The organism is Deltaproteobacteria bacterium, assembly GCA_020848905.1.
In the GTDB taxonomy this organism is placed as follows: Bacteria; Myxococcota_A; Polyangia.
The window spans coordinates 57672-167708 of the sequence record JADLHG010000031.1; the positions used below are offsets into that span (position 1 = coordinate 57672).

The following is a 110037-nucleotide window of genomic DNA, read 5'->3' on the forward strand; positions in this document are numbered from 1 at the left end:
GTGCTTGCCCTCCACGTCGATCCACCAGGCCGGGTGGAAGACCTGGAAGACGCGGTGCGTGTCCATCGAGAAGTGGAGCCCCGTCAGCCGGTCCAGGTTGCGGTAGAGCCACTCGAGCGTGCGCTGCGTGTCCTCGACGGCGCCGGGGACGAAGAGGCTCGCCCCCGGGGTGCAGAAGCCGACCTGGCAGTCGATGCCGAAGGCGGCGATGCGGTAGCGGTCCTGCCCCGCCGGGCGCAGGCCGTGCCGCAGCCGGTAGTCGAGGGCGGTCTCGGCGATCTGCGCGGCGCGCTCGAGGTAGAGCTCGCCCACGCGCTTCGGGTCGTAGAAGGACGGTAGAGGTAGCGTCATGACCATTCTCCTGTGCGCCCTCAAACGAGGGTCAGTTGCGTGATCTCGCGCGCGGTCACCACGTAGACCGCGCCTCCAGGTGCCGGGAGGAGGGCGGCCCCCTCCTCCACGAACGGACGGGTATCCGGAAAGAGCGCGCCGTCGAGGAGCAGCCCGCTCTGCCGGTCGAGCGTGACCGAGAGGAGCCCCTCCTCGGTGGCGCAGACCAGGCGCCCCCCCTGCAGCGCCTTGCCGGTGAGACTCGCGAGCAGCCGCGCCTCCTCGGGGGCCCCCTGCCGCACGCCGAGGACCCCTCCGCGCGCGTCGACGAGGTAGACCTCGTGGCGGACGCGGCCCTGCTCCTCGACGGCGCGTGCGACGACGAGCTCGCGCTCTCCGAGGACCACGCTGGCGTCGAGGAGGCGCCCCCGGACCTGCGGCAGCGCGATCGGGCGCAGCCCCGGCCGGTCGAGCTCGAAGACGAACCAGAGGGTGAGCAGGCCGGCGCGGTAGGCCGCGCACCCCAGCGCCTCGCCGGCCCAGAGCGCGCTCTGCCCCTCGAGGAGCTGCCCCATCCGGCGCGTCGTGGCGCCGTCCACGAGCCAGCCGTCCTCGAGGCGCAGCACGCCGCGCTGCGAGGTGGCGAAGACCGGCCGGCCGAGGCGCGTGTCGGTGCGGACCCGCTCCACTACGCGCTCGTCCTCGACGCGCACGAGCTCGGTCCCGCGGCCGATCCAGGTCGAGCGTCCCGCGAGGCCGAAGGCCAGCTCCGGGGTGACGAGCCCCTGAAAGACGCGCGAGCCGTCCTCGCGCCGGACCTCTTCGCCCTCGAGGACCAGGGTGCGCAGCGTCCCTTGCAGCGCGGCGGCCAGGATCCGTCCCCGGGTGCGAAGCACGGTCCGCGCCTCGCAGCGGCCGTGGCGGCGGAGGACCGGCTGCGCCACCACCTTGCCGAGCTTCGCGCAGGCCGGGCAGGCGGGGCGCGCGTGCTCGAGTCCGCAGCTGCAGCGCGTCCAGCGCATCTCGAGCAGTCGCGGCGGGAAGGCGCCGCGCGCGTCGCGGTCGAAGACCGCCTCGAAGTGGCCGAGCACGTCATCGGGGAGCACGGTCGGGGAGGCGGCGGCCTTCGGGAGCGTGACCTTCGGTCGCAGCACGCTCATGCGGGCCTCGGCGCGCCTGAGCGGCGTCGGATAGCCGTCGAGCGTGCCACCGTAGGGGTGCAGGTAGAGCAGGCTCGCGAAGAGCAAGACGTCGAAGGCGTACCAGTCGCTCTCCTCGGTGAACGCGGGCCCGGCGGCGAGGTCCACGCCGTAGAGCCGCGGGTCGAGGAAGCGCTCGTGCCCCACGACGCACGGCAGCCCCTCGAACTGCATCGAGTCCGCGTCGATGATCGCCACCTCGTCCCCCCGGAAGAGCGCGTTGCCGTCGTTCAGGTCGCCGACCACGACGCGGCGCGCGTGGAGCTCGGCGAGCGCGAGGAAGAGCTGCCTGAAGAGACCCACCACGCGCTGCGTGGGGACGAGCCCGTCGCGGAAGCTGCGCTGGGCGAGTCGCCGGAGCTCGTCGGCGCCTTCGACCGCGCGCATGGCGTAGCCCACGACCGTGCCGCTCTTGTCCTGGAGCAGCGCGCTCGGCGCGACCACCGACGCCGGCAGGCCGCGCGGAAAGCGGCAGAGCTTCTCGCGCTTGAGCTCGAGCAGGGCCCGTTGCCGCGCCTGCTCGTCCGCGGGCGCCGCCGGGTCCACCGGGTGAAAGATCTTCAGCGCCAGGTCCCGGTGACGGTAGACGCGCGCCTCGCCCCCCGCCCCGAGGAGGTCCTGATCCTTGAGCTGCACCCTCTTGCCGTGCAGGAAGACCTGGAGCGCGCTCGTCATGACGTCACCCTTCCTGCCGGCGAAGCACGATCACCGTCGTGTCGTCCGAGAGCCGCTGGTTGAGCTCGCCGAGCTGCGCGAGCCGCTTCTGCACCAGGCTCGGGTTTCGGCCGTAGCGCGGGTCCTCCTCGAACTGGAGCGGGCTCCCGGCGGCCGAGCCGTCGCGGAGCGGTCGCGCCTCCGGGTCGAGGAGGTCGAGCAGCCCGTCCGTGCCGAGGAGCAGGCTCTCCACCTCGCAGGTGGGGCGCAGCTCGTGCAGGACCAGCGCCGGCGGCGGACCCGCCCAGGCGACGTCTCGGCGCGCGAGCAGTCGGTAGCCCAGGTACGCGGGTCGATTGTCCGGTCCCGCGTCGAGCACGTGCAGCCGCCCGTTCACCGAGTAGAGCCCGTCGCCGGCGCCGAAGATCGCGGTGTGGGTCTCGTCCACCATCACCGCGAGGACCGTGGCCAGACACAGGTCCTGCACCGTCGCCGGCAGCGCCGCCGCCTCGGGCCGCAGCCCCTCCGCCAGGCCCCCGAGGAAGGACTCCAGCCCGCGACTCACGGCGGCCAGACGCTCCGGGTCCCCGAGGTCAGCCGCGCGCTCGACGTAGCGCGGGAGCCACGCGCAGAGCCAGCTCACGCTCAGCCGCGCCGCGACCTCGCTCGACCGCCCGGCCGAACAGCCGTCGCTCACCGCGGCGACGAGGTGTCGCGGGTTCGCCGAGAAGGCCAGGCCGTCCTGGTTGTTCCGGTGCAGGCGGCGGTGCTCGCGGCCCGTCACCGACCCCGAGGCCACGGCGAAGCGGCGGCAGAGCCTTTCCGTCGGGGATGCCGGATAAAGAGTCTCAGGTGCGCTTAAAAGAGTCTGCATGACTCTAATATGGTCTAGCGTGCACCAAAGGTCAAGGGGGGGGCGCGTTTTCTCGTGGTCGGGATGGGGGCGGGCGCGTCAGAGCTGGCGCCGGCACCGGCGCGAGCAGGCCCCCTTCCGTCGAAGGGGCTTGGTATACTGCGCAGCGCATGCGCGACGTCGAGCAGGCCGCCGCGGGGGAGGCCAAGAGCCCGGCCCCCGGCGGCTCCCAGACCCGCCCCGGGCGCCGCGAGCTCGGGGAGATCCTGGTGATCTTCGCCGGCGTGACGGCGGCCTGCGCCGTGCTCTGGCAGCTTCGCCGCGCCGTGCCGTTCGTCGCGCAGAACCTCCACGCGCTGATCGCGGCCATCTTCCTCTACCTGCCGACAGCCCTGGTCCTGCGCCGCAAGGAGGACTTCGGCGTGTACGGCCTCACCACCCGACCGGTCGGCCGGGGCCTGCTCTTCTTCCTCGGGGCGGTCTTCGCCACCTTCCCCCCCTTCGTGGCCGGCTTCTACGCCTACCATCGCCTGGTGTGCGCCCGCGCGGCCGCGGGCCTCGCCGTCCCCGAGGTCTATCGCCGCCTCTGTACGCACTTCGTGTCGCGCTTCGCCGCGGCACGCCGCACGCTCCCCGCGAACTTCGGCCAGCTCGCGCTCGCCCAGGTGCTCGTGGTCGCGCTCCCCGAGGAGTACTTCTTCCGGGGGTATTTGCAGACGCGGCTCGAACGTGTCTTTCCGCCGAGGCGGCGCGTGCTGGGCGGCGGCCTGGGGCTCGCCCTCGTCTTCGCCTCGGTCCTCTTCGCCCTCGGGCACGTGCTGGTGGACTTCAACCCGCTGCGGCTGGCCGTCTTCTTTCCCTCGCTCCTTTTCGGCTGGATGCGCGGCGCGTCGGGGTCCATCCTGGCCGGCGTGCTCTACCACGCGGCCTGCAACCTGATCAGCGAGCTACTGCACCATGCCTTCTTCTGATCCGTTGATCCCGAGCCCCGCCATCCGCCAGCTCATCGACCTCGCGCTCGAGGAGGACCTCGGGCTCGGCGACGTCACGACCCGGCTCATGGGTCCGCCCAGGCCCGCGGTCGGCCAGGTCGTCGCGCGCCAGTCCCTCGTGGTCTGCGGCCTGCCGCTGGCGGCGTGGGTGACCGAGCGCGCCGAGCCGCAGCTCGGCTGCGAGGCGCTCGTCGAGGAGGGGGCGCTCGTCTCTCCGGGCACCGTGCTCGTCCGGCTGCGAGGCCCGTCGGACGCGCTCCTCCGGGTCGAGCGCACCGTGCTCAACTTCCTGCAGCGGCTCTGCGGGGTGGCCACGCTGACCCATCGCTACGTGGAGGCCGCTCGGGGCACCGGCGCGCGCATCGTGGATACGCGCAAGACGCTGCCCGGGTGGCGGGCCCTCGACAAGTACGCCGTGCGTCGGGGAGGCGGCCACAACCACCGGGCCGATCTGAGCTCGGGGATCCTGATCAAGGACAACCACATCACCGCCGCCGGCTCGGTGGCGGAGGCGGTGCGGCGAGCTCGAGCCGGCGCGCCCCACACCCTGCGCGTCGAGGTCGAGGTGGAGAGCCTCGCTGCGGCCGAGGAGGCCCTCGGCGCCGGGGCGGAGGTGCTGCTCCTCGACAACTTCACCCCCGAGAGCGTGCGCGAGGTCGTGGCGCGGGTGAAGGGGCGCGCGCTCGTGGAGCTCTCGGGGGGCGTGAATCTCGGCACGGTGCGCGCCTTCGCCGAGAGCGGGGCGGAGCTCATCTCGGTGGGCGCCCTGACGCACTCCGCGCCCGCGGCGGACCTGGCGATGGACCTGCTCGCCGCGGCGGAGGCGCCGCGCGAGGGGCGCGCGTGACGACCCTCGACCCGACGCTTCTGCCCGAGGCGTTCGTGCGGCGGCTGAGGACGCGCTGGCTCGGCCGCGCCTTCCACTACCACGCGGAGGTCTCCTCGACGAACGACGAGGTGGCGGCGCTCGCGCACGCGGGGGCGCCGCAGGGGGCCGTGGTGCTGGCCGAGGTCCAGCGCGTGGGGCGGGGCCGGCAGGGGCGACGCTGGCACTCCGAGCCCGGCCAGAACCTGACCTTCTCGATCCTGCTCCGGCCGGGCTGGCGCGCGCCGGAGGTGCCGCCGCTGAGCCTGGGCGTGGCGGTGGGCGTGGCTGCGGCGCTCGAGCGCTACCTCCCCGAGCCACCCACGGTGAAATGGCCGAACGACCTCCTTTCCCGAGGACGCAAGCTCTCGGGGATCCTCGTCGAGCTCGCGAGCGAGGGGGAGCGGCTCCAGCGCGTCACCCTCGGCGTCGGCGTCAACGTGAACCAGGAGCGCTTCGAGGCGGAGCTCGCGCCCATCGCCACGTCGCTGGCCCTCGAGCGGGGAGGACCCGTCGAGCGGGCCGCCGTGCTCGCGTCGGTGCTCGAGGAGCTCGAGCCGTGGCTGGAGGCGCTGCTCGGGCGAGAGACCGAGAGCGTGCTCGCGGCCTGGACGGCGCGCGCAAGCTGGCTCGGCGAGGAGCTCGTGGTACGGACGGCGAAGGGGCCGGTGCGAGGCGTGGCCCTGGGCCTCGACGGGGCGGGAGCCCTCCGGCTGCGCACCGCGGACGGAGCCGAGCAGCGCATCCTGAGCGGGGACCTGGAGCTCGGCGAAGGAGGAGCCTCATGAGCGCCACAGGGACGCAGCGCCGGGTCCTCATCTTCGGTGGAAGCGGCCTCCTCGGGCACGCCCTGCGGGCCCACCTGGAGGGCTCCGGGGTCGAGGTGCACGCCCCCTCGCGGAGCGAGGCGGAGCTCGGGAGCCTCGAGACGCTGCGCGCGGCCGTGGCCCGCGCCCGGCCGAGTCAGATCGTGAACCTCGCCGCGCAGGCCAAGGTGGACGCCGCCGAGGAGGACCCGGACCAGGCCTTCCGCGTGAACGCCCTCGGGGCGCAGCACTGCGCGCTGGTCGCCGCCGAGGCGGACCTGCCCCTCGTGCACGTAAGCACCGACTACGTCTTCGACGGCGCTCTCGGCAGGCCGCTGCGCGAGGTGGACCCCACGGGCCTGCCGCCGAACCAGTACGGCCAGTCGAAGCTCCTCGGGGAGCGGCTCGTGCGCGAGACCTGGCGCCGGCACTTCATCGTGCGCGTGGCCGGCCTCTTCGGCCCGGGGCGCTCCGGCTTCGTGGACTGGGTCGTGGCGCAGGCCCGCCCCGAAAGGCCGCTTACCATCGTGGCCGACCGGTTCGTCACGCCGACCTACACCGTTGACCTGGCGCGTCAGCTCGCGGTCCTGGCGGACACCCCTTACTACGGGACCTATCACGCGGCGGGGCGGCGGCCGGCCTCCTGGTACGAGCTGGCGTGCGCCGCTCTGCGGGCCGCGGGCCGGGATCCCGCCGGGGTGCGCCCCATCCCCGACGCGGAGCTCCCGAGCCGGGTGCGACGCCCTGTCTACAGCGCGCTCGACAACCATCTGCTCCGCTTACGCGGGCTCGAGACGCTCCGAGGCTGGGACGAGGGGATCGTGGAGTATCTGCGCCCGGCGTGACGGACTTTCCCGGCGCAGCGCGCGACCGAGGGGGCTACTGCGCGGTGCGTCGTCCGCGGTGCAGCCAGAAGCGGTCGATGTCCCGCATGAGCCCGAGGAACTCGTCGAAGTCCACCGGCTTGGTGAGGTAGGTGTTCGCTCCCAGGGCCAGCGCGCGGTCTCGGTCCGAGCTCGAGGCCGAGGAGCTGAGCACCAGGACAGGTATCTGCCGCAGCTCGGGGTCGTTCTTGAGCGCCGCGAGCACCTCGTGCCCTCCGACCATGGGGAGGTTCAGGTCGAGGAGCACGAGGTCAGGGCGCGGCGAGGTCTCGTGCTGGCCCCGTCGCCGGACCCGGTCGAGGGCTTCTTGCCCGTCCCGGCAGACCTGGAGCCGGTGCGGCAGCCGGAGCTCGCGCAGCGCCTCTTCCGTGGCCCGGATGTCCTCCGCGGCGTCCTCCACCAACAAGATGTCCGCCGGGTCCGACCGCGTCTCGAGGGGCATGTCACCTTACTTCGACGCCTGTGAGGGATAGTTAAGCGGTTTGCGCCGGCAACGTGAAGAAAAAGGTGCTCCCCTGGCCGGGCCGGGACTCGACCCAGATCCGGCCCCCGTGCTGCTCCACGATCTTCTTCGCCACCGCCAGCCCCACCCCCGTCCCGGGGTATTCCCCCCGCCCGTGCAGGCGCTGGAAGAGCACGAAGATCTTGTCCGCGTACGCGGGGTCGAGGCCGATCCCGTTGTCCTTGACGTGGAAGACCCACTCGTCGCCGCGGGCCTCGAACCCGATTTCGACGCGGGGCGTCGCGCTCCCGCGAAACTTGATCGCGTTGTCCACCAGGTTCTGAAAGAGCTGCACCAGCTGGGAGGACTGCCCGAGGACGGTCGGGAGCGGCCAGACCACGAGCTGCGCGCCCGCGGCCTCGATGCTGCCGCGGAGATTCTCCTGCACCTCGGTCAGAAGGGCGTTGAGCTCGACCCGGGCCGGCGGCGTCTCGGCGCGCTGCACCCTCGAGTAGGCGAGGAGGTCGCTGATCAGGGTCTGCATCCGCTTCGCCCCGTCCACCGCGAAGGTGATGTACTCGTCGGCCTGCGTATCCAGCTTTCCCTGGTAGCGGCGGGAGAGGAGCTGCAGGAAGGTCACCACCGAGCGAAGCGGCTGCTGCAGGTCGTGCGACGCGATGTACGCGAACTGCTCGAGCTCGGCGTTCGAGCGGGCCAGCTCCTCGCTGCGTACTTCCAGCGCCGCCTCGGCCTGGACGCGCGCGGTGATGTCGCGGGCGATGCACGTATAGATGGCCCGGGTGCCGACCCGCAGGAGACTCACCGAGAGCTCGAGCGGCACCTGCGTCCCGTCCTTGCGGCGGCCGGTCAGGCGATGGCCTCGGGTCAGGACCTCGCCGCGGCTCGCGGGCGAGGTTCCGTTCGGACGCGGTAGCTCCGCCGGCAGGGGCCAGGGGAAGAGCAGGGCGACGGGCCGGCTCAGCACCTCCTCGGCCCGGTAGCCGAAGATGCGCCGCGCCGCGGCGTTGTAGGTCTCGGCCCGCCCCTCGTCGTCGACGGTGACGATCGCCTCGGCGGCGGTGTCGAGGACGGCCCGCGCGCGCGCCTCGGTCTCCTCGAGGGCTTGCTGGGCGATGGCGTGCTTGGCCGTCATGCTGCGCAGTTCGCCGAGAGCGATGCGGCGGTAGTCCTGCAGCAGCTCGCCGAGCCGCGGCTCCTCGGCCAGGAGCCCGGTGAGTCGCTGCCAGACGGGCGGGTCGTCCTCCACCCGCAGCTCCGGATAACAGGACGTCCACTGGTGCATCGCCCGGGCGTAGCCGATGAGGCTGGCCCACGCGGCGAAGCGCTCGGGACCGAGGGCGAGGGCGATGCGGGCCTGGCAGTCCGCGGCGCGATGCCCGTCCACGTAGACGTACTCGGACACCGCGAGCAGGCTCAGCTCGACGGGAGCCCCGGCCGCGGGCCAGGTCTGGGGACTCAACAGCTCCAGCCGCTCGAGGTGCAGGTCCAGCTCCAGGTCGGCCTGAGGCAGGGCCGCCTCGAGAAGGTCCAATATGGTGTACGCCCGCACACCGAGGGCGTGCAGGCCCGCGCAGTGCGACAGGAGCGCGTACGGAGCGGCGCTATGCCGGGCCCACCTCAAGGCGAGGCGGTGCCGGAGGAGCGGCGGGATGGGGTTCAGGAGGAGTCCGCCCTGGAGCTGTTGCCAGAGCAGCTCGAGGAGCTCCGGCTGGCGCAGCACCGGACGAAAGAGCGCCGGAACGTAGCCGAAGGTGGCCTGGATCTCGGCGGAGATGACGTCGCAGCTGCGCATCCTGGGACGGCTCGTTGCGCGGCGCCGCCGGATAGCCGGTGCGTGTCGCGATAGTTAGGGGTCCTACGGCCCTGCGCTGGCGACCCGCGCCAGTCCCTCGTTGATGACCTCGTCGAGCAGGCCCTTGGCATCCTCGAGGTCGAGTCCCTTGGGGATGACCTTGTGCACGCCCCCCTGGTTGACCGAGCCGATCACGACGTCCGGAGAGGGGTGTCCGGTCAGCATGACGCGCACGACCCCGGGCCAGCGGCTTCGAAGCTGCTCGAGAACCTGGATGCCGTCCATCCCGGGGAGCACCTCGTCCACGATCGCGAGGTCCACCGCGCGGTCGGAGAGCAGGGCGAGGGCCGTCGGCCCGTCGGGCGCCAGGAAGAGTTCTACCGGCTCATCCGCGAAGCGGACCGTGAACCAGTGCCCCACGTCGGGGTCGTCGTCCACGAGCAGGACGCGAAGCCGCAGGGGGGAACCGCTCTGTGCCATCCACACGTGCCTTGCGTCGAACGCTGACGCCGGGAGCGCAACAGCTGCGCGACCGGCCTCGACCGTTGCGTTTGATGCTTGACTATAGCGTAGTCTAACTTGCTAAAGCTAGCGAAAGACCCGCCGAGGCCTGGACGGAAAAGCTTTGGACTACAAAATATTAGGGCCCAACCAGCGGAGTCGTCCGGAGGAGCGGGACAAGCGCGTGGGCCGGCTGTCCTCGGGCGAGACTACGCGGCGGTCAGCGCGGGCGTCTCCACCGTCGCCGGGCGGACGAGCTCCCCGGCGCTCGTGCGCGGGAGGAGCAGCTCGCAGTGCTGCAGGTCCAGCATGGTGTCGATGTCCACCGACTCCGTCTCGTCCATGACCAGCGCGCGGAGGTCCCCCCCCATCCGGCAGCCGCGGTCCATGAGCTGCTCCCGCGTCATGACGTAGATGGCCCCGTTTTCCCGATAGCGGGGCGGGATGTCCTGCGTCCGGAGCCGGTTGTTCGGGTCGTAGCCGACCTTCAGCTCGCTCTGCGGGCCGAGCTCCCCGAGGAAATAGTAATGGATGTCCTTCACCACGCTCGCCACCGAGTCGCAGCCGCTCTCGACGAGCAGCCGGACGGCCTGGTCGATGCGTCCCGCCCCGCGCAGCGGCGAGGTGGGCTGGAGCAGGACCAGCACGTCCACCGGGTGGCCGCGACGGGCCTCGATGGCGCGCACCGCGTGGATGAGACACGGCTCCGTCGGAGACTGCGCCGTGGCGAGCTCCGCCGGCCGCTGGATCACCTGCGCCCCCCAGCGCCGCGAGACGTTCGCGATCTCCTGGTGGTCGGTGCTCACGAACACCTCGTCCACGCTCCGGGCTCCCAGCGCTGCGGAGATGGTGTGCGCGATGAGCGGTCTACCGCCGAGGAGCGCCACGTTCTTGCCCGGAAGGCGCGTCGAACCGCCTCGCGCCGGAATCACGGCCGCCACGTACGGCTTCGCGCCCATCACGCCGCCTCCGCCTTGGTCTGCTGGCGCACGCCGCGCAGCTTGGCGCGGGAGGCGAGCTCGCACTCTTGCAGGCGTTTCACGCCGTCTCCCATCGAGGTCTCGACCGCGCGCACGTCGCGCACCAGGCGCGAGAGGCCGGTGGGCTCGAGGCTGGCCGCGTGGTCCGTGCCGCGCCAGGTGCGGTCCAGGGTGAAGTGCCGTTCGAGCAGCCGTGCGCCGAGGGCCACCGCGGCGGCGTCCACCGCGATCCCCTTGTGGTGGCCGGAGAGCCCCACCGGGCGCTCGTAGCGCTCGGCGAGGGTCGGGACCGCGCGCAGGTTGATGGAGTCGAAGGTCGCCGGGTAGGCCGAGGTACACTGCATCAGGTAGAGCTCGGCGCCGGAGAGCACGCCGACCGCCGCGTCGATCTCGTCGAGCGTCGACATCCCCGTCGAGAGGATGATCGGCTTGCGGTACGAGGCGAGCTCGCGGAGCAGCGCGTGCTGCGTGAGCGCGGCCGACGGCACCTTGAAGAGCGGCGTGCCGATCTCGTGCAGGAGCCGCGCGCTCGGCACGTCCCACGGGCTGCAGAAGTACTCGAGGCCGAGCTCGTTCGCGTACGCCAGGAGCTCCGCGTGCGCCTCGCGAGAGAGCTCGAGCGCCTCGCGGTGCTCGCCGTAGGTCTTGCCGAAGGAGTGCGGCGAGTCGTAGGGCTTCGCGTACTCCTCGGGGGTGAGCAGGGTGCGGATGTCCCGCTTCTGGGACTTCACCGCGTCGGCGCCGCAGAGCTTCGCCGTGCGCACGAGCTCGCGCGCGATGGAGAGGTCGCCCTGGTGGTTCTGGCCGATCTCCGCGATGACGTAGGTGCGCTCCCGGACGATCTCGCCGATGCGCGAAACGGGGGTGGACTGCCGACGATCTCCCGCCATGTTCTCGATCCTCCTGCTCTCACAACGGCCGGGAGGGGCGGGACTTGAGCGTATCCGCGATCAGTGCCCGTGCGCGGCGGGCTTGTGGTCTCCGGTGGGAGCGCCCGCGGCGTTCTTTGCCGGCTTCTTCTCGTCGGTCACCGGGGCGCTCGTGGGCGCGGACGTGGGGGCGGAGGCGGGCGTGGGGGCGCTGCCGGACGAGGCCGCCGGTGCGCTGGCCGGCTGCTTCTCGTCGTCGTCGGAGAGGTTGGGCTTGAGCTTGGGCTCCTGCGTCATGGCCTCGCTGCTCAGCACCACGATGTCCACGCGCCGGTTCATGGCCCGCCCCTCGGCCGTATCGTTCGTGGCCGTGGGCCGCCACTCGCCGTAGCCGGCGGCGGAGAGCTGCCGCGGGTCCGCCTCGAAGTGCTGGATGAGGTACGAGACCACGTAGGTCGCCCGCGCGGTCGAGAGCTCCCAGTTGGAGGGGAAGCGCGCGGTCTTGATCGGCCTGTCGTCGGTATGTCCCTCGACGCGCAGGGCGTTGCCGAGCGAGCGCAAGAGGCGTGAGATGCGCTCCAGCGTGGGGAGCGAGTTCTTGCGGACCGCCGCCGAGCCCGAGTCGAAGAAGAACCCCTCGGCGAGCGTGATGGTCAGGCCGCGGTCGTCCATGCCGATGCGGACCTTGCCCGAGAGGTTCTCCGCCGAGAGCTGCGATTCGAGCTTCTTCTTGAGCTTCTTGAGCCCCGAGCTACCGAGCACGCGCGGCTTGTGGTCCTTGGGTCCCTTGGCCAGCCGCTCGAGCTGCTGCAGCGTGTCTCCGGGGAACTGCCCGCGGTCCATGATGGGGTTCCGGCTGCCGGGCGTCGGCGCGATGGAGAGTTCGAGAAAGGCCCCCTGGATCGATCGCGCGAGCTTTCCCACCTTGCGCTGGTCGACCTGCGAGGAGGAGAAGAGCACCACGAAGAAGGCGAAGAGCAGCGTGATGAAGTCCGCGTACGAGACGAGCCAGCGCTCGTGGTTCTCGTGGGCCGCGTGTTTTCGTTTCCGGGCCATGGGTTGCGCTCCGCCTCGCGTCGCCGCGCGGCCTTATTCCTTCTCGCCGCCGGACTTCTCGATCTTGTGCATCTCGTGCGCCACGAAGGCCCGCAGGCGGTCCTCCAGAAGGCGCGGGCTCAGCCCCTCGAGGATGCCGATGACGCCCTCGACCATCATCTCGCGCACGACGATCTCTTGCCGGTGCTTGATCTTCAGCTTCCCCGCGGCGGGCAGGAAGAAGAGGTTCGCCGCGCCCACGCCGTAGATCGTGGCCACGAAGGCCACGGCGATGCCGTGTCCCACCTCGTTGATGTTGTCGAGGTGCTGCATCACCTGGATCAGTCCGAGCACGGCGCCGAGGATGCCCACCGTCGGGGCGAAGCCGCCCGCCGACTCGAAGACCTTCGGCACCTGCTCGCCGTGTTCCTCGGCGAACTGGATTTCGAGCTCCATCGCGGCCCGCGCGGCCTTCGGCTCCACGCCGTCCACCGCCGAACCGAGGGACTTGCGGAGGAAGGGGTCCTTGACCTTCGGCAGCTCGGCCTCGAGGGCCAGGATGCCGTCTTTGCGGGCCTTGTGGGCGTACCCCACGAGCTCCTTGATGAGCTCCTCGCCATTCGCCTTGGGCTCGAAGATGAGCTTCTTCAGGTCCTTGAAGGACTGGATGAAGGTCTTCAGCGGGAAGGCGATCATGCAGGCCCCGATGGTCCCGCCGAACACGATCATGCCGGCCGTGGGCTGCAGGATCTGGAGGATGCTGCCCCCCTCCAGATACATGCCGACGATGATGCCCACCGCGGCGATGACGACGCCGAGGATGCTGCCGAGGTCCATTAGTCGTCTCCTCTGGGGTCCTGCACGCGGGCGCGCTCGAGATCCTCGTAGTCCGACGGCGCCTGGGGGTCACTCAGCGCCCGGAAGGCGTTCGTGTGGGGATAGCGACCACCCGTGGCGCGGCGAAAGGCGATGATGCGGCTGATGATGTCGTCGATCCCCTCGGCGACCATGATCTTCTCCCCCGTGATGAGGGTGATCACCGTATCGGGGGTCACCTCCATGAACTCGATCAGGTCGGAGTTGACCACCAGGGTCGACTTGTTGAGTCGGGTTAGCTTGATCATCGCCACCGGTCCTTCGTCCTCACAACGGTCGAGCGGCCGGGACCTTGAGCGACCGCGTCATGACACGGAGCGCCAAAGACTCGGGGCGGGCGGACCATGATTTTTTTTGCTAAAGAACAGGATCCGGAGTCCGATGATCCGGTGTAACGGGGCACACGTACGATCTGGGCTTGTGGTTGTAGGACGAGGGAGACGATGACCCTTTGGTGTAGCGGGCAGCTTTCCTTCGTCACCGCCGTTCAGTGCCTCACCACCACGCAGCTCCTCCCCTCGCTCACCAGCCTGACGCCGGGTGACACGGTGCTCGTGGACCTGGATCATCCGGGCGAGCTGGAGGTGGATCAGGTGATCGACGGCGCGCGGCGCCTCGAGTGCCGCGTGATCGCCGCCTGCCATCCCGAGAACGTCCAGCGGGTCGTGCAGGCCGTGCAGCGCGGCGCCGAGCACGTGATCTTGAAGCCCGTGCGCGCCGGCGACCTCGCCCCCTACACCAAGGTGGCTGCCCCGGCCCGCGTGGCCGATGTGCACTCGTGGCGGGCGATGTACGCCAAGGAGATCGTCGGCGAGTCGCGGGCGCTCGTGCAGGCCCTGACCATGGGCATGCACGCCTCCGAAGTGGATTGCCCGATCCTCGTCACCGGCGAGAGCGGTACGGGCAAGGAGCTCTTCGCGCGGGCGCTGCATCGCGGGAGCCCGCGGCGCGCGGCCCCCTGCATCCCGGTCAACTGTCCCGCCATTCCGAAGGAGCTCGTGGAGAGCGAGCTCTTCGGGCACGCCAAGGGAGCCTTCACCGGGGCCGCGACGGCGCGGGTCGGCCGCTTCGCCGCGGCGGACAGCGGCACCCTGTTCCTCGACGAGATCGGGGAGATGGATCTGAATATCCAGAGCAAGCTGCTCCGGGTGCTGCAGGACTACGAGATCACCCCGGTGGGCGAGAGCCGCTCGCAGAAGGTGAACGTACGCATCATCGCCGCCACGAATCGAGACCTGGAGGCGATGTCCGACCAGGGGACCTTTCGCGAGGACCTCTTCTACCGGCTCAACGTGGTCCAGATCCACCTGCCGTCGCTACAGGAACGGCGCGACGACATCCCGGGCCTCGTACGGTACTTCCTCGAGACGGTGAGCGAGCAGCGTGCCCTACCGGCACCCACCTTGACCCCCTCGGTCGAGGACGCGCTCCTGCGCTTCCGGTGGCCCGGCAACGTGCGTCAGCTCCGCAACGTGATCGAGCGGCTGGTCATCCTGCACCGCGGCCAGCGGGTGGAGCTCGAGCACCTCCCCCCGAGCATCACCCGCGAGCAGGCTCAGCCCGCCCAGGAGAGCACCGGACCGGAGCCGATGCTGCCCGCGGAGGGCTTCGATCTGCGGAGCGCGCTCCAGCGCTTCGAGGAGTCGATGATCAGCAAGGCGCTCAGCCAGACGGGCGGCAACCGGAACCAGGCGGCCAAGATCCTCGGCCTGAACCGCACCACCCTCGTCGAGAAGCTGCGCAAGCTCCCCCAGTTCGTGACCGGCCAGGACTGACGAGCGCTTGGCGGTAGGGCGTCACGGCCGTGACGCTCGCGCGTGTCCCCCTTCGACATGTCACGGAAATTCTCGGGCACGCGCGTTGCAATTTTCTTGGACATGTTCGATCGACCCTTCACCATTCTCCTTGTGGATGACGAGGAACGGCTCCTTAGGGCTCTCGCCCGCCAGCTCCGCGGCTATCATGTACTCGTGGCCCTCGACGCACGGTCGGCGTTCGCTCAGCTCGAGTCGACGCCCGTCGACCTGGTGCTCACGGACAACGACATGCCGGGGATGAGCGGGGTCGAGCTGCTGGAGGCGGTGAAGGCGCGTTTCCCGAGGGTCGTGCGCGGCTTGATGAGCGCGCTCGAGCCCCGGGAGCTGGCGAGCCTCGAGGCCCGCCGCACGGTGGAGCTCTTCCTCGAACAGCCCTTCGTGGTGCCCCTCGCGCAGCAGCTCGAGGGAATGCTTCACGGTGGGTCGGCCCTGAGGCCCCCGAGGACGACTCTTCCGGAGGTGATGGATGGATCCTGCTAGGCCCGATCTGGGCCGCGTGCTGCAAGCGGCCTTTCAGTTCGGGGCGTCGGATGTGCATCTGAAGACGGGCGCGGTGCCCATGTGCCGGGTGCAGGGACTGCTCCGGCCCGTGGAGTTCCCGAAGATCGAGGAGGGCGAGCTCGAGATGCTGTGCGAGCGACTCACCGGCCGGCCCGCGGCGGAATTCGCGCAGCTCCAGCAGACGGAGTTCTCCTGCGACTGGCCGGGGGCCGGGCGCTTTCGCGGGCACTACTTCCAGCAGACCCGGGGGGCCGCCGTGGTGCTGCGCGTCATCCCGGCCACCATCCCCACGCTCGAGCAGCTCCGCCTGCCCCCGGTGGTCAAGCGCATCTGCGAGTACACCTCGGGGCTCGTGATGGTGACGGGGGCGACGGGCATGGGCAAGTCCACCACCATGGCCTCCATCGTGGCTACGATGGCCAAGATGAGCTGCCGTCGGATCGTGACCATCGAGGATCCGGTGGAGTTCCTCTTCGAGGACGGGGCGAGCTGCATCACGCAGCGCGAGGTGGGCCGCAACGTGGAGTCCTTCCAGGCGGGGCTGAAGGCGGCGCTCCGGCAGGATCCCGACGTGGTGGTGATCGGCGAGGTCCGGGACCGCGAGACCATGGAGGTCGCGCTGCACGCCGCCATCACGGGGCACCTGGTCCTGACGGCCGTGCACTTCGCGGACACCACCACCTCGGTCAACGGCGTGGTGGGCATGGCCGACGCGAAGGAGCAGCTCAACTGGCGCATGCGCCTCGGGGACGCCCTGCGCGCCGTCGTGTCGCAGCGGCTCCTGCCGCGCAAGGGCGGCGGAGGGCGCGTGCTCGCCACCGAGGTCCTGATCAACGAACCCACCGTTCGCTCGTGCATCCTCGACGAGAGCAAGACCAAGGGGATCCGGCAGGCGCTCGAGCGGGGGCGTACCGAATATCACACGCACACCATGGACCAGTCGCTCCTCGAGCTGGTGCAGAACCAGCTCATCAGCGTGGAGGTGGCCCAGAGCGCCGCCACGAGCCCCGGGGACCTGCTCCGCGAGATCAACCTCCGGCGGATGGCCTGATGAAACGCTGGCTGCTCGCCTTCCCCCTGCTGCTCTGGCCGGCCCTCGGGCAGGCCCAGGAGCTGGACATCGCGGTGACCGTCTCGAGCGGTTCGGGGATGTCCCTCGGCAAGGGGGAGGGGACGGTCCTCAAGCAGCGGTCGCCGGTCTTCATCGAGGCCGACGTCGGGCTCATCTTCGACAAGGATCGTCTCTGGGAGTGGACTCCGAGCCTCATCCTCGAGGTGGAGGGGCGCGTCTCCGTCGGGATCAACCCGTCGGTGAAGCGGGTCTTCCACTTCTCGCGCGTCCCCATCGCCATCTACGGCGGCATCGGCGTGCCCTTCTTCTTCGCGCCCTTCACGCTCCTCGGTGCCGAGGCTGCGGTCGGGGCTTTCTACCGCTTCCTGCCCCATCTCGGGGTGGCGCTGGAGTTGAGGACCGATGTCTTCTTCGTGGGTGGCGACCTGCCCGACGGCGGGGTCCTGGCCAAGCTGGATGCGGCTCTGGGTCTCCGTTTTACTTTCTAGCCTCGGCGTCGCGGCGACCGGCTGCAACGATCCGGGCTGCATCCGGCACAGCCAGTGCCCGAGCGGGGAGATCTGCGTGCTGGCGAAGTGCCAGCTCAAGCCGGACGGCGGGGCGACCGGAGACGGGGGGCGGGGCGACGGAGGGGCGAAGGACGGCGCGCTCGACGGGGGCGCGAGGGACGGCGCGCTCGACGGGGGCGCGAAGGACGGCGCCACCCGGGACGGCGGGGCGCGCGACGGAGCCGCGAAGGACGGCAGCGCGCGGGACGGCGCTCGCGACCAGGGGGCGGCCTCCGACGGCAAGAAGGGGGATGGCCGCGCGGGGGATGGAAGACCGGGCGATGGGCGCGCGGCAGACGGGCGCGGCGGCGACGGTAAGCCGGGGGACGCGCGACCGCGCGACGGCAAGGTCGGCGACGCGAAGGTTGGCGGGTAGTCGGCGTCCCTGAGCGAAGCACCTTTTCCTACACACCCTACCTTTCGGTTCACCGACGGAGACGCCGATCGTCAAACGGCGCGACCGATCGTCAACGCCCTGACGACCACGGGCCCGCATCACCGCCGAAGTAGCGAAGATCGGGGGTCCGGCCTCTGGCCCGTGCCTTGCTTAAGTCACGGTGGAGCCGGAGGACGACGCGATGAAGGGTGTATTCGGAGACCTTAGCCCCCTCGAGCGCAGCCTGGACTATCACCAGTTCCGGCAGGAGCTGCTGACGTCCAACGTGGCGAACGCCGAGACGCCCGGTTACCGGCCCCTCGACGTGAACTTCCAGGCCTCCCTGGACAAGGCCGGCACCCTCGCGGTCACGAACGAAGGCCATCTGCCCGCGGGGCCCGGTGAGCGGATGCAGTCGGGGGTCTTCGCCGATCCGAGCGCCACGGCGGGCAACGACGGCAACGCGGTCAGCCTCGAGCGGGAGATGGCCAAGCTCTCGGCCAACAGCATCCGCTACCGCGCGGCCGCGGAGATGATCTCGCGCCACATCGGCATGCTCAGATACGCCGCCACCGACGGGCAGCGGCGCTAGAGGAGAACGAGATGAGCTTCATGAACGCTCTCGAGATCGCGGCCTCCGGACTCGCCGCGTCCCGTACGCGCATGAACGTCACCGCCGCCAACGTGGCGAACGCCAACACCACGCGCGGCGCCGACGGAGGCCCGTACAAGCGGCAGGATCCGGTCCTGCAGGCCGTTCCGGTGGCGCAGCCCTTCGGGCAGATGCTCCGCGACCGCCTGAGCGCGTCGCTCCGCGGCGTGCAGGTTACGGGGGTCGTGCAGGACCAGCGCGCCCCGCGGCAGGTGTACGACCCGAGCCACCCCGACGCCGACGCGCGCGGCATGGTGGCCATGCCGAACGTGAACCTCGTGGAAGAGATGGTGGACATGATCACCGCGTCCCGCGCCTACGAGGCGGGGGTGACGACGATCCAAACCCTGAAGTCGATGGCCAACAAGGCCCTGTCGATCGGGAGGTAAGCCGTGGCCCTTCCACCCATCGGGAGCACCGTGACGGCAGGTATGCTCGAGCGCCAGGCGTCGCTTCCCCCGCGCGCGAGCGAGGGGATCCAGCCGGGCGGCGCGCTCGAGGGGTCGAAGGCCACCGGAGCCGCCGGCGGCGAGACCTTCGCGGACCTGCTCAAGCAGGTGGCGGCCACCGACGCGACGGCGAACCAGGCCACCCAGGGCTACGCGAACGGGCAGCACCAGAACCTCCACGAGACGATGCTGGCCCTCGAGAAGGCGGACATCTCCTTTTCGCTCCTGGTGAGCGTGCGGAACAAGCTGCTCGAGGCCTATCGCGAAGTCATGCGGATGGGCTAACCGATGCCGGCACCCCTCAAGAAACTGCTCGAGCAGCTCAAGAAGGTCTACCTCGGCATGTCGCGCGCGGCGCGCGTGTCGGCGGCGGTGGTGATCCTCGCGGCGGTCCTCGGGCTCAGCTATCTCGTCGGGGCCGACCACACCAGCTACTCGACCCTCTTCACCGGGCTGGCCGTCGAGGACGCCGGGCGGATCACCGAGGAGCTGAAGAAGAGCCGCGTGCCCTTTCGCATCGAGGGGGACGGCGCCACGGTGCTCGTGCCCCACGACAAGGTCCACGAGCTGCGCCTCAGCCTCGCCGGTCAGGGGCTGCCGCGCGGGGGCGGCGTGGGCTTCGAGATCTTCGACAACCAGAAGTTCGGCGTGAGCGACTTCGCGCAGCAGATCAATTACCGCCGCGCGCTGCAGGGCGAGCTCGAGCGCACGATCGGACAGCTCGACGCGGTGAAGAACGCTCGCGTGCACGTCGCGATGCCGAACCAGCAGCTCTTCGCGCGCCGCGCGCGCCCCGTCTCGGCCTCGGTGACGCTGCGCCTGCACGCCGGCCGGACGCTCTCCCCCTCGACGGTGAAGGCCGTGGTGCACCTCGTCTCGTCGAGCGTGGCGGGCCTCAACGCCGAGTCGGTGACGGTGGTGGATGCGGCGGGAACCATGCTCTGGGGCGGCTCCAAGGGCGCGCTGGCGGGGACCGGCGGACCGCTCGAGTACAAACAGAACCTCGAGACGAGCCTCGAGCAGCGGGTGAGCGAGCTGCTCGACGCGACGCTCGGCCGCGGCCACTCGGTGGTCAAGGTGACGGCCGAGGTGGCGCTGGCGCAGGTGGAGCAGACGGACGAGCAGTACGACGGCGACAAGTCGGCCGTGCGCAGCGAGAGTAGCTCCGAGGAGAAGGAGGCCACCTCGGGGGCTCAGGCGGGGGGCGTCCCCGGCGTGAAGGGAAACCTGGCTGGTGGTCCCGCGCCGACGGCGGGGGCTCCCGCACCGACGACGGGCGAGACCAAGGCCGGCATGAGCCGCAAGCAGGTCACGCGCAACTTCGAGATCACCAAGACCGTGCGGCGCCGCGTCTCGCCGGCGGGCGAGCTCCAGCGCGTCTCGGTGGCGGTGCTCGTGGACAGCCGGACGGTGCAGGGGAAGGGCCAGAAGAAGGCGGAGGGGGTGACCACGGCGGACCTCCAGGGCCTCGAGCAGGTGGTGAAGCAGGCGGTCGGGTTCTCTGCGACCCGCGGCGACGTCGTGACGCTGAAGGCGATCCCCTTCACCGACGTGCAGCCGGTGGAGAAAGAGCCGGAGACCCTGCCGCTCGTGCAGCTCCTCAGGAAGAACCCGCTCTACGCGGCGGTCGGGGGCGGAGCGCTGCTCCTCGTGGTGGTCGTGTTCTTCCTCCTGCTCCGCGGCCGGAAGCCGGCGCGGGCCCCCGCGGTGCTCCAGCTCCCGGCCACGGTCAAGGAGCTCGAGGCCACGGCGCAGGCGCTGCCGGGTGGCGCGGGGCAGACGCTGCAGCTCGGCGCGGGGGACCTGCCCACCTTTCCGGGGACGGGGACGTCGCAGGGGCGGCAGCTCGCTCTCGCGGCGGCCGAGCACGAGGCGGCGCGCACGGCCCAGGTGCTCCGGGCCTGGATCGCGGGAGGCTAGACCATGCAGCTCGACGGCACGGCCAAGGCGGCGGTCTTTTTGCTCAGTCTCGACGAGGAGCGCGCCGTGAAGGTCATCGCGCACATGGAAGAGCAAGAACTCCAGCGTCTGCGCGACGCCGTCGAGAAGCTCGGACCGATCGGCTCGGACCTGCTCGAGTCCGTGTACCTGGACTTCGCCGGGGCCTTCAAGACGGGGCTGACGACCATGCGCGGCGGGCCGGCCTACCTGCACTCGCTCGTGAGCAAGGCCCGCGGCGAGGAGGAGGCCCTGCGGCTCCTCGCGCCGCAATCGACGCTCGCCCTTCCCGGGGGCCCCGACGGGCAGCCGGGTCGGGCCCCCTTCGCGGCGCTCGCCAGCGCGGACGCGGACGCCGTGGCGCTCGCGCTCCTGGCCGAGCACCCGCAGGTCATGGCCGCCGTGCTGGCGCACCTGCCGCCGGTGATCGCGGGCGCCGTGATGGAGAAGATGTCCCCGAGCCAGCAGTGCGACACCCTCCGTCGCGTCGCCACGCTGACCCGCGTGCCGAAGGCGGCCTTCGCGGACGCCGAGGCGGCGCTCGGCGCGCTCGACCTGGCCCCGGGCGAGATGGGAGACGTGGACGGCGTGGGTTCGGCAGCGGCGATCCTGAACGAGCTGCCCACCGAGGACGCGACGCAGCTTCTCGAGCGCCTGGCCGAGACCCACCCGAACGAGGCGGCGCAGCTCCGCAAGGCGATGTTCACCTTCGAGGACCTGATCGACGCGGACAAGCGCGGCCTGCAGGAGATGATGCGCCAGGTGCAGAGCGACACCCTGATGATCGCCCTCAAGACCGCCTCCGAGGCCCTCAAGCAGAAGATCCTCGGCTGCATGTCCACGCGCGCGGCCGCCATGCTCCTCGAGGAGCTGGCCATGATGCCCCCGGTGCGCGTGGCGGACGTGGAGCAGGCCCAGTTCCAGATCGTGGAGCTGGCCATGCGGCTCGTCCAAGAAGGCAAACTGACCATCGCCGGCCGCGGCGAGAACATGGTGTAGCGTGCGCAAACCCGTCCCCGCCTCCTTCCCCGCTGCGACGCAGGCCCATCGGCCCGCCTGGCTCGGCGCGTCCGGAGCCAAGGTGGTGCGGCTGGCCTTCGTTTCGGGCGACCAGCAGGTGGACCTGGGTGGCGCGGGGGCGGGGCATCCCTCCCAGCGCGGGCTGACCGACGAGGAGCTCCTGGCGGTCGAGCTGGCCGAGCTCAGGGACCAGGCCGAGGCCGAGGGGCGCGCGGTGGGCGAGGAGCTCGGGCGGCAGGCCTACGCGGAGGCCACGGGGCGGCTCGAGGAGCTGCTCCAGCAGCTCGGCGAGGCTCGAACCGGGATCCTGCACGCCATGGAGGGGCAGCTCGTGGACCTGGCCCTGGCGGTTGCCGGCGCGGTCATCGAGCGCGAGGTGCGGGAAGAGCCGGAGTACGTCGTGCGCCTCGTCCGGGAGGTGCTCGGGCTGATCGGCGAGGCCGACCGCGTCGAGGTCGCCGTCGCGACGCAGGACTACGCGCTGCTCAGCGAGCGGCTCGCGGCCCTGACCGCGGAGCAGCCGCACCTCAAGGGCATCGTCCTGCGGGCCGACCCGACGATCGGCGCCGGGTGCGTGGTGCAGACGTCGCGCTCCCTCGTGGATGCCTCCGTGGCGAGTCGCCTGGCGGCCGTGGCGAAGGCCCTCAAGCCGATGGGGATCGAGTGACCATGGACCGCCGTCCCCCGCAGCTCGAGCTCGATCTCTCCCGGCTCATTCCTCAGGCCCGGCGCGCCGCCCGCATCTTCGTGGACGGTCGCGTGACGAAGGTGGTCGGGATCATGGCCGAGGCGCACCTCGCGCAGGCGGCGATCGGCGACCTCTGCCACATCCACACCCCGCACGGCCCGGTTCCGGCGGAGGTGGCGGGCTTTCTGGCCGACCGCGTCCAGCTCATGCCGCTCGGCGAGCTGCGCGGGATCGGGGTGGGCGCGCGCGTGATCCGCCACGGCGGCACGGGGCGCGTGATGGTGGGCCCCGAGCTGCTCGGCCGCGTGATCGACGGCTTCGGCCGACCGATCGACGGCCGACCCCTGCCCACGCCGCAGGCCAGTCGCGACCTCTACGCGCGGCCGCTCTCGCCGCTCGAGCGCGAGCCGGTGCGGCAGCCGCTCTACCTCGGCATTCGCGCGCTGGACGGCCTTCTGACCTGCGGTCGCGGGCAGCGCGTGGGCATCATGGCCGGCCCGGGCGTCGGCAAGACGGTGCTCCTGTCGATGATCGCGCGGCGCGCGGCCTACGACGTGATGGTCATGGCGCTGGTCGGCGAGCGCGGTCGCGAGGTGAACGACTTCGTCCACTCCTTCTCAAAGAGCCCGGAGTTCGGCCGGATGGCGGTGGTGGCCTCGACGTCGGACCGGCCGGCCCCGGAGCGGCTGCGCGCGGCCTTTCTGGCCACGGCGGTGGCGGAGTATTTCCGCGACCAGGGCCTGAACGTGCTCCTCGTGATGGACTCGCTCACCCGCGTGGCCATGGCGCAGCGCGAGGTCGGCCTCGCCGTCGGAGAGCCGCCCACGACGAAGGGGTACACCCCGTCGGTCTTCGCCAAGCTGCCGTCGCTGCTCGAGCGCGCGGGAGCCAAGGCCGCGGGCGGGTCGATCACGGGTATCTACACCGTGCTCATGGAGGGGGACGACATGTCGGACCCGATCGCCGACGCGGCGATCGCGATCCTGGACGGGCAGATCGTGCTCTCTCGCCGCCTGGCCGGCATGGGGCACTTCCCGGCGGTGGACCTGCTCAAGAGCGTGAGCCGCGTGATGCCCGACGTGACGGAGCCGGCCCACTGGGAGGCGGCGCGGCGCCTGCGCGAGACGGTGTCGTTGCTCGCGGACAGCGAAGACCTGATCAACATCGGCGCGTACGAGCCGGGCAAGAATCCGCGCCTCGACGAGGCGCTGCAGCGCAAGGGGAGTCTCTTCGAGTTCCTGCGCCAGGGGACCGAGGAGGTCACGCCCCCGTCGGAGACGCTGCGCTGGCTCGCGCGCCTCGCCGGCATGAGCGGAGGTGCCAGATGACGCGCTGGGACCGGTTGATCCGGCAGCGACAGCGGCAACGCGACGAGGCGGCGCAGAAGCTGGCCACGGAGCAGCGGCGGCTCGCGGAGCTCGAGGCGGCGCAGGCGCAGGCGGTCGAGGAGAACCGGGACGCGCTGCGTGGCGGCGCGGGCGGACGGGCTCTGACCGTGACCGACCTCGAGCGGCTGGACCTCACGCGGCGCATGACCGAGCAGGCGGCGACCACGCAGCGGACGGCCGTCGGGACAGCCAAGGATGACGCGCTCAAGCGGCAGAAGGAGCTCAAACAGATCGAGGTGGTGCAGGAGAAGGGCGAGGCGCGGGAGCGGGTCGAGCTGCGTCGGAAGGAGCAGCGCGCGCTGGACGAGGTGGGGCGGGGCACGCGGAAGCCGGACAAGGGCCTCCTCCTGCTCGTGCCGCTCTTCGCCGCCGGGGTGCTCGGTGGGTGCGAGGCCTGGGCCGCCGACGAGGGCGCGAGCAAGAAGGCGCACGCCGCGGACAAGCAGGGCGTGGCGGCCGCGACCGACGGACCTTGCCAGGATCTGAAGGCCTGCGGGGCCGAGGTGCGCGAGCTGCGGCGACGGGTGGAGCAGGCGCTCGGAGAGCTGCGTGGGGTGCGCGAGCGTCTGGCGCGGCAGCCGAGCGGAGCGGACGCGACCGCCAAGGCCGCGGCAGCCGCGGAGGCTTCGCGCGGCGGGTCGTCGTCGGACCTCGTGCAGGTCGTGCGGCGCATGAGCGTGCGCCCGGCGGGGGCCATGCTGGCCGAGATGGACGCGGGGCGGGCGGCGTGGGTGCTGCGGCGCCTGCCGGCGGACCACACGGCGCGGCTCTTGGCGGCGCTCCCGGCCGAGAAGGCGGCGGCCGTCGGAGAGCGGCTGATGGCGCGGCCGGCCCGGAGCGGTGAGGGAAGCAAGGGGAGCGGCGCGAGCGCGGACGCCGATGAGGACGACACCCCGGCCAAGGCCACGTCGAAGGAGGGACCGGATGCAGACTCCAAGAGTCGGTGACGCGCTGCTCCGGCCGGTCCTCGCCGCGGCGGTCACGAAGCCGCGCGACGCGGGGGTCGCGAGCTTCGAGAGCGTGCTCCAGCAGCAAGGGAGCGCCTCCGAGGGGGACGAGGGAGCCGTGACGGTGGAGCTCGAGCTGGAGTCCGGCGAGGGCGCGGCGATCACGGTCGAGGTCGGGTGCGACGCGCACGAGCAGTTCGACGAGGCCACCGTCCGCCACCTGGCGCGCATCCTCTGGCAGAGCAGCGCGCGCGGCGTGAAGCGCCTGGTGCTGCGTCTCCGGCCGGATCATCTGGGCGAGCTGACGCTGGTGCTCACGGTCAAGGGGAAGCAGCTCTTCGTCGAGGCTCGCAGCGCGCGGAGCGACACGCTTCGCCTGCTCGCGGCGGCGCAGGGGGCGCTGGCCGAGGCGCTCGCGCGCTGGGGGGTCGAGCTCGCGGCGCTTCGTCTCGAGAGCGACGACGAGGAGCGCACGTCCTCCGAGGCGGCCGACCTCGTCGGTGGCGCTGCCCCGCGGCGGGAGGGTCTGTCCGAGCTCACGGTAGGGGTGGCCGTTCCACCTCGCAGCTTCATGGAGGTCATTGCCTGATGGACACGAGCCGCATTCAAGGGCTGGGCGCAGGCGCCTCGGCTCTCAGCGCGGGCGGCGCAGCCCCGACCATGGGCAAAGAGGACTTCCTCAAGCTCCTCGTGGCGCAGCTCGGGCACCAGGATCCGCTCAAGCCGATGGAGAACCAGGAGTTCGTGGCGCAGCTGGCGCAGTTCTCCTCGCTCGAGCAGATGGTGAACGTCAACTCGAACCTGCAGCTCCTCCAGGTAGCACAGGCCTCGATGACCAACGGCCAGGTGGCGAGCCTCCTCGGCAAGCAGGTGGAAGCGCGGGGCGACCAGCTCGCGCACCTGCAGCAGGGACCGGAGAGCGTGAACTTCGAGCTCGGCGGGGCGGCGACCGAGGTCACGATCAAGATCACCGACAAGACGGGCAAGCTGGTGCGGACGATCAACGCGGGTCCGCGCAGCGCGGGGGTCGGCACCTGCGTGTGGGACGGGAAGGACGAGGCGGGGAACCTCGTCGGCCCCGGCACCTACGGCGTGGCCGTGAGCGCGAAGGACGGCAGCGGGACGCCGGTCACCGCGAGCACGCGCTTCAAGGGGATGGTCACGGGGGTGAGCTACAAGGACGGCGTCCCGGTGCTGGAGATCGGGTCGACCACGGTGCAGGTGGGGGACGTCGTGGCGGTGCGCGAGGCGCCGGCGAAAACCGAAAAGGACACCAAGACGGCTCCGTAGGGGTCGCAGGAGACGGGAGACAACGCCATGTCAGTGATCCGAACCATGTACACCGGCGTGAGTGGGCTGTCGTCGAACGCGGAAGCGATCTCGACGACCGGCGACAACATCACCAACGCCAACACCATCGGGTTCAAGCGTTCGCGCTCGAACTTCGAGGATGTGCTCGCGCGCTCCGTCGGTGGAGGGGCGGGGGACGTGGGGATCGGGACGCGCATCGCGAACGTGCAGAAGATGCTGACCCAGGGGGCGATGCTCGGCACCGGGCAGGCCACGGACCTGGCCATGAAGGGCGACGGCTTCTTCGTGGTGAAGGGCAACGTCGGCGGCGTGGCGGGGCAGTTCTACACCCGCGCGGGCCAGTTTGTGATCGACAAGGACGGCTACCTGGTGAACCAGCAGGGGCTGCGCATGCAGGGCTACGGCGTGGACGCGCAGGGGAACCTCCGGCGGCAGGTCTCGGACGTGCAGATCCCGACGGCGCAGATCCCGCCGGGCGCGACCTCGCAGGTCAGTCTGGTGGCGAACCTGGCTTCGTCGGCGACCACGCCCACGACGGCCTTCTCCGCGGCGAACGCCTCGGCGGGGAGCAACTTCTCCACGCAGGTGACGGTCTACGACTCGCTCGGGCAGGCGCACGCGGTGAACGTGTACTTCCGACGCGAGGCAGGCGCGGGGGCCTGGAGCTGGCACGCTGTCTCCGACGGGGCCGACCTGACCGGAGGGACGGCCGGGACGCCGCAGGAGATCGCCACGGGCACGCTGGCCTTCGACACGCAGGGGCGGCTGCAGTCCGCCGCCACGACCTCGAGCGCCTTCAACTTCGTCAACGCCGTGCAGGGCCAGGCCATCACCTTCAACTTCGGGGACCCGATCGGCAGCGGCGGCACGGGGCTGCGCGGCATGACCAGCTACGCCTCCCCGTCGGCCACCACCTTCATCGACCAGAACGGGTACGCGAGCGGCTCGCTGGCGGGGATCAGCATCGGCTCTGACGGCATCATCAGCGGCGTGTTCAGCAACGGGCTGAAGCGCACCGTGGGTCAGGTGCTGGTGGCGGACTTCCAGGCTCCGGAGGAGATGCAGCGGATCGGCGGCAACCTCTGGACCGAGACGGCCCAGTCGGGTCAGGCCATGGTGGGAGAGCCGGGCTCCGGCGGACGCGGCGGCATCGTGTCGGGCGCGCTCGAGCAGTCGAACGTGGACCTCGCGCAGGAGTTCGTGGACATGATCACCTACCAGCGCGGTTTCCAGGCCAGCTCGCGCACCATCACCACCGCCGACGAGATGTACCAGGAAGTCCTGAGCCTCAAGCGGTAAGCCGTCGCCTCCTCTTCCCGCTCGTCCTTGCCTCAAGTCCCGCTCCGAACGGTCGTTGGAGACCTGGGACCATGTCACTCGCGCTCGTAGAAGAACTCTGGTTCGGCGACCACTCGGACGAGGGGGCCGAACACGCCGCGGCAGCCAGCATGGCCGCCGTGGCCGCGCAGGTGGTGGGCTTGCGCCCCTTCCCCATTGCGACGCGCCGCCTCCTCGGGCTGATCGCGCACCCCGAGTTCACGATGCAGGCGGTGACCTCGGTGATCGAGTCGGACCCGCCGCTCGCGGCCCGCGTGCTGCGCACCGTCAACTCCGCCGCCTACTTCCTGCCGCACCGCGTGGCCTCGGTGGGCAGAGCGGTGACGCTCCTCGGGGCGCGAACGGTGGGGGATATCGCCACGGCCATGATGGTGCTGCAGATGTTCGAGGACGGACCCGGCCTGCCGGCGCGCATTCGCCAGCACTCGAGCGTGGTGGCCGCCATCGCCCGGTTTCTCGCCCTGCAGCGCGGCGTGCCGGCGGAGGACGTCTTCACCTGCGGGCTGCTCCACGACGTGGGCAAGCTGCTCCTCCTGCAGGCCAAGGCCAAGGACTACCGGGCGCTGCTCGAAGGGGCGGAGAAGCAGCGGGACGCGACCTACCTCGCGGAGCGCGAGCAGCTGGGCTTCGACCACGCCGTTCTCGCGGGGCAGGTGATGCAGGCCTGGGGGCTCCCGCCGCCGATCCCGATGGTCGTGGCGTGGCACCACCAGCCGGCCCGGGCCTACGCCGAAGGGGGCAGCGTGGCCGAGCTGGTGAGTCTGGTGCGTCTGGCCGACCGGCTGAGCTACGACCTGGAGGCCTTGCCGCAGCCGGACGCCGACCTGCTCGAGGCGGTGGGCAGCGACGAGGCGGCGAGCTATCTGCGGCTCTCGCCCGAGGACCTGGGGGCGATGTGGGACGACCTGCAGGTGGTGCGGCTCGAGGGGCAGCAACTCGCGGCTCCGGGCCTCTCCGCGGTGCCGTCGCTGGGCTTCAAGCCGCGCGGGCGAAGGGGGCTCTCGTTCCGTCGCTGCAGCCAGTGCGAGCGTCGCGCGGCGCGGGCCAAGTGTAAGCGCTGCGCCCGGCCGGTCTGCTCGGAGCATCGCCCGGCGAAGGACGCCCGGTGCGGCGAGTGCGAGTCCGAGTTCCGCCAGCAGCTCGCCACGCTCAGCGACCGGCAGACGGCGACGCGGCGCCTGCGGGGGGCCGGCGTCGCCGTGGCGCTCCTCCCCACGCTGGTGGTGATGGCGGTCTTTCTCCCACCGCTCAGATGGCTCTCGCCCCTGTGGGGCACTGTGCTCGTCGCGCTCCTCGCCGCGCCGCTCCTCGTGCGGTACCAGGTGCGTCGCGCGCGGGCCGCCTTTCTCGCGGAGCGCTTCACCCGGCGAGACCCTGAAGAGGATCCGTCAGGCCGCTGACCCCTTCGCGGGGCTTCGTTGACGCTCGGCTCGCCGCGTCTCCCCTGTCGAAACCGAATATCCACGGCTTGCGCCCGTCGGGGGCTGGCACCCGGGTTGCACAGCATTCCATCGGACCGAAGTGACAAGAGAGGCGTCGATGTCCGACGAGAAAGATACCGACAAGGCCCCCAGGAAGAAGAGCAAGCTCCCGCTCTTCCTCGTCATGCTGCTCCTCCTCGGCGGTGGAGGTGGGGGGGGCGCGTACTTCGCCCTGGCCAAGAAGGGGGGCCACGGGGCCAAGAAGAAGGCGGCCCACGACGACGAGGACGAGGCCGAGCGCGGCGCGGCCGAGGAAGAGGGCGAGGAGGGCGGCAAGGGCGAAGCGAAGGGCCACGCCAAGGAGATGGGGCCGACGCTGGCGCTCGAGAGCTTCCTCGTGAACCTCGCCGAGTCCGAGGGGACGCGTTACCTCAAGGTCACCGTCGAGATCGAGCTGAAGAAGCCCCTGCCCGAGCCCATGACCAAGCTCGTACTCAAGGTGCGGGACAAGATGATCGTCTACCTCTCCAGCCTGAAGGTGGCGGACATGCAGAAGGCCGAGACGAAGGAACTCATCCGGAACGAGCTCTTCAAGCACTCGGTCGAGGTCTACGGCAAGAAGTACATCCGCGCGCTCTACTTCAAAGAGCTGGTGATGCAGTAGCCATGGAACCGCTCATCACTGCCTCCGAGCTCGATGCCCTGATGCAGGCCGCCAACGCGGCCGAGCCCGAGAAGCCCGTTCGTCCCCTGAACCTCGTGGCGCGCGAGCACTGCGCCTTCGCGGTCCTGCCGGAGCTCCAGGCGGCGGCCGACCGGCTGGCCGACCGGCTGGCGCGCTACTGCAGCAAGCAGTTCGGGCTCGCGGCGCAGGGGAGCGCCGATCCCGTGGAGGTGCTGCCGGGGTCGCAGGTCATGGACTTCCTCGGCGCGCCGCGCTTCGTCTACGGCATGAAGGCCCCGGGGGACGTCGAGGCGGGGCTTCTGGCCATCGACGGGGCTCTCGGCGGCGCCTACGTGATGCGGCAGTTCGGCGGCGCGATCGAGGAGGGCTCCTACGCCGACGCGCCCCCGACGCCGACCGAGCGTCGCACGGTGCAGCGCCTGGCGGTCTCCGTGGTGGAAGCGCTCCAGGCGGCCCTCGATCCGGTGGCCACGCTGCGCGCCGCGGTGGACAGCCAGTGGCGGCCGCTGAACCAGGGCGTCGCCGCGGTGACGATGGTCGTGCGGCTGGCCATGGGCGAGGTGCGCACCTCCGTCACGACGGCGGTGGTTACCTCGGCGGCGGGCTTTCGCTCGCCCCTGCAGACCAAGGCTCCCGTGTACGTTCCGTCGCCGGGACCGCTCGCGGGACCGCTCGGGCGCGTCCCCGTCACCGTCAAGTCCGTGCTCGGCAGCTCGGAGCTGTCGGTCCGGCGCTTCCTGTCGCTCAAGGTCGGGGACCTGCTGACGCTCGGAACGCCGGTAGATGGCCCGATTCCATTGCTCGTCGAGGGGAAGCCCAAGTTTCTCGGGCTGCCGCAGCTCAACCGAGGGCAGCTCAGCCTTCAGCTCACCGAACACGCGGAGGACTAGCCAATGGCCGAATCGTTCATGGGACGAGCCGACGGCGCGGGAATCGACCTGCTGATGGACGTTCCGCTGCAGGTCTCGGTGGAGCTCGGGCGACGCCGCATGCTGGTGGCCGAGGTGCTCAAGCTGGGGCCCGGCTCGGTGGTGGAGCTGGCGAAGGCCTCCGGCGAGCCGCTGGACATCTACGTGAACGATCGTCTCGTGGCGCGCGGAGAGGCGGTGATGATCGGCGAGCGGTACGGGGTGCGCATTACCGAGATCGAGCCGGCGGGCGACCGCGTGCGCGGCATCTCCGGCGAGGAGGGACTTCGATGAGGACCATCACGGCGGTGTGCCTGGCCTCGCTTCTCGTCGGAGCGTCGGTCTCGGCGCAGACGAATCCTCTGAGCCTCGTGGGGCAGGAGCTTCGCGTGGAGGGTGGCGGTCGCGGCAAGCGGCGGCTCATGACGCGGGGCGACGAGCTCACCTTGGTCCTCTCCGGCGTGCAGCTACGCCGGCAGGTGCTCAAGGTGGGCCAGGGGGCCCTGCGCGAGGTGCGGCTGAGCCCGCAGCCCGGCTGGACCGAGCTCGAGCTGCGCTTCACCCAGTCGGCGGATACGTACCTGACGCAGCTTCCGATCCGCGCCGACGGGAACGACCTGGTCCTGGGGCTCGCGGCGCTGGGTGTGGACGCGAAGCCCGCGGCGAAGCCGGCCGCTCCGAAGGCCGAGGAGAACGCCGCGGCTGCCGCGGCAGGTGACGCCGACGAGCCGCAGGCCGTGACCGCGCCGACCCGTCCCGCGGCGGAGACCCCCAAGGCCGCAGCGAAGGTCGCGGCCCCCGCACCGGCGCCGACGCCCGCTCCCGCCAAGGCCAAGCCGGCTGCCCCGGAGAAGGCCGAAGTGGCGCCGGCGGGTGACGCGCCGGTCGCAGAGAAGGCACCGGCCGCTTCGCCCGCGACGGTCGCGGGGGTGACCGGAACGAAGCGGGCGGGTCCGCCCACCTGGCTCACCGGGCAGCGCCCGTCCTCCGCCGGCAGCCCCATGTGGATGTCGGTGGTCCTGCTCCTCGCGGTCGCCGCCGGCATCGCGTACTGGCTCAAGCGCCGCCGCCGGCTGCCGCAGCTCGAGGTGCCGCAGATCGACGTCGTCGCCGCGAAGAGCCTGGGGGGCAAGCAGCGCCTGGTCCTCGTGGACGCGGCCGGCGAGCTTCTCCTCCTCGGTTGCACCGAGAAGAACGTGAGCTTGCTGAAGACGGTCGGACTGCAGGAGACCCGGGCGCGCGAGGAGAAGCCGGTCGAGAACATCTTCGCCCGCTTCGAGGGCTCGGCGGCCGCCGCCGACCAGGACGCCTGGGCTCAGGCGCTCGCGGCGGCGAATCCGGAGGCGTCTGCGGCTGCGCCGGCGCCCGCGGCGAGCAAGGCGGCCCCCATGCCGACGCAGAACGGTATGTCCGGCAGCTTCATGCACCGGCTCAACGAGCAGATGCAGCGCAAGCGGATGAGCCGCGCCTCGATGCCCGAGGTGGCCCCGGCGACGGAGAAGAGCCCGGCCGAGGAGGCCCTCGACGAGCGGTGGGCCGAGGGGATCCTGCGCCTGCGCCGTTCGCGGCAGGAGAGCGCGGTGAGTCGGCTCGACGACCTCCACGCCTAGCAACACCCCCTGGTCCGCGGCCACCGCGACCACGTTTGATCACCTGACGGCGTGTCCCTGTCTACGGCGTGCCCCGCTCGCGGCACCCGCACCTACATCCCCGCTCGCTCCGTCCACCTTTCGTCGTTCGCCGCCGTCATCCCGCTGACCCTTCACAGCCAGCGTTGACGCTTCGGCCACCGTCTGCCCCGTCGGCACGACCACGATCCGAGGAGTTGTCCGCGCCGCCCTCTGGCACCTGCGTTGCAGTAGCCACCGATCGCCATGCACCGTCTTCCGCGCTCCGCCTGCTCGAACCGCCTCGCCGCCCTCGCGCCCGTCGCGCTGGTCGCCGGTGTAGGTGTGCTTCTCGCCGCGTCAGAGGCCTTCGCGCTGCCGAAGGTGGACATCTCGATCGGCGGCGGTGAGAGCGGTCCGGGTCAGGTCTCGAGCACGCTGAAGATCCTGGCCGGGCTCACGGTCCTCTCGCTCGCGCCCGCGATCCTGATGCTGATGACGGCCTTCACGCGCATCGTCATCGTGCTCACCTTCGTGCGTCAGGCCCTGGGCGTTCAGGGGCTCCCGCCGAACCAGGTGCTGATGGGCCTCGCGCTCCTGTTGACCTTCTTCGTCATGGCCCCGGTGGCGCGCGACGTCCACGCGAAGGGCCTCGGCCCCTACATGGCGGGCAAGATGGGCGAGCAAGAGGCGCTCGAGAAGGGGGTCGAGCCGCTCCGTAACTTCATGCTCGACCACACCCGCGCGAAGGACCTCGGGCTCTTCCTCGAGCTCAGCGGGACTCCGGCCCCCTCCAAGCGCGGCGATGTGCCGCTGGTGGCCGCCATCCCGGCCTTCGTCATCTCCGAGCTGACGACGGCCTTCCACATGGGCTTCATGGTCTTCATCCCCTTCCTGCTGCTCGACTTCGTGGTGGCCTCGGTCCTCATGTCCATGGGCATGGTCATGCTCCCCCCGTCGCTCGTCGCGCTGCCCCTCAAGGTGATGCTCTTCGTCCTCGTGGACGGCTGGCACCTGGTGGTGGCCTCGCTGGTGCGGAGCGTGGCGGCATGAGCACCGAGATGGTGATGGACCTGGCCCGCCAGACGATGTCCACCGCCTTCTGGGTGGCGCTGCCCATCCTGGCCGTCGGGCTCGTCATCGGCGTGCTGGTGGCCATCTTCCAGGCCGCGACGCAGATCCAGGAAGCCTCGCTGGCCTTCATCCCGAAGCTCGTCGGGGTGGGGGCCGCCCTGCTCCTCTTCGGCGGCTACATCCTGGACCGCCTCACCGGCTTCACCGTGGCGCTCATCTCCAGCTTCGCGAACTTCGGGGGTGGGCAGTGACCATCGCCATGGTGCGCCCGCAGCTCGTGGCCTTCGGGCTGGTCTTCCTGCGCACGAGCTCCCTCACCATGATGGTGCCCGTGCTGGGCGGCGAGGCTGTGCCGCTGCGCATCCGCGGCGCGGTAGCGGCCATCCTCGCGGCGGTGTTGACGCCCGTGGCCGGTCCCTTCGCCGACACCGACCCGCTGGTGCTCATCGCCGCCGCGGTGGGCGAGGTGCTGCTCGGGATCGCCCTCGGCACGGCGGTGCGCCTGACCCTGAGCACCGCCGAGATGGGCGGCGAGCTCGTGGGCATGTCCATGGGCTTCGGCTTCGCGCGCATCGTGGACCCCATGACGCACGAGGACCGCGACGTGGTGGCGCAGCTCATGGGCCTCTTCACCACGCTGCTCTTCATCTCCGTGGACGGGCACCACATGGTCCTCGGCGCCCTCGGGGCCACCCTGCGCGAGGTCCCGCTCGGGACGGTGCTGCCGCGACTGCCGCGCCTCACGACCATCACCCCCATGCTCCAGAGCGCCTCCCTCGCGGCGATTCGCATCGCGGCCCCGGTGGTGCTGGCCCTCCTGCTCTCGAACGGGGCGCTCGCGCTCCTCTCTCGCGTCGCGCCGCAGCTGAACCTCTTCGCGCTCTCCTTCGCGCTTGGCATCGGCGTCGGCACGCTGGTGCTCATCGCCTCGAGCGGCCAGACCTTCGGCACCGTCGTGCACCTCCTGCGGCAGATCCCGCAGCAGCTCGCCACCCTGGTGGGAGCCTAGGATGAGCGCAGAGCACGACAACCGCACCGAACAAGCAACCCCGAAGCAGCGGGGCAAGTTCGTCGAAGAGGGCAAGATCTGGGTCAGCCGCGAGGTCATCTCGATGGCCGTCCTGGTGGCCGCGGCGGCCACCTTCGCGCTCACCGTGGGCGGCGGGTCGCGCGCGCTCGTCGAGGCCTTCCAGAAGATCCTCGGGCACCTCGACGAGCACTCGCTCGAGAGCCCCGGCGGCTGGGCCGGTGCGCTGCTCAAGGCCGCCGCCCTGCTCGTGCTCCCCGTCGGAGCCGCGGCGGTCCTGGCCGCCCTGATCGCCGGCTTCGCCCAGACGAAGGGCTACTTCAACTTCACCTCCGTCCTGCCGAAGGGCGAGCGGCTCAACCCGCTGCCGCGGCTGCAGGGCCTCTTCTTCTCGAAGCAGGCGCTCCTCACGCTCCTCTCCTCCGCTGGGAAGGTGCTGGTCATCGGCGCGCTCACGGCCCAGCTCTTCCTCCGCGAGCTCGAGGCCATCGTCGAGGCGGGCCGCCTCGGGGTGGCCGAGATCTTGGCCCAGCTCGGCGGCGCGGTGGGGCGACTCAGCCTCCGCGCCATCCCCATCCTGATCGTCTTCGCCGTCATCGACTGGATCCTCGGCCATCGGCGCATGGAGGAGGCGATGAAGATGACCAAGGAGGACGTGCGGCAGGAGCACAAGGAGCAGGAGGGGGATCCCCACATCAAGGGTAAGCGGCGCGCGAAGCAGCGGGAGCTGGCCAAGAACCGCATGATGGCCCAGGTCCCCAAGGCGGACGTGGTGCTCGTGAACCCGACCCACTTCGCCGTGGCGCTGCGCTACGACGCCGCGCGCATGGGCGCCCCGCGCGTCACCGCCAAGGGGGCCGACGAGGTGGCCGCGCGCATCCGTGACCTGGCGCGCAAGTCCCACGTCCCGGTGATCCACAACCCGCCGCTCGCGCGCGCGCTTCACGCCCAGGTGGCCGTGAACGCCGAGATCCCGGCCGCGCTCTACGGCACCGTGGCCGAGGTGCTGGCCTTCGTTTACCGGCTTCGCGGGAGGGCGGCATGAGTCAAGCGGTGCGCAGCGACGCGACGGTCGCCCCGGTGCGGCAGGGTAACCGCGACATCTACATCGCCCTCGGGCTGGTGGGGACCCTGCTGGTCATGATCCTCCCCCTGCCGCCGCTCGTCCTGGACCTCTTCCTCTCGCTCTCGATCTGCATCTCGCTCATCACCTTCATGGTCGCGATCTACATCAAGGAGCCGCTCGAGCTGTCGGTCTTCCCGTCGCTCGTGCTGATGGCCACGCTGATGCGCCTGGCCCTGAACGTGGCCTCGACGCGGCTTATCCTCCTGCACGGGCACGAGGGGCCGAATGCCGCGGGGAGCGTAATCCACGCCTTCGGCCAGTTCGTGGTGGGCGGCAACTACCTCGTCGGGCTGATCATCTTCCTCATCCTGGTGGTCATCAACTTCATGGTCATCACCAAGGGCGCCGGGCGTGTGGCCGAGGTGGCTGCGCGCTTCACCCTCGACGCCATGCCCGGCAAGCAGATGGCCATCGACGCCGACCTCGCCGCCGGGCTGATCACCGACCGCGACGCGCGCGTGCGGCGCTCGCGCATCCAGCAGGAGGCGGACTTCCACGGCGCGATGGACGGGTCGAGCAAGTTCGTCCGCGGCGACGCGGTGGCGGGCCTGGTCATCACCGCGATCAACGTGATCGGTGGGATCGCGATCGGCATCCTGCAGCACAACATGGTGGCCCTCGAGGCGGCGCAGAGCTTCACCATCCTCTCCGTCGGAGACGGGCTGGTGGCCCAGGTGCCGGCGCTCCTCATGTCCACGGCCGCGGGCATCATCGTGACCCGCGCCGCCGACGAGCGCGACCTCGGCACGACCCTCGCCGACCAGCTCACGACGCAGAAGCGGCCGGCCGCGGTGACCGCTGTGGTCCTCGGGCTTCTGGCCATCGTGCCGGGGATGCCGCACCTGACCTTCCTCGTGATGTCCAGCGGCGCGGCCTGGATTGCGTGGCGTGGCAAGCCGAAGGACGGGGACGCCGCCGCCGAGGAGCCGGGAGCGCCCAAGAGCGAACAGAGCGAGCAGGAGGTGATGGAGCAGCTCCTGCCGATCGACCTGCTGGAGCTGGAGATCGGTTACGAGCTGGTGGGCCTGGTGGACGGCGCCAAGGACGGCAACCTCCTCGGGCGCATCTCGGGGATCCGCCGCCAGTTCGCGACCGAGCTCGGCGTGGTGGTGCCGCCGATTCACGTGCGGGACAACCTGCAGCTCAAGCCGGGGGAGTACCGCCTGCTCCTCTCCGGCAACGAGGTGGGGCGCGGCGAGGTGCGGGTGGGGCGCTATCTGGCCATGTGTCCGGCGGACGCCATGCGCCACGTCCCGGGCGAGCAGGTGAGCGAGCCGGCCTTCGGGCTCCCGGCGCGGTGGGTGGCTCCGGCCAACCGCAGCACCGCCGAGACGATGGGCTTCACCGTGGTGGACGCGGCCACGGTCATCGCGACCCACGTGAGCGAGCTCTTGCGCAAGAACTCCCCCGACCTCCTCGGGCGCGGCGAGGTGCAGGAGCTCCTCGACGTCTTCGGCAAGCGCGGTCGGAACGTGCTCGACGAGCTGATCCCGAACCTCCTGCCGCTCGGGTCGGTGATCAAGGTGCTGCGCAACCTCCTGCGCGAGGGGATCTCGATCCGCGACCTGCGCACGATCCTCGAGACGCTGGCGGACCACGCCGGGCAGATGAAGGACCCCGACGCGCTCACCGAGCAGGTGCGCCAGCGGATGGCCAAGTCCCTGACGGGGCGCGTCCTCGGCAGCGACGGTCGCGTTCACGCGCTGGTGATCGATCCGCAGCTCGAGCAGGACCTGCGCCGGGCGCTGCGGGCCGGGGCGGATGCGGCCACCTTCGACACCACCGCCATTCCGCGGCTGCTGAGCGCCCTCGAGCGCTCCACCTCGCGGCTCGGGGATGCGGCGGGCGTGCCGGTGCTCGTGGTGGCGCCGGACGTAAGGCCGCACGTGGCTTCCTTCGCAGCGCGGCACGTGCCCGGGCTGTCCGTCTACAGCTATCGCGAGATCGAGCCCAATACGCCGATCAACACCCTCGGCGTCATCGGAGCGGAGTAGCCCATGCTGATCCGGAAATACAGCGGCAAGAATCTGCGGGAAGCCCTGGCACGGGTGAAGGCGGACCTCGGAGACGAGGCGACGGTGCTCGACACGCGGACCGTTCGGGACGGCTTGCTCTCGAGCCGCGTCGAGATCACCGCCGCGCTCTCGCCTCTGCCGATGCCGCCCGCCACGATGCAGCCGCCCCCCGCGCCGGCGAGGCCCGCTCGACCGGAGGGTCGCGAGGCGCACGCCCAGGGCACGCCGGTGACGGAGGTGCAGCAGATCGCCCGCTTCCTCTCGCCGATCCGCCAGGAGATCCGCGCGCTGCGGAGCGAGATGCAGGCCATGCGCACGGTGCAGGAGGCGCAGCCGCAGGGGCACGGGCAGGTGACGGAGCTGACCAACCTGCTGCGGCGGGTCCACGGCGAGACCGGCGGGCGGAGCGAACCGTCGCAGCTGGCCGCTCTGCGCCGGCGCCTCGAGGAGAACGGGATGACCGGGGGGACCGTGGAGGAGCTCGTGCGGGTGCTGGAGCGCGAGCTGGCCGTCGGCACGGCTACCAGCCAGGCCGAGGTGGACCACGCGGCGCGGGAGCTTCTCGAGGGGACGATCCAGACGCTCCCGGTGCTCGAGTCTTCCGACGGGCCGCGGGTGGCGGCGCTGGTGGGTCCCGCCGGGGTGGGAAAGACCACGCTCCTGGCCAAGATCGCGGCGCGGGCGGCGCTCGTGCACGACCGTCGGGTGGGGATCATCGGCTGCGACGTGGACCGCATCGGGGCGGTGCAGGTGCTCGGCCTCGCGGCGGACGCGATCGGGATCCCCTGGCGCTGCGCGGGAGACGCGGCGTCGCTCCGGCGCGGGCTGGCCGACCTGTCCGATCGCGACCTGATCCTGGTGGACACCAGCGGCCAGTCACCGCGCCACGTGGACGCCCTGATGGAGCTCGGGGACCTTCTGGACGGGGCCGAGGTGGAGCGGCACCTGGTGCTGAACGCGGACCTCCGCTCGCTCGAGCTGGAGTGCACGACCCAGGCCTTCTCGCTCCTGCAGCCGAGCTCGATCTCCTTCACCCGACTGGACCAGGCGGTGGCGCTCGGCGGGCTCTACGAGGCGATGCGGGAGAGCCGGCTTCCGGCGATGTACCTGAGCCACGGGCGGCGCGTGCCCGAGGAGATCGAGGCGGCGACCCCGGGGCGACTGGCCACCCTGGCGATGGGCTTGAACCTGAACTGAGACAGCAGGACCTCCGAGGAGCGTGACGATGGTCGACCTTTTCCAGCAGGACGGACAGCTCAGCAGCGCGAACGGCGGGACGGGGGGAGCCTCGGGGCTGGAGAGCGAGCGGAGCGCTGACGCCGAGCGCAGCGCGACGGCGCCGGTGCGCGTGATCGCCGTGACCTCGGGCAAGGGCGGGGTCGGCAAGAGCGTCCTCTCGGCAAACCTCGGCCTGGCGCTGGCGCAGCGCGGCCGCAAGGTGCTGATGGTGGACGCAGACCTCGCGCTGGCCAACCTGGACCTCATGCTGGGCATGAACGCGCGCAGCACGGTGAAGGACGTGCTCTCGAACGAGCGCGGGCTGGAGGAGGTGGTGGTGTCGGGGCCCGAGGGAGTGTGTCTGCTCCCGGCCTGCTCCGGGGACGCCGACCTGGCCGAGATGGACGAGCGACGCCGCCTGACCCTCTTCAACGCCATCGACGCGATGGAGGGGCGCTTCGACACCGTGATCGTGGACACCGGCGCGGGCATCGGCTCGAACGCCACCTCCTTCGCGGCGGCGGCGCAGCAGGTGCTCGTGGTCGTGACCCCGGATCCGGCCTCGATGGCCGACGCCTACGCGATGATCAAGACCCTCGCCGTGAAGTGCGGCGTGAAGCAGATGTACCTGGCGGTGAACATGGCCTCGGGGCCCAAGGAGGCGGAGCAGGTGCTCGGACGCCTCCTCGGCCTGGTGGACCGGTTCCTCGACGTCTCGGTGGTCCCCGTGGGCTTCATCTACCGGGACGAGGCGGTGCTCCAGAGTGTGCGCTCCTGCCAGCCGCTCTTGGTCCGGTATCCCGCGGCGGCGGTCTCGGGGGCGATCCGCGGGATGGCGGGCAGGCTCCTCGCCGAATCGCCGAGCGAGAGCGGCTGGGGCGGCCCGCGCCTCTTCTGGAAGCGGCTCATGGGGCTCGCGGCACAGGAGGCGGTTCTATGAACGACGGACGCGAGAGCTCCGACGGACGGGCGGAGCAGTACCTGCCCTTCGTGCGGAAGATCGCGACGCGGATCGCGCGGCGGCTTCCGCGCTCGGTCGAGGTGGAGGAGCTGGTGGGCGCCGGGACGGTGGGCTTGATGGAGGCGCTGGATCGCTACGACCCGGCAGGGGGGCGGAGCTTCGAGACCTACGCCGAGTTCCGTGTGAAGGGCGCGATCTACGACGAGCTGCGGCGCAACGACCCCGTGAACCGCGCCGCGCGCTCGGCCCAGAACCGGATGGAGTCGCAGGCCGCCCAGCTCACCGGGCAGCTTGGACGGCCTCCCGAGGCCGAGGAGATGGCCAAGGCGCTGCAGACCTCCGTGTCGAACGTGGTGGGAGATCTGGGGCGCATGGAGGCGCTGAAGGTCGTCTCTCTCGACGCCGACCGTCTGGATCTTGACGATCACGAGCCCTCCGCGGAGGACCAGCTCCATCGCCAGCAGGCGGTAGGACTGATGCGCGAGGCCCTCGGCCGCCTCAACGAGCGGCAGCAGATGATCCTGAACCTCTATTACGTCGAGGAGTTGAGCCTGCAGCAGATCGGCGAGGTGATCGGCGTGACCGAGTCGCGGGTGAGCCAGATCCTGAGCCAGCTCCGCGGCCAGCTGCGGGCACAGCTCGTGCAAGTAGGAGTGTAGGTATGGCGAACGGAATCTACACGGCGGTGTCGGGAGCGGTCGCACAGACCCAGGTGCTGGACGTGGTGGCCAACAACGTGGCCAACCTCGGCACCACGGGCTTCAAGAGCGACGGGATCGCCTTCGCCGAGGTGCTGGCCCAGACGGCCGCCAAGGGGGACCCGAGCGGCGGGGGCCAGGTGCAGCTGGCGGAGACGCGCATCGACATGCGGCCCGGCGCTCTCCGGCAGACGGGCAACCCGCTCGACGTGGCCCTCGAAGGGAAGGGCTTCATGGCCCTCCGCGAGGGGAACGAGGTGCTCTATACGCGCGGCGGGGCCTTCCGCCTGACGGAGGAAGGGAACCTCATCGACCCGGCCGGTCGCATGGTGCTCGACGACCGCAGCCAGCCGATCCAGATCCCGGAGGGCGAGGAGAAGCTGCGCATTGCCTCCGACGGGACGATCCAGGGCAAGGGCGGACCGATCGGCACGATCCGGCTGGTCGAGTTCGCCCGTCCGGAGCTGCTCCAGCGCGCCGGCGCCACGCTCTTCGTCCCGCAGGCGGGCATGACGCCGGAGAAGGCCGCGGCCACGAAGGTCCATCAGGGCTACATCGAGACCTCGAATGTGAACCCGGTGCAGGGGATGACCTCGCTCATCACGGCCAGCCGCGCCTACGAGGCCTTCCATCGCATCATTTCCACGTTCCAGACGGTGGATCGCAAGGCGGCGACCAACCTCGGGGACAACGGCTAGTCGGAGGAGGAACGGATGCTACGCGCACTCAGCACCGCGGCCACCGGGATGGAAGCCCAGCAGTCCAAGCTGGACGTCGTGGCGAACAACCTGGCCAACGTCAACACGGCCGGCTTCCGGAAGAGCCGGACCGACTTCGCCGATCTGCTCTACGAGACGATCCGCGCGCCGGGGACGGCAGCGGCCGAGGGGCGCGAGGTGCCGGTCGGCGTGCAGATCGGGCACGGCACGAAGCTCGTGGCCACGCAGATGGACCTCGGGCAGGGGCAGCTCAAGCAGACCGACAACCCGCTCGACATGGCGATCGAGGGGGACGGCTTCTTCGCGGTGAGCACTCCCGACGGACGGACCGCCTACACGCGCGCCGGGACGTTCAAGACCGACAGCCAGGGGCAGCTCACGACCGCTGACGGAAACATCCTGGACCCGGCGGTCTCCATCCCGGCGGACGCTACCAAGGTCACCATCGGCAAGGACGGCACGATCAGCGCGCTCCTCGCCGGTCAGACGCAGCCCACGCAGCTGGGCAAGATCCAGCTCGTGACCTTCCCGAACCCCGCGGGGCTCTCGCGCGTGGGAGGGAACCTCTTTCTACCGAGCCAGGCCTCGGGCGAGGCCAAGCAGGGCGCTCCGGGGACGAACGGCATGGGCACCATCGCCCAGGGCTTCGTGGAGCTCTCGAACGTCAAGGTCGTCGAGGAGATGATCGAGCTCATCGTCGGTCAGCGCGCGTACGAGGCCAACAGCCGCGTGGTGCGAGCGGCCGACGAGATGCTCCAGGCCACCTCGAGGATGGGCTGATGCGCAGCTCGGCGGCCGCGCTGCTCGCGGTACTCTCGCTCTCGGGAGCCGTGGCAAGCGCCGAGGTGGTGCAGGTCCAGGGCCCGCGCGTGCGGCTCTCCGACCTGCTCGGCTCGGTGGCCGAGGACCGGGACCTGGGGCCCGCACCGCTGCCGGGGTGTCGCCGGCGGATCGCGCGACGTCAGGTCCTCTCCCTCCTCGGTGAGGCGCGCGCGGGGCGGCTGCCCGACGGCTGGGTGGTCGAGACGCGACAGCAGCGCCTCGGCTGCGCGGAGCTCACGACCGAGCTGAAGAAGGCGCTCTCCGAGCAGCTGACCGATGGGATCGAGCTCAAGGCGCTCGATTGCCCCCGCGCGATGACGCTTCCGGTGGGCGAGCTGAAGGTGAGCGCGAAGCTCCTCGGCGGCGGGCGCCGGGCGGGCCGACTTCCGGTGGCGATCGAGCTCTCCGTCGGGGAGTGGTCGGCGCGCCGCCTGACGCTGACCGCGAACGTGGACGGCCTCATCGACACGCTCGTCACCACGCAGGCCGTGACCACGGCGAGCGGGGTGAGCGCGGCGCAGGTGAAGGTGGAGCAGCGGCTGGCGAGCGCCCTCCCGGCGGACGCGCTCACGAAGGCCGAGGAGCTCGAGGGGCACGAGGTGGTGGGGATGGTCCCGGCGGGCTCCGTGCTGCGGCGCGTGCACCTGAAGGCCATCCCGCTCGTCCGGCAGGGGAGCAGCGTGACCATCGCGGTGATCCTGGAGGGGGTCCAGATCACGAGCCGCGGGGTCGCGCGGCAGGACGGCAAGCGCAACGACGTGGTGTCGGTGCTGGCTCTGGCGTCGAATCGGCTGATCAAGGCGCGCGTGCTGGGTCCGCACCTGGTCGCGGTGGATCTGTAGGGAGGTCATCGATGTCCCGCTTCCTGCTCGCGGCGCTCGTCCTCGTCACCTCGGCGTGCACGAACCACATCCGCCCCTATACGCCGAAGGTGCGCAACTACAAGCCGGACCGTTACGCGAGCTCGGCCGACCAGCACGCCGACGGGTCGCTCTTCAACGAGAGCTCGGACACGCTCTTCACGCACCGGCGCTCGAGCCGCATCGGAGACCTGGTCACCGTGGTGGTGGCCGAGTCGGCTGCGGCCAACGACGACGCCGCCACCGAGGCCGGGCGCTCGAGCGAGCTCTCCTTCGGCGTGAACTCCTTCTTCAACGCCATGACGGCGCTGAAGGCGGCGCACCCCGGGATCGACCCCACCAAGCTCATCTCTGCCATGGCCAAGAACGACTTCAACGGCAAGGGGGCCACCCGTCGGTCGGGTCGGCTGACCGCCACGATCACCTCGCGGATCAAGCGGGTCTTGCCGAACGGGGACTACTACATCGAAGGGCACAAGGCGCTCCTGCTGAACGAGGAGGAGAGCCACCTGTACGTGAGCGGCGTGGTGCGGCCGTCGGACATCCAGGCCGACAACTCGGTGCTCTCGAGCGTGATCGCCGACGCGCAGGTCGAGTACACGGGGCGCGGCCCGGTGGCGGACAAGCAGAAACCCGGATGGTTCTCGCGCTTTCTGGATTGGATCTGGCCGTTCTAGTACGAAGTTCAGGAGAAAACGATGCGTCGCTCTAGTATCCTCGTATTACTCCTGCTCCTCCTCGCCGCGCCCGACGGGGCGCGGGCAGCCCGGCTCAAGGACGTGGCCAACATCCGGGGCGTGCGCTCGAACCAGCTCATCGGCTACGGCCTGGTGGTGGGCCTCGGCGGGACGGGCGACGACCAGCAGGTCTACTTCACCCTGCGCTCGGTGCAGCTCATGCTGCGACGCCTCGGCGTGCAGGCGGCCGAGGACAAGGTCTTCGACCTGAAGAACCTGCGGCTGCGCAACACCGCCGCGGTGATGGTCTCGGCCACCTTGCCCCCCTTCGCGCGCACGGGGAACCGGCTGGACGTGACCGTCTCGTCGCTCGGCAACGCGAAGAGCCTGCAGGGGGGCGTGCTGCTCATGACGCCCATGCGCGGCGTGGACCTGAAGATCTATGCCCTCGCGCAGGGGGCGCTCTCGCTCGGGGGCTTCAAGGCCGAAGGGGGGACCGGCTCCTCGGTCTCGAAGAACCACGCCCTCGTGGCGCGCGTCCCCGAGGGGGCGCTGGTCGAGCGCGAGGTGCCGTCCCGCTTCGTCCAGAACGACCAGGTGGTGGTGGCGCTCCAGCAGCCGGACTTCACCACGGCCACCCGTCTGGCGAGCGCGATCAACAAGGAGCTCGGCGGCCAGCCGGCGAGTTCGGTGGACCCGGGAACGATCCTGGTGCGTCTGCCGCCCTCGTACAAGGGCCGGGCCATGGAACTCGCGTCGCGCCTCGAGCTGGTCCAGGTGCAGCCGGACGCCCCGGCGCAGGTGGTGATCAACGAGCGGACGGGCACTGTCGTGGTGGGGCAGGAGGTGCGGCTGAGCCCGGTGGCGGTGGCGCACGGGAACCTGACCGTGGAGATCAGCGAGAAGTTCAAGGTCTCGCAGCCCAAGGCGGCCTTCGGCACCGGACGGACGGTGGTGACGCCTGAGACCAAGATCAAGGCCACCGAGGGGAGCGGGAGTCTGCAGCTCATCCAGGGTACGGCCAGCCTCTCCGACGTGGTGCGGGCGCTGAACGCGCTGAACGCCACGCCGCGGGACCTGGTGGCGATCTTTCAGGCGCTGGCCGCGGCGGGGGCGCTTCCCGCGAAGCTGGTGGTCCAATGAAGCCGGTAGCGGGTGGCGCGGAGGGGCTCGGCGGGCCAGGGCTCGACGCGATGCTGGAGAGCCGCAAGGGCGCACGGCCGAACGACGAGGCCAAGCGCGCGGCCAACATGCTGGAGAGCCTCTTCGTGCGGCAGCTCTTCTCCGCCATGCGCAAGACGGTCCCCGAGGGGGGCCTCACCGGCGAGAGCATGGACAAGAGCATCTACACCGAGATGCTGGACGGGGAGCTGGCGGACGAGATCGGCCGCGGCGGCGGCCTCGGCATCGGCAAGGCGCTCGCGCTGCAGCTCGGCGACGTCCCGGACAAGGGGCGGGTGGCCAAGGCCAGCGACGGACCCGGCCCGCTGCCGCTCGGGGCGCTGCCGCCGCGCGTGGCCCTGCCACGGCAGCACGAGCTCGCGCGGGCTACCGAGGCGCTCCGCAAGGTGGCGGGGGGGGCGTCGAGTCTCGCGGGCCTCGGCTTCGACGATCCTTCGCGCCCGAACTCGGTGCGGCTCAGCGACGCGGCGCCGGGGCTCGGTCGCCCGGTCGTGGGCGCGGCGACGGTGGACGAGCGCGGCACGGTGCGAGCCCGGGCCAAGGAGAGCGTGCTGGCCCTGCGCTCGGGCACGGTGGTCGAGGCGGGCGGCGGGCGGCTCGTGGTGGACCACGGAGGTGGGCTGAAGAGCGTGTACGCAGACCTCGGCCAGGTCCTGGCGCAGCGCGGCGACCTGGTGCTCCGGGGCCAGATGGTGGGGGAGGTGGGGAGTTCGGGAGCCTTCCGGCTGGGCGTTCAACGCGGCGCGACATCGCTTCAACCGGCGGAAATCAATGGTCTCATCGGGACGCAAAAAGATGCTCAAGGCCGATAGCAACGGGCCGTTGTGGTAGGTGGAGGCAACACCGTGAAGATCAACGACCGCCAAAGCCCGCCGCCCGTTGCACCGGCCAGCCGTAAGTCGGCCGACCGTCCCTCGCGCCCCGACACGGGTCCCGCTGCTCCGGCCGACCGGGTGAGCCTGAGCCCCGAGGCGCAGCGTCTGCTCCAGTCGAACCTGGACCGCGTCGCCGCGATCAAGGCCCGCGTGGAGGAGGGGAGCTACAAGGTAGACCTCGACGAGCTCGCCTCGGCGATCGTGAACAAGGAGCTGCCGTGACCGCGCTCGAAGAGCTCGAAAGCGTGACCGCCGACGAACGCCGGGCCCTGCTCGAGCGGGACTGGGACGCGCTGCGCCTCTCGATCGAGCGCAAGCAGGAGCTGGCGGGCTGCCTCGAGCTCTCGCCGCACGACGAGACGACGCAGGCGCTGCTCCAGCGCGTACGCCAGGCCACCTTGCACAACGCCGAGCTGGCCCGCCGGCTGAGCGCCCAGACCTCCGAGCTGCTCAAGGGGCAGACCTCGGGCGGAACCTACAACCGCAACGCGCAGCTCCAGCCTCGGGGTGCGCTCATCATGCATCGGACGGTGTAACGAACCATGGGTGGTCTGCTCAGCTCGCTCGATATCGCCCGTTCCGGCCTCGCGGCGTCGCAGGCCGGCGTGCAGCAGACCAGCCAGAACATCTCGAACGCCAACACCGAGGGCTACCATCGTCGCTCGCTCGTCACCTCGCCGCTCGGGCCCCGGCCCGGTCTCGGCGGCGTGTCCGTCGACGGCGTGCTCCGGAGCTCGGACCGGCTCCTCGCGCGGCAGCTCTCGCTCTCCCTCGGCGCGCAGGGCTTCGCCGACGCCCGGCAGACGTTGCTCCTGCATCTGGATCGCACCGTCGGACAGCTCGGCGAGGGCGGGGTGCAGCAGGGCCTCTCGACCCTCTTCAACGCCTTTTCGGGGCTCGCCAGCGCGCCGGAGAACCTGGCCGCGCGGCAGCAGGTGCTCTCCGCCGCGGGTGACCTCGCCCGGACCTTCAACAGCAAGGCCGAGGCGCTCGACCAGACCGCGCGCAGCGCCGACGAGGAGCTGCTCGGGCTGGCCAAGCAGGCGACCGACATGGCCGCGCAGGTGGCGAAGCTCAACGTGCAGATCACGCAGACCGAGGCCACCGGCGCCGACGCGAGCGACCTGCGCGACCAGCAAGACAAGCTCGTCGGGCAGCTCAACCAGCTCACCGGGGCGACCTCGTTTCTGGACGGGCAGGGGCAGACCACGGTCCTCATCGACGGCATGGTGCTGGTCCAGGGGAACCGTTCCGCGAGCCTGCAGGGCACGCCCGACGCCACCTTGAACGGTCGGCAGCGCCTCGACCTGGTGGATGGCGCGACGCGCATGGCGATGACGTCGCGCCTCGGTGGCCGGATGGGGGGCCTCGTGGCGGTACGCGACACCACGATCCCCGGGCTCCAGTCGCAGCTCGACCAGCTCGCCTACGACGTGGCCACGGCGGTCAACACGCAGCACCGCGCGGGCTACGGCCTCGACGGTGCGAACGGCCGGGACCTCTTCACTCCGCCGACCGGTGTGACCGGCGCAGCGACCGCGCTCAGCGTGAACGCGACGCTCACGGCGAATCAGGTGGCCGCCTCGTCGAGCGCGACGGCGCTGCCGGGCAACAACCAGAACGCGCTCGCCCTCTCGGCGCTGGCGCAGGCCAACCTGGCGGGCGGCGGCTCGGCCACCGCGGCGGGTCAGTGGGCCCGCGTCGTGGGCCAGCTCGGCGCGGACGCGCAGGCGGCGGTGCGCACGGCGGACGTGCGGCTGGACGAGCTGACCCACCTGCAGACGCTGCAGATGAGCCGCGAAGGGGTCTCGCTCGACGAGGAGATGATCCACCTCGTCGAGTACCAGCGTTCGTACCAGGCCTCGACGAAGGTGTTGCAGGTGGTGGACAGCTTGCTCGACGAGCTGATGAGGATCTAAGCCATGCTACGCGTGACCAACTCGATGGTGAACCTGCAGGCCCAGCGCGAGCTCGCCAAGGCGCGGGCGCGTCTCGAGGAGCGGCAGCGTGTGGCCTCGAGCGGCCAGCGCGTGGGCCAGGCGGCCGACGATCCGGCGGCGGCCGGGGAGCTCGTGCGCCTGCAGGGCGAGGCGCAGGCCAACACGCAGTTCCAGCGGAACATCGACCACGCCATGGCGGAGCTGGACACGGCCGACAGCGCGCTCGGGAACGTCACCGAGGTGCTGCATCGCGCGCGCGAGCTCGCGGTGCAGATGGCCAACGGCACGATCAGCGCCGCCGACCGAGCGGTCGCCGCACGCGAGATGCAGGGGCTGCGCGACCAGGTCGTCGCGCTCGCCAACACCCGCGTCGGGGAGGTCTACATCTTCGGCGGACATCGCACGGGTCAGCCCCCCTTCGCGGCGAGCGGGACCTACGCCGGCGACACCGGACAGCGCTCGGTCGAGGTGGAGGGGGGGGTAGTGATGAACGCGGGGGTCAGCGGGGCGCAGGCCTTCACCGCGGCCGGGGGGCAGGACGTCCTCGGGGTGCTCGCCAGCCTGAGCACGGCGCTCACGGCCAACGACGTGGACGGGATCCGCACGAGCCTCACCTCGCTCGAGTCGGCGGCGAACCAGGTCGGGTCGGCGCACGTCTCGATCGGCCAGCAGGTGGGCGCGCTCAGCCAGCAGCGCTCGTTCCTCACCGACCGACACCTCGACATCGCGCAGCACCGTTCGCGCGTCGGGGACGCGGAGGTGACCGAGGCGCTCTCGGGCCTCGTGCGCGCGCAGACCTCGCTCAACGCGGCGCTCGAGGTCTCGGCGAAGGTGCTCAATTCCCTGAGCTTGGTGGACCGCCTGTGAGCGGGGAGTGTACACTGGGCCCCCTAGGAGGTCCCGTTGCTGACCGTCACCCGCAGGGCAGGACAGACCATTCGCATCGGCGACCACGTGAAGATCACCATCAAGGAGGTCCGCGGTCGGCAGGTGCGACTGATGATCGAGGCGCCGCGGGACGTCCGGGTCTACCGGGAGGAGCTCTACCAGCAGATCGCCCAGGAGAACGAGGCGGCGGCGCGCGTGGACCGGAATCGGCTCGGAGAGCTGGAATGACCGTCTCGATCGAGAGCGCGCAGCTCGGCCCGCTGGAGGTGCCCGAGGCTGACCTCCTGCACTTCCCGCACGGCATCCCCGGTTTCCCGGCGGCGCACCGCTTCTGCCTCGTGCAGGTCAAGCCCGGCTCGCGCTTCCAGCTCCTCCAGTGCGTGGACGATCCAGGCCTGGCCTTCGTGGTCACGGACCCGATGCTCCTCGACCCCGACTACCCGGTGAACTCCGTGCGCAGCGAGGCCACTGCGCTCGGGCTCGAAGCCGACGAACCCCTGGCCGTGGCGGCGATCGTGACCGTGCCGCCGGCCCCGGAGCGTCCGACGGTGAACCTGCTCGCGCCGCTCGCGCTCGGCGGCCGCTCCCGTCGGGGCGTGCAGGTGGTCCTGCACGATTCGCCCTATCCCGTCCGGCATGCCATCTGATCGGGTCACGGTCGGCGTCGCGAAGAGCGGCGCCCCCTGCCTGACCCTGAACGGCCGCCCCCTCTCGAGCAGCCTCGATCCGGTGGCCGAAGCCGAGAGCTGGGCCGCCTCGCTCGCGCTCGACGAGGTGGACGTGCTGGTCCTCTTCGGGCTCGGCCTGGGCTACCACGTGGAGGCGCTGCGCCGTCGCACCGAGGTGCCGATCGTCGTCTTCGAGCCGAGCGCGGCGGTGCGCGACGCGGCGCTCGCGCGCGAGGGGCGCGAGCTCGGGGACACCTGGGTCGCCGAGAGCGCCGATGCGCTCCGGGCCCACCTGGGCATGCGCCTGCAGGCCAGGCAGCGCGTGACGGCCTTCTCCTGGCCCCCGAGCCGCCGCCTCTACCCCGAGCTCCACGCGGCCACCATCGACGCCACGCGGCGCGCGGTGGAGGTGGCCACGGTGACGGCGAACACGCTCGAGACGCGGCTCCATCGCTGGTTCGATCACCTGCTCGCGAACCTGCCGCTCGTCGTGGGTCGGGTCCCGGCGCGCGCGCTTGCGAGCTACGTCGCCGGCCGCCCGGCCATCGTGGTCGCCGCGGGTCCGTCGCTGAAACGCAACGTGGAGCTCCTGCGCGAGGTCGGGGAGCGTGCGGTGATCGTCGCCGTGAATACGTCGCTCCGCGCGCTCGAGCGGGCGGGGGTGCGCGCGCACCTGGTCGTCGCGCTCGAGCTCCTGGACGTGAGCCAGCAGCTCGCCGACCTGGAGCTGAACCGGGAGTGTCCGAGGGCCGTCTCGATGACGGCGAACCCGGCACTCATCGCGAACGCTCCGGGACCCGTCTTTCCGCTCGTGGACCGGCTCCCCTTCTTCGCGCCCACGGCCGAGGCGGCGGGGCTCGGTCGGAGCCTCGGGGTGGGCGGTTCGGTGGCCAACGCGGCCTTCTCCCTCGCGCGCGAGCTCGGCGCTCCGCGCATCGTCCTGCTCGGTCAAGACCTGGCCTACACGGGGGGCGAGGCCTACGCCCCGGGAACCGTCTTCGAGAAGATGCGCGTGGCCGTCGAGGGGGGGCGGGCCACGCTCTCGGCTCTCGAGGCCAAGCGGGCCATCGCGGCCTCGTGCCCGCAGGCGGACACCACGCGCGAGGTGGAAGAGGTGGAGCAGGTGACGGCCTGGGGCGGAGCGGGGACCGTGCCCACCACGGGCGCCTTCAACTACTTCCGCTACATCTTCGAGGAGTGGGCCGCCGAGCAGCACGGCCTCGAGCTGGTCAATGCCACCGAGGGTGGCGCGCGCATCGCGGGCTTTTCGGAGCGCCCCTTCGCCGACGTGCTCGCGGAGCTCCCGCCGCCGCGGCCCGTGCCCCTGCCGACGGAGCCGCGCATTCGCGCCGAGGACGTGCGGCGCGCGCTCGAGGCCGAGGCCGTTCGCGTGGCCCGCGCCCGCGACGAGGCCCGCTCGGCCTGCCAGCTCGGCACCCCGCAGGCGGTGTTCCGCATGCGCCAGGCCATCTGCGCCGCGGGGCTCCTCTACGCCTACAGCTGGCGGACCATGTGCGACACCGTGCGCGACACGAGCCTGGGTCTCGACGTGCTCTGCTCCCGCTTGGCCGACGACGCCGAGGCTACGCTCCTGCGCCTGCGCGAGGCCGTAGCGGTTTTGTAGTCCCCCTCACGTACTTCGACCCCGAAAAAGTCGCTCAAGCTCCCCCCGCCCTGGCCGTTGACCTTAGCGGAGGGCGAGAGGTGACCGGGTGGCGTGCACGGCCACCCCTCGTCGTCCGCGTAGGCACGCAAACACAGGGCACGGATGCCCGCCGGTCGTTCCCACGTGATGGGGGACCGGATTTCCACGGAGGAAGATCATGTCTCTCAGCTCGATGACTCTGCAGTCCAATGTGGCCTCTCTGCAAGCTCAGCGAAACCTGGGCCGCACCGAAGGCGGGCTCAACACCTCGATGGCGCGTTTGTCGTCGGGTCTGCGGATCAACATGGCCGCGGACGACGCCGCTGGACTCGCCATCAGTGAAAAGCTCCGTTCGCAGGTGCGCGGTCTCGCCCAGGCCCAGCGTAACGCCAACGACGGCGTGAGCCTCCTTCAAACCGCAGAAGGCGCCCTCAATGAGGTCGGCGACATGCTGATCCGCATGAGGGAACTCGGCGTCCAGGCCGCCAACGGCACGCTCGGGTCCTCTGAGCGGAGCTCGCTGCACAGCGAGTTCAGCGCCCTTCGGACGGAGATCGGCCGTATCGCGAACGCCACCGAGTTCAACGGCACCAAGTTGCTCGATGGCACGCTGTCTACGGGCGTGACCTTCCAGGTGGGCGTGAAGAACGTCACCGCGAACGACCGGATCACGATCTCGGTGCTCAGCGGCAAGGCGACGGCGATCGGCGTGACGAGCGGCATGACCGTCTCTACGGTCACTGGCGCCCGGAACTCGCTGGCGTTGCTCGACACCGCTATCTCGAGCGTGACCAGCCGGCGCGGCACCATCGGCGCGGCCCAGAACCGGCTCTACACCACCATCCGCAACATCACCGCCATGCACGAGAACCTCTCGGCCGCGAATTCGCGTATCCGCGACGCGGACGTGGCGGCGGAGTCGGCCAACTTCACCCGGTCCCAGATCCTGATGCAGGCCGGTGTGAGTGTGCTGGCCCAGGCCAACCAGCTGCCGCAGATGGCTCTGCGGCTCCTCGGCTAACCCGCAGTACCCCAGACCTGTCGGCCGGTGGTAGCACGCACGCCGCGCCGGCCGGCAGGTCCCCGTCAATCCTTCCCCTGCTCGGATCCAATCTCTTGACGCTCTCGACCCGATCTCACCCTCTGCTCCGGCGCTGGGCCCACGGAGATCAACGTCTTGCCCGTCCGACCGTCGTGGCATTGCCATTGCATTCTTCTCCGTCGGGAGGAGTCAACCCGATGTCCCTGGATCCCACGCTTCTTGCCACCATTCGCGCCCAGCTCGCCGCCGACGGGGCTCGCGCGCTTCGCGCCCAACGGGTGACGCAGCGCCACGCCCGCCTCGTCTGCCCCGAGGTGCTGTCGGCCGAGCAGGCCCGGGTCTGCGACCTGAATCGGGTGGTCAGCCGGGTGGTTCACGACGCGCAGCCCCTCGGGCGGATGGCCGGGGTGCCCCTCACCTTCCACCGCGAGCGTCGGCCGATCGCGGTCGCGCTGCTAGTGCGACACGCCGAGGACACGCTCGCAGCGGCCATCGACCTGTGCCTCAACGACCCGCAGGCCCACGCCATCCTGATCCGCACCGCGTCGTGCGGGGACCGGGCCATCGTGCTCATCGAGCGACGCGTGGCCGCCCTCGCCGAGCGACGCCCGTGGCGGACGCTCGACCCCATGGCGCAGCCGGAGCTCCTCGTCGGTACCCTGGCCCTGCGGGCCGTGGGCGGCTCGGTCCGGCTGCTGCAAAAAGGACACGCCCTGCGCGCCTACCTCGAACTTCCCTTGGCCGCTCGACCCCAGGCCAACTGGCCGCTCCGCGCGGAGGTCCGCCCGAATCCGACGTTGGCGTCAGCCCACGTCCAGCAAGGAGAGATCCATGACTGAAGCGGCAACGACCTTGCCCGCCCCGGAGGCCTCCCCCGGCCCGGAGGACCTCGTGACGCTCTGCCGGCAGGCGCTCGTGGATTCCGCCACCTACGTGGAGTTCATCTCCACCACGATGGCCGTGTGCGCCCAGCAGATCCGCACCGGCGACGATCAGACGGCTCTTGGCCACCTGGCCCAGGGGAGCTCGGACCTCGAGCAATTCCTGCAGCTCATGGAGCACGTGACAGCGGTGGCCAAGCCGGCGACGCCGAAGGAGGTGGACGCCTTCCGGGCCGACCTCCTGCGCTGCGTGCGGGGCATGGAGCAGAGCCTGGTGCAGCAGGATCTGGTGACCCTCTCGGACCAGATCGAGGGGGACCTCCTACAGGTCCTACCCCGCTGGGATGGCGTGGCGGAGGAGCTCGCGTTGGCCCTCGAGGTCATCTCCCCTCCGTAGCCGGCTCGCGGCCCGCGCCCGGTCGGATCCCCGCTAAAGGTTCCTCTGCCCCTGCCGTTGTCTTCTCTTGAAGGGGAATGGGACGCGAGGGAAGGGCACACACAGCGTCAGGGAAGGGGCGTGACATGAGTAGAAGCACGGTGACCGGCCCCGTGATGCCGGTACAAGCCAGTCTGCTCGAGGAGTATAGGCGAGCGAAGCCCGTCGAGGCCGAGAGCCCCTCGGAGGAGGAGAAGCTCCGCCGGGCGATCCAGCAGCTCCAGTCGTCGCTGGGCGCGCTGCCGATGGGGGTCGAGTTCGAGATTCGACCCGATCTGAGCTCGGTGATCATGATGGTCCGCGACGGAAACGGCTCGCGGGTCGTCCGGGAAATGGCCCCCGACGAGGTGATGCGCCTGGCGCAGCTCGTGAAGTCGGGACGTCAACATCTGCTCGACCGGCTGGTCTGAGCGAGCTCCGAGGACGAACCATGGCGGGTCCGGTCAACTTCAGTGGTCTCGCGAGCGGGATGGACACGAACGGCATCATCGAGGCCCTCGTCAAGGCCGCGCGTGAGCCGATCCGTCAGCTCCAGCAGAAGCGCGCCGACTTCAGCAGCAAGTCGAACAAGCTCTCCGAGCTCGTGAGCAAGCTGACCGCGCTGCGCAACTCGGCCCGCGACCTGGACACGCTGAAGGAGTTCCGCGCCTTCTCGGCGAAGAGCAACGACGAGACGGCGGCGACGGCCGTGGCCTCGAGCGCGGCCACCGCCGGGACCTACGTGGTGAAGGTCTCCAGCCTGGCCCAGGCCGAGCGCACCTACTCCAAGGCCTTCGCGGCCAAGAACACCACCGGGCTCGTGGCCGCCACCGAGGCGCTTACGCTGCAGGTGGGGGCCGCCGCGGCCGTCTCGGTGGACGTGACGACTACCGACACGCTCGAGACCGTGGCGCAGAAGATCAACGACAAGAAGGCCGGTCTGACGGCCAGCATCGTGTACACGGGCAGCCAGTACAAGCTGCTCGTGAGCGGGGACAAGGCGGGGACGGCCAACGCGCTCACCTTCGGCGGGGCCGCGGCCACGTCGCTGGATCTGACCCACGAGGAGCAGGCGGCCACGAACGCGACGGTGGTGATGGACAACACCACCTTCACGAGCACGACCAATCAGCTCACGGACATGATCCCCGGCGTCACCCTGGACCTGAAGAAGGAGACGGGCGCCTCCACCGTCACGATCAAGGTGGACGTGGACCTCGACGCGGTGCAGAAGAAGCTCGAGGATCTGGTCAAGAACTACAATTCCGTGGCTGCCATCCTGAAGCGGGAGTTCAGCTCCGATGGCAAGGCTCGGACCGACGGGCTGATGGGGGACGCCGCGGTGCGTGGGGTGCAGCGCAGCATCCAGGGGATCCTGACCTCGGAGGTGGGCGGCGTGAGCGGCAACTACACGGCGCTCTCCCGCATCGGCGTGAAGAGCAACCGGGACGGCACCATCACCCTGGACAGCGCCAAGCTCCGTGAGGCTCTGGCCGCCGACATGCAGGGCGTGACCGACCTCTTCAGCTATACCGACAACAACGACACCACGGACAACGACGGCATCGCCGTGCGTCTCGGGCGCACGCTCACGAACATGATCACCGCCCCCGACGGCATGCTGGCCGCGCGGCAAGAGGGCCTCGGCGACAGCATGCGCGCCGTGGACGATCGGGTGGCCGCCATGGAGCGGAACCTCGAGACCTACGAGGCGGGGCTCCGCAAGCAGTTCATGGCCATGGAAGAGGCCCTGAGCAAGCTCAAGAACCAGGGGAGCTTCCTGGCCGGACTGAGCTAGCCCGCCATCATCCTGACCTGATCCGCCCTCGGTGCGGGCCAGAGCTCCCCGCTCCTCTCACCTTAGGCCGGACCTTCCGGCGCCTCCCACACCCCTGTCCTTACGCCCGGAAGCTCCTCGTTCCGAGGCCTCCGCCCGTCCACTTCGCCCGGCTCCCTCGCTCGACCGGACCTCTCGAAATCGCGCTCAAGCTTCGGTCGGATAGCGCGTTGTATCTCATGAACGGAACGAAACCCCCGGGCCGCGCGGCGGCACGATAAGGAGAACGGAAAATGTCTCTCGCATCGATGACGCTCCAGAGCAACGTGGCCTCGCTCAACGCCCAGAAGAACCTGTCCCGGACCGAGACGGGGATGAACACGGCGATGGCGCGCCTCTCCTCCGGGTTGCGCATCAACATGGCCGCCGACGACGCCGCCGGCCTCGCGATCAGCGAGAAGCTGCGGTCGCAGGTGCGCGGGCTGGCCCAGGCGCAGCGCAACGCCAACGACGGCGTGAGCCTCCTGCAGACGGCGGAAGGCGCCCTCAACGAGGTCGGCGACATGCTGATCCGCATGCGGGAGCTCGGCGTCCAGGCCGCGAACGGCACGCTCGGCTCCTCCGAGCGGAGCTCGCTGCACGCCGAGTTCGGTGCCCTGCGCACGGAGATCACCCGTATCGCGAACGCCACCGAGTTCAACGGCACCAAGCTCCTCGACGGCACGCTCTCCACGGGCGTGACCTTCCAGGTGGGCGTGAAGAACGTTACCGCCAACGACCGCATCACCATCTCCATGCTCAGCGGGCGGGCCTCGGCGATCGGCGTGTCGAACGCCATGACCATCTCCACCGTCACCGGCGCGCGAAACTCGCTGTCGGTGCTCGATACGGCGATCTCGGCCGTGACCAGCCGACGCGGCACCATCGGCGCGGCGCAGAACCGGCTCTACACCACGATCCGCAACATCACCGCCATGCACGAGAACCTCTCGGCGGCGAACTCGCGCATCCGCGACGCGGACGTGGCGGCGGAGTCGGCCAACTTCACCCGCTCTCAGATCCTGCTCCAGGCCGGCGTGAGCGTACTGGCCCAGGCCAACCAGCTGCCGCAGATGGCCCTGAAGCTCCTCGGCTAGCGCGAACGAACCAACGCACGAACGAACGGTCGAATAGACGCATCCTGAAAGGTGAGTAACGCATGTACGCAAACGCCAGCGCCCGTCGGTACCAGCAGGTCAGCGTGCAAACCAGCTCCCCGGGCCAGATCCTGGTCTCCCTGTACGAGACCGCCGTGCGCTACGCGCGCCAGGGCGCCGAGTCGATCCGGCGGGGCGACATCCCCGCCAAGGCGCGAGAGCTCCAGCGCGTCTCGGACATCGTGGGCGAGCTGACGAGCACCCTGAACCGGAGCGTGGCCCCGGAACTCTGCGACAACCTCGAGCGCCTGTACTACTACATGCAAGAGAAGGTGGCCGAGGGGAACGCGACGATGAAGCCCGAGCCGGTGGAAGAGGTGGCGCGCCTGCTGGACACGCTGCGCGAGGCCTGGGTCGAGGCGGTGGCGCAGGTGGAGGGGCGGAAGTGAGCGCGGCGCTCGAGCGGGCCAAGGAGCGGCTGCGGCTCCTCACCGAGATGCAGCGGATCACCCCGCCGGTGGGGGCCGAGCGGCCGAGCCCGGATGCGCTGCGCGCGCTGCTGGAACGACGGCAGGCCTTGATCGACGAGTGGCCGGCCGGGGACGTGGACGGGGTGGGGGAGGAGCTCCGGACGGTAGTGGCGGAGATCCGCCGCACGGTAGAAGAGCTGCTGGCGCGCGACGCGGCGCTCACCGTGTGGCTTACCGACGCGCGGGGCCAGGTCCTGCGCGTGCTGCAGCGCGGGAAGGCTGCCGCGTCGCCCGAGGCCCGCGTCAAGCGAACGATCTAGGCCCTGCGGCCCACGACTACCCGCACCGGCTCCTTGATCCCCACTCCCGCGGCGAAGTTCTTGAGTCGCTCGAGCAGACTCAGCGTCAGCTCCTGCCCCGAGGCGATGAGCAAGCCGCCCGCAGCCGTGCGGACCTCCTCGGCGAGCACCATCCCCACGGCGAGTCCCCTCACGGGCAGCTCCTGCACCGCGCGCGCTGCGCCCCCCTCACCGAGCATGAAGCGCAACGACTCGAGCACGGGCTCCGGGTAGTGCCCCGCACGCCCGCGCAAGGTCTCCAGGGCCAGCGCGGGGCTGAGCCCCGTGGACTCCAGGCGGTCGAGGTCCAGCGCGGCCCGCAGCGCGGCGGCCCCGAGCGGCTCGGGGGACGTTCCGGGCTTTCGCGCTGCATCACCCCGCCCGAGCGCGAAGCGGAGGAGCTCCCGGACCTCGTCGAGGCGCGGGATCCCCGCGAGGAGCTGCTCGCTCACCTCGGGGAGCCGGGCGGTCATGGCCTTCTCGTGCTCCGAGAGCGCTTCCCCCGCGTTCAGCTTCTCGAGCGTCGCGGGAGGGAGCGTGACGAGGCAGATCTGCGAGAGCATGGCCGCCACCTCGAGCTGCCACTTGTGCGGCAGGGCGAGCGACGTGGCCAGCTCGCTCACGCGCTGCTTGACTCGGTTCGCGCGGCCGAAGGCGGCCGGGTGCACGAGCGTCAGCGCATCCGTGAGGAGCTGGATGCTCCCGTGGAGCGTCTGCTCGAGGAGCACCCGCTCCGCGGTGATGAGCCGGTGCTGCTCCACCGCGTCCTCGAGTGCGCGGTGAAGCGCCTCCGGCGGACAGGGCTTGGTCAGGAAGCGGAAGATGTTCCCCTCGTTCACCGCGGCGATGGCCGATTCCACCTCGGCGTAGCCGGTGAGGAGCACTCGAACCATCGCCGGATGGGACCGCCGCGTGCGTGACAGGAGCTCTGCCCCGTTCATCCCGGGCATGCGCATGTCGGAGACGATCACGGCGAAGGTCTTGCCGGTCTCGAGGGTGGCGAGAGCCGCCTGCGACCCGAGCGCCGTCTCGACGGCGAAGCGTCGCCGGAGGTTCTGCGAGAGGCCTTCGAGCACGTTCGACTCGTCGTCGACGCACAGGATACGTGGTTTGTCCTGCATCGGTGGCTATCCCCCTGTCATCCGCGCCGCCTCCTGTTCGGCGAGGCGCCGCCACTCCGGAAGCTGGTCCAGCACTCCAGCACGCTCCAGGTACGCCTCGTCGAGGGTGCCATCCGCGATCAGCGCGGTGGGATGCTCCGCGGTCCTGGCCCGTGCGTCCATCGCGTCAGCGGCCAGAGCGTACCCGACGTGGACAGCGGCCAGGCTGTCGAAGGTCTCGTGGCCGATGCGCCCCGGCTCGTGGTGAAACGCGACGGACTCTACCACGGCGCTCGGGAAGCCCCAGAGCCCGAGAAGGTACGCCCCCACCTCCGCGTGCGTCACCCCGCGTAGCTCGCGCTCGAGCTGGTGGAGCGGCCGGCCGCTCTCGGCGGCGCTGGCCCGCAGGCTCTCGGCCTGGCTCGTCTGGTGCGTGGCGAGGACCAGCCAGCCCAGGTTGGCCAGGCTCGCCGCCAGAAAGGCCGCCTCGGCGAAGGGCTGCCCCTTGGCGAGGCGGGCCGTCAAGCGGGCCGCGAGAATCGCGTGGGCCTGGCGCGCCAGGATGTCCTCGCGGAGCGTGGCGGGCAGGCGTTCGATCCCCTGGCCGGCCGCGTTCCAGAGCACGAGGTTCCTGAGGAGCGAGGTGCCGAGCAGCGAGATCGCCCGCTCCACGCTCAGGCACTTCTGCGCCAGCCCGAAGAAGGCCGAGTTCACGAGCTGCAGGATCTTCGCGCAGAGGGCCGCGTCTTGCTCCACGATCTGGGCCATCTGCGTCACGCTGGCCTCGGGACTGTCCAGGATCCGCCCGAGCTGCAGGTATACGCCCGGGAGGCTCGGGAGCTGGCCGAGCTCGCCGACCACGGCCTGGAGCGCCTCGTCGTGAAGGAGGTCTTGGAGCGCGCACGCCCGCTCGATGACCTTGCGGAGGGCGGCGCTGTCGCACGGCTTGGAGAGGAACTGATGCGCCACGGCGACCACGCGCCCCGCGGAGGCCTGGTCGGTCTGCCCCGAGAGGACGATGCGCGCCGCCCGGGGATAGCGCCGCTGGACCTCGGTGAGGAAGGTGGCGCCATCCATCCCGGGCATGCGCATGTCCGAGACCACCACGTCGAAGCCCTTCTCCTCGAGGAGGGCGAGTCCCTCCGCTCCTCCGGGGGCGAAGACCATCTCCCAGCGGTTGCGTTCCTTGCGCAGGAGGTTCTGCAGCCCCTCGAGCACGCGCGGCTCGTCGTCCACGAAGAGAATGCGCTTCATACGGCCCGGTGCTCCATGGTTCCCCCCTTGTTCTCGATGGGCAGCCGGATGACGAAGGTCGTGCCGCGCCCCAGCTCGCTCTCGAGCGAGATCGACCCGCCATGCTTGTCCACGACGATCGAGCGGGCGATGGCCAGGCCCTGACCGGTCCCCTTGCCCACGGGCTTGGTGGTGAAGAACGGATCGAAGATGCGCGCGCGAATCTCCTCGGGGATGCCGGTGCCCGTGTCGCTGATCTCCACCACCACGTCGGGTCCGTCGCAGCGCGACCGTACGGTGATGAGCCCCCTCTCCCCGCTCGTCCCCACCACGTCCGCGATGGCGTGGGCCGCGTTCACGAGCAGGTTCAGGAAGACCTGGTTCAGGTCCCCGAGGTGACAGAAGACCGGCGGCAACTCCTGGAAGTCGGTGACCACCTCGGCCACGTACTTCACCTCGTTCTTGGCCACCGTGAGCGTGCTCGAGAGCGCCCGGTTGAGGTTCGCGGCCACCTTCTCCTTCTGGTCCGGGTGGGCGAACTCCTTCATGGCCCGTACGATGTCGGCCACGCGCGACGTCCCTTCGAGCGTCCGGTCCACGGCCTTCGGGAGCTGCTCTCGGAGGTACTCGAGGTCTGCGTCCTGCTCGGCCTGGCGGGCGGCGAGGGCGTGTTCGGCCGTGGCCTCCCCGCGCTCCACCGCGGCCACGACCTCCTGGTAGCTGGCGATGAGCCGCGTCAGATCGCCGAGGGCGTCGCGCAGGAAATGCGCGCTGTCTCCGACGAACTGAATCGGGGTGTTGATCTCGTGGGCGATCCCCGCGGCGAGCTGTCCCACCGCCTCGAGCTTCTGCGCCTGGCGGAGCTCGGCCTCGGCCTGTTTGTTCGACGTCACGTCGCGCGCGGCGAGGTAAATCCACTCGGCGCCCGCCTCGGGAGCGGCGCAGCTCAGCGAGAGCCACCGGACCGAGCCGTCCCTGTGGCAGAAGCGCGCCTCGTAGTCTCGCAGGTCCTCTCCCGCGTTGAGGCGGTCGATGGCCGCCTGCGCCCTGCCGCGCTCCTCCGGACACATCATCTCCCAGAGCGGACGGTACGCGAGCTCCGCCGGGGTGACCCCGAGGGCCCTGCCCCAGGCGTCGTTCGCGCGCCAGAAGTTCGCGCTGCGGTCGGCGATGGCGAAGAGGTTGAGCGACATGTTGAAGAAGCGGTCCCGCTCGTCCTCGATGCGCTTGCGCTCCAGGAACTGCGCCACCTCGCGGCCGAGGTTGGCGGCGAGCTCGAGGAGGCTCGGGTCGGGCTCCTCCACGTCGTGTCCGAAGAGCTCGATCACCCCGAGGAAGCTCTGCCCGAGGACGACCGGAAAGCCGAAGGCCACCCGGAGGCCCTCCCGGGCCGCCACCGCCAGACGCGGAAAGGCGTGCTCGGCCCGCGTGTCGGCGATCCAGGTCGGGGAGCGGCCGCACCAGATCCGCCCGGGGAGCCCGATGCCGAAGCCGACGGTGGCGCGGCGCGTGGCCGCCACGAACTCGGTGAACGGTTGCTCGTCGCAGACCCACAGACTGCGGCAGGTCAGCCCCCCGGTGCCGTCTTCTTGCCAGAGCGCACCGAAGGCCCAGCCCAGCTCGTGGCAGAGGCCCTCGAGCAGCTTCGGAACGACCTCCTGGGCGGACCCCGGTTCGGCCATGACCCGCGAGGCGGCGGCGCGCGCCCGCTGCAGGCGTCCGGCGCGGGAGCTGGCCGAGGCGTCCCGGGCGAGCGCGATCACGAGGCGCGAGCCGTTCACGCGATGTTCGACGCACTGGAGCTCGACAGGGAAGATCCGCCGGTCCCGCCGCACGGCGTTGAGCTTCAGCCCCGTCGGGCCGGCCTGGATCAGGCGTTCGAGCACCACGGGTCCCGATGGGGGGCCGTTCGGCCCCGGAGCCAGCAGCGCGGCGAGCGAGGTCCCCTGCAGCTCGGGGGGGGCGTAGCCGAAGATCGCGGCCGCTACGTCGCTGCACAGGGCCACCTGGCCGGCAGCGTCCAGCACCATCAGCCCTTCGACGTGGCGGTCGGACGTGCTCATCGCGTCACGCTCTGGTTCATCGACGGGATTGGCCCGGAGTTTTGGCCCGTCCGGGGGGGGACCTTCCGGCCTGGGCCTCAGGCCGCCGAGAAGAGGGCCTGGGCTCGCTCCGCCGCCTCGCGCAGGGTGGCGGCCACCTTGTGCAGCGCCACCCCATCCATCGTCAGCGCGCGCGCGCTCGCGTCCAGCTCCTCTTCCAGGTCCCAACGGAACCGCGGGTTGGTCCGCACCTCGTTCATCCCCGAGACGAGCCGTACGACGTGGGCGGCGTAGTTCTCGGGCAGCGCGGGCAGCTCGAGGCCGTGATGGTCCACGATGAGGTCGGCCACGAAGGCCGGGAGTTGCCAGCGCAGGGCCATCTCCACCCCGACGTCCACGTGCAGGACCTCGAGCACATCTTCCACCTGGTTCGGGCTCGCGCGCTCCGTGAACTTGCCGAGGTAGGAGAGCCCCCCGAGGCCCTGCAGGGCCACGATCTTGCCGATGTCGTGCAGGAGCCCGCCCACGAAGGCGCGGCCACTCGGATCGTCGAGCACGTTCACGGCCAGCCAGAGGCTGCCGTAGGCGCTCACCACCGAATGGGACCAGAGCCTGCGCCACACCGTCGAGAACCGCTTCTGTCCGGCCTGGATCTGGGGGTCGTAGAGCGTGCGCAGGGAGGTCACCGCCATGAGCTGCGCCACCTTGGCGAGCCCCAGCCGCGAGACGGCCTGACCGACCGCCGCGACCTCGATGCCGCGCGAGTAGTAGGCCGAGTTCGCCACGCGCAGCACCTGTGCCGTCATGGCCGGGTCGCTGTTGATGAGCTTGACCAGCTCGCCGATCTCCAGGTCGGGGTTCGACAGGAGCTGCAGCCCGCGGGCGGCCATGATCGGGAAGGCGGGCAAGGGGTCCGAGGTGGTGCGGAGGTACTCGAGGAGCGCCTCGGCCACCTCCCGCGCGTCGGCCAGCTCGTTCGGCAGGGCCGCCACGCGGGTCGCGCGGTCGTACTCGGCGAGGCTCAGCAGGTCGAAGGGCTCGGCCTCCGCAGCGGGCGCGGCGGCGCCTGGACTACCTTCTCCGACAGCGGCTTGCCCGACCTTGGCCATGCTTCCTCCGCCGCGCGGACGCCGGCTCTTTACATCACATCGACGCCGCGCGGTGGAACTTTACCCCGGTGCCCGTCCTCAAGCCACCGTGGCCGGCGGTCGTAGTAAGGTGGTAGGCCATGGGGACCGACCCGACGAGCGGACGCCTGGGTTCCGAGAGCGCGCTGAAGCGTGCGCTCGCGTACCGGAAGTTCGCCTCCGATCGCGCCACCGTGCTGCTCCTCGACGGAAACTACCACCTGGGCGCGGAGTGCCTCCGGGCCTTCGACCGCCTCGGCCATCGCGTGGAGTCCGTGCCGGTGACGACGCCCGTGGCGAGCTTCGTTCAGGCCCTGCTCTGGAAGCTCGTGGAGGTGCGGCCGGACTTCGTCCTCTCGATCAACCACCTCGGCTTCGACGAGGGCGGGGCCCTGGGCGCGCTCCTCGAGGAGCTCGAGCTGCCGGTGGCTGTCTGGTACGTGGACAGCCCGCAGTTCGTGCTCCGCCAGGGAGGGCTCCCCGCGCGATCGGTCACGAGCCTCTTTCTCTGGGAGCGCACGCTCCTGCCGGCCATGCGCGCCCGCGGTGCCGAGGACCTGCACTACCTGCCGCTCGCGACCGACCCGAGCCGCTTTCCCTGCCGGCCGGAGGCGCCCGCGCGCCCCCTCGCCTTCGTGGGCGACAGCATGCAGTCGGCGCAGGAGAAGTGGAGGGCGCGTCTGAACGGGGCCGGACGCCGTCAGGCCCGGCGGCTGGCGGAGGCCTTGCTTGCGGCGGCGAGCGCGGCCGACCGCGCGGCGCTGCTGCATCCCGCGGACGGACCCGGAAGGCCGGACTGGAACGTGCTCGGAGCGGCCACCTGGGAGGCGACCGCGACGCATCGGTTGGGGCTCCTGCGCGCCGTGGCGGGCCCGGACCTCCACCTCTACGGCGACGCCGGGTGGAAGCGGCTCTTGCCGACGGCCACCTTCTGCGGTCCGCTCGACTACGGTGAAGCCCTCGCGGCAGTCTACCGCTCGAGCGCCGTGAACCTGAACGCCACGAGTCGCCAGATGCCTACCGCGGTCAATCAGCGGGTCTTCGACGTGCCGGCCTGCGGTGGCTTCGTCCTCTCCGACGCGCAGGCCGACGTGGGCGAGCACTTCGAGCTCGGCTCCGAGGCGGTGGTCTACCGCGACGCCGACGAGCTGGCGGCTCTCTGCCGTCATTATCTCGCACACCCCGAGGAGCGAGCGGCCGTGGCCCGACGAGCGCGAGAGCGGGTGCTTCGCGACCACACCTACGAGACGCGGGTGCAGACCTTGCTGGCCGCGCTTCGCGCGCGCCACGCCCCGCGCGCCAACGCCGCCTCGGTCGCTCCCGCGACCTGACCAGCTTCGCCGCCGGAGTGGCTTACTTCCCGCTCGCCCGCTTGCCGGCCTCGCGAAAGAGCGCGAGCCAGCTGTCCTGCGTCGGGCCGTCCAGTCCGAAGAGCTGCAGCTCCAGGCGATGCGCCGTCCCCTCCTTGGCGCAGAGCATCACGTTGGCCCAGATGTCGAAGTTGGCCCCCCACCCCTGGACCGTGAGCTTGGCCAGGTGGTTGATCGGCAGCGCCGGGGGACCCGCCATCTCGAGCCCCTGCGCCGTCATGCTGCGCGCCGTGTACTGCCCCGGCGTGGTCTTCGATCGGCTCATGACCTGGAAGTCCGCCGGATGGCGCGGCCCCCAGAGGGTCGTGTCCGAGGGGGCTACCGCGGAGGCCGGACGCGCCCCCGCCTTGACCACGGGCGCAGCCTTGGGCTGAGCGCCCGTCGCCTCGAGGCCCGAGACGAGCGGGGGGATCTGCGGCAGCACCGCCGCCGCGAAGGCGCGCAGTCCCGAGTTCGTGAACCAGACGGGCCGGGGCAGGTCGTCGGCGGCGAGCTGCTTGCCCTGGTAGAGCGCCCCCGCTACCTCGTCGGACAGAAGCAGAAGCTCGGCGATCCGCTGGTGGTCGCCTGCCGCCTGCGGGTCGTGGTGGTGCGCCATCACCGTGGCCAGCATGTCCGGCAGATTCCACTTGGCTGCGACCACCATGCCCAGCTCGATGTGGTAGCGCTCGAGAGCCTCCCGCCAGAAGGTCTCTGGCATCACCTGGGCCTCCTTGTCAGCGGCCCAGATTTGCTCGAAGACCGCGAGCGCGATCGTCTTGCCGAAGTCGTGCAGGAGCCCGGCGATGAAGGCGTCGCTCCCCTCCACCCCGATGCGCGGACCCACCTGGTGGCAGAAGACCGCGCTGATGAGCGCCTCCTGCCAGACCCGGCGCTTCAGCGTGACGAGCGGTCCGGCACCGCACGCGCTGGCCCCGATGGTCAGGGCCATGACGACGCGCGTGAGCTCCTTCGTCCCGATGCGGGTCACCGCCCGTTCGAGCGTGGTCACGGGCTCCGTGGAGCGAAAGGCCGCGGAGTTGGCCATGCGGATGATCTCCGCGGCCAGAGCCTGGTCCGCCGCGATGTTGCGGCAGAGCTCTTTCATGTCGAAGTCCGCGCGGGCCACGATCTGGCTCACGCGCGTCGCGATGGCCGGGTAGGGCGGCACGGAGACGTCGCCCTTGGTGATGCGTTCCAGCACGCGCTCCTCGAGCGCGAGGCTCATGAGTCCCGCCGGCGGTTCCCCCCCTATTCCGGCGCCCGTCGTCTTCCCGTCAGGGCTCTGCATGCGGGCCTGTCCTTCTGTGTGGGACGGTCTGCTCAACCGGACCAGAATCTAACGGGTCCCACGTCGATGTGCACGAATCCTTGCTTATGGTAACAGCCCACGCCGCCTGGCGGATAGCGGCGAAAGTACGCGCAGAGGTCGGTGACGGGCACTCCGGGGAGTCGGATGTCGAGCGCCTGGCCGTGGACGTGCCGGCTGCGCAGGGCCACCTTGTGTCCGGCCTCGCGCAGGGCCTCGTTCAGGCCGCGGGTCCGGAAGGCCGACAGGACCTCGACGCGCCTGCGCGAGAGCCGCTTCGCGGCGTCGAGCAGGCTGAGCACGAGGCGAGGGTCCATCAGGGTGTAGCGGCGGTCTCGCCCGCAGCGGAAGAAGCGATTCAGCGCGGCGGGCGGGGGCAGCGGAAAGGGGGCGACCTCGAGACGCTCGCCCGTGCGCAGGTTCACGAGCAGGACCCCGCCGGCCTCGGGACGCGCCGGTCGAGGGATCGCCACGAGGACCGCCGCCAGAACCAGCACGCACCGCATGCGCGGATCTCCAGCAAGCGGCGTGCCCACTCGCGGCGACGCGGATCCATGCACTTGGGTCGCTCCGCGCGTCAGGGCGCGGGGGGGCCGCCAGCTCCTTGACGCTCCGCGGGGGCGACTGCCTCCTCAAGCGCGGCTCCGGACTGCCGTTGAGGGAGATAGGAGGCCCCATGCCGGTCGTGAACCTCGAGCTCCTGATGTCCCGTGTGGACAACCTGCCTACCCTACCCATGGTAGCGCTGCAGGTCTCGGAGCTGGTGAACGACCCCGACTGCGACAGCGCGCACATCGCGCAGGTCATGCAGGAGGATCAGGCCCTCACCTCGCGGGTGCTCGCCCTCGTCAACTCCGCCTACTATGCCATCCCCGGGGGGGTGGCCGACGTGCGTCGCGCGATCTCCTACCTGGGCTACAACACGGTCTACCAGCTCGTCCTGACCGTATCGGTCTTTCAGAACCTCCCGGCGGTGCCGGGTACCAAGTTCAGCATCCGCGAGCTCTGGAAGCACTCGCTCGGCGTGGCGATCGCCTCGGAGGCGGTGGCCAAGCACCTCAAGCACCCTGCCCCCGAGGAGGCCTTCACCGCCGGCCTGCTCCACGACATCGGCAAGGTGGCGATGGCCTCCGTGGCGCACAAGATACTCGAGGAGGTGGTCCAGTCCGCCGTGCAGAAGGGGGTGACCTTCCGCGAGAGCGAGCGCGAGATCGGGCTGCCGGGGCACGACTACGTCGGACGCCGGCTCTCGGAGAAGTGGCGCCTGCCGGCGAGCGTGCAGGCGGCCATCGGCTACCACCACAGCCTCGACCCGCGGGCGCGCCTCTCGCTACCGAAGACGGCGCACGCGATGGCGGACGTCGTGGCGCTCGCGGACGTGATCTGTCGGCGCTGCAACATCGGAAACGGCGGGGACGAAGTGATCCCCGAGCCGGTGCAGGAGGTCCTCGATCGGCTGAACCTGAGCGACACGGCGCTCGTGAGCGTGGCGGACGAGCTGCCGCGGGCCATCGAGCGGTCGAAGCGGTTCTTGGAGCTCCTCGGGTAACCGAGCGAAGGGGGACGCGAAGATGTCATCGACAAGGAACAGGATGTCGTCCAACAGCGCGCCACCCGGTCTGCAGATCGACGCCCTTCAGCTCCTCACCGACCTGGCCGAGGCGATGCTGATCGTGGAGCGCCCCGAGCGCACGATCCTCGCCACCAATCCGCGCTGCGAGGACGTGACCGGCTACGGGGCCGGCGAACTGGTGGGCGGGCGGCTCGACCTCCTCGCGGCCGAACGCGTGGTCAGCCGCGTCCCCCCGCTGGACTTCGCGAACCTCCTCTCGCGCCCCGGGCTGCACGAAGAGGTCCCCCTGCGCCGTCGGGACGGCTCGCACTTCGTGGCCTCGGTCCACGTCTCGGTCAGCGAGGATCCGCGCCAGCAGATCGCCCTGCTCCTGCTGCGCGATCAGACCGCGCGCCTCATGCTCGAGCGCGAGCTCATCACCAAGCACATGGCGCTTCGCGAGGCCTACCAGGACCTCGAGCGCATGAACTCCGAGATCACCACCGCGAACGCCGAGCTCAAGACCACGCGGCGCCACCTCATGCAGCTCGAGAAGATGGCCACCATCGGCAAGTTTGCCGCCGGGGTGGCGCACGAGGTCAATAACCCCATGACCTTCGTGCTGCAGAATCTGCAGCTCCTGCAGAGCTACGCGGGCTATATCGTGCCGATCGTGAGCAGCCACCTCGCGCGCCACGGTGACCGGACCGGTGAGCCCGGCCTGCTCGAGGAGATCCGTGGCGAGCTGCACCAGGTGATCGACGAGACGCTCCAGGGCGCGGACCGCGTGAGCCGGCTCGTGAAGCAGCTCCACGCCTTCTCGAACGTGAGCGACCAGGCGGCCACGCTCACCGACCTGCGGCAGATCCTCGAGACCTCGATCATGATGGTCCAGAACCAGATCCGCTATCGCGCGCGCCTCGAGCGGCACTTCTTCGAGACGCCGCGGGTGGTCTGCGTGCCGGGCCAGATCAGCCAGGTCCTGGTGAACCTGCTCGTGAACGCGATGCAGGCCCTCGAGGGGCGCGACTTCGAGGGCAACGTGATCGTCGTGCGGCTCTCGACCCGCGGCGACATGATCCTGCTCGAGGTCGAGGACAACGGGTGCGGCATCGCCCCCGAGCACCTAGGGCGCGTGCTCGACCCCTTCTTCACCACCAAGCCGGCGGGCAAGGGGACGGGGCTCGGCCTCGCGCTCTCCGCGAGCGTCGTGCACCAGCACGGCGGCACGATCGAGGTGGAGAGTCAGCTCGGGACGGGGACGACGGTGCGCGTCCTGCTCCCCATCCAGAGCCCCCACAAGGTCGGCACGCGCATCACGGACGCCGTGGAGCCGGTGGCGCACCAGGCCCGCATCCTCCTCGTGGACGACGAGGAGACCCTGCTCCGGGCCTCGCAGCGGAGCTTCGGGCGCCAGCACCAGGTGCGCACGGCGCTCGGTCCGAATGAGGCGCTCCTGCGGCTCGCCGAGGACTCGCAGGTGGATCTGGTCCTGTCGGACCTCATGATGCCGGACATGGACGGGCTGAGCCTCTGCCGCGAGATCCTGGTCCGGTATCCCCACCTGAAGGGGCGGGTCATGCTCATGACCGGCGGGGTCTTCACCGACGCTGTGCAGGCCGAGATCAGCGCTTCGGGGCTGCAGGTGCTCCGCAAGCCGTTCGACGGGCAGGATCTGCAGCGGGCGCTGTCGGCGGTGGGGGGGCCGCGTCTCGAGTAGCGGCTTCGGTTTCAGCGTCCAATCCGACGAGCTCGCTCACCGGAACGCTGCGCAGTCCGAGACGCTCCAGTTCGTCGAGGAGCAAGGGGAGCACTTCCGCCGCGAGGTGGGTCTGGCCGCTCCTCGGCGCGTCGTGAAGGAGCAGGATCGCCCCTGGGCGCAGCGCAGGGCGGAGCCGGGCGAAGGCGGCCCGGGCCGTCCTTCCCGGGGCGTGGTCGAGGCCGCGGGCCGAGAAGGCTACCAGCTCGAGCCCCGCGAGGCGCACCCCGCGCACGAGCCGAGGACTCTGCGCCCCCGCCGGTGGACGAAAGAGGCGCGGCACCTTGCCCGTGGCGCGTGCGATCGCGTCCTGCACGCGCCGGAGCTCTTCCGCGACGCGCGCCGGTCGCGCGAAGGGCAGGTGCCAGGCGTGCGCGTGGGAGTGATTGCCGAGCTCGTGTCCGGCGGCGGCGATCTGGCCGAGCAGCGCGGGATGGGCCTCGGCGGCCCTGCCCACCACGAAGAACGTGGCGCGGTGCCCGCGGGCCGCGAGGAGCTCGAGGATCCTCGGCGTTCCCTCGGGGTGCGGGCCGTCGTCGAAGGTGAGCGACAGGAGCCCCGGGGTGCCGCTCGCGCCGATCACCGGACGGGCCAGCAGTCCCGAGCCCACCGCGAGCGACCCGACGGCCACCGGAGCGAAGGCGAGCAGCGCGGCGGCGGCGAGGCCGGAGACGAGCGGGAGCTTCCCGAGGAGCGCGAGCAGCGTGAGGAGGAGGGCGCCCCCGGCGGCGACCGCGACGAGCCAGCGTCTCGAGGGCGGCCTGAGTGGTCTGCGGGGGTCCGTCATGTTACACCTTGCGCCCACCATCATAGATGCGAAGGCTCAGGGACCCGAGATGGATTTCACGCGCGAGCTCAAGGAGCTGATCGTCCGGACGCTGAAGCTGGAGGGGGTGACACCCGACCAGATCGAGGATGGCGCGCCGCTCTTCGGCGGAGGTCTCGGCCTCGACTCGATCGACGTGCTGGAGCTCACGGTGGCGGTGGAGAAGCGGTACGGAGTGAGCATTCCCGATGAGGCTACCGGGAAGCAGGCCTTCGCTTCGGTGGAGGCGCTGGCGCGCTTCATCGTCGAGCGGCGTCCCGCGCCGTGAGGCCGCGGCGAGGGCGCGCGGCGAGCCTGCTCCTGCTCGGTGCCCTCGTCGCGGGGGTGCCGAGCGCGCCCACCCGGGCTGCCGGGGAGCCAGACGTCACCGCCTTTCTCGCGCGCCTGGCCCGCGCCGGCTCCGGGACGCGCACCTTGCAGGGCCGCTTCGTGCAGAAGAAGCGCCTCGCTCTCTTCCGGAACGAGGTGGCGACGCGCGGGCAGCTCACCTACAGCCGGCCCGACAAGCTGCGCTGGGAAACTCTGGCTCCCGACGACAGCGTGCTCCTCGTCCTCGGTCTGCGGGCCGAGCTGCGGCTGCCGGGAGAAGCGGCGCGCCAGCTCGACCTGCGCACCGACCGCACCCTGGGCCCGCTCGTGCAGCAGCTCTTCGTCTGGCTCGGCCTGCGCGAGGGCTCCGGCGTGGCGGAGGCGTACCGTCTGAGCCTCGCCGCCACCGGCTCGACCTGGACGCTCACCCTCCTGCCTCGAGACGCGGCCCTCAAGCGCCACCTCGTGCGCGTGACGGTCTCCTTCGGGGCCGACCTCCTTCCGTCGCGGCTCGAGCTCCTCCAGCCGAACGGTGACCGGACGGCGGTAGAGTTCTCCGAGCTGCGTCGGAACCAAGAGGTGCCGGCGTCCCGCTTTCGCTGAGCCAGGGTGTTTGAGAGGCTGCCGACTGTACGATAGGTTACAGACGACGCCGGATTTGACTCGGCACCGACGTCGGCCACACTAGAGCTCGGTGGGTTTCCGGAGGCCCGTGAGGTTCCGGGCGAATGCGGCGCCAGGATCCGATCCGGGCGCTTGACAAACGAGGGGCCGCGGCTAGACTAACCGGCTTCTGAGCAACTGCCTGAAACCACAGGCCAAATCTTTGGTGGCCGGGGAGCTCCGGCCGAGGGCAGCTACGGCGCGAACCATGTCCAGCTCGAGCGCCTCCGGCCGCGTCCCCGACGCCGTGATCGACGAGGTCCGTCGCCACACGGACATCGTCCAGATCATCGGCCAGTTCGTGGAGCTCAAGCGCGCGGGCGTGAACCACAAGGGCCTCTGCCCATTTCACGAGGAAAAGACGCCATCCTTCAACGTACATAGTGGGCGGCAGTTCTTTCATTGCTTCGGCTGCCAGGAGAGCGGGGACGTCTTCGCCTTCCTCATGAAGCTGGAGGGGCGCCGCTTCTCCGAGGTGCTCGAGGATCTGGCGCGGCGGGCCGGGGTGGAGCTCCCCCAGGAGCGCGAGTCGCCGGCCGAGGCGCGGGCGCAGGCGGAGCGGCGCAGCGAGAGGCAGAGGGCGCTGGACCTCAACCGCAAGGCGGTGGCGGTATATCGCCGGCTGCTGGCAGGCGAGGGGGGGCGCGGAGCTCGCGAGTACCTCGGGCAGCGTGGGCTCGGCGAGGCGGTCACCGAGGCCTTCGAGCTTGGGTACGCCCCGGCCACGGCGCAGGCCATGGTGCGGCTGATCCAGCAGGAGGGGATCCCGGTCAGCGTCGGGGAGACGCTCGGGCTGGTGGCGCGGCGGCGGCAGGGGCCGGGGCACTACGACCGGTTCTGGGAGCGCGTGATCTTCCCTCTGCACGGGGCGGGAGGGGAGGTGCTGGGCTTCGGTGGGCGGCGGCTCGGGGAGGGGGATGCGCCCAAGTACATCAATACCCCGGAGACAGCTCTCTATAGAAAGGGAGAGGCGCTCTACGGGCTTTTCCAAGCGGCAAAGGGGATGCGGCGCCGAAATCTGGCGCTCATCGTGGAAGGGAACGTGGACGTCCTGCAGATGCATCAGGCCGGCTTCGACCACACGGTGGCTCCGATGGGCACGGCGCTAACCGTGTCCCAGGCGCGGCTCCTTCGGCGGTTCGCCGAGGGGGTCGTGGCCGTTTTCGACGGGGACAACGCCGGTCGCGCGGCGGCCCGGCGCTCGGTGCCGATTCTCCTCGAGGCGGGGCTGGAGACCAAGATCGCGAGCCTGCCCGCCGGCGAGGACCCCGACAGCCTGATCGTCAAGCAGGGGGCCGAGGCGATGCAGGCCGTGCTGGACGGCGCGGTCCCGGCCGTGGATTTCGTCTTCGCAGACCTACAGGGACGCATGGATCCGTCGATCCCCGGACGGGCGAGGGTGCTCGAGCAGGTGGCGCCCCTGGTGGCGGCGCTGCCGAGCCCGGTGGCCCGGGAGCTCTACGTGGATCGTCTCGCGATGGGCCTCGGTATCGACCGCGGGACGGTGGCGCGAGCGGTACGCGGGGATCCCCGCCCGACGGGAGGCTCCTCCACGAGTCGGCCGGCACCGGCCGCAGGGGGAGCGACCGGGACGGGGACGCCCGCCGTCCGGGAGGCGGCGGAGGTCTTGGACCCGGCCGAGCTGGACCTCCTGGCGGTGCTGGTGGAGCACCCGCATCTGGTCCCGCGGGCGGAGGAGCACGGGGCGTCGTCTCTTTTGACAAACGAGGCCTTACGCGCTACCTATCAGTCCGCCGTGGAGTTGCAGCGTGGGAGTGGGCAGGTGCCGGCCGTGGAGCTTCTGCACGTGGCGCCAGCCCGGATCCGCGATGCGCTCGCGGGTGCTGTGCTCGCCGGAAAATATGCGTCGGACGGTGACCCCACGCGGGCACTGGACGATTGTGTTCTAGCGTTGCAGCGACGTCGGTTGCGTCTGGAGCTGCAGCGCATTCGGTTCGAGATGAACCAGGCGCAGTCGAAGGGCGACGCGGTGACGCTACGCGCGCTCGGCCTTCGGCTGGTCCAAGTGGAGCGAGAGATTCATGAAACGCGGTGAGCCCAAACGCAGTCGCGACGCGAAGCCGATCGCCAAGACCAAGGCCACGTCGAAGGAGACGGTCTCGACCAAGGAGACCGCCCCCGCGGTGCCCAAGAAGGCTGCTCCGAGCGCGAGCAAGGGGAGCCCGGCCTTGGCCAAGAGCGCGCGTGGCAGCAACGGCGCGCCGCGCGGCAACGGCGCGGCGGCGGTGCGCGAGGAGAAGCCCGCCGGCCGGCGCAAGGGGACCACGCAGGCGCAGGCCGACGAGCTCTTCGAGGGCAAGAAGGCGCGCGGCCCGCAGAACGGCACCGACAAGTCGCCCAAGAAGGGTGAGGGCGGCGAGGACGGCGACGGCGAGGACGACGAGCAGCAGGAAAAGCTCATCGCGATGGGCAAGGCCAAGGGCTTCCTCACCTTCGAGGAGGTCAACGACAACATGCCCGAGCACCTGACCTCGGCCGACCAGATCGAGGACTGGCTCGAGACCCTCGGCGAGCAGGGGATCGAGGTCGTGGACTCGGCGGCCCAGGTCAAGACCAACACGCACGTCGCGCCGAGCCTCCTCAAGGAGCCGAAGGAGGAGGAGGACGAGGACGACGGCGGCTACTCGAAGACCAACGACCCCGTCCGGATGTACCTGCGCAAGATGGGCTCGGTCTCGCTGCTCACCCGCGAGGGCGAGGTCGAGATCGCCAAGCGCATCGAGGAGGGGGAGCGGCGCGTGCTGCAGGTGGTGCTGAGCTCGCGCATCGCGGTGCAGGAGATCCTGCGCATCGGTGACCTGCTCCGCAAGGGCAAGCTCCGCGTCAAGGACGTGATCCGCGACTTCGACGACGAGGACGCCGAGTTCGACGAGGAGTGGCACACCGAGCGGGTCTGCAAGGCCATCGACAAGGTGCGGCGCCTCGACCGCGAGAACGAGAAGATCGAGGAGAAGATCGCCGATAAGCGGCAGGCCGACAGCCGCCGCAAGAAGTACCAGCAGGCGATCGAGAAGAACCAGCAGGAGATGTTCGATCAGCTCTCCGAGCTGCGCATCAACAAGAAGCAGATCGAGCGCATCGTCCACCGCCTGAAGAGCCTGGTGGCGCGCATCGAGAAGTCCGAAGCCGAGATGGTGGACATCCAGGCCCGCACCGGGATGACCATCAGCGACGTGCGCAAGACGCTCCGCGAGGTGAAGCGCTCGCCGCGGGACGAGAAGCGCATCAACCGCAAGCTGGGCCTGCGCACCGACGAGCTCTCCGAGATGGAGCGGGTGATCAAGGCCAGCCAGCGCGAGATGAAGGAGGTCGAGGAGGTCGCGGAGCTCTCGGTGGAAGAGCTGCGCCGCACCTACCAGGCGATCCACGAGGGCGAGCGCATGGCCGAGAAGGCCAAGGCGGAGCTCGTGGAGGCGAACCTCCGGCTCGTGGTCTCCATCGCGAAGAAGTACACGAACCGCGGGCTCCAGTTCCTGGACCTGATCCAGGAGGGGAACATCGGCCTGATGAAGGCCGTGGACAAGTTCGAGTACAAGCGCGGCTACAAGTTCTCGACCTACGCCACCTGGTGGATCCGGCAGGCCATCACCCGCGCCATCGCGGATCAGGCCCGCACGATCCGCATCCCGGTGCACATGATCGAGACGATCAACAAGCTCATCCGCACCAGCCGCTACCTCGTGCAGGAGCTCGGCCGCGAGCCGACGCCTGAGGAGATCGCGGAGAAGATGGAGCTGCCGCTCGACACGGTGCGCACGGTGCTGAAGAGCGCCACGGAGCCGATCTCCCTCGAGACGCCGATCGGCGAGGAGGAGGATTCGCATCTCGGGGACTTCATCGAGGACAAGGGAGTCGTGAATCCGTCGGAGGCGGTGATCACGATGAACCTGGCGGAGCAGACCCGCAAGGTGCTCGCGACGCTCACGCCGCGCGAGGAGAAGGTCCTGCGCATGCGCTTCGGCATCGGCGAGAAGTCGGATCACACGCTGGAAGAGGTGGGTCAGGACTTCGAGGTCACGCGCGAGCGCATCCGGCAGATCGAGGCCAAGGCCCTGCGCAAGCTCCGCCACCCGTCTCGTTCCAAGCAGCTCAAGAGCTTCGTGGAGAATTGAGCTCCACGGCTCTCTTGACGCAGCGCTCCCACTCGTTGACAAATTCTTCCCGTCGGTTCAAGAATGGCGCCGCTCGCTGGACGGGCAGGGCAATCTTGGCCCTCGGGCCCATAGCTCAGCGGTGAGAGCCGCCGGCTCATAACCGGTTGGTCCCTGGTTCGAATCCAGGTGGGCCCACCAAAGAGAGAGCTGTGGACGCGAGAGGCATGCTTCCCCGAACGCGGCCCTGGCGCCGATGCGCAGAGAAGGAGTAACGCTTGCGCGATCAACTGAGACTCGTTGAAGAGCTTTCGCTGGTGGACGCGAAGATCCACGAGGCGGAGGCCCAGTTGCTGGCCCTCCCCGCGAAGCTCAAGTCGATCAAGGACGCCGTCGCGACCGTGGAGGTGATGCTCCAGGCCGAGCGGAAGCAGCTCGACGAGACGCTGCGCTACAAGGCCACGCTGGACGCCGAGCTCCGCGCCGAGCAGGACACCCTGCAGAAGGCCAAGATCAAGCTCCAGGCCGTGCGGAACACCAAGGAGTTCCTGGCGGTCCAGCGCGAGTTCGACGCCAACAAGAAGACGGCCTCCGAGCGGGATCTGGAGACGGCGAAGCTGACCGACGCCATCGCCCAGTTCGAGAAGTCCATCGCGCAGCACGAGGAGGAGCTCAAGGCCATGCAGCAGCACGTGGCCGAGGAGGAAGAGCTCACCACGTCGCGCCTGCAGGAGGTCGAGGCCGAGATCGGGCGTCACACGGCCGAGCGCGACACGATGGTCGGCGCGATCCGTCGGGACGTGATGGTCAAGTACGAGTCGATCCGCAAGCGCAAGCCGGGACGGGCCGTGGTCCCCGTGGTCAACGGCGTCTGCACGGGCTGCAACATGTCGGTGCGGCCCCAGGTGTTGATTCACCTTCACCGCGGCGAGAGCATCGAGCTCTGCCCGAGCTGTCAGCGGATCATCTTTCTCGAGAAGCCCGCCGAGGGGTAGCCGGCGGGCGGGGGTGGGGCGGGAAGCGGAGAAGCCTACTTCTTCGGGATCCAGACGTCGAATTTGGCCGTGACGTCGCCCTCGGCCTCGTACGAGAGGCTGTCCGGAGCCCACTTGCCGGTCACTTCCACCACGAAGTGGCCGTTCTTCCCGTCGCTCGACCAGCTCCCCTTGACGCGGATCTCCGTCAGGTTCTTGTTGTTGACGCTCATGATCGCCGTCTTGCTCACCCCGGCGTGGTAGGCCACGAAGGTGTAGTGCCCCATGGGGTCCTTTCCCTTGTAGTCGAAGCTCGCGGGCAGCGCGGCTGCAGGGCTGCTCGCGGGGTGCAGGAGAAGAAGCTCCAGGTGCACCTTGGGTCCGACGGCCACGCCGTTCTTCAGCTCCGCGCAGTAGATACGCGCCATTCCGTTGGTCGCGCCGGTGTAGAGAAGTTGGTTATCGACGTGCCAGCCGGTCCAGCTGCAGGTGTGGTTGAACGCCGTGCCGTCGAACGTGCCCTGAATCGTTCCGGTGCCCGTGCTGCCGCCGCCGTCGCCGCTCGCCCCCTTGTCCGCCGCCGGCTTGCCGTCCCCGGTTGCGCCCTTGTCCGGCTTCGCGCCACCGTCGGTCGCGGCGCCCTTGTCCGGGCTCGCCCCCCCGTCGCCGGTCGCGCCCTTGTCCGCTGCCGTGCCCGTGTCGGCGGTGAGGCCCCCGCCGTCGGGGGTCGTGCTGCTGTTGCCGCAGCCTGGGCCGAGGAGCAGCGCCAGCGACGCCGAGAGGGGAACGATCCATTGCATACTTCTCTTCTTCTTCATCAAGTACCTCCCTTAGGTGTAGGCCTCGGCGCTGTGGCGCCGGGACGTAAGACGCATCGATAGGGGACCCCCAGGAAATAGTGCAAAGCGGCACCTTCTACACTACAGGGCCGATCCCGGGACGGGCAACTGTTCGACAGCGCGCTGCCCGAGGAGTCGCTGCCCGCACGTGCGAGAGACCTGCCGCGCCGCGCCGAAGGCCTCTCTCGAGCCATCCCTTGACTTCCCTCGCCCGCACGGCATGCTCTGCCCGCGCGGCTTCCGCCGGAGTTGGCCGGGCGATCGCCGCCGGTGGTCCAGGATCGGTTTTGGCCGGTTCCGGGCCACCGGGGGAGGAAAGTCCGAGCTCCGTAGGGCAAGGGTGCCGGGTAACGCCCGGTGGGGGTGACCCCAAGGAAAGTGCCACAGAAAGCAAACCGCCGAAGCGTCCGGGGGCGAAAGCCTCCGGGGGCTGGTAAGGGTGAAAGGGTGCGGTAAGAGCGCACCGGGGCCCTGGTAACAGGGCTCGCACGGTAAACCCCACCCGGAGCAAGACCGAACAGGGAGGGCCCGGTTTCGGCCGGGCCGGAGCGGCCCGCTCTCATTCCCGGGTAGTGTCGCTCGAGCCGATCGGTAACGGTCGGCCTAGATGAATGATCGCCCCGCGCCGAGGGCAACCGAAGCGCGGACAGAACTCGGCTTACAGGCCTACCTCCGACGGGAGCCGCGCACTTCCGTCAGGGCCCTCTAGCTGTGCCGGGCCTGCAGAGCGTCGGTCACCGTCTTGACCCCATCTTCGAGCAGCTTGACGTCGCGTCGCAGCGATTCGAGCTCACTCTGCACGCGGAGCAAGCGCCGCGTGACGACGGCCTGGACGATGAGAATGACCAGGATCACCGTCGCCGACAGCCCCGTGTAGATCAGCACCTGCGCGTCGAAGAGTCGGGTCAGTCCCATGGTGCGGCTCCTTTCGTGCCCCAAGGACCGATGAGCCCCCTGGCTCACCGTCGAAGTTCCCACGCCGGCACGTCGCGGCCCTCGGTGACGGCGTGGATGGTTCTCTGGAGCAGCTTCACGGCGTACGGGAGGTTGTGCTGGCCGCGGCTGCCGTCGCGCGCGACGAGCAGGTAGTTGTAGGCCGCCTTGTGCAGGAGCTCGTCCGCGAGGGGGAAGACGTGCGGCTCCTCCTCGCGCTCCAGCGCTCCGCTGCGGTCGCAGTCGCCGAGGTCCGCGCCGCCGGCGTCCACCACGACGAGCTTCTCGCGCGTGCCGGCGGCGATCCACGCGCCGCGGGTGCGTCCCCGGTCGCAGCCACGGTACCCCCGCGCCGCGATGGCCGAGCTCAGGCGTTCCTTCAAGAGGGCGAGGAGCCCGTCCACCTCGGTGCGGATCCCTTCCTTCGTGCCGTCTCCATCGTAGTCGCCCGTCGCCAGCGGATCGAAGGAGGCCATCCCGGCGTGGCAGGCCTGACAGGGGCGCACGTTCATCAGCCCCTCCTTCGTGCGCATGCGGAAGGTGTGGCCTCCGAGCTGCTTGTGCCCCGGCAGCCCTGGGCCCGGTCCGGGATCCATGTGGCAGGTAACGCAGCCGTTCTTGGCTGCCTTCACGCAGGCCGTCCCCTCGAGCGGTGGGAACTCGGCGGGGGCCGGGAGCAGAAATCCGGCGCGTCCGTAGCCGAGGTCGGCCTGCGGCGCGTGCGGAGCGAGCCGTCCGTCGAGCGCGGCCCGGGTCCGGACGTCGTGCCCCGCGTGGTGACAGGTCGCGCAGAGAGCCGCGCCCCCCACGCCCGCGAGCGCGAGACCGCTCTCGGTCTGCACCGCGTCGGCGCGATGGAGCTGCGCCTTGTTGTGCGCGAGCATCGCGTTGTGGCAGCCCTGGCAGCCGATGGGGGCCGGATTCTCGCAGCAGGCGAGCACCGCCGTTCCCCGCGACGGGGGGCGGCTCAGCGCGAAGTGGGCGTAGTAGAAGCCCTGAGCGGTGTGGCAGCGCGCGCACGGCTCGCGGTTCTCGGGGCCGTTGAGCTGGCCGGTGATGGTCTTCGCGTGCTTCGAGAGGCGCCACTGCGCCACGACGTCGAGCTCGGGCTTGCGTTCGTGGCAGCGCGCGCAGACGCCCACCTGGAAGAGCCCCGGTTGCTCGGCCACGGGCGGATCCACGCGGGCGGGACCGTGGCAGGCCAGGCAGTAGACGTTGCTCACCTCTTTGACCGGCTCGGGGAGCGCCGCATAGTTCCCCGGCTGGAGCTTGGCCGGGACGCTCACCTTGTGCAGGGCGGCCAGGTCGTCGTAGCCGCCGCTCGGCGCGTCGGCGTCGTAGCCCAGGCTGTGGCACTCGGCGCACGCGTCGCCGGCGGGGCCTCGCGCGAGGGGGAGCGCTCCGTCGAGAAAGCGCTGCCAGCTCTGGGCGTGATGGGTCTGTTTCCAGTGACCCTCCATCGCCGCGTGGCACTCGGGTCGGCCGCAGTCGCGTCGCACCACGTTCCACCCCCCGACGACGATGGCGAAGGTCAGGTGGCTCTTCTCGTCGCGGATGGCGATGGTCTGCTGCAGGACGGCCGAGGCGGGCGGAACCGGTCGCACCGAAGGCACCCGGGTCGTCGCGCCCTCCAGGTTCACCTGCCAGTCCTCGGGCTGCTTCACGACGGTCCAGCTCCAGGGCCCCTCCTTGGGTCCTACGAAGTGGTAGCGCGCGAAGGGCGGGACGCTGGTCACGCCGCTCGTCACGTCCGTCGAGGTGACGAGCACCTGCGCGCGGCTCCGCAGACCCGTGCGCGAGACGGCCTGCACCTCGAAGAGGTACTCGCCGGCCTGGTCGTGCGAGAACGAGAGGATCTGCGGCTGGTCGGGGAGGGGTCGCAGCTCCTCGAGCGGGCGTGTGGTGAAGGTGAGGCGCTTCGCGCCGAAGTTCTTGACCGACGCGGAGACGTTGGGTCCCTCGAGCTGTCGCCAGGTGAGCGCGGCTTCCTCCCAGGAGGCGTCGCAGAGGCTCCGCGCCTCGAGGGTCACCGGGCGCGCGAAGCCGACCCGGAGCTGGTTCGCGCCGGCCGAGATGCAGGGATACAGGGTCAGCTCGGAGCTCTTGTCTCCCGCGACCTCCACCGACGGAGCGGGCATGGGGCGGTAGCCCGGCGCCGAGATCTCCACCGAGTAACGTCCGTGCGGGACGTTGGCCAGGCGCACCAGGCCGCGCGCGTCGCTCGTGGCGGAAAGCCCGCTCGGCTTGAGCACGACCGTCGCGCCGGCGATTGGCTCGCCGCGGGCCTCGACGCGCCCGAGGCTGGCCGGCCCCTTCGCGCAGCGCGGCCACGGTGACGGGGGCGTGCGAAGCTGGAGGGTGAAGCTGCCGAGCCGCGGCTCCTCGCACGCGGTGGGCAGCAGCAGCGCGGCGAGGGCGCAGGCTCCGACGAGCAGGAGGAGCGGACGGTGAGGGGCCATGGCGTGGCGCCTATTCTACCGCAAGCCGCGGCTCAATACCCCGCGGGGGCGCCGTGCTTGCGCGGGTCGGCGGCGCCGAGGAGCCTCGGTCGGGAGGCGGTCGCCCCCGGCGCAGGGGGCGCGGCGGGGTCCTCGCGCACCTGCACCGCCTGCACCGCGGTGTACGGCCGGGCCACCTCCTTCACGTGGTGCCCTCGGTAGGCGAGCGCCGAGCGAACGTCCTCGGGGAGGTCCCGCTCGACGAGGAGCTCGTTCGGCTGCCCCTGGTGGTGGATGCGGCTGCGAGCCACCGCCTCGCCGAGCTCGAGCTCGAAGTCGAGCACGTTGAGCAGGACCTGCAGGGTGGCGGTGATGATCGTCGGCCCGCCGGAGGCCCCGAGCGCGAGCACCGTGCGGCCGCCCTTCAGCACCAGCGTCGGCGACATGCTGGAGAGCGGGCGCTTTCCCGGGGCGATGGCGTTCGCCTCGCTCTGCACGAGACCGAAGGCGTTCGGCTTGCCGGGTCGCGTGGAGAAGTCGTCCATTTCGTTGTTCAGGATCACGCCGGAGCGACGGCCCGCGACGAGCGCGCCGAAGGGCGTGTTGATCGTCGTCGTGAGCGCCACGGCCATCCCCCGACCGTCGATGACGCTCACGTGGCTCGTGCCGCCGTCCGAGGGGGGGGCGACGGGCGAGGGTGCGCTCCCGTAGCGGTTCGGCGCCAGGACGCGTTCGCCGAGCCGCCGCTCGAGCTCCGCAGCGAGCGCCGGACTCGTCAGGCGCTCGACGGGGACCTTCACGAAGTCCGTGTCGCCGAGGAAGCGCGCCCGATCGGCGAAGGCGTGCTTCAGCGCCTCGGCCACGCGGTGCAGGTAGCGCGACGAGTTGTGCCCGAGTGGGGCGAGGGGCCTCCGCCCCAGCATCCCGAGCACCTGGACCAGCGCGACGCCGCCCGAGGAGGGGGGCGGCATGGTGAAGACCTCGTGTCCGCGGTAGGTGACGCGCAGGGGCGCGCGCTCCACGACTTTGTAGGAGGCGAGATCCTCCGCGCCGAGGATCCCGCCCGATGCAGCGACGCGCTCGAGCAGGTCGCGCCCGATGCGGCCGCGGTAGAAGGCGTCGGGTCCCTGCTGCGCGAGGAGTGCGAGGGTCTGCGCGAGCAGGGGCCGCCTGAGGAGCTCTCCCGGGCGCAGAGGCCGGCTCTGCGAGAGGAACTCGCGCTTGAGCTCCTCCGAGGTCGAGAGCGCCGGACCGAGGTGCAGGGTGGCGGCGGCGAGGTGTCGGCCGACGGGAAAACCCCCGCGCGCGAGCCGGAGCGCGGGGGCCAGCACCTTGGCCAGGGGGAGCTTTCCGTAACGGCGCAGCGCCTCCGCGCAGCCGCGCACCTCGCCGGGGACGGCGACCGCGAGGCCTCCCCGCTGGCTGGCGGCCCTGGGGACGCCGGCGCCGAGGAACATCGCGCGGTGGGCCTTGCCGGGGGCCGTCTCGCGGAAGTCGAGGATCCGCGGTGCCGCCTCGCCGGGGACGTGCACCATCAGGAAGCCGCCGCCGCCGAGGCCCGAGCCGGCGGGGTTCACCACGCCGAGGGCGAACACGGTTGCGCACGCGGCGTCCACCGCGTTGCCTCCCTGGCGTAGGAGCTCGAGGCCCGCGCGGGACGCGAGAGGATGATCCGCGGCGACCATGCCGCGGGTGCCCAGCTCCGCGGGCAGCGTGGCGGCTCTCGGCGGGGGGGCGAGCGAGGTCGCCGCAAAGCTGAGGGCGAGGCCGAGGGCAGCGGCGTAAGGCGTTCGTCGTGAGGTCATGCGACTCCTTCGCACGGCACGGTAGCCTCAAGCGCGTGCGAGCTCAACGGCGGCCTGGTGGGCTTCGATGTGGTAGATTCCGTGCGCGATGGCGGACGAGTGGCTGGATAGGACGGTCGAGCGGGAGCTGCCGGGTGACGAGGAGCCGGCTCCTCCGACGGGGGACTACACCGCGGTCAGCTCCGAGCGCGCGCAGCTCGTGGTGCTCGCCGGCGAGGCGCAGGGGCGGACGTACGTGGTGGTGGACGAGCTTCTCGTCGGTCGGTCGGCGGACGCCGGCGTCCGGCTCGACGGGGACGACGTATCCCGGCGTCACGCGCACCTCTACCGCTCCGACGAGGGGGAGTTCTGGATCGAGGACCTCGGGAGTCGTAACGGCACCCAGGTGAACGGTTTCCCCGTCACGCAGCGGCTCCTGCGCTTCGGCGACAAGATCCGGATCGGTCTGCGCACCGTCCTGCTCTTCACGCACTTCGACCGGCTCGAAGATCAGCTCCTGCAGTCGCAGAAGCTCGAAGCCGTGGGGCAGCTCGCGGGGGGCGTGGCGCACGACTTCAACAACCTCCTCGGGGCCGTGCTGGCCAACGTCAGCTTTCTGCACGACCTCGGGCCCGAGGTGACCTTCGCCGACGCGGACGTGCGCGCGTGCCTTTCCGACCTGGAGCTCGCGGCGCGTCGCGCGACCGATCTCGTCCAGCGCCTCGTCGGTTTCGCGCGGCCGGGCAAGCGGGAGGATCTGCCGACCGACCTCGGAGCGCTCGTCGCCGAGGTCGCGGCGCTGGTGCGTCGCACCTTCGAACGGGCCGTCGAGGTCGAGGCCAGCTCCGAGGACGACGTACGCGTCCGAGGAGACCGGGGACAGCTCTACCAGCTGCTCATGAATCTCTGCCTCAACGCGCGCGACGCGATGGTCCGGGGAGGCACGCTGACCCTGCGTGTGGAGCGCGTGAATGTGCCCCTCGGGTCGGCCGAGCACCCGCTGGCCCTGCCGGCCGGGCACTACGCCCGGGTGACGGTCCGGGACACGGGGAGCGGCATGGACGAGCAGCTCCAGCGCCGCATCTTCGAGCCCTTCTTCACCACCAAGGCGCCGGGCAAGGGCACCGGGCTCGGCCTCGCCACGGTCTACGCGATCGTCACGCACCACGGAGGACGCGTGGACGTGCAGAGCGCGCCCGGGAAGGGATCGACGTTCCGGGTCTATCTGCCGCTGCTCGTCCAGACGCCAAAGGAGGTGGAGGTGGAGGCCCGGCCGGCCTCGGCGGGCCCCGAGACGCGGCGCCTCCGCGGGGTGGTGCTGCTCGTGGACGACGACGAGGTCCTCCGGAACAGCACCGCTCGGCTCCTCCGCGCGCAGGGCTACGCGGTGATCACGGCCGGCGACGGGCGCGAGGGGGTCGAGGCGTACCGCGCGCAGACCGACCTCATCGGGGTCGTGCTCCTGGACCTGGATATGCCGGTGATGGACGGCCTGCAGGCCCTGCGCGAGCTCCGCCGGGACGATCCGTCGGTGCGCGTGGTGATCTGTTCCGGAAAGATGAACGCTCCGGGCAAGGACCAGCTGCTCGCGGCGGGGGCGGCGGGCGTGCTTCCCAAGCCTTTCGACGGTCCGACGCTGCTAGAGGCTCTCGAAGCGGCGCAGCGCTGACGCGGGCGCTAGGTCTTGCGCACCCACTCGTGCGGCAGATCCTTGTAGATCCCCTTGCGCACGGGAATGGCGTTGCCGTCCTTCTGGCAGACGTAGTGCATGCCCCCCGGGACGCGCTTCAGCAGCGACATCTCGCTGGAGCACGCCGGGCAGCGGATCACCAGCCGCTGGTTGTCGCGGACGGCCGGGTTATTCTTTGAAACGGCCATGGCCTACCTCCTAGTCCACCCATACCTACCTGGAAATCCCGGCCGTTGCAAGGGGGCCGAGGGGCCGGGGGGCCGGGCTCTGCGCGCTCGGCGCCCGCTGGAAGACGGCCACCACCGGGTAGTGGTCGGAGCGGCCGGCCGAAAGCACGCGGGCGTCCAGCGCGTCGAGGTCCCGGCTATACAGAATGTGGTCCAGTGTGAAGCGCAGCTCCCCGAGCGCCGTCGGCCAGTGCCACGTGGTGGCCGAGGGGGCGAACTCGGCGAGCGCGCTCTGGAGGCCCGTGCCTCGCAGCGCGCGGACCGCCCGGCCGTCGTGCCCCTCGTTGAAATCCCCGACGGCGAGGGTGGGCAGCTCGGGGGCGAGGTAGCTTGCGAAGTGCCGCAGCTCCCGCGCCCGGAAATCGCGCGTGGTGAAGTACCCGCTGACCCAGCTTCCGCCGTCGCTGACCGGCGGCCTCAGGTGGAGCTGGAGCACCTGGAGCGGGCCCACGGGCGTCTCGAGCACCACGCGCCAGGCTGGAAACCACCCGAGGGGGGAGGGGATGTAGCGGTCGTGCCGGATCGGATGCCGGGAGAGGACTGCGAGCCCGCCGGCCCCCGCGCTGTGACGGTAGCGTTGCTCGGGAAAGCGCCGGGAGAGGCGCTGCCGGAGGGCGGCCTCCCAGGCGGGCGTCGTCTCCTGCAGGAAGACCACGTCGGCGTGCGTCCCGGCGATGGCCTCGAGGGCGGCGGGGTCCCCCGCGAGGCCGAAGTTCACGTTGTAGGTCATCACCGTGAGCGTGGGCAGCCCCGGGCGAGGGACGCGGGGCTCGCGGCGGGGCGACCCGGTGCCACAGCCCATCCCCAGCGCAAGAACCCCGAGCAGCCAGACTCGCCGCATCCGCCACCCCGCTTGTCGCATGCCAACACTACGGCTCTCGAGCGCCGTTTCTTCCCGAAGCGCGGTCGGGCGCGTCAGGCCGGTCGGGCAGGGCGGGCCAGCACGAGGACGTTGCCGTCCGGGTCGGCGAAATAGGCGGCCTCGTCCCCCCAGGGGCGCTCGGCGAGCGGGCTGAGCTCCTCGGCCCCCGCGGCTCGGACGCGAAGCAGGGCGGCCTCCATATCCTCCGCATAGAGGTAGATCTCCGTCGGGGCGAGCTCCCCCTCGGGGACGCGCGCCGGGAGCCGGCCCACGTTGCGGCCGAAGCCCTCCCGCTGGTAGAGGCCGAAGCGCATCCCGCCCGGAACCTCGAGCTCCACGTAGACGGGCGTGACGACGCTCTCCGCCCAGCCCAGGGCCGCGCGATAGAAGGCCCGCGCCCGCGCGAGGTCCGCGACGGCGAGGATGGTCAGGACGTGTCTCGGTCCCGGCGCCATGGCGCGTCAGCAGCCCTCGTAGCGGAAGGTCACCCGGTACGGCGCGCAGTCGCTCTTGCCGTCGAGGACCACGACCTCGAGCAGCGCCCGCGTGTCGTCCTTGTTCCCGCAGGTCGCCTTCACCTTGTATTCCACGTTGAGGTCCACGGGGCCGGCGGTGCCCGCGTTGTCGGCGCAGGTGGGCGACGCAGTGCAGACCTTTTCCCGCACGCAGAGGCGAAGCCTTCGTCCGGCGGGGACCTGGAGGCGCGCTTGCAGGAGCAGACACTGCGCTGTGAGCGGCAGACAGAAGTGCTGTTTCTCCTGCCCCACGGCCGCGAACCAGTCGGCGTCGCTCGCCGGGGAGGCGACCCCGGTGTAGACCGCCGACCAGCCGCCGCTCTCCTTCACCGCGCCGAGCTCCTTGGCCGTGGCGCAGGTCTGGTTCGGTTCGTAGGGGTCGACGCAGCTCACGACCCCCTTGTCCCCCGACGGCTTCCCGTCGCGCGCGCCGGCGTCGTCGAACGAGATGCGGCTGTCCGCGGTGGGGGCCGCATCCGGCACGCCGAGGTCCGTGTCGATGTACCCGTCGAACTCCGGCGGGGCGTCGTCGAAGCGACCGTCGGCGGGGCCCGGCCCCGCGGCGTCGGGGAGGGAGAAGCCGTCGGCGGAGGTGCGGCTGCTCCCGGACGCGCAGCCCGCCCCCGCCAGGGCAGCGAAGAGCGGCAGGAGGCACCACGCACGCGCGCGGCGCCAGGCTCGGTCCGGGGTCATGACCATCGGCTCTCCCTACCAGAACACGGGGTCGGCGAAGTTAGCAGCGGCAAGGGCTCGGCCTCCGACGGTGCGTCAGGGATTGATCCCTACCACGCAGAACGCGGGGACCACGTGGGCCGAGAAGCCGACCCGCTTCGGCAGGCCGGCGAACTGCGCCCGCGTGATGGCCGCCTCGCAGATCTGGAGCTCCTCGAGCTCCGGGGGGAGCCCGGCGTGCTCCACCACCCCCTGGCAGACTCGGCGGAGGCGGTTGAAGAAGGTCTTCGCGTCCTCGGACCGGCTGCTGTGGATGGCGTGCGCGGTCATGCTCACGCTCAGCAGCCCCGCCGCCTGCAGGAGGCCCGGCATCCGCGGGCCCACGGCCAGGTCGACCGGCTGGCACGCGGCCCGGGCGCGCAGGCAGAGGCGGTGCACCACGTCGCTGACCTCCTCGAGCACGCCGTCGAAGTAGAAGCGCTGGCCGAGGTTGTCGGGGGCCACGGCCACGATGCGGCCTCCGGTGCGGAGCACGCGTCGCGCCTCCTTGAGCACGGCCGGCACGTCGGGGTGCTGCTGTAGGTCCATGATGCTCAGGACCACGTCGCACATCCCGTCGGGAAGCGGCAGCTCCTCAGCCTTGCCGAGCCGCAGGCTCACCCGGCTCGCGAAGCTGGCCCCGACGAGCAGCTGCTGCGCCTGCGCCAGGCGCTCCGCGTCGCTCTCGACCCCCACGTAGGTCGCCGACGGGAGGTACGGCAAAAGGAGGTGTCCGGCCCGGGCGAGGCCGCAGTCCATCTCGACCAGGTGGCGCGTGTCCGACGGGACCGAGCGCACCAGGAGCTGCGTGAACCCCTCGTCCCACCACGTTTGCCCTGCGCTCGGTAGAGCGGCAGAGATCTCCTCGCTGAGCACCCTCATGCGCTGCTCCGGAAGACGGCCACGAAGGGCGAGGGTAGCACATTCCTCCGCCGCTCTGCGCCGGCGGATGCGCGGGGTGACGCCCCTCGCGTTCCGCGGTAGATTCGCCGCCGACCGGGGGGAAGGAACGACAGATGACCCAGCAAGAACCTGTCTGGCTCGCCACGCTCTCCGAGCTGGCCACCGAGTTCTGCGAGGCGGTGGCCGTGATCAAGGGCCCGCCCGACCTCAGGCCGTGGAACGCCGACCAGGTCCTGTGGGCCGGGCGCCAGGCTCCCGCCCCAGGCGACGAGCTCTACGGCTACTACCCGCTCGGGGACGGGCCGCAGGTGGCGATCCTCGGCGCCGCGAGCCGCTGGGTCTTCTCCCGGCTGGTGGAGGCCTTCGCCTCGCACCCGAGCTACGGCGGCGCGTACGGCGAGTCCTTCCTGCGGGACATGCTCGTCGGGCTCCTGCAGCTCTCGCTCCCCGACGCGGCGCTCTCGCCGCTGCCGAGTCCTTACTGGAAGCGCTACGTCGCCCCCGCCGTCGAGAAGCTGCGCGCCGGCTCTCCGCAGCGCTACGCCGAGGCGGTGACGATGGCGGTGAAGGCGCTCCCGGTCCCCCATCCGCGCACGGCGGTGGTGCTGCCGCTGGCCGGGGTCTACCTCCTCGGGCCGCGCGCCCTCGCCGGGGTGACGCTCCTGCCCGAGGCGGCGTGCAAGGCCGACCCCGACCTCGGGACCTGCGGCATGTTCCTGCACCGCCTGAAGGACCTTCAGGGGCGCGACGACGGTGCGCCGGTGACCTTCGCCAAGGTCTACGTCGCGGCCGAGCCGGGGCTGGCCGTGCTGCGCGCCGTGGAGCGCGTCGAGCAGCTCTGCCGCCTCCTGCGCCTCCTGCCGAACCCCGGGCTCGCCGATGGGCCGCTCACCGACCCGCCGCGCATCGACCTCGACGCCGCCGATTCGGCCGCCTTCTACATCGCCGAGACCTCGGTGGGCACGCACCCCATTCCGCTGCGCCGCAGCGGCAGTGAGCCGCAGGGCAAGCTCGGCCACTTTCGCGTCGAGCCCGCGCTCGACCAGCCGGCGTGGCGCAGGCTCGCCTCGCTCGTGGAGCTCGGCCCGCGCTCGGAGCTGGAGGGACGGCTGCTCTCGTCGCTGCGCTACCTCGGGGACGCGATGAGCGAGCCCAGCGCGGCCATGGCGGTGGGGCAGGCCTGCCTCGCCCTCGACGCGCTGCTCGGCGCTCCGGACGGCGCCGCGAGCGTGCTGCCCCCTTCGGAGCTGGCGGGGGCGCTGGCGGGCCGGACCCCCGAACGTCGACGCGCGCTGCGGGACCAGCACGCGCGCCTCGACAGCCTCGCTTCGCGCCTGCGACACAACCTGCATCAGGTGGTGCCGCCGCAGCCCCGCGCCGAGGCGATCTGGCTGGCCTTCGAGGTCCTCAAGGCCCTCGCCGAGCGTCCGGAGCTGACGAGCTACGCGGACCTCGTGGCGGCGGCCCACGCGAGCGGCGCGTGACCGACCGGAGGGCCCGGGTCGTCTGCTTCGGCGAGGCCCTGGTCGACCTGTTCCCCGCTTCGCTCGACGCGCGGGGCCGACCGCTCGCCGCGGTGGAGACCTTCCGGCGCTGCGTGGGTGGGGCTCCGGCGAACGTGGCCGTAGGGCTCGGGCGGCTCGGAGTTCGCGCGGCGTTGCTGAGCTACGTCGGGCGCGACGCCTTCGGCGATTTCCTCCGCGGGGCGCTCGAGACGGACGGCGTGGAGGTGCGGGGCGTGGAGTCTCTGCCGGCGCGCACCGGGATCACCTTCGTGAGCTGGGACGCCGCGGGAGAGCGCAGCTTCCTCTTCTATCGCCACGGTAGCGCCGACGCGCTCCTCGACGTCGGACTCGTCGAGCGCCACGCAGAGCTCGTCGCGGAGAGCGCGGTCGTGCAGCTCGGGACGAGCACCCTCGTGTGCGATCCCGCCGCCTCCGCGACCCGGCGTCTCCTCGAGCTGTGTCACGCGGCGCGGACCGCGATCGGCCTGGACCTGAACCTGCGGCTGCACCTCTGGCCGTCGCGCGACGCGGCGCTCGAGGCCGCGCGGTGGCTCGCCCGCCAGGCGACGGTGCTCAAGGCGGACGCCGGCGAGGCGTTCGAGCTCACCGGCGAGCGTGACCCCGAGCGTGCGGCGCAGGCGCTCCTCGCGCTCGGGCCACGCCTCGTGGCGGTGACCTGCGGCGACGCGGGAGCGGTCTGGGCCTCGCCCGCGGCGAGCGGTCGGGCCTTCGCAGCGCCGGTGGTCGTGAAGGACAGCACCGGCGCGGGGGACGGGTTCTGCGCCGGTCTGCTGGCCGCGCTCCTCGAGGGTGCTTCCGGCGCGGACCCGGCCGCGCTCTGCGACCAGGACGCGGCGTCCCTCGCGCGGGCGGTGCAGCGCGGCTGCTGGGCGGGGAGCCTCGTCTGTCGCGAGGTCGGCGCCGTGAGCTCCGCCCCGCGCCGCGAAGAGCTCGAGGAGCTCGGGCGGCTTGCAGCGTGCGGTCCGATCGCCTAGCTTCGTCCCTTCCTACGGGCGGAGGTGGTGGTTATGCAAGTCGGGGCCTTCTTTGATCTGGACCTCACGTTGCTCTCAGTGAACAGCGGCGCGCTCTGGTTCCGGCGCGAGCGACGCCTGGGCCGGCTCAGTCGCGCGCAGTACGCGCGGGCCGTGGTCTACCTGCTCCTCTACCGCGCGAACCTGCTGAACATGGACGAGGCGATGCGCGAGGCGCTGGCGACGATTCGCGGGCAGAGCGAGGAGACGCTGCGACGGCTGACCGAGCAGTGGTACGAGGAGGAGGTGGCCGCCCACTTCGCCCCGGGCGGCGTACGCGCCGTCGAGGCCCATCGGCGACACGGTCATCGGTTGGTCCTCCTGACCTCGGCCTCGTCGTACGAAGCGGAGCTGGCCGCGGAGCAGCTCGGCATGGACGGCTGGCTCTCCAGCACCTACGAGGTGCGCGACGGCTGCTTCACCGGCGAGCCGATGTTTCCCATCTGCTACGGCGAGGGCAAGGTCCGGCACGCCGAGCGCTACGCCGAGGAGCACGGCGTCGATCTCGCGCGAAGCTACTTCTACAGCGACAGCGCGAGCGACCTGCCGATGCTGCGGCGCGTGGGGGAGCCGCGCGTGGTGAACCCCGACGTGCGCCTCAAGTGGCACGCCCGGCGCAAAGGTTGGCCGATCCTCGACTGGTCGTGACGTACGTGTAATTCGCCCGACCTCGGAAGAGGCGGTCAGCCGCGGGGGGGATGATGTTTCTTTGTCGACGGTCCACGATCTCGGCGGTGGTTCTTCTCCTCCTGGCGGCCTGCAAGGGGGATGAGGAGGTGCTCCCTTCCGGGCCAGTGGCGCAGGTCAGAATCTCTCCCGACGCGCGGCTGCTCACGCGGTCCGGGGAGACGGCGCAGCTCAAGGCCCAGGCCTACGACGCCGCCGGCAAGGCCGTGAGCGCCTCCATCACCTGGCGCTCCACCCGCGGCGACGCGATCGCCGTGGACGCCACGGGCCTCATCACGGCCAAGGTCGAAAACGGCTCGGCCCAGATCATCGCCGAGGCCTCCGGGGTCTCCTCGCCGCCGCTGCTGGCCGTGGTGACCCAGCTCCCAGCAGGGGCTGTCCTGCTCCGGGACGATCAGATTGTGGGCGATCCGGTGGCGGTCGACCCGGCGGCCAGGCCGAGCATCGGCAACACCTATCGGGTGGTGCTCACGGGCGTGTCCGCTCCGGCGGCGGGCGCGCTGCTCGTCAACACCGAGTCCAAGCCCGTCGCCGGCCGGGTGGTGAGCACGAGCCCCGAGGGAGAGCGGACCACCGTCACGCTCCGGCTCGTGCCGATGCGCGAGCTCTTCCCGCGCCTGCGGCTCCAGGAGACGATCGCCCTCGCGGGGGCCGAGGTGGTGCCGAACCCCGCGCTCGCGGCGACCTACGAGACGCAGCGCACCGGTAACAAGCTCACCTTCACGCCCAAGGCGCCCGCGGCGAAGGCCAGTGCGGGCGACGGCGTGCGGCGCGCGTCCGCCAACGGGCAGTTTTCCCTGGGCCCCTTCACCTGCGAGACGGCGGTCACGGGTCTGAACCGCCTCCCTTTGCGGCTCAGCAGCCCGCCGGTCCTGAGCGTCACGCAAAACCTCGGGCTGGACCTGGTCTATACGCCCGAGCACGGGGTCGAACGCCTGGTGCTTCGCGGCGAGGTTGGCGCCGCCTACGATGGCAGCCTGACCGTCAGCGTCGCCTTCGAGGGGGCCATCTCGTGCGAGTTCGAAGTCCACGCGGTGCGCATCCCCATCGGAGGGCCGCTCTCGCTCTTCGTCGGGGGCCTGATTCCGCTGAAGCTCGGCTTCGAGGTCGGCGGTCGCTTGACGGTGGCCTCCGCCAGCGTCGGCCTGAAGGCCGACGCCAGCGCGACGGCCGAGCTGGGAGTCGCCTGTCCGAACGGGGCCGCCTGCCAGTTCGTTCGCTCGCTCACCGGCCACGCCGAGGCGAAGCCAGTCTTTCAGGCGCCGAGCTTCGGCGCCGACCTGCGCTTCGAGCCCAGCTTCTCCGTCTTCGGCAAGGCGGAGCTCGCCATCGGCAACCCCATCCTGAGGACCATTCGCTTCACGGCGGTCGAGGCCCAGATGGGCCCCAAGCTCGAGGGCAGCTTCGCGCCCTGGCGCAGTCAGATCGAGGCCACGGACTACCGGTCGGCCTACGCTCTGTCGTTCGAGTCCCGGGTGGGCGTCGGCTCGGACCTCGGCGGCGCGCTCGAGCTCCTCGGTCTCGAGCGTATCGACGCCGTGGAGCTCAAAGGCTCGGTACCGCTCGGCAGCTCGCCCGTCGGCACGGTCAGCGCGAGCACCTCCGGCTTCGAGGCGGGGGACCCGGTGGACTTCACGGTGCGGCTGGAGCCGTCGAAGGTCGATTTCCTGCCACTGCTCGGTCCGTACAACGTGCGCGAGGTCGTGCTCGTCCGCCGCGTGGCCGGTCTCGGGGCGCCTCGCGAGGTGGCCCGCGCGCGGGCCGCGTCCGGCCAAACCGAGTTCAGGCTCTCCTTCCGGGCCACGGACAGCGGCCGCGTGGAGGAGTTCTTCGCCTTCGTCGTGACCACGCTCCTGCCGCTCGATCTCTTCGGCCTGGAGCTTGGACAGGCCACGCCGCCCTCGCCGTACCGGGTCGACGTCCAGATGCCGTCGGAGATCCCGGCCACGACCTCCGCGCAGGTGGTTGTCACCGTCACCCGGCCGAACGGCCAGGGAGGCTTCGAGCCCGCGTCGGGCCTGCACGTCGAGCTCTCGGCCACCTGCGGGAGCGTGAGCCCGACGAGCGGCACCACCTCGGTGCAAGGCACCGTCACCGCAACGGTCACGGCCAACACCGGCTGCACCGAGGTCTCCTTGAGGGTCGTGCTCCGCGAGAGCCCCACCTCGTCGCCGGTGGCGGACCGGACGTTTTCGGCCACGGTACCGCCGCCACCCAAGAAGACCCCGCAGGAGCTCGTCGTCGGCAGCTACACGATCAAGGTGTTCTGCGGCGTCCAGTACGGCACCGGCACGGCCACCGCCACGGCCAGCGGGCAGGCGGTTTCCGTGACCTGGAACGTGACGCTGAGCTACCCGGGACGGGGGGGGGGAGGGGGGTGTGCCGACCTCTTCAACCAGAACAAGATGCCCACGTCGGGAAGCTTCTCCGGCATCCCGGTCTGGAACGCGGCGCGGGGCCGGGTCGAGATCGCGCTCTCCAGCTGGCAGGTGACGCCCTGTGGGTACAGCGGGCCGGCCCCCACGATGGCGGAGTGGTATTCGAATAGCCTCATCCTGCCGCTGTACGGCTCCTGCGTGTCGGGGGCCTTCTACGGGGTGCTCTTGTACGACGTGAGGAAGGTCGTGCCGTAGAGCTGGCCGAAGGCTCGCGCCGGCCGACACCGCACGGTCGCTCGCGACCACCAGCCAGCCGGTCGAGGCCCCTGCGATGTCCGAGTGCGCCGAACAGACTGATCGGTGCTCTAGCCGACGCTCTGACCCGGCTCCACCGCCAGGACCGCGCTCTCCGGCAGAATGTTCCCCTCGCGCAGCGCGGCCCTGAGCGCGGCCGGCGTTCCGGTGAGCATGGGGAAGGTGCCGTAGTGGTACGGCATCACGGCCTTGACCTTGAGGAGCTTGCAGGCCAGCGCCGCCCCCTTCGGGTCCATCGTGAAGTGATCCCCGATGGGCAGGATGGCCAGCTCCGGCCGCCAGAGCTCGGCGATGATCGCCATGTCGCCGAAGCAGCAGGTGTCCCCCGAGACGTAGATCCGGAGGTCGTTGGAGAGCCGGATCACGTACCCCGCGGGCTCCCCGAGCGGCACCATCGTGCCGTCGGCCTCGGTATAGGTGGAGGAGTGCTTCGCGTCGGTCATGCTCACGGCGATCTTGAGCTGCGCGAGCTCGACGGTGCCCCCCTTGTTCATCCCGACCAGCTTGCTCTCGGCCACGCCCTTGCGGGCCAGCCACGAGGTCAGGTCGTAGATGCCCACGATCGGCCCCTCGCAGCGCCCGTGCATGGAGAGCAGCTCCCCGACGTGATCGTTGTGGCCGTGCGTGACCAGCACTCCGTCGGGAACGAGGCCGTGGTAGGCGGCCGGGCACTTCGGGTTCGTGGCCAGCCAGGGGTCCACGAGCACCTTCTTCCCTTCGGGGGTGGTGACGAGGACCGTGGAATGTCCGAGCCAGGTGATCTTCGCGCCTCTCAGGTCCATGGCGTCCTCCTAGTTTTCGGGCCGGGCTTCTAGTGCGCTCGGCCGCCGCAGCCGCCGCAGGCGGGAACCTCGGCCGGGGGGATGTCCACCCGCAGGAGGCCGGAGAGCTTGCTCCCCTCCTCGGTGAAGACGATGGACTCCACGGCGAAGCGTTCGTTCTTCGCCCCCGAGGAGCGCCCGAGGTAGACCTCGAGGGCCGCCTGCAGTCCGGCGAGCTGCTTGCCGAGGAGAAAGCGGTCGAGCGGGCGGACGGCCGCCGCGTCGGGAAGGAGCTCCTCGAGCGAGCGGTCGAGCAGCTCTTCGACGCGCCTGCCGCGCAGGTGCTCGAGGAGCTGGGCGTTGCCCACCGGCGCGCCGCAGGTATCCTTCGCCAGGGAGAAGGCCGCGAGCCGTTCCTCGTCGTCGAGGCGCAGCTCGAGGTACTCTGAAACGTCCCCGCACGGCATGGCGGCAGCATACACGATCGCCCCACCCCGAACCACCCACCGAGGAGCGAGGAGATGCCCTACACGCCGATCGTCGCCACCCTGGGCTACGTGCTCAGCCCCGACGCGAGCCAGGTCCTGATGATCCACCGGAACGCCCGCTCCGACGACGCGCACTACGGCAAGTACAACGGCCTCGGCGGCAAGCTCCACCGGGACGAGGACGTGGTGGCCGGGATGCGGCGCGAGCTCGAGGAGGAGGCGGGGATCCGGGCCGAGGTCCTGCGCCTCGCCGGGACGGTCAACTGGCCCGGCTTCGGCCCCCGGGGCGAGGACTGGCTGGGCTTCATCTTCCGGGTGGAGCGCTTCGCCGGGACGGTGCGCGCCAGCAACCCGGAGGGCTCGCTGAGCTGGGTGCCGGTGGATCGGGTGCTCGAGCTCCCGCTCTGGGAGGGGGACCGCCACTTCGTCCCGCTGGTCTTCGCCGAGCCGCTCCGGCCCTTTCACGGGGTGATGCCCTATGCCGACGGGAAGCCGACCGGATGGTCGGTGAGCTTCCTCGACTGAAGGGGGGAGGACGCGAGAGGCCCTCGTGCGCTACCCTGGACCCGCTTTCCCTCGGAGACCCATGCACAACGAGCTCGAAGGACGTTTTCGCGAGGTGCTGCCGGCGGCAGACTTCTGTTCGCTGCGCTACCTGGAGCAGGACGACGAGGTGATCGGCGTGCGCCAGGGGGTCGTGCAGCCGGTGACCACCGGGCACGAGGCCGGCGCGATGATCACCGTGGTGCGCCGAGGAGGACTCGGCTACGCGGCCACGAGCGACCTCTCGACGAGTGGTCTGCGTCGCGCGGTGGAGCAGGCCGCGGACTGGGCCGACCGCACCGCTTCACGCGCCGTGACCGACTTCTCGCGCGTGCCGTACCCCGCCCCGCGCGGCAGCTACGCGAGCCCCGTCGAGCGCGCCTTCGCCGACGTGCCGCTGCGGGAGAAGCTCGACCTCCTGCGCGAGACCTGTGATGCGCTTCAGATCGACGAGCGCATCGTCGACTCCAGCGCCACTCTCTGGGTCACGACGGTGCGGTCGCTCTACCTGACCAGCCACGGCGGGCGGGTCGAGCAGCAGTACGCGTACCTCGCGCCGATGCTCCAGGCCGTGGCGAACCAGGGGACCGAGACGCAGAGCCGCACCCTCTTCGGGCGTGCCGCGTGCGAACAGGGCGGCTTCGAACTCCTCGGGCGGCTCGCGTTCGCGGAGTCGGCCACCGGCGTGGCGGAGGAGGCGATCGCGCTTCTCTCCGCGCCGAACTGCCCGACGGGAACCTTCGACCTCCTGCTCGCCCCCGACCAGATGATCCTCCAGATCCACGAATCCATCGGCCATCCGATCGAGCTCGACCGCATCCTGGGCGACGAGCGGAACTATGCCGGGACCAGCTTCGTGACCCTCGACATGTTCGGCAGCTACCAGTACGGCTCGCCGCTGCTCAACGTGACCTACGACCCCACGGTGTACGGGGAGCTTGCGAGCTTCGGCTTCGACGACGAGGGGACGGCGGCGGAGCGAGCGTTCGTGATCCAGGACGGCCTCCTGCTGCGTCCCCTCGGCGGGATCACCTCGCAGACGCGCGCGGGGCTCGCCGGGGTGGCGTGCACGCGCGCCGCGAGCTGGAACCGGCCCCCGGTGGATCGGATCGGCAACCTGAACCTGGAACCCGGGGACGCGACCTTCGGGAGCCTGCTCCAGCGCGTGGAGCGCGGGGTCTACATGTCCACCAACTGCTCCTGGTCCATCGACGACTCGCGTAACAAGTTCCAGTTCGGGTGCGAGCAGGGGCGCCTGATCGAGGACGGTAGGCTCACCCGAGTGGTCAAGAACCCGAACTACCGGGGCATCTCGGCCACCTTCTGGCGCAGCCTGGTCGGCGTGGGAGATCGCGAGACGGTGGAGACCCTCGGCTCTCCGTGGTGCGGCAAGGCGGAGCCGAACCAGGTCATCCGCGTGGGACATGCCTCGCCGGCCTGCCTCTTCACCGGCGTCGAGGTCTTCGGAGGAGCGGGCTAGCCATGCAGACCTACTTCTACGCCCTGGCCGAGGCGCTCGAGGGGATGCTGACCGGCGGCGAGGTCTTCACCGCCACCTTTCACGCCGAGACCTCGGACTTCGTGCGCTTCAACCGCGGCAAGGTGCGGCAGGCGGGACAGGTGGCGCAGGCCTTCCTCCGGGTGCAGCTCGTCGACGGGCGGCGCCAGGCGGTGGCCGAGCTCGGGCTGTCGGGGGACGCGGCGACCGACCGCGCGCGCCTCGGCCGGGAGCTCGCGCGGCTGCGGGGATACCTCCCCGAGCTGCCGGAGGACCCGCACCTGCTCTACGCCACCGAGGTGCGGAGCAGCGAACGGACGGTGGGCGGGGAGCTGCCGTCGCGCGAGGAGCTGCTCGGGGCGATGGCCATGGCGGCCGGGGAGCGCGACCTGGTGGGGATCTACGCGGCGGGGCCGATCTACGTCGGGTTCGCGAACAGCCTCGGGCAGCGCAACTGGCACGCCACCAGTAGCTTCAACCTGGACTGGAGCTTCTACCGGGACGGGGACAAGGCGGTGAAGTGCGGCTACGCCGGCTTCCATTTCGATCGGAGCGTTCTAGAACGAAAGGTCCATAATGCGGCGCGGGAGCTCGAGGCGCTCGGCCGGCCGGCGAAGACCATCCCTCCGGGGCAATACCGCGTCTACCTGGCCCCGGCGGCGCTCGCCGAGGTGCTGGCGCTGGTCGGCTGGGGCGGGTTCGGGCTGAAGGCCCATCGGACGAAGCAGACCCCGCTCCTGCAGCTCGTGGAGGGGGGCGCGACGCTGCACCGCGGGATCACGCTCTACGAGCACGCCGCGGCGGGGGTCGCCCCTTCGTTCGACGCCGCGGGTTACCTGAAACCCGACCGGTTGACCCTGATCGACGGAGGCACCTACCGCGAGTGCCTGGTCTCGGCCCGCTCGGCCAAGGAGTACGGCGTGCCTCCGACGGGCGCCTCGGGCGAGGAGTCCCCCGAGTCGCTCGAGCTCCTGCCGGGGACGGTGGGCCCGGACCAGGTGCTCTCGCGGCTCGAGCGCGGGGTGCTGGTCGGGAACCTCTGGTACCTGAACTTCTCCGACCGCATGCGTTGCCGCATCACGGGTATGACGCGCTTCGCGACCTTCTGGGTCGAGGGGGGCGAGATCGTCGCGCCGCTGAACGTGATGCGCTTCGACGAGACGATCTACCGCGCGCTCGGGACCCAGCTCCTCGGTCTGACGAGCCAGGCCGAGCTCCTGCTCGACGCGGACACCTATAGCCGACGCTCCACGCGCTCGGCGCGCGTGCCCGGGGCGCTGATCGACGACTTCACCTTCACGCTGTAGCGCGCTCTACTCCGCCCCGGGCGGCCCATCCACGCGCGCGGCGAAGAAGCGCTGGAGCGGCTCCGCCACGGCCTCGGGGCGGTCGAGGTGCACGTGATGGCTGCCGGGCACGCGGAGGAGCTCGAGGTGCCGCACCTGCTCCGCGCGGCGTCGAAAGACCGATTCGTCGAAGGGCCAGCCCTGTTCGGCCACGATGAGCAGCGTGGGGCAGGTGATCGCGCCGAGAAAGCAGAGCGCGTGGGCCTCGGTCATGCGCAGCGACGAGGTGATCCGCAGACGCGGATCGTGCCCCCAGACGATGCCGTCGGAGGTGACGCGGGTGGCTCGCTCCGCGAGCAGGCGCGCGCTCGGCTCGGTGAGGGTCGAATGCAGCGGGTGCTGCCGCGCGGTGATGGCGGCCTCGAGGCTCGGGTAGGGGCGCGGCGGCCGGTCGAGCCAGCGCCTGCGCTCCTCGAGAGAGCGTCGAAGCTGCACCGGGGCCTCCTCGGGTTCGGTGGTGAGCGGTCCGAGGCCCTCGACGAGGGCTAGGCGGCGCACGCGGTCGGGGAGGGCCCCGGCGAGCGTGCAGGCCACCGAGGCGCCCATCGAATGCCCGAGCAGGGAGAAGCGGGTCCAGCCGAGGGCGTCGGCGGCATCGGTCACGTCCGCGACCCAGTCCACGAGGTGGTACGCCCCTCCGGGTCCGCGATGATCCGACAGGCCGTGCCCCGGCAGGTCGAGGGCCACGAGGCGCACTCCGGGGAGGAGCGGCGCGAGGCGGGCGAAGCTGGCGGCGTTGTCCAGCCAGCCGTGGAGCGCGATCACGCGTTCGCCGTCGCTCGGACCCCACGCGAGTCCCGCGAGACGGAGTCCGGGGATCTGGAGCGTCAGCTCTTCGGGCGGGGCCGAAAGGTCGGTGGTCGTCATGTGAGCCTCGCTTCTAGCGCGCCACGAGCAGGTAGCGCGCCGCAAAGAGAGCCGCCATCACCCAGCAGAGCCCCGACACCTCGCGGGCGCGGCCGGCGAAGAGCTTGATCAGCGCGTAGCTGAGAAACCCGAAGGCCAGCCCCTCGGCGATGCTGAAGGCGAAGACGATCCCCGTGATGGTGAGGAAGGCGGGGATGACCTCCGTCAGGTCGTCCCATTCGAGGTGGCGCAGGTGCGAGAGCATCAGCGCCCCGACGAGGATCAGCACCGGGGCGGTCGCCGACTTGGGCACGGCGCGGAAGACCGGCGAGAAGAGGAGGGCCGCGAAGAAGAGGAACGCCACCGTGACCGCGGTCAGCCCCGTGCGTCCCCCGGCCGCGATACCGGCGGCGCTCTCGAGATACGAGGTGATGGTGCTCGTGCCGCAGAGCGCGCCGAGGATGGTGCCGATCGCGTCGGCGAGGAGCGCCTGCGAGAGCCGGGGGAGCTTCCCTTCCGCGTCGAGGAGCCGTCCCTGCCGCGAGACGCCGATGAGGGTTCCCACCGTGTCGAAGATGTCCACGAAGGTGAAGGCCAGGATCGCGTTCAGCAGCCCGAAACGGAAGGCGCCGGCGATGTCCAGCTTGAGGAAGGTGCCGCTGGGGGCGGGAAGGGCGACCCAGCTGGTCGGGAGCGTGGCCTGTCCGACGAGGATTGCCACTGCCGTGACGGCCAGCATGCCGAAGAGCACCGCCCCGCGCACCCCCCGAGCGAGGAGCACGGCGTTCACGAGCAGGCCGAGGAGCGTGAGCAGCGCGGGGGCGCTGTGCAGGTCGCCGAGCGTGACGAGCGTCGCCGGGTGGGCTCGCACGAGCGCGCCGTTCTCGAAGCCGATGAGCGAGATGAAGAGCCCGATCCCTCCCCCGATGGCCAGCTTCAGGGTGGCCGGAATAGCCCCGAAGAGGAGCTCGCGCCCCCGAAAGAGCGACAGGACGAGGAAGATGACGCCCGAGAGGAAGACCGCGCCCAGGGCCGTCTGCCAGGCGCGGTCGGGGCTGTGGCCGGCCTTGACCAGCATGGGCACGACCACGAGCGCGAAGAAGGCGTTGAGCCCCATCCCGGGGGCGAGCGCCACCGGCAGGCGGGCCCAGAGGCCCATGATGAGGGTGGCCGCACCGCTGGCCGCGCAGGTGGCGAAGAGGACCCCGTCGAAGGGCATCCCCGCCGCCGAGAGGATCTGCGGGTTGACGATCAAGATGTACGAGAGGGTCAGGAAGGTCGTCAGGCCGGCGGAGAGCTCGGTGCCCACCGTGCTGCCCGCCGCGCGGATGCCGAAGAGTCGTTCGAGCAAGCTGCACCCCGCAGGATGCGGGCGGGCATAGCACAGTCCCTCGGGGCGGCCAACCGGTCCGACGCAGCGTGTCCGACGCGGCGCGCTCCTACTGCCGGAAGCGGTAGACGCGCCCGTCGAAGGCGAGGAAGTAGAGCTCGCCGCGCTTGTCCTGGCCGAAGCTCGCGATCTGCAGCCGGGAGCTGAAGAGCAGGCGGCTCTGCGCCGGGAGCGTCCCGTCGTAGTCCAGGCGCCAGATCTGCCCGCCGACGAAATCTGCGTAGACGTAAGCGCCCACGAGGCTCGGCACGCTGGGCCCGCGATAGACGTAGCCCCCCGTGACCGACTGCGCGGCGGCCACGCGGTAGTCCACGAGCGGGGCGATGAGTCCCGTCTGATTGCAGCCCGCGGCGCCGTAGCACTGCGTGCCCTCCATGATGCGCCAACCGTAGTTGCCGCCCTTCGTGATGAGGTCAATCTCCTCGCGCTGGCCCTGGCCCACGTCCCCGGCGTAGAGCCGCCCCGTCGGCGGGTCGAAGGAGATGCGCCACGGATTGCGCAGGCCGTAGGCCCAGATCTCGCCCCGGGCTCCGGCTCGCCCGATGAACGGATTGTCGGCCGGGATGCCGTAGTTTCGTCCCCCGGAGGGCGCGTTCACGTCGATGCGCAGGATCTTGCCGAGGAGCGTGTCGAGTCGCTGCCCGTGGTTCTGCGGGTCGCCCCCCGAGCCGCCGTCCCCCACCGCGAGATACAGGTAGCCGTCGGGGCCGAAGGCCAGCGCCCCACCGTTGTGATTGCTGTACGGCTGCGGGAACTCCAGGATCGAGAGCGCGCTCGCGGGGTCCGCACGGTTCGGGTCGCCGCTCGATGCGGTGTAGCGCGCGATGACCGTGCGGCGGGCGCCGGTCCCGGCATCGTAGGCCGTGTAGTTGACGTAGAAGTGGCCGTTCGTGGCGTACTGCGGGTGGAACGCCAGCCCGAGGAGGCCTTCCTCGTTTCCGCCCTGGACGTCGTCGTAGGCGTTGACCTTGGCGCGGAGGTCCAGGAAGACCGACGAAGACGCCACCGCCGCCTGGTTCGCGAAGACGAGGATCCGGCCCTGCTGCTCGAGGACGAAGAGGCGATCCAGCCCGTCCGTGGGGGACTGGAGGTCCACGGGGCGCGTGAAGCTGAGCTGCGGAAAGGCCACCTCGTAGCGCAGCACGGGCGGGGCGGCGTCGCGCACCGACCGGTCGGCCGCCACACTGTCTCCGCGTCCGTCGGGGAGACGCGAACCGTCGCTCGCGGTCGCGGCGTCTGGCGATCCAGGCGGCGTCGCGTCGAGCCTCGCATCGTGCGTGGCCGGAGGGGGGCCGCCGTCCGCGACGCGCGGGTCAGCGGTGCAGCCGTGGCCCGCGAGCAGGAAGACCGTCGCGAGAACACCGAACGGGTTCGAAGTCGGAGTGAGACGCCGCATGCCGCGCTCCGCCCGCCGGTCCTCGGGGGCCTGGCTAACTACGGCGCAGGTGCTCGGGGCGTAACGGTGGGGGGGCGCCCCACCAGCTCAAGACGGGATGAAGCTGGTCTTGCCGTCGAGGCGGCGCAGGGTGGCGGCGAGGAGATTCACGGCCCCCTGGATGTCGTCGAGGTGACAGAGCTCCACGGGAGAATGCATGTAGCGGTTCGGGATGCCGATGAGGGCGGTGGCGACCCCCGCCCGGCTGATCTGCATCGCGTTCGCGTCCGTGCCGGTGCCTCCCGGGGCCGAGCGGTACTGCACGGGGAGGCGCTGCTTGATCGCCGTGCTCCGGAGCAGCTCGAAGAGCGGAGGGTTCACGTTCGGGCCGCGGGTGATCACGGGCCCGCCGCCGAGCTTCACCTCGCCGATCTCCTTGGCGTCCCCCCCCGGGTTGTCGGTGGCGAAGGTGACGTCCACCGCGATGCCGGCGTCCGGAGCGAGGCCGAAGGTGCTCGTCACGGCCCCGCGCAGCCCGATCTCCTCTTGCACGGTGCCGACCGCGGTGACCCTGGCCTTGAGCCCCTTTGTCCCCTTCAGCTCGCGCAGCGTCTGGGCCACCACGAACGCGCCGACGCGGTTGTCGAAGGCGCGGGCCAGCGCCACGCGGTCGCGGAGGATCGTGAAGCCCTCCACGTAGGTCACCGGGTCCCCGATCTGGACCGCCTTCAGCGCCGCCTTCTTGCCCGTGAAACCGGCGTCGATCCAGAAGTCGGAGATCTTCGGTGCGCTGTCGCCCTTGCGGTCCTTCAACAGGTGCACGGGGCGCTGGCCGATCACCCCGAGCATCGGTCCGTCGGCCGTGTGGATGTGCACGCGCCGCCCCGAGATGGTGCGCAGGTCGTGCCCGCCGATGGCGCGAAAGCGCATCAGCCCGTGCTCGTCCACGTGACAGATCTGGAAGCCGATCTCGTCCATGTGCCCGGCGAGCATCACGTGCGGCGAGCCCTCCGGGTTGATCGTCGCGATGGCGTTGCCGTGCACGTCCACGCGCACCTCGTCGGCGATCCCCTGGAGCGCGTCGCAGAAGATGCGGCGCACGGGCCCTTCGGAGCCCGAGGGACTCGGCGCGTTGAGCAGCGCTTCGAGCAGCGCGAGTGCGGTCTTGTTCATCGGCTTCTCCTCGTCGGCGGTCCGCGGAGCATAGAACGTCCACCCGCGGTAGCGCCAGCGCCACCCCCATGGGGTTGGGCCGAGGCGGGCGCGCGATGGAACGTCCGTGCCTCCGGTCCCGCGCGACTCCCGCGCGAGTGGCTTGCCCGTCGCGCGGAGCGCGTGTTACGTCACGGCGACGCCATGCGCCGGCTGCCCGTGATCCTGGCCGTGCTCCTCGGGGGGGCCACCCTCCTTCCGGTGTGGCTCTTGCCCCATTTTCCGGGGCAGGACACGCCGAACCACCTCTACGCGCTGCACGTCGCGTCGCGGGTGGACGCGGCCCCCTTCGTTTCGCACTTCCGACCGACCCTCTCGGGGACCAACGTGGCGTTTCTGGGCCTCGGTCGCCTCTTCGCGCCGCTCGTCGGCGTGGAGGCCGCCCACCGCCTCTTCCTCAGCCTCTACCTGCTCGCGTTTCTGCTCGGCGCGCTCTATCTCGCGGGGAGCCTGGACCGGCGCCGCTGGCCCCTCGGCCTGCTGGCCGTGCCCCTCGCGTTCAATTGGTACCTGGGAACCGGGCTCTACAACTTCGTCGCCACGATTCCGATCTACTGCTTCGCCGTGGGGCTCATGCTGCGACACCCGCACCTGCCGCTGCGGGCCCTCGCGGCTCTCGCCGGGCTGGGTTTTCTGGCCACCCTGGGGCATCCACTCGCGCTGCTCACGCTCGGCGCCTCGGCGCTTGCGGTCTTGCCGACCTTTCGGGCCTGGGTGCGCGCCGGAGTCGCGCTCGTTCCTCCTCTCGGCCTCGTGCTCCTCGGACTCGGTCGCGCCGCGGGGCCGAGCGGGTTCGAGTGGCCGCGCGGCTTCGCCGGACCGGTCTACAGCCTCGCCACCGGCTACTACCGCTCGCTCCTGCCGGTGAGCACCTCCGAGCTCCCCACGGCCATCGCCTTCTCCGTCCTGCTCCTCGGTGCGTGCGCGCTGGCCCTGCGTCCGAGCCGCCGCGCCGCGCTGCCGCGCCCCGCGTTCCGCCTCTCGCTGCTGCTCTTCGGGCTCCTTTTGCTCCTCCCCGAACGCAGCTTCGACTTCGATCACATCTCGACGCGCATGGCCGGCTTCCTCTGGCTCTCGCTCCTGCTCTGGGGCGACCTCGAGGGGTTGCTGGCCCGGCCGCGCCTCCTGGCCGGTGTGGCGCTCGTGCTCGGGGTCGGTTCGGTGGGCCTCTTCGCCCGCTCGGCGCGCGCGGTGGAGCGCGACCTCGCCGAGTACACGGCGGGCATCTCCCACGTCAGGCCGCGAGCCACGCTCCTGCCCATTACCTTCGACGGCCGCGGAGCGCCGGGACGCGTGACCTGGCCGCTCCTGCACGCGTGGGGCTACTACGGCCTCGCGCGCGACACCCTCTCGCCGTACGTCCTGTATGCGGCGGCGCACCGACCGGCCTCGCTCCTCGCGTACCGCGTGACGAGCCAGGTGCCCTTTCCGTTCGACGAGGAGTGGGCCGACCGGATCGCCTCGGGGCGCTTCTGCGGCGCGCGCGCGCGCAAGACCGAGGGCGCCTTCGACTGCCGGCCCGTCGAGAAGGAGGCCTGGCGTCAGTTCGTGGGCGCCGCCTGCCGCTACGACTACGTGCTCGCGTGGGCCGCTCCGGTGGAGCTCGCCGCGCAGCTCGACCGCTGCTTCGTTCCCACCTTCGCCGCGGGCCGGCTCGGGATCTATCGGCATCGGTGATCGCGCGCACGGCCCTTGCTGCGGCCCGCGGGGGCCTGTGCTTCAATGGAGGACATGCGCGTGCGTGGCTCGGTCTTCTTCGCCATCTGGCTCGCAGTCGGTCTCGCCGGCTGCTTCAAGGGGAGCGGCGTGTCGCTCGACGTGGGTGGACCTTCCGACCCCGACGGGGGTCCGGAGCGGGATGGCCCGCCCCCCGACGGCGTGGCCGCGCCGGGGATCAACGTGGGCGCCCCCTGCACCCCCAACGCGGCGGCCCGCGACTGCAAGAGCCAGTCACCGCTCTGCATCCGCAACCAGTGCACGGCCGAGTGCGTGCCGGACGATCCGATCACCCCGTCCGACGAGGACACCTGCCCCGAGGCGAAGAGCGGCAAGACGATCTGCGGGATGGTGCCGGGCTTTCCCGACCAGGCCTACTGCCTCGTGCGTTGCGTCCCCTCGGAGACCGCGAACCCCTGCCCGCAGGGCTCCGGCACCGCCTGCAACCCGAGCTCCACCGAGCAGACCGCGCGCCTCGACGTCGCGGCGTGCGTGCTGGCGGCCTGCCGGAGCGACAAGGATTGCCCGGTGGTCACCGAGCGGGCCTGCGACCCGAAGAGCGGGGACGCGGACTGCGAAGCGGTGGCGGGAGAGTTCTGCCTGACCGTGGGTGAGGGGTCGCACTGCGCGGTCCCCGGCCACTGCAACACCACGACCGGCCTCTGCGGGGCCAACTACGTGGGCACGCCGGGGGTGAAGGTCGGCGCTCCGTGCGCGAAGGATGCGGACTGCGACAAGGATCAGTTCTGCGAGCGCGAGTACGCCGACGCGGCGCGCGGGACGATGCTGCGGAACGGCTACTGCACCAAGCGAGGGTGCACCTTCGCGCAGCAGGCGCCGAGCTTCGCTTGCCCGGCCGGGTCGGTCTGCCTGCGCGGCATCCCCGGCGGGCATTGCCGCAAGGCCTGCAGCCTCGGCGACGCGGCGAGCTGTCGAGGGGTCGGGGCGGACAAGCTCGGGGACTACGAGTGCTACGCCTGGGACCGGGTCAAGCACGGGGGCCTGGCGCTCGCCGACGGCCCCGTGTGCGACTTCGCCGGGGAGATGGGCTGCGACCAGCTTCCGCTGCACGGGCTGAAGGAGTGCAAGGAGCTCGGCGACGCGACGAACAGCACCAAGATGAGCTGCCGGGACCCTGCCACGAACAAGGAGCTGGCGGACAAGCTGAGCAAGGCGGGGCGCTGCCTCGACGACACCGCGTCGGGACCTCCGTGACGCGAAGCCCGCGCCCGTCTCCCCAGCCTACTTCTTGAGGCGAGCCACGGCCGCGTGCAGAAGCTCCTGCGTCGGCCGCGAGAACCAGGTGTCGAGCCAGCGCTTGGCCTCCTGACGCTGCACGCGCGTGACCGTCTCCAGCACCGGGCGGCGCAGGGCGGCCTTCACCTGCGCGAACGCCGGGGAGGGAAGGGCGGCGAGCGCCTGCGCGCGCGCCATGGCCCGGTCGAGGAGCTCCGCCGAGGGGACCGCGGCGTGGACGAGCCCGAGTGCCAGCGCCTCCCGCGCCGAGAAGGTGCGTCCCTCGAGGGCCACCGGCCCGAGGCTCGACGGAGGGACCTGGGCGCGGAGGGTCTCAACCACCTCCGCGGGGAGGCCGAGCCCGAGCGGCACCTCGGTCAGGCCGATCTTCCCCACCTCCTCCGCCATGAGGCGCTCGTCCGCCTGCAGCGCGAGCACGCAGCCGCCGGCGATGGCGTGGCCGTTCACCGCGGCGATCACCGGGCGCGGGAGCGCGAAGACGCGCAGCATCGTCTCGGCGAAGAGGTCCATGAACTCCCCGAGGCTCGGGCGATCGAGCGGGAGGAGCGCGGGGAGGTCGAGTCCGGCGCAGAAGAACTTCTCGTACCCCACGAGGACGTAGGCCCGCGGGTCGCGCGGCTCCGCCTCGTCGAGCAGGCGCCCGACGCCGAGCAAGAAGTCGGGGCCCATGGCGTTGGCCTTGCCTGCCTCGAGGCGCAAGATGGCCACCTGATCTCGTTCGTCGACGCGCATCGCGCTCCCTCCGTCGGAAAGGCCCCGAGCATAGCGCCGCGCCACGGAGCGGGATAGGGGCACGGCTGGCTGTCTGCTACGATGCGGCCCCCCAAGGAGAGGCACATGGCCCAGAGCTTCGACTTCTACTACGACTTCGAGAGCCCCTTCGCCTACCTGGCCGCGACGCAGCTGCCGGCGCTCTGCGACCGGACGGGCGCGGTCTGCCGCTATAGGCCGATCTTCCTCGCCGGGCTGATGAAGGCCACGGGCAACCGCCCTCCCGGAGAGGTGCCGAACAAGGGGCGATACCTGATGCAGGAGCTGCAGCTCTGGCGGAAGGCCTTCGACGTGCCGCTGGAGTGGCCGGTGCACTTCCCCCTCGGGGAGCTGCGGCCTATCCGCGCGGCGGTCTACGCCTTCGGCGAGAGCGAACGCGCGGGGGTCGCCTTCACGCAGGCGCTGTATCGCGCGCACTGGGGGGAGCGGAAAGATGCCCGCAGCGATGCGGTGGTGCAGGCCGCGGCCGAGGCGGCCGGCCTCGACTTCGCGGCGCTGCAGGCCGCCGTCCAGGACCCCGCCCTCAAGGAACGCCTCAAGGCCGAGACCGAGGAGGCGGGGGGACGCGGGGCCTTCGGGGTCCCCACCTTCTTCGTGGGAGAGCAGATGCTCTGGGGGGTGGACAAGCTCCCCTGGCTCGAGGCGCTCCTCCTCGGCAAGCCCCTCACCTTGCCACGGTGCGGTTGACGCCGCGCCGGAGGGTGCTACATCTCGCTACCCATGACAGCACATCCGACCGATTTCCAAGGTTCCGTGGAAGAGGCCCTGCTCACCGCCATCGAGAACGCCCTCCCGGGGGCGCACGCGGAGGTTCGCGGCAGCGGCGGGCACTTCAGCCTGGTCGTCGTCTCGCCCGTCTTCGAGGGGAAGGCGATGCTCGACAGCCACCGGCTGGTCTACTCGGCGATCGCGCCGCTGATGTCGGGCGACCGGGCCCCCGTGCACGCCATCGACAGCCTGATCACGCGAGCCCGCTAGGGCCAGTCACCACCGGGGCCTGGCGCGGGCACCGGCGCAGACCGCGTCACAGCCGCTTGTGGGTCCCGTCGCAGTACGGAGCCTTGGCCGTGTGCTTGCACCGGCAGAGGGCCACCTTCCGCTTCGCGTCCAGCGTCAGCTCGAGCGGCTCGAACTCCGACCCCTTGTGGCTCCCGTCGCAGAAGGGCTGGCTGGCCGAGCGGCCGCATCGGCACCACCAGTAGGTGCCGGGCTCCAGCTCGAGAATCGCGGGGGACTTCTCGGCGATGGTCGGATCGGCCACGGGCGACTCCTTCTCTGAGGGGACCAGGCGCGCAAGAATAGCGCGGTCCGGGGCGCTGTCCACCGCTCGGCGCGGCGGCTCAAGGTTCCGCGAGCCCGGCCGATGAAGAAACAGAGGGGCGCGCCGGGCACCTACGGGAGAGGTGCGACGGCCGCCGGCGAGACCGCACGAGGGGGGGCTTGTGCCAACGCGAGAGCCACGGCCAGCAGGTGCCATGCGCGAGCTGATCCGGTTGAGGGCCGTCTGGGCCACGCTGATCGTGCTCGGGGTGCTGCTCACGGCCCGCTTCGTGACCCAGGCGCGGCTGGAGAGCGAGATCCTCGGGGCTCTCGGTGCGCGGCTCCACGCGGCGCACGCCGGCGACGTGCGCGCGCTTCGCCTGTGGGCCGATCAGCAGAAGGAGCTGGCCCGGCTCCAGGCCGCGGAGCCCGTGGCCCGGCGGGCCGTGCTGGAGCTCATCGCGCAGGGGCGGGCCGGAGCCAGCCCGGAGGCGCTTCGCCGCAGCGCCGCTCAGCTAGAGCTGCGGCGGACCCTCGGGGCCGTCGTCAGGGGGCTCGGGTATCTCGGGTTCGTGGTCAGCGACGCGAGCGGGCGCACGGTGGGGGCGCTCTTCGATTCGCCCCTCGGGCAGCGGAGCCTCGCGGGCTACCCGGAGCTCGTGCCGCGAGCGCTGCGCGATGGGGCCGCGATCACCCCCCCCGCGCTCTCCGAGATCCCGCTGCCGGAGCCGGGCACCCGCGACTGGACGCGCCGCACGCAGCTTCTCGTCGCCGCCCCGGTGCGCGACGAGAAAGGCCGCCCCGTGGCGGTGCTCGCGTTTCGCCTCTCCCCCGACCGCGCGCTCGGCAAGGTCTTCGAACCCGCCCGCTGGGGGGAATCCGGCGAGAGCTACGGCTTCGATCGCGCCGGCCGGATGCTTGGCCGCAGCCGCTTCGAGGAGACGCTGCGGAGTGCGGGTCTCCTCGGGCGCGAAGCCGGCGGGACCCGGACCAGTCAAGGTGTTGCGCTGCGGGACCCGGGCGGGGAGCTCGCGGCGGGGCACCGGCCCGCGGGATCGCCGTCGAGCTGGCCCCTGACCCGCGCCGTGGAGGCGGGTACCGCCGGCCGCGACGGACTGGACGTCAAGGGGTATCGCGACTACCGGGGCGCCACGGTGGTCGGGGCCTGGAGCTGGCTCCCCGAGCTCGGCTTCGGCGCCGTCACCGAGATGGACCTCGCGGAGGTGCGTCGCCCGCTCCGGCAGCTCTCGCAGACCTTCGTGGTGGTCATTCCCGTGCTGCTCCTCATGGCGCTCCTCGGCATGCGTCTCGAGCTCCGGGCGCGCCGGCGCGCTGCCGAGGTGCTGGACCTCTTCGACCACGCGGTCGTCGGCGCCCTGCAGATCCGGGAGGACGGCCGCGTCACGCGGCTGAACGCGATGGCCCGGCAAATCCTCGGTTGTCCCCCCGGGCCGCGGCGTCCGGACCCCTTCCCGACGTTTCTCGAGGAGCCGACGGGGTGGGCGGACGTGGTGGCGCGCGTGCGCGTCGGTGAACGCGTGAGCGATCTGCCGGTCGAGCTCCGGGGGCGGGATGGCCAGCAGCGGACCGTGCTGCTCGACGCGAGCGGCCGTTTCCACTTCGGGCGGCTCGCGGAGGTCCGCGTCTTCCTCCGGGACGTGACGGAGGCGCGCAAGGCGGAGCGCGAGCTCCAGCGACTTCACGGCGAGCTCCTCGACGCCTCGCGGCAGGCGGGAATGGCCGAGGTGGCCACGAGCGTCCTCCACAACGTGGGCAACGTCCTCAACAGCGCGAACGTCTCCGGACAGCTCCTGCACCGCGGCCTCAAGGAGCTGCGGCACGAAGGCGTGGGCAAGGCGGCGACGCTGCTCAGGACCCACGAGGAGAGGATCACCTCCGCGCTGCCCGAGCTACCCCAGCTCAGCTCCGTGCCCACCTATCTGGCGGCCCTGGGCGCACACCTCGCCGGCGAGCGAACCCGCCTGCTCGACGAAGCGCGGCGTCTGCTCGAGCACCTGGATCATCTGCGCCACGTGGTGAGCCTGCAGCAGAGCTACGCCAAGAACCTGGGGGTCAAGGAGTTCGTGGCGCTGAAGGACGTGGTCGAGGCGTCGGTGGAGCTCAACGTGGAGGCCTTCCAGCAGGCCTCGGTGACCGTCGAGCGCGCGTACGACGAGCTTCCCCCTCAGCTCCTCGACCGGCACCGCGTGATGCAGATCCTCGTGAACCTCCTCCGCAACGCCGGCCAGGCGATGGAGCAGTGTCCGGCCGAGGCGCGGGTGGTTCGGGTGCGCGTCGAGAAGAACGGCGAGCCCCAGGTGAAGGTGCACGTGATCGACCGCGGAATCGGGATGAGCGCCGAGGCGCTCGCGCGTGTCTTCGAGTTTGGCTTCACGACCAAGAAGACGGGCCACGGCTTCGGGCTGCACTCCTGCGCGAACCTCGCGCGGGAGATGGGGGGCCGGCTCTCCTGCCACAGCGAGGGCCAGGGCAAGGGCGCGACCTTCACGCTCGAGCTGCCGTTTCAGCAGAGCTGATCGGCGCGTTACGGCCGGCGCTCGTCCGGGACGAGGCGGACGCGAGCGGGGCAGACGGGAGCGGGCGGGCGAGGCATGGCGGACTCCGTTCTCGGACGGAGGAGTAGCAATCGCCGGGCCAGGCGGCGGCGCACGGCCTTTCGCGACCTTGCCTGAGGGGGTCCGCAGAAAATTGAGTCGCGCGCGCCACAGGCGCTGCCGCAGGGTCACGGCCAGCGGCTCGGGAATGCCAGCTTGTCCCGACGGGTTCATCCGTACACGAGGCAGCCGGGAGGTGACATGCCGCGACGATCGATCTTCGAAAGGCTGGCCGCGCGTCTTCGCCGCACGAGCTCCACGGAGCCGCGCCGCCCGACCGGCTGGAAGCACCAAGCCCGCTCCCTCGGGGGAGTCCTGCTGGTGTGCTTGCTCTTTCGCGCCTTCATCGCCGAGGCGCACGTCATCCCGAGCGGCAGCATGATCCCCACGCTCGAGGTGGGAGACCGGCTCTACGTGAACAAGCTGGTCTACGGCCTGAACGTGCCCTTCCTCGACTACAAGCTCGTGGACGGGCGCGCTCCGCGCCGCGGTGAGGTCATCACCTTCAGCCATCCGAGGGAACCGGGGAAGATCCTCATCAAGCGCGTGGTGGCGGTCTCCGGAGACACCGTGGAGCTTCGCGCGCAGGTGCTTGTAGTGAACGGCCGGTCCGTGCCCCGGCGCCGGCTCGCCGAGCCGTGCCCGCCCTCGGTCGACAGCGCTCGCGCCGGAACGTGCGCCGTCTACCTCGAGGAGCTCGGTCGGGAGCGCTATCGCGTGCTCGAGCAGGAGCCGGACAACCCGAACGCAGACCTGCCGCCGCGGCGCGTGCCAGAGGGGCACCTCTTCGTGCTCGGGGACAACCGGGACGACAGCGACGACAGCCGCTTCTGGGGGACCGTGCCGCAGGCCAACGTGAAAGGACGCGCCTTCGTGATCTTCTGGTCGAGCGGCGGCGGGCAGGGAGTGCGCTGGCGGCGCTTCTTCACCACGGTGCACTGACCGCCGGCGGCTCGTCGCCGCGCCGCGCCCATAGCTAGCAGCCCCTGCCTTGTTAAGCGGTGCGCGGTGGGCGATCCTTACGGCCCATGGCCGAGCCCGCTCGCACGCTGCTCCTCCACCTCGAACGCGTCCTGTTCGATCCGGACGCCAGCGACTCGCCGCGCGCGCGACCCGGGGCGCAGTCTCTCCTCGATCGACTAGCCAGCACGTCCGTCGTCCTGCTCTGCGACGGGGCGGAGAGCGAGGCACGCGAGCGCCTGGCGGCCGCCGGCTTGCGGCCTCCTCCGGGCTGCCTCGGCCCCCTCTCCCTCGCGGGGCTCGACCGGTCCGGCGTGGCCGACCAGCTCGCCCACTTCGGCGTCGCGCGCGAGGCCCAGGTGTTCGTGGCGAGCGGCTCGCCCGAGGGGCTCGCGCGGCTGTCGCCGGGGCCGGATTGCGAGGCCGCGAGCGAGACGCCGCCGGTCGTGGCCGTGGGGCTGCGGGATCGGGCCGAGGAGGCGCAGGCGCTCGAGGCCGCCGGCGCGTGGTTCGTGGCCAGCGACCTCCTCGAGCTCGGCGATCTGCTCCTCGCGCCCCGGCGCGCGACGAACCTCTCCTTCGTCCTGCTCGCCTACAACGAGGC

Annotated in this window: 112 protein-coding genes, 1 tRNA gene and 1 other RNA gene (2 of these 114 running past the window's edge); 79 read left to right on the forward strand and 35 right to left on the reverse strand. The window is 70.9% G+C overall.

Annotated features, from left to right (window positions below; genetic code table 11):
• The 3 genes in view from IT371_12425 to IT371_12435 are tightly spaced (at most 20 nt apart) and all read right to left on the reverse strand, a layout consistent with a single transcriptional unit that may run on beyond the window.
• Positions 1-351, reverse strand: the 5' end (the start) of a protein-coding gene (locus IT371_12425; protein ID MCC6748460.1) for a nicotinamidase. Its footprint begins 621 nt before the window's first position; the window shows 351 of its 972 coding nt (coding positions 1-351); the start codon lies at positions 349-351; its stop codon lies beyond the left edge, outside the window.
• A gap of 20 nt (positions 352-371) precedes the next feature.
• Positions 372-2204 (reverse strand): hypothetical protein, encoded by a 1833-nt coding sequence (locus IT371_12430; protein MCC6748461.1) that lies wholly within the window; start codon positions 2202-2204, stop codon positions 372-374.
• Between the two features lie 4 nt (positions 2205-2208).
• Positions 2209-3057 (reverse strand): protein phosphatase 2C domain-containing protein, encoded by an 849-nt coding sequence (locus IT371_12435; protein ID MCC6748462.1) that lies wholly within the window; start codon positions 3055-3057, stop codon positions 2209-2211.
• A gap of 149 nt (positions 3058-3206) precedes the next feature.
• Here IT371_12435 and IT371_12440 point away from each other — a divergent pair, with 149 nt between their 5' ends.
• Genes IT371_12440 through rfbD form a run of 4 tightly spaced genes read left to right on the forward strand, consistent with a single transcriptional unit; the run spans position 3207 to position 6544 of the window.
• Complete coding sequence (locus IT371_12440) at positions 3207-4007, forward strand: CPBP family intramembrane metalloprotease (protein ID MCC6748463.1); 801 nt, start codon at positions 3207-3209, stop codon at positions 4005-4007.
• A complete protein-coding gene (nadC, locus tag IT371_12445; GenBank protein ID MCC6748464.1) occupies positions 3994-4875 on the forward strand; it encodes a carboxylating nicotinate-nucleotide diphosphorylase in 882 nt (293 codons plus the stop codon). Before IT371_12440 ends, nadC begins: the two co-directional genes overlap by 14 nt.
• Positions 4872-5681: a biotin--[acetyl-CoA-carboxylase] ligase gene (locus tag IT371_12450; protein ID MCC6748465.1), complete on the forward strand. Its 810-nt coding sequence runs from the start codon at positions 4872-4874 to the stop codon at positions 5679-5681. The genes nadC and IT371_12450 overlap by 4 nt, the downstream gene beginning before the upstream one ends.
• Positions 5678-6544 (forward strand): dTDP-4-dehydrorhamnose reductase, encoded by an 867-nt coding sequence (gene rfbD / locus IT371_12455; protein MCC6748466.1) that lies wholly within the window; start codon positions 5678-5680, stop codon positions 6542-6544. Before IT371_12450 ends, rfbD begins: the two co-directional genes overlap by 4 nt.
• A gap of 34 nt (positions 6545-6578) precedes the next feature.
• Here the strand turns inward: rfbD and IT371_12460 are convergent, their stop codons facing one another.
• The 8 genes from IT371_12460 to IT371_12495 all read right to left on the reverse strand — a co-directional run bounded on the left by IT371_12460 (position 6579) and on the right by IT371_12495 (position 13347).
• Positions 6579-7025, reverse strand: a complete 447-nt coding sequence (locus IT371_12460; GenBank protein ID MCC6748467.1) for a response regulator — start codon at positions 7023-7025, stop codon at positions 6579-6581.
• Positions 7026-7056: 31 nt separating this feature from the next.
• Positions 7057-8178 carry a PAS domain S-box protein gene (locus tag IT371_12465; protein ID MCC6748468.1) on the reverse strand — a complete coding sequence of 374 codons (1122 nt, stop codon included), beginning with the start codon at positions 8176-8178 and terminating at the stop codon, positions 7057-7059.
• A 723-nt stretch (positions 8179-8901) separates the two neighbouring features.
• Positions 8902-9318: a response regulator gene (locus IT371_12470; protein ID MCC6748469.1), complete on the reverse strand. Its 417-nt coding sequence runs from the start codon at positions 9316-9318 to the stop codon at positions 8902-8904.
• A 230-nt stretch (positions 9319-9548) separates the two neighbouring features.
• The gene (locus IT371_12475) at positions 9549-10298 is read right to left on the reverse strand and encodes an acylneuraminate cytidylyltransferase family protein (protein MCC6748470.1); all 750 of its coding nucleotides are present in this window, start codon (positions 10296-10298) and stop codon (positions 9549-9551) included.
• Positions 10298-11209, reverse strand: coding sequence for an N-acetylneuraminate synthase family protein (locus IT371_12480; protein ID MCC6748471.1), 912 nt, complete (start codon positions 11207-11209; stop codon positions 10298-10300). Before IT371_12480 ends, IT371_12475 begins: the two co-directional genes overlap by 1 nt.
• A 60-nt stretch (positions 11210-11269) precedes the next feature.
• Positions 11270-12244, reverse strand: coding sequence for an OmpA family protein (locus tag IT371_12485; protein MCC6748472.1), 975 nt, complete (start codon positions 12242-12244; stop codon positions 11270-11272).
• 33 nt (positions 12245-12277) lie between these two features.
• Positions 12278-13060 (reverse strand): flagellar motor protein, encoded by a 783-nt coding sequence (locus tag IT371_12490; protein MCC6748473.1) that lies wholly within the window; start codon positions 13058-13060, stop codon positions 12278-12280.
• Complete coding sequence (locus tag IT371_12495; protein ID MCC6748474.1) at positions 13060-13347, reverse strand: flagellar FlbD family protein; 288 nt, start codon at positions 13345-13347, stop codon at positions 13060-13062. Before IT371_12495 ends, IT371_12490 begins: the two co-directional genes overlap by 1 nt.
• 195 nt (positions 13348-13542) lie before the next feature.
• On the opposite strand from IT371_12495, the gene IT371_12500 reads away from it, so the two are divergent.
• From IT371_12500 to IT371_12745, 50 genes are all read left to right on the forward strand, one after another.
• The gene (locus IT371_12500) at positions 13543-14874 is read left to right on the forward strand and encodes a sigma-54-dependent Fis family transcriptional regulator (protein MCC6748475.1); all 1332 of its coding nucleotides are present in this window, start codon (positions 13543-13545) and stop codon (positions 14872-14874) included.
• A gap of 102 nt (positions 14875-14976) precedes the next feature.
• Entirely contained in the window at positions 14977-15396 is a 420-nt protein-coding gene (locus IT371_12505) for a response regulator (protein MCC6748476.1), read from the forward strand.
• On the forward strand, positions 15383-16468 hold the full coding sequence (locus IT371_12510) for a PilT/PilU family type 4a pilus ATPase (GenBank protein MCC6748477.1): 1086 nt from the start codon (positions 15383-15385) through the stop codon (positions 16466-16468). Before IT371_12505 ends, IT371_12510 begins: the two co-directional genes overlap by 14 nt.
• Positions 16468-16977, forward strand: a complete 510-nt coding sequence (locus IT371_12515; GenBank protein MCC6748478.1) for a hypothetical protein — start codon at positions 16468-16470, stop codon at positions 16975-16977. Before IT371_12510 ends, IT371_12515 begins: the two co-directional genes overlap by 1 nt.
• On the forward strand, positions 16892-17413 hold the full coding sequence (locus IT371_12520) for a hypothetical protein (protein ID MCC6748479.1): 522 nt from the start codon (positions 16892-16894) through the stop codon (positions 17411-17413). The genes IT371_12515 and IT371_12520 overlap by 86 nt, the downstream gene beginning before the upstream one ends.
• A gap of 202 nt (positions 17414-17615) precedes the next feature.
• Complete coding sequence (gene flgB, locus IT371_12525; GenBank protein MCC6748480.1) at positions 17616-18005, forward strand: flagellar basal body rod protein FlgB; 390 nt, start codon at positions 17616-17618, stop codon at positions 18003-18005.
• Between the two features lie 11 nt (positions 18006-18016).
• Complete coding sequence (flgC, locus tag IT371_12530; protein MCC6748481.1) at positions 18017-18454, forward strand: flagellar basal body rod protein FlgC; 438 nt, start codon at positions 18017-18019, stop codon at positions 18452-18454.
• A 42-nt stretch (positions 18455-18496) separates the two neighbouring features.
• Entirely contained in the window at positions 18497-18799 is a 303-nt protein-coding gene (gene fliE, locus IT371_12535) for a flagellar hook-basal body complex protein FliE (protein ID MCC6748482.1), read from the forward strand.
• A gap of 3 nt (positions 18800-18802) precedes the next feature.
• Positions 18803-20434: a flagellar M-ring protein FliF gene (gene fliF / locus IT371_12540; protein MCC6748483.1), complete on the forward strand. Its 1632-nt coding sequence runs from the start codon at positions 18803-18805 to the stop codon at positions 20432-20434.
• Between the two features lie 3 nt (positions 20435-20437).
• Complete coding sequence (locus IT371_12545; GenBank protein ID MCC6748484.1) at positions 20438-21451, forward strand: hypothetical protein; 1014 nt, start codon at positions 20438-20440, stop codon at positions 21449-21451.
• Position 21452: 1 nt separating this feature from the next.
• Positions 21453-22139 (forward strand): hypothetical protein, encoded by a 687-nt coding sequence (locus IT371_12550; GenBank protein ID MCC6748485.1) that lies wholly within the window; start codon positions 21453-21455, stop codon positions 22137-22139.
• A gap of 2 nt (positions 22140-22141) precedes the next feature.
• Positions 22142-23488 (forward strand): FliI/YscN family ATPase, encoded by a 1347-nt coding sequence (locus IT371_12555; GenBank protein ID MCC6748486.1) that lies wholly within the window; start codon positions 22142-22144, stop codon positions 23486-23488.
• Positions 23485-24495 carry a flagellar FliJ family protein gene (locus tag IT371_12560; protein ID MCC6748487.1) on the forward strand — a complete coding sequence of 337 codons (1011 nt, stop codon included), beginning with the start codon at positions 23485-23487 and terminating at the stop codon, positions 24493-24495. The genes IT371_12555 and IT371_12560 overlap by 4 nt, the downstream gene beginning before the upstream one ends.
• Positions 24473-25084 carry a flagellar hook-length control protein FliK gene (locus IT371_12565; protein MCC6748488.1) on the forward strand — a complete coding sequence of 204 codons (612 nt, stop codon included), beginning with the start codon at positions 24473-24475 and terminating at the stop codon, positions 25082-25084. Before IT371_12560 ends, IT371_12565 begins: the two co-directional genes overlap by 23 nt.
• Positions 25084-25785, forward strand: coding sequence for a flagellar hook assembly protein FlgD (locus tag IT371_12570; GenBank protein MCC6748489.1), 702 nt, complete (start codon positions 25084-25086; stop codon positions 25783-25785). The genes IT371_12565 and IT371_12570 overlap by 1 nt, the downstream gene beginning before the upstream one ends.
• Before the next feature lie 27 nt (positions 25786-25812).
• Positions 25813-27105: a flagellar hook protein FlgE gene (locus IT371_12575; GenBank protein ID MCC6748490.1), complete on the forward strand. Its 1293-nt coding sequence runs from the start codon at positions 25813-25815 to the stop codon at positions 27103-27105.
• 71 nt (positions 27106-27176) lie between these two features.
• Complete coding sequence (locus IT371_12580; protein ID MCC6748491.1) at positions 27177-28544, forward strand: HDOD domain-containing protein; 1368 nt, start codon at positions 27177-27179, stop codon at positions 28542-28544.
• Positions 28545-28683: 139 nt separating this feature from the next.
• A complete protein-coding gene (locus IT371_12585) occupies positions 28684-29229 on the forward strand; it encodes a flagellar basal body-associated FliL family protein (GenBank protein MCC6748492.1) in 546 nt (181 codons plus the stop codon).
• 2 nt (positions 29230-29231) lie between these two features.
• Positions 29232-30140: a FliM/FliN family flagellar motor switch protein gene (locus IT371_12590; GenBank protein ID MCC6748493.1), complete on the forward strand. Its 909-nt coding sequence runs from the start codon at positions 29232-29234 to the stop codon at positions 30138-30140.
• A gap of 3 nt (positions 30141-30143) precedes the next feature.
• Positions 30144-30452, forward strand: coding sequence for a flagellar motor switch protein FliN (fliN, locus tag IT371_12595; GenBank protein ID MCC6748494.1), 309 nt, complete (start codon positions 30144-30146; stop codon positions 30450-30452).
• A complete protein-coding gene (locus tag IT371_12600; protein MCC6748495.1) occupies positions 30449-31768 on the forward strand; it encodes a flagellar biosynthetic protein FliO in 1320 nt (439 codons plus the stop codon). The genes fliN and IT371_12600 overlap by 4 nt, the downstream gene beginning before the upstream one ends.
• Before the next feature lie 264 nt (positions 31769-32032).
• Positions 32033-32818 carry a flagellar type III secretion system pore protein FliP gene (fliP, locus tag IT371_12605; GenBank protein ID MCC6748496.1) on the forward strand — a complete coding sequence of 262 codons (786 nt, stop codon included), beginning with the start codon at positions 32033-32035 and terminating at the stop codon, positions 32816-32818.
• Complete coding sequence (locus tag IT371_12610; GenBank protein ID MCC6748497.1) at positions 32815-33090, forward strand: flagellar biosynthetic protein FliQ; 276 nt, start codon at positions 32815-32817, stop codon at positions 33088-33090. The genes fliP and IT371_12610 overlap by 4 nt, the downstream gene beginning before the upstream one ends.
• Positions 33087-33848, forward strand: a complete 762-nt coding sequence (locus tag IT371_12615) for a flagellar biosynthetic protein FliR (GenBank protein ID MCC6748498.1) — start codon at positions 33087-33089, stop codon at positions 33846-33848. Before IT371_12610 ends, IT371_12615 begins: the two co-directional genes overlap by 4 nt.
• Position 33849: 1 nt before the next feature.
• Complete coding sequence (locus IT371_12620; GenBank protein MCC6748499.1) at positions 33850-34911, forward strand: EscU/YscU/HrcU family type III secretion system export apparatus switch protein; 1062 nt, start codon at positions 33850-33852, stop codon at positions 34909-34911.
• Positions 34908-36986 carry a flagellar biosynthesis protein FlhA gene (gene flhA, locus IT371_12625; protein ID MCC6748500.1) on the forward strand — a complete coding sequence of 693 codons (2079 nt, stop codon included), beginning with the start codon at positions 34908-34910 and terminating at the stop codon, positions 36984-36986. Before IT371_12620 ends, flhA begins: the two co-directional genes overlap by 4 nt.
• Positions 36987-36989: 3 nt before the next feature.
• Positions 36990-38204, forward strand: coding sequence for a hypothetical protein (locus tag IT371_12630; protein ID MCC6748501.1), 1215 nt, complete (start codon positions 36990-36992; stop codon positions 38202-38204).
• A gap of 28 nt (positions 38205-38232) precedes the next feature.
• Complete coding sequence (locus IT371_12635; protein ID MCC6748502.1) at positions 38233-39165, forward strand: MinD/ParA family protein; 933 nt, start codon at positions 38233-38235, stop codon at positions 39163-39165.
• Positions 39162-39845, forward strand: a complete 684-nt coding sequence (locus IT371_12640) for a FliA/WhiG family RNA polymerase sigma factor (protein ID MCC6748503.1) — start codon at positions 39162-39164, stop codon at positions 39843-39845. The genes IT371_12635 and IT371_12640 overlap by 4 nt, the downstream gene beginning before the upstream one ends.
• Positions 39846-39847: 2 nt before the next feature.
• Entirely contained in the window at positions 39848-40582 is a 735-nt protein-coding gene (gene flgF, locus IT371_12645; protein MCC6748504.1) for a flagellar basal-body rod protein FlgF, read from the forward strand.
• A 15-nt stretch (positions 40583-40597) separates the two neighbouring features.
• Positions 40598-41383 carry a flagellar basal-body rod protein FlgG gene (gene flgG, locus IT371_12650; GenBank protein ID MCC6748505.1) on the forward strand — a complete coding sequence of 262 codons (786 nt, stop codon included), beginning with the start codon at positions 40598-40600 and terminating at the stop codon, positions 41381-41383.
• The gene (gene flgA / locus IT371_12655) at positions 41383-42267 is read left to right on the forward strand and encodes a flagellar basal body P-ring formation protein FlgA (GenBank protein MCC6748506.1); all 885 of its coding nucleotides are present in this window, start codon (positions 41383-41385) and stop codon (positions 42265-42267) included. The genes flgG and flgA overlap by 1 nt, the downstream gene beginning before the upstream one ends.
• Positions 42268-42278: 11 nt before the next feature.
• A complete protein-coding gene (locus tag IT371_12660; protein MCC6748507.1) occupies positions 42279-42962 on the forward strand; it encodes a flagellar basal body L-ring protein FlgH in 684 nt (227 codons plus the stop codon).
• Positions 42963-42983: 21 nt separating this feature from the next.
• A complete protein-coding gene (locus tag IT371_12665; protein ID MCC6748508.1) occupies positions 42984-44105 on the forward strand; it encodes a flagellar basal body P-ring protein FlgI in 1122 nt (373 codons plus the stop codon).
• Positions 44102-44956: a peptidoglycan DD-metalloendopeptidase family protein gene (locus IT371_12670; protein ID MCC6748509.1), complete on the forward strand. Its 855-nt coding sequence runs from the start codon at positions 44102-44104 to the stop codon at positions 44954-44956. The genes IT371_12665 and IT371_12670 overlap by 4 nt, the downstream gene beginning before the upstream one ends.
• Positions 44957-44989: 33 nt before the next feature.
• Entirely contained in the window at positions 44990-45241 is a 252-nt protein-coding gene (flgM, locus tag IT371_12675) for a flagellar biosynthesis anti-sigma factor FlgM (GenBank protein MCC6748510.1), read from the forward strand.
• Positions 45238-45555 (forward strand): hypothetical protein, encoded by a 318-nt coding sequence (locus IT371_12680; GenBank protein ID MCC6748511.1) that lies wholly within the window; start codon positions 45238-45240, stop codon positions 45553-45555. Before flgM ends, IT371_12680 begins: the two co-directional genes overlap by 4 nt.
• Positions 45556-45561: 6 nt before the next feature.
• Positions 45562-46938, forward strand: coding sequence for a flagellar hook-associated protein FlgK (gene flgK, locus IT371_12685; protein ID MCC6748512.1), 1377 nt, complete (start codon positions 45562-45564; stop codon positions 46936-46938).
• A 3-nt stretch (positions 46939-46941) separates the two neighbouring features.
• Positions 46942-47826 (forward strand): flagellar hook-associated protein FlgL, encoded by an 885-nt coding sequence (gene flgL / locus IT371_12690; GenBank protein ID MCC6748513.1) that lies wholly within the window; start codon positions 46942-46944, stop codon positions 47824-47826.
• A 36-nt stretch (positions 47827-47862) separates the two neighbouring features.
• Positions 47863-48075: a carbon storage regulator CsrA gene (gene csrA / locus IT371_12695; GenBank protein MCC6748514.1), complete on the forward strand. Its 213-nt coding sequence runs from the start codon at positions 47863-47865 to the stop codon at positions 48073-48075.
• Positions 48072-48494 (forward strand): flagellar assembly protein FliW, encoded by a 423-nt coding sequence (gene fliW / locus IT371_12700; protein MCC6748515.1) that lies wholly within the window; start codon positions 48072-48074, stop codon positions 48492-48494. Before csrA ends, fliW begins: the two co-directional genes overlap by 4 nt.
• Entirely contained in the window at positions 48484-50139 is a 1656-nt protein-coding gene (locus IT371_12705) for a motility associated factor glycosyltransferase family protein (protein MCC6748516.1), read from the forward strand. Before fliW ends, IT371_12705 begins: the two co-directional genes overlap by 11 nt.
• 199 nt (positions 50140-50338) lie before the next feature.
• Positions 50339-51181, forward strand: coding sequence for a flagellin FliC (locus IT371_12710; GenBank protein MCC6748517.1), 843 nt, complete (start codon positions 50339-50341; stop codon positions 51179-51181).
• Positions 51182-51399: 218 nt separating this feature from the next.
• Complete coding sequence (locus IT371_12715; GenBank protein ID MCC6748518.1) at positions 51400-52041, forward strand: hypothetical protein; 642 nt, start codon at positions 51400-51402, stop codon at positions 52039-52041.
• Positions 52034-52480 carry a hypothetical protein gene (locus IT371_12720; protein MCC6748519.1) on the forward strand — a complete coding sequence of 149 codons (447 nt, stop codon included), beginning with the start codon at positions 52034-52036 and terminating at the stop codon, positions 52478-52480. Before IT371_12715 ends, IT371_12720 begins: the two co-directional genes overlap by 8 nt.
• A 125-nt stretch (positions 52481-52605) precedes the next feature.
• Positions 52606-52929 carry a flagellar protein FlaG gene (locus IT371_12725; protein MCC6748520.1) on the forward strand — a complete coding sequence of 108 codons (324 nt, stop codon included), beginning with the start codon at positions 52606-52608 and terminating at the stop codon, positions 52927-52929.
• Positions 52930-52949: 20 nt separating this feature from the next.
• On the forward strand, positions 52950-54296 hold the full coding sequence (gene fliD, locus IT371_12730) for a flagellar filament capping protein FliD (GenBank protein MCC6748521.1): 1347 nt from the start codon (positions 52950-52952) through the stop codon (positions 54294-54296).
• A 272-nt stretch (positions 54297-54568) separates the two neighbouring features.
• Positions 54569-55411 (forward strand): flagellin FliC, encoded by an 843-nt coding sequence (locus IT371_12735; protein MCC6748522.1) that lies wholly within the window; start codon positions 54569-54571, stop codon positions 55409-55411.
• 62 nt (positions 55412-55473) lie between these two features.
• The gene (fliS, locus tag IT371_12740; protein ID MCC6748523.1) at positions 55474-55860 is read left to right on the forward strand and encodes a flagellar export chaperone FliS; all 387 of its coding nucleotides are present in this window, start codon (positions 55474-55476) and stop codon (positions 55858-55860) included.
• On the forward strand, positions 55857-56201 hold the full coding sequence (locus IT371_12745; GenBank protein MCC6748524.1) for a hypothetical protein: 345 nt from the start codon (positions 55857-55859) through the stop codon (positions 56199-56201). The genes fliS and IT371_12745 overlap by 4 nt, the downstream gene beginning before the upstream one ends.
• Here the strand turns inward: IT371_12745 and IT371_12750 are convergent.
• From IT371_12750 to IT371_12765, 4 genes are all read right to left on the reverse strand, one after another.
• Entirely contained in the window at positions 56198-57340 is a 1143-nt protein-coding gene (locus tag IT371_12750; protein ID MCC6748525.1) for a response regulator, read from the reverse strand. The two genes, IT371_12745 and IT371_12750, sit on opposite strands and share 4 nt — an antisense overlap.
• 6 nt (positions 57341-57346) lie before the next feature.
• On the reverse strand, positions 57347-58573 hold the full coding sequence (locus IT371_12755) for an HDOD domain-containing protein (GenBank protein MCC6748526.1): 1227 nt from the start codon (positions 58571-58573) through the stop codon (positions 57347-57349).
• Positions 58570-60615 (reverse strand): PAS domain S-box protein, encoded by a 2046-nt coding sequence (locus tag IT371_12760; protein MCC6748527.1) that lies wholly within the window; start codon positions 60613-60615, stop codon positions 58570-58572. Before IT371_12760 ends, IT371_12755 begins: the two co-directional genes overlap by 4 nt.
• 77 nt (positions 60616-60692) lie before the next feature.
• Positions 60693-61703 carry an HDOD domain-containing protein gene (locus tag IT371_12765; protein ID MCC6748528.1) on the reverse strand — a complete coding sequence of 337 codons (1011 nt, stop codon included), beginning with the start codon at positions 61701-61703 and terminating at the stop codon, positions 60693-60695.
• A gap of 119 nt (positions 61704-61822) precedes the next feature.
• On the opposite strand from IT371_12765, the gene IT371_12770 reads away from it, so the two are divergent.
• Complete coding sequence (locus tag IT371_12770) at positions 61823-63052, forward strand: glycosyltransferase (GenBank protein MCC6748529.1); 1230 nt, start codon at positions 61823-61825, stop codon at positions 63050-63052.
• 22 nt (positions 63053-63074) lie between these two features.
• Here IT371_12770 and IT371_12775 read toward each other — a convergent pair whose 3' ends face one another.
• Entirely contained in the window at positions 63075-64361 is a 1287-nt protein-coding gene (locus tag IT371_12775) for an HDOD domain-containing protein (GenBank protein ID MCC6748530.1), read from the reverse strand.
• 32 nt (positions 64362-64393) lie between these two features.
• A complete protein-coding gene (locus tag IT371_12780) occupies positions 64394-64885 on the reverse strand; it encodes a YcbK family protein (protein ID MCC6748531.1) in 492 nt (163 codons plus the stop codon).
• 170 nt (positions 64886-65055) lie between these two features.
• Between IT371_12780 and IT371_12785 the strand changes: the two genes are divergently transcribed.
• Entirely contained in the window at positions 65056-65928 is an 873-nt protein-coding gene (locus tag IT371_12785; GenBank protein ID MCC6748532.1) for an HDOD domain-containing protein, read from the forward strand.
• Between the two features lie 43 nt (positions 65929-65971).
• Positions 65972-67651, forward strand: coding sequence for a response regulator (locus tag IT371_12790; protein MCC6748533.1), 1680 nt, complete (start codon positions 65972-65974; stop codon positions 67649-67651).
• On the opposite strand, the gene IT371_12795 is transcribed toward IT371_12790, so the two are convergent.
• Positions 67557-68477: a polysaccharide deacetylase family protein gene (locus tag IT371_12795; GenBank protein ID MCC6748534.1), complete on the reverse strand. Its 921-nt coding sequence runs from the start codon at positions 68475-68477 to the stop codon at positions 67557-67559. The genes IT371_12790 and IT371_12795 overlap by 95 nt on opposite strands.
• 49 nt (positions 68478-68526) lie before the next feature.
• On the opposite strand from IT371_12795, the gene IT371_12800 reads away from it, so the two are divergent.
• The 6 genes from IT371_12800 to IT371_12825 all read left to right on the forward strand — a co-directional run bounded on the left by IT371_12800 (position 68527) and on the right by IT371_12825 (position 74595).
• Entirely contained in the window at positions 68527-68784 is a 258-nt protein-coding gene (locus IT371_12800; GenBank protein ID MCC6748535.1) for an acyl carrier protein, read from the forward strand.
• Positions 68781-69428 carry an outer membrane lipoprotein carrier protein LolA gene (locus IT371_12805; protein ID MCC6748536.1) on the forward strand — a complete coding sequence of 216 codons (648 nt, stop codon included), beginning with the start codon at positions 68781-68783 and terminating at the stop codon, positions 69426-69428. Before IT371_12800 ends, IT371_12805 begins: the two co-directional genes overlap by 4 nt.
• 268 nt (positions 69429-69696) lie before the next feature.
• Entirely contained in the window at positions 69697-71544 is a 1848-nt protein-coding gene (dnaG, locus tag IT371_12810) for a DNA primase (GenBank protein ID MCC6748537.1), read from the forward strand.
• Positions 71531-73621, forward strand: a complete 2091-nt coding sequence (gene rpoD, locus IT371_12815) for an RNA polymerase sigma factor RpoD (GenBank protein MCC6748538.1) — start codon at positions 71531-71533, stop codon at positions 73619-73621. Before dnaG ends, rpoD begins: the two co-directional genes overlap by 14 nt.
• Positions 73622-73725: 104 nt before the next feature.
• Positions 73726-73801: transfer RNA gene (locus IT371_12820), tRNA-Ile, on the forward strand.
• 77 nt (positions 73802-73878) lie between these two features.
• On the forward strand, positions 73879-74595 hold the full coding sequence (locus IT371_12825; GenBank protein MCC6748539.1) for a hypothetical protein: 717 nt from the start codon (positions 73879-73881) through the stop codon (positions 74593-74595).
• A gap of 35 nt (positions 74596-74630) precedes the next feature.
• On the opposite strand, the gene IT371_12830 is transcribed toward IT371_12825, so the two are convergent.
• Complete coding sequence (locus tag IT371_12830) at positions 74631-75392, reverse strand: hypothetical protein (GenBank protein ID MCC6748540.1); 762 nt, start codon at positions 75390-75392, stop codon at positions 74631-74633.
• A 266-nt stretch (positions 75393-75658) separates the two neighbouring features.
• Between IT371_12830 and rnpB the strand changes: the two genes are divergently transcribed.
• Positions 75659-76090, forward strand: an RNA gene (rnpB, locus tag IT371_12835) — RNase P RNA component class A.
• A gap of 28 nt (positions 76091-76118) precedes the next feature.
• Here the strand turns inward: rnpB and IT371_12840 are convergent.
• From IT371_12840 to ggt, 3 genes are read right to left on the reverse strand one after another with little or no spacing between them, the layout of a single operon-like run.
• Complete coding sequence (locus tag IT371_12840) at positions 76119-76328, reverse strand: hypothetical protein (protein MCC6748541.1); 210 nt, start codon at positions 76326-76328, stop codon at positions 76119-76121.
• A 44-nt stretch (positions 76329-76372) separates the two neighbouring features.
• The gene (locus IT371_12845; GenBank protein ID MCC6748542.1) at positions 76373-78805 is read right to left on the reverse strand and encodes a carboxypeptidase regulatory-like domain-containing protein; all 2433 of its coding nucleotides are present in this window, start codon (positions 78803-78805) and stop codon (positions 76373-76375) included.
• Positions 78806-78837: 32 nt separating this feature from the next.
• The gene (gene ggt / locus IT371_12850; protein ID MCC6748543.1) at positions 78838-80589 is read right to left on the reverse strand and encodes a gamma-glutamyltransferase; all 1752 of its coding nucleotides are present in this window, start codon (positions 80587-80589) and stop codon (positions 78838-78840) included.
• A gap of 88 nt (positions 80590-80677) precedes the next feature.
• On the opposite strand from ggt, the gene IT371_12855 reads away from it, so the two are divergent.
• Complete coding sequence (locus IT371_12855; GenBank protein ID MCC6748544.1) at positions 80678-82237, forward strand: response regulator; 1560 nt, start codon at positions 80678-80680, stop codon at positions 82235-82237.
• An 8-nt stretch (positions 82238-82245) separates the two neighbouring features.
• On the opposite strand, the gene IT371_12860 is transcribed toward IT371_12855, so the two are convergent.
• The 5 genes from IT371_12860 to IT371_12880 form a co-directional block, all read right to left on the reverse strand.
• Positions 82246-82446: a hypothetical protein gene (locus IT371_12860; protein ID MCC6748545.1), complete on the reverse strand. Its 201-nt coding sequence runs from the start codon at positions 82444-82446 to the stop codon at positions 82246-82248.
• Positions 82447-82471: 25 nt separating this feature from the next.
• Positions 82472-83326, reverse strand: coding sequence for an endonuclease/exonuclease/phosphatase family protein (locus IT371_12865; GenBank protein MCC6748546.1), 855 nt, complete (start codon positions 83324-83326; stop codon positions 82472-82474).
• Positions 83327-83400: 74 nt separating this feature from the next.
• A complete protein-coding gene (locus tag IT371_12870; protein MCC6748547.1) occupies positions 83401-83802 on the reverse strand; it encodes a VOC family protein in 402 nt (133 codons plus the stop codon).
• 6 nt (positions 83803-83808) lie between these two features.
• On the reverse strand, positions 83809-84555 hold the full coding sequence (locus IT371_12875) for a hypothetical protein (protein MCC6748548.1): 747 nt from the start codon (positions 84553-84555) through the stop codon (positions 83809-83811).
• 75 nt (positions 84556-84630) lie between these two features.
• Positions 84631-85455: a methyltransferase domain-containing protein gene (locus IT371_12880; GenBank protein ID MCC6748549.1), complete on the reverse strand. Its 825-nt coding sequence runs from the start codon at positions 85453-85455 to the stop codon at positions 84631-84633.
• Positions 85456-85589: 134 nt separating this feature from the next.
• Between IT371_12880 and IT371_12885 the strand changes: the two genes are divergently transcribed.
• The 4 genes from IT371_12885 (at position 85590) to IT371_12900 (ending at position 91335) form a co-directional block, all read left to right on the forward strand.
• The gene (locus tag IT371_12885) at positions 85590-86960 is read left to right on the forward strand and encodes a hypothetical protein (GenBank protein ID MCC6748550.1); all 1371 of its coding nucleotides are present in this window, start codon (positions 85590-85592) and stop codon (positions 86958-86960) included.
• Positions 86957-87976: a carbohydrate kinase gene (locus tag IT371_12890; protein MCC6748551.1), complete on the forward strand. Its 1020-nt coding sequence runs from the start codon at positions 86957-86959 to the stop codon at positions 87974-87976. Before IT371_12885 ends, IT371_12890 begins: the two co-directional genes overlap by 4 nt.
• Positions 87977-88009: 33 nt before the next feature.
• Positions 88010-88663, forward strand: a complete 654-nt coding sequence (locus tag IT371_12895; GenBank protein MCC6748552.1) for an HAD family hydrolase — start codon at positions 88010-88012, stop codon at positions 88661-88663.
• An 86-nt stretch (positions 88664-88749) separates the two neighbouring features.
• Positions 88750-91335, forward strand: coding sequence for a hypothetical protein (locus tag IT371_12900; protein MCC6748553.1), 2586 nt, complete (start codon positions 88750-88752; stop codon positions 91333-91335).
• 110 nt (positions 91336-91445) lie between these two features.
• On the opposite strand, the gene IT371_12905 is transcribed toward IT371_12900, so the two are convergent.
• Together IT371_12905 and IT371_12910 are read right to left on the reverse strand one after the other, a co-directional pair.
• Complete coding sequence (locus IT371_12905) at positions 91446-92177, reverse strand: metal-dependent hydrolase (protein ID MCC6748554.1); 732 nt, start codon at positions 92175-92177, stop codon at positions 91446-91448.
• A gap of 29 nt (positions 92178-92206) precedes the next feature.
• The gene (locus tag IT371_12910; protein MCC6748555.1) at positions 92207-92623 is read right to left on the reverse strand and encodes a hypothetical protein; all 417 of its coding nucleotides are present in this window, start codon (positions 92621-92623) and stop codon (positions 92207-92209) included.
• A 54-nt stretch (positions 92624-92677) separates the two neighbouring features.
• On the opposite strand from IT371_12910, the gene IT371_12915 reads away from it, so the two are divergent.
• From IT371_12915 to IT371_12925, 3 genes are all read left to right on the forward strand, one after another.
• Positions 92678-93169, forward strand: coding sequence for an 8-oxo-dGTP diphosphatase (locus IT371_12915; GenBank protein MCC6748556.1), 492 nt, complete (start codon positions 92678-92680; stop codon positions 93167-93169).
• 61 nt (positions 93170-93230) lie between these two features.
• Positions 93231-94667, forward strand: a complete 1437-nt coding sequence (locus IT371_12920; GenBank protein MCC6748557.1) for a TldD/PmbA family protein — start codon at positions 93231-93233, stop codon at positions 94665-94667.
• A gap of 2 nt (positions 94668-94669) precedes the next feature.
• Positions 94670-95992, forward strand: a complete 1323-nt coding sequence (locus tag IT371_12925; GenBank protein MCC6748558.1) for a TldE/PmbA family protein — start codon at positions 94670-94672, stop codon at positions 95990-95992.
• Between the two features lie 6 nt (positions 95993-95998).
• Here the strand turns inward: IT371_12925 and IT371_12930 are convergent, their stop codons facing one another.
• The 4 genes from IT371_12930 to IT371_12945 form a co-directional block, all read right to left on the reverse strand.
• Positions 95999-96898, reverse strand: coding sequence for an alpha/beta hydrolase (locus IT371_12930; GenBank protein MCC6748559.1), 900 nt, complete (start codon positions 96896-96898; stop codon positions 95999-96001).
• 13 nt (positions 96899-96911) lie between these two features.
• Positions 96912-98228: an NCS2 family permease gene (locus tag IT371_12935; GenBank protein ID MCC6748560.1), complete on the reverse strand. Its 1317-nt coding sequence runs from the start codon at positions 98226-98228 to the stop codon at positions 96912-96914.
• Positions 98229-98316: 88 nt separating this feature from the next.
• Positions 98317-99663: a PQQ-dependent sugar dehydrogenase gene (locus tag IT371_12940; GenBank protein MCC6748561.1), complete on the reverse strand. Its 1347-nt coding sequence runs from the start codon at positions 99661-99663 to the stop codon at positions 98317-98319.
• Positions 99664-99750: 87 nt separating this feature from the next.
• Complete coding sequence (locus IT371_12945) at positions 99751-100815, reverse strand: M42 family metallopeptidase (protein MCC6748562.1); 1065 nt, start codon at positions 100813-100815, stop codon at positions 99751-99753.
• Between the two features lie 183 nt (positions 100816-100998).
• Here IT371_12945 and IT371_12950 point away from each other — a divergent pair, with 183 nt between their 5' ends.
• Together IT371_12950 and IT371_12955 are read left to right on the forward strand one after the other, a co-directional pair.
• Positions 100999-102531 carry a hypothetical protein gene (locus IT371_12950; protein ID MCC6748563.1) on the forward strand — a complete coding sequence of 511 codons (1533 nt, stop codon included), beginning with the start codon at positions 100999-101001 and terminating at the stop codon, positions 102529-102531.
• A gap of 54 nt (positions 102532-102585) precedes the next feature.
• Positions 102586-103785 carry a hypothetical protein gene (locus tag IT371_12955; GenBank protein MCC6748564.1) on the forward strand — a complete coding sequence of 400 codons (1200 nt, stop codon included), beginning with the start codon at positions 102586-102588 and terminating at the stop codon, positions 103783-103785.
• Positions 103786-103812: 27 nt separating this feature from the next.
• Here the strand turns inward: IT371_12955 and IT371_12960 are convergent, their stop codons facing one another.
• A complete protein-coding gene (locus tag IT371_12960; GenBank protein MCC6748565.1) occupies positions 103813-104559 on the reverse strand; it encodes an enoyl-CoA hydratase/isomerase family protein in 747 nt (248 codons plus the stop codon).
• 105 nt (positions 104560-104664) lie between these two features.
• Between IT371_12960 and IT371_12965 the strand changes: the two genes are divergently transcribed.
• Together IT371_12965 and IT371_12970 are read left to right on the forward strand one after the other, a co-directional pair.
• The gene (locus IT371_12965; GenBank protein MCC6748566.1) at positions 104665-105285 is read left to right on the forward strand and encodes a 2-hydroxychromene-2-carboxylate isomerase; all 621 of its coding nucleotides are present in this window, start codon (positions 104665-104667) and stop codon (positions 105283-105285) included.
• Between the two features lie 33 nt (positions 105286-105318).
• On the forward strand, positions 105319-105576 hold the full coding sequence (locus IT371_12970) for a BolA/IbaG family iron-sulfur metabolism protein (protein MCC6748567.1): 258 nt from the start codon (positions 105319-105321) through the stop codon (positions 105574-105576).
• Positions 105577-105622: 46 nt separating this feature from the next.
• On the opposite strand, the gene IT371_12975 is transcribed toward IT371_12970, so the two are convergent.
• Positions 105623-105859: a CDGSH iron-sulfur domain-containing protein gene (locus tag IT371_12975; protein MCC6748568.1), complete on the reverse strand. Its 237-nt coding sequence runs from the start codon at positions 105857-105859 to the stop codon at positions 105623-105625.
• Between the two features lie 214 nt (positions 105860-106073).
• Between IT371_12975 and IT371_12980 the strand changes: the two genes are divergently transcribed.
• The 3 genes from IT371_12980 to IT371_12990 all read left to right on the forward strand — a co-directional run.
• Positions 106074-108395 (forward strand): GHKL domain-containing protein, encoded by a 2322-nt coding sequence (locus IT371_12980; GenBank protein ID MCC6748569.1) that lies wholly within the window; start codon positions 106074-106076, stop codon positions 108393-108395.
• A gap of 279 nt (positions 108396-108674) precedes the next feature.
• Complete coding sequence (gene lepB / locus IT371_12985; protein MCC6748570.1) at positions 108675-109415, forward strand: signal peptidase I; 741 nt, start codon at positions 108675-108677, stop codon at positions 109413-109415.
• An 86-nt stretch (positions 109416-109501) separates the two neighbouring features.
• Positions 109502-110037, forward strand: partial view of a glycosyltransferase family 2 protein gene (locus tag IT371_12990; GenBank protein MCC6748571.1) — the 5' portion only. The gene runs 649 nt beyond the window's last position; 536 of the gene's 1185 nt are visible here — the first part of the coding sequence; its start codon is at positions 109502-109504; the stop codon falls past the right edge of the window.

What these genes read in the sequence shown, in the direction of transcription:
- IT371_12430 (MCC6748461.1), bottom strand. Translation starts at nt 2,204, where the DNA reads ATGACGAGCGCGCTCCAGGTCTTCCTGCACGGCAAGAGGGTGCAGCTC.
- IT371_12435 (MCC6748462.1), bottom strand. Translation starts at nt 3,057, where the DNA reads ATGCAGACTCTTTTAAGCGCACCTGAGACTCTTTATCCGGCATCCCCG.
- IT371_12440 (MCC6748463.1), top strand. Translation starts at nt 3,207, where the DNA reads ATGCGCGACGTCGAGCAGGCCGCCGCGGGGGAGGCCAAGAGCCCGGCC.
- nadC (MCC6748464.1), top strand. Translation starts at nt 3,994, where the DNA reads ATGCCTTCTTCTGATCCGTTGATCCCGAGCCCCGCCATCCGCCAGCTC.
- rfbD (MCC6748466.1), top strand. Translation starts at nt 5,678, where the DNA reads ATGAGCGCCACAGGGACGCAGCGCCGGGTCCTCATCTTCGGTGGAAGC.
- IT371_12460 (MCC6748467.1), bottom strand. Translation starts at nt 7,025, where the DNA reads ATGCCCCTCGAGACGCGGTCGGACCCGGCGGACATCTTGTTGGTGGAG.
- IT371_12465 (MCC6748468.1), bottom strand. Translation starts at nt 8,178, where the DNA reads ATGACGGCCAAGCACGCCATCGCCCAGCAAGCCCTCGAGGAGACCGAG.
- IT371_12470 (MCC6748469.1), bottom strand. Translation starts at nt 9,318, where the DNA reads ATGGCACAGAGCGGTTCCCCCCTGCGGCTTCGCGTCCTGCTCGTGGAC.
- IT371_12475 (MCC6748470.1), bottom strand. Translation starts at nt 10,298, where the DNA reads ATGGGCGCGAAGCCGTACGTGGCGGCCGTGATTCCGGCGCGAGGCGGT.
- IT371_12480 (MCC6748471.1), bottom strand. Translation starts at nt 11,209, where the DNA reads ATGGCGGGAGATCGTCGGCAGTCCACCCCCGTTTCGCGCATCGGCGAG.
- IT371_12485 (MCC6748472.1), bottom strand. Translation starts at nt 12,244, where the DNA reads ATGGCCCGGAAACGAAAACACGCGGCCCACGAGAACCACGAGCGCTGG.
- IT371_12490 (MCC6748473.1), bottom strand. Translation starts at nt 13,060, where the DNA reads ATGGACCTCGGCAGCATCCTCGGCGTCGTCATCGCCGCGGTGGGCATC.
- IT371_12495 (MCC6748474.1), bottom strand. Translation starts at nt 13,347, where the DNA reads ATGATCAAGCTAACCCGACTCAACAAGTCGACCCTGGTGGTCAACTCC.
- IT371_12500 (MCC6748475.1), top strand. Translation starts at nt 13,543, where the DNA reads ATGACCCTTTGGTGTAGCGGGCAGCTTTCCTTCGTCACCGCCGTTCAG.
- IT371_12505 (MCC6748476.1), top strand. Translation starts at nt 14,977, where the DNA reads ATGTTCGATCGACCCTTCACCATTCTCCTTGTGGATGACGAGGAACGG.
- IT371_12510 (MCC6748477.1), top strand. Translation starts at nt 15,383, where the DNA reads ATGGATCCTGCTAGGCCCGATCTGGGCCGCGTGCTGCAAGCGGCCTTT.
- IT371_12515 (MCC6748478.1), top strand. Translation starts at nt 16,468, where the DNA reads ATGAAACGCTGGCTGCTCGCCTTCCCCCTGCTGCTCTGGCCGGCCCTC.
- IT371_12520 (MCC6748479.1), top strand. Translation starts at nt 16,892, where the DNA reads ATGTCTTCTTCGTGGGTGGCGACCTGCCCGACGGCGGGGTCCTGGCCA.
- flgB (MCC6748480.1), top strand. Translation starts at nt 17,616, where the DNA reads ATGAAGGGTGTATTCGGAGACCTTAGCCCCCTCGAGCGCAGCCTGGAC.
- flgC (MCC6748481.1), top strand. Translation starts at nt 18,017, where the DNA reads ATGAGCTTCATGAACGCTCTCGAGATCGCGGCCTCCGGACTCGCCGCG.
- fliE (MCC6748482.1), top strand. Translation starts at nt 18,497, where the DNA reads ATGCTCGAGCGCCAGGCGTCGCTTCCCCCGCGCGCGAGCGAGGGGATC.
- fliF (MCC6748483.1), top strand. Translation starts at nt 18,803, where the DNA reads ATGCCGGCACCCCTCAAGAAACTGCTCGAGCAGCTCAAGAAGGTCTAC.
- IT371_12545 (MCC6748484.1), top strand. Translation starts at nt 20,438, where the DNA reads ATGCAGCTCGACGGCACGGCCAAGGCGGCGGTCTTTTTGCTCAGTCTC.
- IT371_12555 (MCC6748486.1), top strand. Translation starts at nt 22,142, where the DNA reads ATGGACCGCCGTCCCCCGCAGCTCGAGCTCGATCTCTCCCGGCTCATT.
- IT371_12560 (MCC6748487.1), top strand. Translation starts at nt 23,485, where the DNA reads ATGACGCGCTGGGACCGGTTGATCCGGCAGCGACAGCGGCAACGCGAC.
- IT371_12565 (MCC6748488.1), top strand. Translation starts at nt 24,473, where the DNA reads ATGCAGACTCCAAGAGTCGGTGACGCGCTGCTCCGGCCGGTCCTCGCC.
- IT371_12570 (MCC6748489.1), top strand. Translation starts at nt 25,084, where the DNA reads ATGGACACGAGCCGCATTCAAGGGCTGGGCGCAGGCGCCTCGGCTCTC.
- IT371_12575 (MCC6748490.1), top strand. Translation starts at nt 25,813, where the DNA reads ATGTCAGTGATCCGAACCATGTACACCGGCGTGAGTGGGCTGTCGTCG.
- IT371_12580 (MCC6748491.1), top strand. Translation starts at nt 27,177, where the DNA reads ATGTCACTCGCGCTCGTAGAAGAACTCTGGTTCGGCGACCACTCGGAC.
- IT371_12585 (MCC6748492.1), top strand. Translation starts at nt 28,684, where the DNA reads ATGTCCGACGAGAAAGATACCGACAAGGCCCCCAGGAAGAAGAGCAAG.
- IT371_12590 (MCC6748493.1), top strand. Translation starts at nt 29,232, where the DNA reads ATGGAACCGCTCATCACTGCCTCCGAGCTCGATGCCCTGATGCAGGCC.
- fliN (MCC6748494.1), top strand. Translation starts at nt 30,144, where the DNA reads ATGGCCGAATCGTTCATGGGACGAGCCGACGGCGCGGGAATCGACCTG.
- IT371_12600 (MCC6748495.1), top strand. Translation starts at nt 30,449, where the DNA reads ATGAGGACCATCACGGCGGTGTGCCTGGCCTCGCTTCTCGTCGGAGCG.
- fliP (MCC6748496.1), top strand. Translation starts at nt 32,033, where the DNA reads ATGCACCGTCTTCCGCGCTCCGCCTGCTCGAACCGCCTCGCCGCCCTC.
- IT371_12610 (MCC6748497.1), top strand. Translation starts at nt 32,815, where the DNA reads ATGAGCACCGAGATGGTGATGGACCTGGCCCGCCAGACGATGTCCACC.
- IT371_12620 (MCC6748499.1), top strand. Translation starts at nt 33,850, where the DNA reads ATGAGCGCAGAGCACGACAACCGCACCGAACAAGCAACCCCGAAGCAG.
- flhA (MCC6748500.1), top strand. Translation starts at nt 34,908, where the DNA reads ATGAGTCAAGCGGTGCGCAGCGACGCGACGGTCGCCCCGGTGCGGCAG.
- IT371_12630 (MCC6748501.1), top strand. Translation starts at nt 36,990, where the DNA reads ATGCTGATCCGGAAATACAGCGGCAAGAATCTGCGGGAAGCCCTGGCA.
- IT371_12635 (MCC6748502.1), top strand. Translation starts at nt 38,233, where the DNA reads ATGGTCGACCTTTTCCAGCAGGACGGACAGCTCAGCAGCGCGAACGGC.
- IT371_12640 (MCC6748503.1), top strand. Translation starts at nt 39,162, where the DNA reads ATGAACGACGGACGCGAGAGCTCCGACGGACGGGCGGAGCAGTACCTG.
- flgF (MCC6748504.1), top strand. Translation starts at nt 39,848, where the DNA reads ATGGCGAACGGAATCTACACGGCGGTGTCGGGAGCGGTCGCACAGACC.
- flgG (MCC6748505.1), top strand. Translation starts at nt 40,598, where the DNA reads ATGCTACGCGCACTCAGCACCGCGGCCACCGGGATGGAAGCCCAGCAG.
- flgA (MCC6748506.1), top strand. Translation starts at nt 41,383, where the DNA reads ATGCGCAGCTCGGCGGCCGCGCTGCTCGCGGTACTCTCGCTCTCGGGA.
- IT371_12660 (MCC6748507.1), top strand. Translation starts at nt 42,279, where the DNA reads ATGTCCCGCTTCCTGCTCGCGGCGCTCGTCCTCGTCACCTCGGCGTGC.
- IT371_12665 (MCC6748508.1), top strand. Translation starts at nt 42,984, where the DNA reads ATGCGTCGCTCTAGTATCCTCGTATTACTCCTGCTCCTCCTCGCCGCG.
- IT371_12670 (MCC6748509.1), top strand. Translation starts at nt 44,102, where the DNA reads ATGAAGCCGGTAGCGGGTGGCGCGGAGGGGCTCGGCGGGCCAGGGCTC.
- flgK (MCC6748512.1), top strand. Translation starts at nt 45,562, where the DNA reads ATGGGTGGTCTGCTCAGCTCGCTCGATATCGCCCGTTCCGGCCTCGCG.
- flgL (MCC6748513.1), top strand. Translation starts at nt 46,942, where the DNA reads ATGCTACGCGTGACCAACTCGATGGTGAACCTGCAGGCCCAGCGCGAG.
- fliW (MCC6748515.1), top strand. Translation starts at nt 48,072, where the DNA reads ATGACCGTCTCGATCGAGAGCGCGCAGCTCGGCCCGCTGGAGGTGCCC.
- IT371_12705 (MCC6748516.1), top strand. Translation starts at nt 48,484, where the DNA reads ATGCCATCTGATCGGGTCACGGTCGGCGTCGCGAAGAGCGGCGCCCCC.
- IT371_12710 (MCC6748517.1), top strand. Translation starts at nt 50,339, where the DNA reads ATGTCTCTCAGCTCGATGACTCTGCAGTCCAATGTGGCCTCTCTGCAA.
- IT371_12715 (MCC6748518.1), top strand. Translation starts at nt 51,400, where the DNA reads ATGTCCCTGGATCCCACGCTTCTTGCCACCATTCGCGCCCAGCTCGCC.
- IT371_12720 (MCC6748519.1), top strand. Translation starts at nt 52,034, where the DNA reads ATGACTGAAGCGGCAACGACCTTGCCCGCCCCGGAGGCCTCCCCCGGC.
- IT371_12725 (MCC6748520.1), top strand. Translation starts at nt 52,606, where the DNA reads ATGAGTAGAAGCACGGTGACCGGCCCCGTGATGCCGGTACAAGCCAGT.
- fliD (MCC6748521.1), top strand. Translation starts at nt 52,950, where the DNA reads ATGGCGGGTCCGGTCAACTTCAGTGGTCTCGCGAGCGGGATGGACACG.
- IT371_12735 (MCC6748522.1), top strand. Translation starts at nt 54,569, where the DNA reads ATGTCTCTCGCATCGATGACGCTCCAGAGCAACGTGGCCTCGCTCAAC.
- fliS (MCC6748523.1), top strand. Translation starts at nt 55,474, where the DNA reads ATGTACGCAAACGCCAGCGCCCGTCGGTACCAGCAGGTCAGCGTGCAA.
- IT371_12750 (MCC6748525.1), bottom strand. Translation starts at nt 57,340, where the DNA reads ATGCAGGACAAACCACGTATCCTGTGCGTCGACGACGAGTCGAACGTG.
- IT371_12755 (MCC6748526.1), bottom strand. Translation starts at nt 58,573, where the DNA reads ATGAAGCGCATTCTCTTCGTGGACGACGAGCCGCGCGTGCTCGAGGGG.
- IT371_12760 (MCC6748527.1), bottom strand. Translation starts at nt 60,615, where the DNA reads ATGAGCACGTCCGACCGCCACGTCGAAGGGCTGATGGTGCTGGACGCT.
- IT371_12765 (MCC6748528.1), bottom strand. Translation starts at nt 61,703, where the DNA reads ATGGCCAAGGTCGGGCAAGCCGCTGTCGGAGAAGGTAGTCCAGGCGCC.
- IT371_12770 (MCC6748529.1), top strand. Translation starts at nt 61,823, where the DNA reads ATGGGGACCGACCCGACGAGCGGACGCCTGGGTTCCGAGAGCGCGCTG.
- IT371_12775 (MCC6748530.1), bottom strand. Translation starts at nt 64,361, where the DNA reads ATGCAGAGCCCTGACGGGAAGACGACGGGCGCCGGAATAGGGGGGGAA.
- IT371_12780 (MCC6748531.1), bottom strand. Translation starts at nt 64,885, where the DNA reads ATGCGGTGCGTGCTGGTTCTGGCGGCGGTCCTCGTGGCGATCCCTCGA.
- IT371_12785 (MCC6748532.1), top strand. Translation starts at nt 65,056, where the DNA reads ATGCCGGTCGTGAACCTCGAGCTCCTGATGTCCCGTGTGGACAACCTG.
- IT371_12790 (MCC6748533.1), top strand. Translation starts at nt 65,972, where the DNA reads ATGTCGTCCAACAGCGCGCCACCCGGTCTGCAGATCGACGCCCTTCAG.
- IT371_12795 (MCC6748534.1), bottom strand. Translation starts at nt 68,477, where the DNA reads ATGACGGACCCCCGCAGACCACTCAGGCCGCCCTCGAGACGCTGGCTC.
- IT371_12800 (MCC6748535.1), top strand. Translation starts at nt 68,527, where the DNA reads ATGGATTTCACGCGCGAGCTCAAGGAGCTGATCGTCCGGACGCTGAAG.
- dnaG (MCC6748537.1), top strand. Translation starts at nt 69,697, where the DNA reads ATGTCCAGCTCGAGCGCCTCCGGCCGCGTCCCCGACGCCGTGATCGAC.
- rpoD (MCC6748538.1), top strand. Translation starts at nt 71,531, where the DNA reads ATGAAACGCGGTGAGCCCAAACGCAGTCGCGACGCGAAGCCGATCGCC.
- IT371_12830 (MCC6748540.1), bottom strand. Translation starts at nt 75,392, where the DNA reads ATGAAGAAGAAGAGAAGTATGCAATGGATCGTTCCCCTCTCGGCGTCG.
- IT371_12840 (MCC6748541.1), bottom strand. Translation starts at nt 76,328, where the DNA reads ATGGGACTGACCCGACTCTTCGACGCGCAGGTGCTGATCTACACGGGG.
- IT371_12845 (MCC6748542.1), bottom strand. Translation starts at nt 78,805, where the DNA reads ATGGCCCCTCACCGTCCGCTCCTCCTGCTCGTCGGAGCCTGCGCCCTC.
- ggt (MCC6748543.1), bottom strand. Translation starts at nt 80,589, where the DNA reads ATGACCTCACGACGAACGCCTTACGCCGCTGCCCTCGGCCTCGCCCTC.
- IT371_12855 (MCC6748544.1), top strand. Translation starts at nt 80,678, where the DNA reads ATGGCGGACGAGTGGCTGGATAGGACGGTCGAGCGGGAGCTGCCGGGT.
- IT371_12860 (MCC6748545.1), bottom strand. Translation starts at nt 82,446, where the DNA reads ATGGCCGTTTCAAAGAATAACCCGGCCGTCCGCGACAACCAGCGGCTG.
- IT371_12865 (MCC6748546.1), bottom strand. Translation starts at nt 83,326, where the DNA reads ATGCGGCGAGTCTGGCTGCTCGGGGTTCTTGCGCTGGGGATGGGCTGT.
- IT371_12870 (MCC6748547.1), bottom strand. Translation starts at nt 83,802, where the DNA reads ATGGCGCCGGGACCGAGACACGTCCTGACCATCCTCGCCGTCGCGGAC.
- IT371_12875 (MCC6748548.1), bottom strand. Translation starts at nt 84,555, where the DNA reads ATGACCCCGGACCGAGCCTGGCGCCGCGCGCGTGCGTGGTGCCTCCTG.
- IT371_12880 (MCC6748549.1), bottom strand. Translation starts at nt 85,455, where the DNA reads ATGAGGGTGCTCAGCGAGGAGATCTCTGCCGCTCTACCGAGCGCAGGG.
- IT371_12885 (MCC6748550.1), top strand. Translation starts at nt 85,590, where the DNA reads ATGACCCAGCAAGAACCTGTCTGGCTCGCCACGCTCTCCGAGCTGGCC.
- IT371_12895 (MCC6748552.1), top strand. Translation starts at nt 88,010, where the DNA reads ATGCAAGTCGGGGCCTTCTTTGATCTGGACCTCACGTTGCTCTCAGTG.
- IT371_12905 (MCC6748554.1), bottom strand. Translation starts at nt 92,177, where the DNA reads ATGGACCTGAGAGGCGCGAAGATCACCTGGCTCGGACATTCCACGGTC.
- IT371_12910 (MCC6748555.1), bottom strand. Translation starts at nt 92,623, where the DNA reads ATGCCGTGCGGGGACGTTTCAGAGTACCTCGAGCTGCGCCTCGACGAC.
- IT371_12915 (MCC6748556.1), top strand. Translation starts at nt 92,678, where the DNA reads ATGCCCTACACGCCGATCGTCGCCACCCTGGGCTACGTGCTCAGCCCC.
- IT371_12920 (MCC6748557.1), top strand. Translation starts at nt 93,231, where the DNA reads ATGCACAACGAGCTCGAAGGACGTTTTCGCGAGGTGCTGCCGGCGGCA.
- IT371_12925 (MCC6748558.1), top strand. Translation starts at nt 94,670, where the DNA reads ATGCAGACCTACTTCTACGCCCTGGCCGAGGCGCTCGAGGGGATGCTG.
- IT371_12930 (MCC6748559.1), bottom strand. Translation starts at nt 96,898, where the DNA reads ATGACGACCACCGACCTTTCGGCCCCGCCCGAAGAGCTGACGCTCCAG.
- IT371_12940 (MCC6748561.1), bottom strand. Translation starts at nt 99,663, where the DNA reads ATGCGGCGTCTCACTCCGACTTCGAACCCGTTCGGTGTTCTCGCGACG.
- IT371_12945 (MCC6748562.1), bottom strand. Translation starts at nt 100,815, where the DNA reads ATGAACAAGACCGCACTCGCGCTGCTCGAAGCGCTGCTCAACGCGCCG.
- IT371_12950 (MCC6748563.1), top strand. Translation starts at nt 100,999, where the DNA reads ATGCGCCGGCTGCCCGTGATCCTGGCCGTGCTCCTCGGGGGGGCCACC.
- IT371_12955 (MCC6748564.1), top strand. Translation starts at nt 102,586, where the DNA reads ATGCGCGTGCGTGGCTCGGTCTTCTTCGCCATCTGGCTCGCAGTCGGT.
- IT371_12960 (MCC6748565.1), bottom strand. Translation starts at nt 104,559, where the DNA reads ATGCGCGTCGACGAACGAGATCAGGTGGCCATCTTGCGCCTCGAGGCA.
- IT371_12965 (MCC6748566.1), top strand. Translation starts at nt 104,665, where the DNA reads ATGGCCCAGAGCTTCGACTTCTACTACGACTTCGAGAGCCCCTTCGCC.
- IT371_12970 (MCC6748567.1), top strand. Translation starts at nt 105,319, where the DNA reads ATGACAGCACATCCGACCGATTTCCAAGGTTCCGTGGAAGAGGCCCTG.
- IT371_12980 (MCC6748569.1), top strand. Translation starts at nt 106,074, where the DNA reads ATGCGCGAGCTGATCCGGTTGAGGGCCGTCTGGGCCACGCTGATCGTG.
- lepB (MCC6748570.1), top strand. Translation starts at nt 108,675, where the DNA reads ATGCCGCGACGATCGATCTTCGAAAGGCTGGCCGCGCGTCTTCGCCGC.